Below are 83044 nucleotides of genomic sequence, written 5' to 3'. Positions count from 1 at the left end.
GAAAGAGAGCATCGGCCTTGGATTTGCAGCAACCTTGCGGACCTTCTTGCGTCAGGATCCTGATGTGATCATGGTCGGTGAGATCAGGGATCCCGAGACGGCAAACATGGCCATCAGGGCCGCACTCACGGGACACCTCGTATTGTCCACGATCCACACCAATTCAGCTTGGGGAACGGTGTCGCGGCTCATGGATATGGGTATCCCCGGTTTTCTATTGGCCAATATGCTAAACACCACCGTGGCACAAAGACTGATCCGCTTACTTTGTCCTTTTTGCAAAGCGGAAGAGGAGTTTGACGAAGCACAATATCCCAGGCAGTTCAAGGCCTCTATTAAATTGTCGAGACACTTTATGGCTAAGGGATGTGAGCAATGTTTCTATACCGGATACAAGGGGCGAAAGGCTGTTTATGAGGTCATCCCAATCGATGCCGATTTGGCCCAAGAGATTCGTTCAGGCAATATGGCCATTAACAATATCCTAAAGGAAAAAAATATCAATACCCTCTCTGGGAATGCCTTTGCGCTTTTTGCGCTAGGGTTAACCTCCCTTGAGGAAATCTATCCACTACTGCTCACGATCTAATGAAGAATAAGAATATACGATTTTTACTTGCCCTGCTCGTCTGCCTGATTTTTTCAGTTGGACAAAGGGCAGCTGCCCAAAATGATGTAGCTAATGATCGGCTAAGGGTGATCGACGAGCGGTTGCGTAACCTTGCTGTCACTGTGCCAGGCCTGAACCAAAAGGTACAGCTTTCTATGTCTGGAGCATCTGCTCAGGAGTTTTTAAGGGCGCTTGCGCAATCCAATAACCTCAACATTAATATCGATCCCAATCTCAGTTTTAAGGTCTATACCAACTTCCGAAATGAAACGGCCCTTAACGTGCTGCTGTTTGTTGCCAAGGAGTATGACCTGGATATTAATCTCATCGGCTCCATCATGTCGATTACCAAGGTTCCCTCAGCAAAAGCGCTGATTGTACCAAGGGATATTCGGGTAAGTTATAATGCAACAAATGATTTTCTCGGTTTCGAGCTCAATAACGATTCCTTAGGTATGGTAGCCCGAAAGATTAGCCAGTTGTCCCAAAAAAATGTGGTGGTGCCCATTAATCTGGCTTCAAAAAAGGTGTCTGGCTTTATCGCCACTGCACCATTTGAGGTAGCATTGGACAAGATGGCCTATGCCAATGAGCTCAAGATGAATAGGACCAATGATGGAGTTTTTGTCTTTGCTCCCCTTGGTGAGGGTGAGGAGCTGTATGTCAATTCAGATAATGCCACAGCAGTAAAACGGACAATGAAGCCCAGTAATAGCCAAGGTGGTAGTGGAGGGAACTTCAACCTATCCGGAAAGAAAGATGCTGCGGGAAACAGGACCTTGAGTATTGACGCACTAAATACCCCGATTCTGGATTTAGTGAAATCGGCCTCCATAGAGGTTGGTGCAAATTATTTTATCTATTCCGAGATCAAGGGAAATGTAACCACACGGTTAAGCAATATTGATTATGATACCTTTCTAACTGCATTGTTACTAGGGACTGAATACACCTACAAAAAAGATGGTGGGGTCTATCTGATTGGAGATCGCAAACTCGAAGGACTTCGCTCAAACAGAATTGTGCAGTTACAGCACCGCTCGCTGGATACCATTCAGATGATGATTCCCAATGAATGGAAAAAAGGGGTAGAGATCAAGGAATTTAGGGAACAGAATACCATATTACTTTCTGGATCTGCGCCACAGGTAAGCGAGATTGAGAACTTCATCAAACAGATCGACAGGATCGTTCCAATGGTGTTGATTGAGGTCACCCTAGTTGATGTAAGAAAAGGGAAGACGGTCAAGACCGGTATCTCAGCAGGTGTTTCGGACAGTGTACGGACGGGGGGAACCATTCTCCCTGGGATCGATTACACTTTTGGGGCCAACTCAATCAATAACTTTCTCTCCCGACTGGGCAAGAACGGCTCCATGAACTTGGGCCGTGTAACCCCAAATTTTTATGTAAAGCTTAGTGCTTTGGAGAACAATAGCAATGTAGATATCCGCTCGGTACCGAAATTGTCAACCTTAAATGGGCATTCGGCTAATCTGAGCATCGGTAGCTCAAGATATTATAGTCAAAAAACACAGAACGTAATTCCCTCACTCAATGCACAGACCGTCGTAACGGAGCAGTTTACAGAAGTGAATGCAAATCTCGAGATTGATATTCGTCCAGTTGTTTCGGGAGATGATCAGGTGACGCTCAATATCAAGGTGAATATTTCAGACTTTATCGGAAGTCCACCATTGAATGCACCACCACCAAAATCAACAAGCAAGTTCAGTTCTATTATTAGGGCAAGAAATGAGGATATGATCGTTTTGGGTGGACTAGAACGGACCGAGAGCAATGAAAGTGGTTCAGGCATCCCAATACTATCCAGAATTCCCGTATTGAAGTGGCTATTTAGTAGCCGTGAGAAATCAAATAACAAGGTGGTAACGCTGGTATTTATCAAACCTACAATCCTTTATTAGATGTGGAAAGTATCCTCCTTTGAACAGGTGCTGGGTCTGGAGATTAGGATATTGGAAGAAAACCAGTATGATTGCCGCTTTTCGATAGTTGAGAAACGAGGAGATAAGCTTGAGCTGATCTCCTCCAAGCAATTTGAAGGCAATCTCGTTCAGATGCTTGAAAAACTTCCTCGAAAATTTCCTGTTGCACTTTCCATAAGTGGTAAGGGAATTGTGCATCGAAATCTGCCTATTAATGAATCAGCAGCCGCCAATAACTTTGGAGCGGCTTTTCCTGCGGTGGAGGTAAGGGATTTCTATGTTCAGGAATTTTTGGCTGATCAGGCAATAGTGGTCAGTATTGCAAGAAAGGTGGCTATCGATAGTCTTTTGGAAAAGTTTTCCCAAGCCGGATTGAATATCATTTGTCTATCGCTTGGAGGGATGGCCAGCCATGGTATTTGGGAGATGTCGGAGCGTGATGGGAATGAGATCGACATGGATGGACATCACATTCTGTTATCCGATCAAGGTAAGTTCTTGAGCTATCATTATTCACCAAAATTGGAAAAGATTCCGACAATAAATGTAGCAAAGACAGCCGTGCCTTTAGCACAGATGGTGGCCTATGGTAGTACGTTACAGCTTTTCTTACATGAAAATATGTCAATCGTCAAAGCTGATGTAATGATTGTTGATGATGCGTTTGAAAAATACGTCGATACAGTCCACCTAAAAAAAATGGGTCTAATTTATCTAATCTCACTTTTCGCCTTATTGCTCATCAGTTTTATGGCCTATAATTATTACAATTCAAAAAATGCTACGCTTGCTGAGCGCGCTGGCCAGCGCAGTAATTCCAGTGATCACCTTGCCTCATTGCAACAGAACATTGCCAAAAATGAACAGCTATTGGAGCACATGAATTGGAATGGTGGTTATAACTACGGTTTTCTGTTAAATGAGATCGGCCGTGGAAAACCTAGGCAGATTACCCTTTCTTCTATCTCATTTGATGAGGCTAAAGCAGGAGAGGTAAAAAAATCCAGATCACCGGAGATTCAGGTATCTGGCCTCACCGATAATCTACTGGCGGTAAATAATTGGATCTTTTTATTGAAAGAGACCAAATGGGTGAAAGGGGTTAAGCTTTTGCGTTATCAAGACCATGAGGAGGATGGTGATTATTCTTTTACCTTTTTGATTAATTATTGAGATGTTGGATAAAATAAACCTGAAGTATAAGCGGTTATTGCTATTTCTAGCGATGTTCTTGGTGACGTTATTGGCCTATAATCTATCTTTTAAGCAGGCACTTTCATCAATAGTGCTCCATCAAGAACTTAGTGGGAATGTTGTTGAAAATAACTTTGAGTTTAGCGCTTTTCCACAGATTGTCAGGAAAGACAGTTTTTATTCGGCTGTGTTAAAGGGATATCAAGTCAGGAAAGAAGATCCAGATAACAGGTTATGGCAGGCAGTATCTGGAATGGCCATATCAAAAAAGGTATTAATTGGTTTCTCGCCTGAGTTGAATAAAGAACCGGACACCAATCTCCTGGATAGTGGGTTACTCATCAAAAAGTTTTTAATAAAGGGTGGTTATTTCAATATGGTGGGCTTCCTTGATACCTTGGGGCAATCGAGGGGGAATGGAAAAGTTTTGCGACTCAAATTATCCCCTCCTAAAGAGCGTAATATTGATGCACATGCCTCTATGCTGGAGATGAGCTTAACACTGATCGGTAAAACGCTTTAGCATTAACTGGCTAGCCCGGAAGAATTTTTTCTTTCCTTGCTCACAATACTTGGTTATGATAAAAGTCAGGGCTGCTAAGTTGATATCTGGAAATAAATCATAATGCCAAAACACTTGCAATCTTCGTCACTCCAGAATTTTCTGTTATGACATATATTTCAGCAATTTACCTCGTATTTAAAATAATAAATGTGCAAAAAGAGATGAATTTTTTAAAGGTATATTAGATAATTATTGTAAGAAAGATGATGTTTCTTAACATTTATATATTCTCAGAACTAAAGTATAAATTTATGACAAAAAAAATCTCCAAAAGCTTGATGCTTTATGCCGTACTTTTTCAGTATTGTTGCTAGCATCTTGCTTCTCTAACAGTCTTAAAATAAATGAGCCCCAGGATGAACTGTTTGGTAAAAAGCTTTTAGAAGAATTTTATACAGATATCTCAAACAAACATTATAACAAAATTGATTCGATGACGCATGACGCTTTAAGGAAATACATAGGTGATCATGGAATTAAAAGGATGAACTTCTAACAGCCATTTGAGGCCATCAGCCCACATAGGGAAATTCAACGCAGTGTGAACGATCAATCCACTTCCCCAAGTGTAGCCCCCCAGATCGAGCGAGAGGCTCTGTTCTATCAATCCGTAATAAAGGGATACCATATTAGCTCGAATGATCCTGAGAACACGATTTGGAGATCACTCTCGGGAATGGCGATTGCGCATCAGATCAAGATTGGGTTTATGCCTGACAATAAACAACTGAAAGTGGATACAACAGCCGAACTTGACCATCTGTTTCAGAAAAGTTATTCGGCAAAAGGTGACTATGCCGCAATTGTCCATTTTTTGGATACGCTGAGTAATGCAAATGGCAATGGCCGGATTGCTTGGGTTGAGTCGATGCTGCCAAGGCAAAGTTTTGATTCAGAAGTAGCTGAAAAAAAATTAACGCTAAGCTTTAGGATAGTAGGGCAGACCAATTGATTTATTTTTTATGACGATGTGGAAAGTAGTTGCGATGCTTATATTTGGCTACGATCTATTATTCTTATGAACAACTTGAATAATAGGAATGTTGATTGGTAATACTATTATTCCAGTCTAACTCCAATTATTTTTTTAAAGTTTTTTATCTACTAATGAAAATCCTATCTTAGGAGAAGACAAACTAAATGACGCTCAAATGATTAATTTTATTAAAATCTGCTTCCCAATTATGCTGGTAGCGGTCCTTACATTTTCTTGTAAAAAAAAAATATCCGATACGTTAGAACTGCCTGAGGCTACACAAAGAGGAGCCTATACTTTTGGTTGCCTAGTGGACAGTTCAGTTTTTGTGCCGAGGATGACAAGTGAGATACCTGTTCTATCAGTGGAACGGGGTGGAAGCTTTCTTAAAATTATAGCTCGTGGCGGTCCCAAAGGTTCCTCTATAGGACTTAATATAGCGGAGTTAAAAGGTATAGGAGAATATCCAATTCTAGCAGACGGCACATCTTCATATCAAATCTCCTCTAATAACTATTTTGCAACGAGTGGTAAAATTACTATTACCAGATATGATTTGAGTAATAAGATCGTCTCTGGACTTTTCTATTTTCAGGCCAAACATGAGAATAGTGATAAAACTGTCGCTGTCCAAGATGGCCGTTTTGATCTGACGTTTTAAAACAGTAACCTCACTTGAAAAAACGGATTTCGTTTTTCAAAATGTTTTTTCAAAAATTCCTTTATAATTAACACTCAATCTTATCAAAAATGCTTAGGAAAATACTCTCTATTTTTTTATTTTTATTTGTGTCCGCCATTTCTAGGGCACAGGATACTCCTTCCGAATTTGCCACGAAGCAGAATCAGGTATTCCAACACCTCAACCGTACTGAGGCCACAACCGGCATATTGTTGGATTATGGTTTAGAGTTTCTCAATTTACAGAATTATACAGGTGCCAATCTATTAGATAGTAATTTTTTGAATATTAGTGAATGGCGATCTATCTATTCCTCGTTATTGGTTTCTCAGTACAATGGTTCTGTAAGTTTCCTATCGCCTCAAGCACTTAATGCCAAAATAAATTCAGCCATAGATGAAGAGCTTCCTGTGCCCTTATTGGGGTATGACTGAAAATTTTTCTAAAAGAGTTGGTCAGCACGGAGAAAGATTGTAAGTATAACCGAAGAATATATAAATATTGGAACAAAAGAAGCAGCAAGAGGCTTAGAACAACTAAAAATTAACGGTGCTGGAGGCATTAAAAATTTGCAGAATAAAATAAAGAGTGTCGGAGAGAATAATCCTCAAATACAAAGATATTTTAATGAAGCTTATGATTATTTAAATAGTCTATAAATGGAAAAATCGATTTTCATAACTGGGGACGTGTTTCAAATACCATTACCAAGCAATCTGGGTTTTGCTTACGCAACTGGTATAGACCTAATCAGTGTAAATGAGTCTTCAAACTATCCAACATTACTTAGGGTATTTAATTTTAGATCTCTTGAAAAAATGAAAACTTTCAGTACTGATTTTGATTTGGTTTTGTGCCCCTTGCTGATCGCTGGAATACATCAAGTGCTAAAGAAAAAAAAATGGGATATCGTTGGGAAAATAGAATTGAAACAGGAGGACCTAAGGATACCTGATTATAAAAAAAATGACCTTGGCATATGGTATTATGTTAGTGATTCAGATATATCAACAAAAAAAGCTACTAATTTTAATAACGTAAAACATCTTGAAACATTGGGAGCGATCGGTGCGGAAATCGTTAATACTAAAATAGCTATGGCCCTATTAAAAGATGAAGAAAAAAAAATCAGTGATTATTTTAAACTTGATAGTTATTTTGAAAGACATTTTTATGAAGACATCATAGAAATACCTACATATTATAAACAAAGTGATGAAATAAAAGGGAAGGCGTTAAGATAAAAGTAGCAGACCGACCCCTTTGCTGGTGCAAACGTGCCGTTTGTAACAAATTGATCAAACAAAAGCCTAGCCCTAAAAAACTGGGATTTTTAATGTGCGTATGCTTTTTTAATCTCTTAAAGTCCCATATAAAAGGTACGTATAGCTGAAGACTTGGTTCTTTTCGTTCTCGGTGAGGTTCTCGAGTTCGTTGATACGCTTGCTATTTCTTTGTCATAGCTGGCGTTCCGACCTTCGCCAAGCAGATAATCTCCCCCCACTGGCGCTCGCGTGAATTTAACAAAAACAAATAGTTATTTCTAAAGTTAAGTTTCTTTAAAAACAATATTTGATTTTTGTAGCTGCATGGGAAATCCAATTTATTTGACCCCATATCGCCAAATTTATAATAGCAAGTAGTTAATGATTTAATGCAAATTTAATCTTTGGCGACATGGGGGACAACCGCCTGTGGTTTATCCAGTGATGCTCCATTTGTTGCCCATTTTTGTGTGTTCGCTTTTGGCCAATTCCTAATTGAGCACTATTTTTTTAAGGATTGGACGCCATCGCTATTCAGGTTCTTAATGGAAGCTTTTGCCTCCTCAATGGTCATATCGGATGTGCTTGCTGTAATGGACTTTGTTTCTTTTATATCAAATAGGGGTACTTTTTGACAGGCCGAAATGATAAAAAGTTCGGCCATTATGATTGGGGTTTTTGTCTTCATGGCGCTAATGTTTAGTGGGAAATGGGTTGGGCGGATGATGCATGTTGTGTCTTGTGACACATCTGGAGTTTTCTTCGCCTGATCCTACTGAGGGTTTTCCTGCTTATTCCCAAGTAGGAGGCGATGTTGTTTTGAGCGGTCTGCTGCTCAATATCGGGGTGCTGGTCAAGCAACAGATTGTAGCGGAGTTCGGCCGTCTGGGTGCGCGGGAAGATGGACCTTTCCTCGGTCATGATGTAGTACTTTTGTGTAACGATCCTGCCGATAGGGTTGCCTTGCGGGAAGTCGGCATAATGTGCGTTGAGCTCATTCCAGCTTAAAGACTGCAGCTTACAATCCTGTAGTACCACTATATACTCGTGGGCAGGCTTTTGGGTGAAAAAACTGTATGTGGAGGTCATAAGGTCTCCCTTTCCAATAAACCAGGTGGTACACTCTTTCCCATGTTCATCCAGAGGGAAATATGCCCTCAGGGATCCGCTTCAGATAAAGTAGCGTCTTTACGAGGTTTCCCCTAGCTGGGGCATAAATATTTTCGTCTAAAAATTTCTGGTTTGGCCTCTTGGTTTACCCTCGCCTGTAATGGGCTGAGAGCGGGGTGATAAGGCCCATGTTCCTAGGAAGTCTGCTTCTTGACTATTTAGTTTCTGCAAGGGTTGTCGATTGTGTCACGAATCAACTTTTTAGTTCATTTACCTGGCTAATATTGTCCTGTCGGAAGCTACTTGTCTTTTTAACGAAGAACTGACGGTTTATTTATTCCAGAAGTTTTGTAATGATCTGCCATATCTTCTTTTTGGTGCTCCCATGTTGTCATTTTAAATTTAAACTTCAGGATTATGGAAAAGAAATTTCAGGGGCTTTTATCGGGGCTCGAGAGGGAAATGGAGAATTTTATCGAGATGCCCGCTTTGGAGCGGATGCGCGGTGAACTTGCGGCGGTGAGGTTGGCGCTTAACAAATTAAAGGATGTGGTTGGTGCTTCGGGCTTCGGGTCACAGTCGGAAGAGGTCGAGTTTTTTAAGGCAGTCAAGCCGAAGTTTTATTCGCTGTTGGTGCTTTCAGCGGAGCGGTATGGTTTTGAAAATGCGAGGCCGCTTCGGTCGGGCAAATCGAGGGAGCGTTTCTATGAGGGGCAACTGGACTATATCTCCAGGTTTTTTCACCAGCATGAGTTTTTGTACCAATATTACAGGATGGGGGCTGTAGAGCTGGATAGTCTTTATTTCGTACGTGGAGCAGAGGAAGTTGGTTTGATCGGTGGGGATTTGCCAGCTTTGGATCCCTCGTTCTCGACGGTGGGCGATTATCTGTTTTCAAAGTTTATGGCACTGGAAAAGCTGCGTGAAATTGTGCTTTCAGAAATGGAAGTGCCTTCGCTTGGTGGTACTGGCGTGGTTCGCTCGAAAAAGGGCAGGGAACTTCGGTGGACTGGGGACAGCTGTAATTTGATAGAGCTGGTTTACGGCATTTTTGATTGCAGGCAGGTGAATGACGGGGAAGTGGATCTGTCGGACTTGATGGATGTTTTTGAGCAGTGTTTCCAGATTAATCTGTCAAGGTATTTCAGAAGGTTTACCGAGATAAAAAGAAGGAAATCGATGTCGAAGACCAGGTTTTTGGATGAAATGGCAAGGATGGTAAATAAAAGGATTGAGGAAGGGGATGCGTATGTGCCGATGGCAATGAGGTAAGATAAACATCAATTGAGCGGGTTACAAAATATTCGATTGAATTTATCTTCTTATTTAGTATTTGGATCTGGAAAAACCTGCCACTAAAAAACCGATTGTCAATGCGCCGGAAAACGCCTCCGTGAGAGCAACAAGCCGCAGCCATCCCATAGGGCTCATATCTCCATAGCCCAGAGTGGTGAAGGTCACCGTACTGAAGTAAAGCATATCCAAAATACTTTTCTCCTGTTTGACGGGGTGGATGTTTGATGGATTTGTGAGATACAGTCCGGCGCAGATAATGATAGTTGCGATCGCAAAGTAAATCACATACTGTGGCTTTTTACCATATCCCCAATAGTAGTAGCTTAAGGATTTGGTGAAGTAGTTCCAACCCTTTGATTTTTCTCTTTCATATTCTTTTTCCCTGATATAATATTCCCCGGCAAGATCATCGTCTCCCTGGTCATAATATGCTTTTTTGAGCAGGATGTAGGCCTGTCCAAAATATTCATGTCTTGTGCCCTGGTGGGTAGCTGTTACGTTAGTGAATTTTGTTTCCTTGATATAAGGATTGAAGGTGCCGCCATAAATGCGTACGTTCTGCAGCTTTGAATCCTTGATGTCCCCCTGTAGGTCGCACTGCCAGAAGCTCCAGCTATTGATAGTTGAATTCTCGATACTGAGGTTCTCCAGCGTACAGTTAAAGAAAAAAGGACCGGGAGATTCCTTGAGGTTATTGCATTTGAGGTTGTCCACCGCGCAGTAGGAAAAGTTGAGATTTCCCTCTTGCCCTGAATAAATGGTACCTGTGAGCTCCAACCCGCAGACATTGACAAAGTCTAGGTGTTTTCCCCTTAACAATACACCAAAGCCGTTGATAGGTGGCCTTGAGCCACCCATTTTTAGCAGTTCAAACCCAGTGTCCAGCCAGACTCTTTCCATTTTATGTTCCGGTGCCTGTCTTTGGGTTATGTTGAACAGATCAAATTTGAGCTTGTGCTTATGGCACCAGTCCTCATAGGAAAGGAATGTCTTGATAGTTATATAGGCCTCACCCTGTTTTGGAAACATGGCGGGTTTTTTAGAAAGGTCGGCATGGGCGACTATTTTTCTCTTTTTGCCATCAAAGGTCTGCTCCATATAATATAAACAAGTTTCGGTAGGCTTAAAATCGGCCTGCCTGAGAAATTCAGAAAATCTGCAAGAAGCAAGTTCTTCGTCTGTCAGCCCGAACTCATTTTTCCATCTTAGAAAATTTGGCTTGTTTTCGTTGAAAGATTGGATCAGTCTGGGATAATCGTTTTTGCTGCGCCACTCCTGGAACCTTTCCTCTGGAAGTAGCCAAAGCTCATCTATGGTAGGATTGGTCTTTGCAAGAATGGCCAAGTATTTTTCTTCGTTTTCATGCTCGAATTTTTCATCGATTTCCTTTTGCAGTTCTTCATAGGTTTTGGCCATGGCGTATGTTTTGGGGATTAAAGGCCTGAGATGAAAGATTTCAATGACAGTATGAGTGAGGCAACGGATGAAAGGTCGCCCGCCATGCCGATGAGATCAGTTAGTCCGCGCTTTGGAATTTCGTTCCTGGCTTCTGTATAACCAATGATTTTATCAACCCTTTCCAGAGCGAGGACCTTGGTAGCTTCAGCTATGCTGCCAGAGCCTGTGACCTGTGATTCTATTTTTTTAAGCGCTTCTGTGAATCCTTTAATGGTATCATCCTGTGTAATAGTAATGCCGGTAAATCCGCTGATAAGGTTTGCCTGGGGACTGTTGGTAATATGGTTGTTTGTAATCTGGATAAGCGGTATGCTTGGTTGGGATTCGCTCTCACAATATTCAAGGCCGTTACTGGTAAGTTTTATCGATACACTATCCTTGCTACCGATCAGCTTGACCAATCTTTCTCTTTCGAGTCTTTTTCCAAGTGCGAAGTTTTCCTCAAAAGACACCTCAACCCCGGCTTCTGCCAACAATTCGTTTATACCGAAATAGCCCATACTTTTGAGATCCAGATAACCAGCATAGGCATTTCTTAAAATATCATCCAATTTTTCTGTCTGTTTCATTTCTTAGTTTAGGGTTTTGGTACTTGAACGCTATTGACCATCTCGACTTTGACTGAACTGGCAATATCCTGTCCATTATTGTTCCAGATACAGGTTTTAGAGCCCCAATACAAATAGTGATTCGTCGTTTTTCCAGTGTTAATCGTGCTTTTGTATTTGCCCGGACAGGAGTAAAGCCTGATCCAATCCCCCTTCTCAACTGCGAGCTTGTGAAAGACATAGATGTGCCTGAATCATTTGAGAGAATTCCATTTTCATCGAAACTGCGATCCACTAGTGCGTATCCCTGGATATTGATATCTGCTGAAACTTGGATACGTACATATTCTTCTTCAGGTGTGTTGCCATTGACAACGGAGATGAGTTTGAGAGCCATCAATAGGTGGTTTAAGAAACTAATGCATTTTAGTTATTTATATAAAGGTAACCAAATTGTGTGTTAATGAGATAACTTATTGAATCATTTAGACAATTAGAACTGTAAGGTTATGGACGGATAAGACCTTTTTTTTGAGTTATAACACTTGAATATGTTTACAAACATTCTGGTTAAATATCAGCTCAATAAGATATTTGTTTAATTCATTTTCTTTACCGAGAAATATTTTATCATCTTGTTCAATCAACTTTGTCAATACCTTTCTAACAATATTATCCTTTGACATAGCCTGCTCGGATAATTTTGTATAGTTTGTCCTGACGCTTTGACCATCTACGAATTTTGAACGGGCATCGTACGAGCCCTTAATGGTCTTGAAAATATCTATGCGATATGCTTTAGTTGTGCCAATATAATATGCTGTCCTTTCCGATACTTTCTGAACTACCTCATTTGAGTCGGAAGAAAATAGGCATTCCAATATAGGCATGTAATGAGTAATCTTTTGTGGGATATGTGGACTTGCCCGGGCAGTTTTCAAAAAGGTCATTGCACGCTCGATTTTATTGCTTTTTACATCCCGCCCAAAGCCAGGATGAAATGTATTACTTTCAGGCTTTTGGTGATAATGGCGTCATCGGAAGATTCAACGATGGAACTGAGCACAGCGGTTTTTCTATGGATTTGTTGGGCAGTTCGTGCTTTATTTTAGCATTGGTTGTGTCGGGATAAGCACAATCTGGATGGTCTTGGGTTGTTTCAAAGATCATAATCTACAGCTTATGGAAAACTTTGTTTTCCGTAGTGAATTTCTTGATTCGCAAATTTTGTCCAATAAAGCAATCGGGTGTTTGCCTTTCTTCAAAAGAGATTTCTTCACAATAAAAGTTCATAATTTTTACATATTGGAAATTTAGGAATATTCTGATTAGCTTTAGCTTGAATTTAGGCCAGGTAAGAAAGCAGATTAATGCAATGCCGGCCTATAAAATTACAACGACTCTCACTTATGATACTAGTTATCTCACCGCTTTTTGATACTGCGAATTTTTCTTTTTGCCAAGCTATTGCCACTTTTTTCAACAAACCTGAAATTTTTCATACCGATTTGCCTAACTATCTAACGGGTGGGATAGGCCATACTCCTTTGCAGATTTCAATTAAAAGGAGGCGTTATGTGGTCGGATAATGAAACTTCAGAAGATCTTCTTGGTTTTAAGGTCCACGCCGACTTGTTGATCGACGTGATCAACGATGATTCTGTGCTTCCAATTACGGTGGGTGTCTTCGGAGATTGGGGGAGCGGGAAGTCAAGCATCTTGAAGATTATCGCAAATGAACTTTCAGATGACGATGATGGATTGAAAGACGGAACTTTGGTGCTTTATTTCAATGGATGGGTTTTCGAAGGTTATGAGGATGCAAAATCAGCACTCCTTGAAACCATAATCGAACGATTTGCAAAACATAAGACACTTAGTAATAAGGTTAAGGATAGTGCAGTCAAACTTTTCAAAAGCGTCAACTGGATGCGTGTGGCGAAACTAGGGTTCAGTAACGTTATTTTACCCGGAGCAGCAGCTATGTTGACGGGAGGTACTTCTTTGGTGCCCCATTTAATCGGTAAGTTTGCGAACTTCAAACCCGCTGATCTCGCGGAAAAGCTCACAGGAGAAGATTCAGATAAATTTCTAGAGAGTATTATAAAAGAACAGTCGGAAGAGACAATGGTAGTGCGCCAGTTTAGGGATGATTTTGATGAGATGATCCAAAAATCGGAGATCAAAAAATTAGTGGTAATCATCGATGATCTTGATCGTTGTAGTCCAGATAGGATTATTGAAAACCTTGAAGCTATAAAACTATTTTTGAACGTCGATAAAACCGCATTCATAATTGGTGCAGACCCAAGGATTGTACGCCATGCGATCGAGTTTCGTTATAAAACCGATTCAATACAAAGGGCTGATGATAGAGAAACGAGGAACCAACGCATCGTAAGTGATTATCTTGAAAAACTTATCCAACTTCCTTACAACCTGCCGCGGCTCTCGGATAGCGAGGTGGAAACCTACATGACCCTGCTATTTTGCAAGATTTCTCTAGGAGATAGTTATACATCGGTTCTGGCAGAATTTTGTAGGCAACGCGAAGAGAATAGGTATGGCACCTTTGGGTTTGGCGATATAGAAAGCCTCATTACGCCGCAAGAAAAAGATAAGCTCAACAACAGTATCTCTTTGATCGCATCATTGTCTTCAATCATTACATCTGGACTAAATGGAAACCCTAGGCAAGTAAAGCGGTTCTTGAATACGTTTATGCTTAGAAGCAGACTCGTTAAAGTCGCCAAGATAGGCGATTTTAAGTTCGACGTGCTTGCGAAGTTAATGGTCCTGGAATATTCTGCGGCATCTTTGTTCCGCCAAATTTACAAGTGGCAGTCGACACAAGGTGGCGAACCCAAGGAAATACTCGAGCTGGAAAAGCTAGTCGAAGAAAAAGATACAACAACATTATCAGCTAACTATAAGGAGTGGTCGTCTGCCGAAATTATGCAGTGGCTAGCGGTATCGCCTAAGCTGGAAGGTGTGGACTTAAGGGATTATTACTGGATTTCAAGAGATCAGCTCAATTCATCGATCAGTGGATCATCGTTAATTCCAACATATTTGCGCACCCTCGCCAAGAGTCTCCTTGACCATGGGTCTGGATCAATACTTAAAGCAATTGTCGATGACCAAGTCATTGGCAAGCTCGCTGAATCCGAGAGGGAAATACTTTATTCTTTACTGGAGAAAGAGGTGATAAAATCAACCGAGAATACTACATATCACAAAGTTTTTATACAGTTTATCGAATCCGATACACCTGGATCGATTGATGCGTACGAAAGGCTAATAGCAAAAATCGATCACAATAAAGTGCCATTTAGTTTGGCGTCACTTTACAAGCTAGCTGAAAAGAAAAATGCAGGAATGACAAGGATTTACAATCTTTTTAATTCCTCTTCTAACATCCATAAGGCTATACAAAGAAAAAGATAACATGGGAACAACTCAACGAATAGTACCCGGGGTAACTGGTCAACCTAATTGGGGTCCATTAAATAACGCCATCACTAGGATTGCAAAGACAGTCGAGGAGGAGAACAAGGAGGATGGGGAGGTAGAAGTTGATGAAGAGCAACATGAAGTGACTCCAGAGGAAGCTGAAAAATATCGAAGACTTGTCAACAGAAGGAAGGGCAACCTGAAATCTTCTTTAAACAACCTTGTACGCACTGGAGGTGGTTCATCGAATATCAGTAAAGGTGGTTCCGCATCAATGGGCAGAGCTGGTCGGGCGACAGCATCTAAATTTACCAGCGTATTTTATGATATCAGAAACAAAGGCCTGGATCAGACGTTGACCGACCTTGGGTTTAATCTTGAGGGAAAGAGCTACGAATCGGTGATGGATTTTCTGCTTATCTATTGTTCATCGGGCGATGCAGGAATGGATGAAACAGCTGCCAATAAAGCATTCTCTGAACTTACAGAGATAATTGCGTCCGAAACGGGAGGGGATTTGGATTTGTTTGAGGACTATATAGCACAGATTGTTGATAGTGAAGGGCTGAGTGATATACTGTGTACTTTTTGGGGACTGTATGTTTTTGAACATCTTTCACAACGTTTTCAGGAAAAAATTACACAGGCCAAAGGTGAAACGATCAGTAAGGAAACATTCAGGATAATCAAAGAAGACATTTTGGCTCAAGTAAACTTGCTGGATGCTGATAAAAAGATTTCCAACATTGATTGGCGTGGAGCCGAGGGATCTAACGCAATTGAGTCCATTTTCGAATCTATTTTAATAATTATATCAGATGGGAATTAAGATAAATGTTGGCTCTGCATCTTATAATGCTGGGCAACTTAAGATAGCGCTAGACGGTGGTGATTTCGGCCTTGCCGCTGTCAAATCGAATTTCGCTGGATTATTGGCCTTAGCTAATCTCGCAAGTCCCGAGTCGGTAGATTTTTTTATGCTGTCAGCTGCTGTGTATGGTATTGACAGAATGGTAGTTCGAAGACCAAATTCTGTAGACGGTTGGTCAAGGGATATAGAGGTTGTATTTCCGGTTACCGATCCAGCAAAATGGGATCCGCTTGCTGGTGAGATTTCAATGATGCTATCTTTTCTTACTGGTGATTACTGGAAGGTTGGTTTTTCACAGTCAACCTTCATGTTACCCGTACAAGGTCCAGAGGAAGCTTATCAAGCTAGTTTTACGCAAATAAACCTTTTTTCAGGAGGCCTCGATTCTCTGATTGGTGCGATAACGTTTTTAGAAAATAATCCAGAACAAAATCTCTTAGTCATCTCACATTATGATTCACAGATGAAGGGTCCAAAAGGTGACCAATCCGATTTATTGGATATGTTGAATAACCGCTATGGTGACCGGCTGGTAGCTGTTCCGTCAGTTAAGGTTGAACTTGAAAAGCCAGGAGCGAAAGAAACAACGTTTCGTTCCAGGTCAATACTTTTTATCGGTATGGCCGGCATTGTGGCAGATGGATTAAACCTCGACCTAAAGGTTCCGGAAAATGGAAGTGTATCGTTGAATTTTCCACTTAGCCCTTCGCGCAGAAGTGCATGCAGTACCCGCACTACCCATCCGCGCGTAATTGATTCTATAAATTTGATTTGGAGCCATCTCGGTATCTCGCCAACGGTGGAAAATCCCTTTGAATTTAATACCAAAGGTGCAATGGTCGAATCTATCGATGGCATTGCAGACGAAATAAATGAGATGATCTTACGATCTAATTCATGTGGCAAACGTAGGCATGATGAGCGGAAGGCCAATCCCGATGCAAAGCACTGCGGAGTTTGCATGCCTTGTATTTATCGCAGGGCTGCAATGATGAAAATTGGTCTCGATGATGAAAATGATTATGGTGATAAGATAAAAGATCTGAACTTCAAAACTAAAAAAGGTCAGGACATCGGGGCATGCATTGAGTTTCTAGTGGCGGAACTATCTGAAAAAAATATTAGGAAAGAGTTAATAGTCAATGGTGTTAAGGATATTTCTAAGTTAGGTGACTATACAAGTCTTATCGTTCGTACCAGAAATGAATTAAAAGAACTATTTTTAACAGCCGGAAGTCAGGCTGTAAAGATTAGATTAGATGATTGATGCACATTGCCATATAGACCTGTATCAAAATCCAAGAGGTATTCTTGAATTTTGCGAAATAAACAGGGTTACCGTACTTGCGATGACTAACCTTCCTAGTCATTTTGAGTTAGGACTTCCACATGTTAGAAACTATAAGAGGGTGCGTCTGTCTCTGGGTATGCATCCCCTTTATGCATCGTCGTTCGACGATGAGTTTGACCGTTTTCTCTCTAATCTACATAGAACTTCATATATCGGTGAAATCGGCTTAGATTTTTCTCGTGAAGGTTATAGAACAAAGGATCTTCAGTTGTTTTTTTTTAGGAAAATATTGGAATCCATAAGCAATCAGCCTAAGATATTAAGCATCCATTCCAGAAGAGCCGAAAAGAGGGTGCTAGAAGAGCTGGTGTTCCATAAAGTAAGGCTCGCAGTTTTTCATTGGTATTCTGGACCATTATCATTGATTGAGGAAATTTGCGAGAGAGGTTATTATTTTTCCATCAATCCCGCCATGATAATCAGTGACACAGGCAGAAAGATAATTGCAAACATTTCACAAACTAAAATCTTGACAGAGTCTGATGGGCCGTTTATTCAGGTTGATAATCGCCAAGTCTTACCGAGTGATACAAAGCTCGTAATTGAATTCCTATCTGCACAATGGGGTATCTCCTTCTTGGAAGCAAACAAGATAGTTTCATCAAATTTCAAAACTTTAATTTCAATGCTATAATATCGAGTTTACTGATGTTGTTTAATTCATTGTTTTGTGATTCTGAATTGAACGATATCCTTCCTCGTCGTGTTTTAGCAATAGATTATGTTCCCTCACCTCTCTGATAAAATCTTCATCGTCGCCATCTCGACAAAATGCATAAGGGGGCGTCGTATTGTTATCAATCTCAATACACTTATGGATATCTTTCCACTCATGCTTAAAAACATGAAGGAGTCTAATCCCTATAATATCCTCTACTTTAGTTCGGTAGTTGTTAATATTGATTGGTGAATTATTCTTATTCTTGATTTTTTCCCTTATGATTTTTTCAATTAGGTGTTCCGGATCTTTCATCCTAAACCTAATGGAATGGATTTGGCTGCAGCTGGCGGCTAACATATTCGCGTAGTGGCTTGCTACGCTATCTAGTTTCTGTTTGGAAATAAACTGAACATAATCTTCGTATATAGCATTCAGTTCTCTCCAGTCTAGACTTTCATTATATTCAAATTCCTTTTCTAAAATATTGTATTTCTTGAAAAAATCGGCTTTACTTATCATTTGAGGAGTGCGATTAGATAGGAGGAAAAAGCTTTTGATAAAAATAGGTAATAATCAAGATTAAACAAAATTTACAGTTTAACAACGGTCGATAATTGGCAAATTAATACCAACAAAAGAAATAGTAATTTCTTAGGGCATATTTGTCCAAAAACAGCAAAAAGCGAATAATAAATGCTACGGATATTAACAGTCCTCCTATTATGATGATTTGATAATTCGAATGGTGGAATAAAGCACTAACAATTAGGTGTTTACGAATCTATTTTTCATTGTTATCTTGGTTCAGGAATTCGCTTAAGGAAATCCAAATACCAAATAAAAAATGGTTAGCCGATATCGGCCATACACCCATGCTTTAAGTTAAACAAAAAAAACGCTATTATGTGAACAGTTAATTTTACCGCCGACTTCTCCAGTGGTCAGGGTTCATTAGACATCCAAATTGTCCTAAATAAATCTGAAAGATATTCCAAAAAATCCTGCAAAGTAGCCTCCGGAGATTGAAGGTATTTAGCAAGATGAATGGAAGACACCAAATTCAATATCAGATGATAAGCCCTTGCCGTACTTCCAGCAAAACATAGGAGGCTGAACAGATATAGTGAATCCTGAATTTTTCGAGCGGCATCTTTTCAACAGATTGCCTGGCAGGCTTTTATATCGACGAATATAGGGGCTGTGCCAACGTGCTTGTCATTCTTCGATTTTGAATCTGTTCAATTTTGCTCTCGTTCTGAGGGCAATGGGGCCTTTGGGTTGATTTCAATCTTATGTTACAACAGTTTTCTTGGGGGCAGTTTCTGATTGCTGCAGCGCTACTTTCTTTTTTGTGGTATGTATTTGTGTTACTGTTTTTTTATCGTGCCGAGCTGAATGCTTTTTTGGGTGGTGGTCGTGGTGGCGATGTTGGCGTTGGTGTTTCTGGTGGTGGCTTGGGTAAAACTGGCCTTGTGGTGGGGTCGAGGGTTGGAGATAGAGAGATCGAAATGGAAGTTGATGCAGCGCTGATGGGGACGTCGAAATTGCCCGATGGGGTGGAAGTGAAGAGTTCCTCTCAGGTTGCTTTTTCTGCTTCGAAATCTGATGGCAGGTACGACCAGGTTGGGCTTGTTGCAGATGTGGTTCAGGAGCTGAAAGTGGTGTTCTTGGAGCTAGAGAAAAGGGCAGGAAATAAGAAAGATTTCTTTAGGCTATTGGAAAGGGTGAAGCAGGAATATGGGCCGCTTGGTGGGCATCCATCGGTGGGTGCATTGACAGGTTTCGTCGTCGAACGGGCCTCGTTCCACTTGACAGCGGATGAGGTGGATAATCTGTGGTATTAGTTAAGTTAGGATTTATAAACATACTGGATATGAAAAATATAAGATTTGTGGGGTTTCGTTTGGTTTCGGTTTCTTTGATTGTTTTGGTTGCTGTTTCAGCTTTTGGGCAGGATGGGAATGCGGGGATTCAGGAGGCGACCAACAAGGTGAAGGGTTATTTTGATACGGGCTGCGATCTGATGTACGCGATCGGTGCAGTTGTGGGTATCATCGGTGCGGTTAAGGTGTTCAACAAGTGGAATGCAGGGGAGCCTGATACCAATAAAGTAGCTGCAGCCTGGTTCGGTTCGTGCATCTTTTTGGTGGTAGTGGCGACGGTATTAAAGTCGTTTTTTGGGATTTAGCTTTGGGAGGATTTGTGATGGCTAGTGTATATCAGGTAAATAAAGGGGTGAGTAGACCAATTGAGTTTAAGGGGCTGAAAGGTGTTTACATCGGGGTGCTTGCTGGTGGATTGGTGTTTTTGTTGGTGCTGTTCGCAGCGCTCTACATTGTTGGAACGCCGATCTATGTGGTAGTTCCGCTGATTTTAAGTCTGGGAGGTGGTTGGTTTGGCGGGGTGTTCAGGTTGTCAAAGCGGTTTGGTGTGCATGGGCTTGGTAAATTCTTTGCCAAGCGCAGTATCCCAAGCCACATCAGGTTTTCTTCGCGTCGAGTATTTGTTTCGTTGAAAGGAGGTGATCGTGGTGGAATCTAAGATGATATTGCCGATCTATAAGATCGAGCACGGGTGTATTTTATCCAGGCAGGGCGATGTAACGGTTGGGTTTAAGGTGCAACTGCCCGAAATCTTTACGCTATCAGACAGGGAGTACGAGACCTATCACCAGGGGTGGGTAAAAGCAATCAAGCTGATGCCAGCTAACTCGATGTTCCATAAGCAGGACTGGTTTACAAAGGGGAGCTTTAAGGCGGACTTTGAAAGTGCCGGGGACAGTTTTCTGTCTAGGTCTTCGGAAAGGTTTTTTAACGAAAGGGAATGCCTTGACCATAGCTGCTATATCTTTCTGACCAGAAAACCTGTGGGCAGGAAGCTTTCAAGCTCTTCTTTAAGCAATGTGCTGCGCAAAAGCATCGCTCCAAGTATAGCCACAAGCAAGATTTTGCTGGATGAGTTCTTGGATAGTGTGGGTCAGTTCAAAAGGGTGATGGAGGATTCGGGATTTGTTTCCTTGGAAAGGCTGGGTGATGATGAGCTGGCGGGAACGGCTAATGTTCCGGGCGTACTGGAGCGTTATTGTTTTTTGCTTGGCCAAGGTGAAGCTTCGGTAATTAGGGATATCCATCTGAAAGATGAAATAAGGGTCGGCGACAAGCATTGCCAGCTGTTTACCTTGTCAGATGTAGAGGACCTGCCTTCGATGGTGGGTTCCCGGATCAATAACGATAAGTACTCCACCGATCGGACCAAGTTTTCGGTGGGGTTTGCCTCTCCGTTGGGTCAGCTACTGAACTGTAATCATATCTATAACCAGTATGTCTTTTTAGACGATGCTGGCGCCACTCTGAAAAGGCTGGAGGCAAAGAAATTGCGCTTGCAGTCGCTTTCGGGATATAGTCGGGAAAATGCGATCTCTCGGGATGCGGTAAACGATTTTCTGAACGAGGCGATCGCTGCGGGAAGATTGCCAGTGAAGTCTCACTTCAACGTGCTGTGTTGGAGTGAGGATTTAGCTGAGATGAAAGAGGTTCGGAGTCTGGTTTCTTCTTCTATGGCCCAGATGGATTCCGTGGCGAAACAGGAGACTGACGGGCAGTCGCAAGTTTGGTTTGCGGGGCTTCCGGGGAACCAGGCGGACTTTCCGATGAACGATACCTTTGATACTTTTCTGGAGCAGGCGACCTGTTTTTTTAATCTGGAGAGTAATTACCGTTCGAGTATTTCGCCTTTTGGGGTTCGGCTGGGGGACAGGCTTTCTGGGCGTCCGGTCCATGTGGATATCTCGGACGAGCCGATTGCCTTGGGCGTAGCGACCAATCGGAATAAGTTCATCTTGGGACCATCTGGGTCCGGGAAGTCGTTTTTGACCAACCATCTGATGCGGAGCTACGCTGAGCAGGGGGCGCATGTGGTAATCGTGGACGTGGGGCATAGTTATTCAGGGCTGTGCGAGCTAATGGGCGGTTATTATTTTACCTATTCAGAAGAAAACCCTATTGCCTTTAATCCATTCTATTTAGGCGAGGGCGATGTGATGGATACCGAGAAGAAGGAATCAATCAAGACGCTGCTTTTGGCTTTATGGAAAAAGGATGATGAGACTTTCAGGCGATCGGAGTATGTGGCGCTTTCCGGTGCGCTGACGCTTTATTTTGAGTTTTTGGCTAACAGGCCTGACATCTTTCCCTGCTTTAATTCCTTTTATGAGTATTTGCAATCGGGGTATGGGGCGGAATTGGAGCGCAGCAAGGTAAAGGCAGCGGATTTTGATATCCAGAACTTCATCTATGTGCTTTCGCCTTTTTATCGGGGCGGGGAGTTTGATTACCTTTTGAATGCCCGTGAAAATTTGGATTTGCTTTCCCAGCCATTCATTGTCTTTGAGCTGGACAACATCAAGGACCATCCGATCCTTTTTCCGGTGGTGACACTGATCATCATGGAGGTCTTCATCTCCAAGATGAGGAAATTGAAAGGCGTTCGCAAGGTGTTCCTTTGCGAGGAGGCCTGGAAGGCGATTGCCAAGGAAGGGATGGCTGAGCAACTGAAGTACCTGTTCAAGACGGTGCGTAAGCATTTCGGAGAGGCGATCGTGGTGACCCAAGAGGTCGAGGATATTATTTCTAGTCCGATTGTCAAACAGGCGATCATCAATAATTCGGACTGCAAGATTTTGTTAGACCAGAGCAAATATCAGAACAAGTTCGATCAGATACAGGAGCTTTTGGGATTGACAGATAAGGAAAAGGCGCAGGTGCTATCACTCAATAAAGCAAATGATCCGAAGCGAAAATACAAGGAAGTATTCATTTCTATCGGCGGGCAGATGAGCAAGGTTTATCGGACAGAGGTTTCGATGGAGGAATACCTGTGCTATACCACCGAGGAAAGGGAAAAGGTTCGGGTGATGGAATATGCCAGGAAGTACGGCTCGATGCAGAAGGGGATTGCGGTTCTGGCGCAGGAAATCAGAGAAAAGCCTGGGTAAAATGGAGATCAGTTGAGGTAGTTTCGGGCTTTGCTAAGACGATGCTGAGGGAAAGCAAAGCCATTCGCCCAGTCAAAAAAAATCAACAAAATTTTAATCAAAAACGAAGAAGATGAAAGCAATCAAATTATTGCTATGGCTATGCTCATGCTTTGCCCTGGCAAGCTGTACGGGAGATAAGGTCAGGGATTTTATGCCGGGGACATACGTAAACAGCGCTGGGGGCGAATTTAGTATCGCCAGCGATACTCTGAAAGTCGAGCAGGTGGACGGGAACAATTATGTCATCCACAGGCGGACAGGATATAACCTGATCACCAATGGCAAGGTTGGGGCGAGGGAATATGAAACGGAAAAATGGAGCTGCGCTTACAGCACAGCGACAAAAAGTTTAACCGAATTGAAGAAAGGGAGAGTAATCACCTTTTATCCAAATGGGGATGAACTGAAAGTCGGTGCCAGGGTGTATAAAAAAATCAATTAACAGGAATTAAGAATATGAAAATGATGGGAACTATGGAAACCGCATAGCGCTCTTCATGGCAATTGAAAATCAAAATATGAATAGCATGAAAAAGTTTATGGTGATACTGCCGATCTCGGCGATGACAATATTTGTGTCGCTGCCGACTGGGGCGAATGCGCAGGTGGCGTTTTTGGAGGTGATCAAGGCAGGGGTGAAAAAAGTGATCAAGGCGATGGACCTAAAGGTGCAAAGGTTGCAGAACGAAACGATTTGGCTGCAGAATGCGCAGAAGGTCTTGGAGAACCAACTTTCAAAGCTGAAGCTGGGTGAGATTGCGGACTGGACACAGAAGCAAAAGGAACTTTATGGGCAGTATTATGAGGAGCTCTGGAAGGTGAAATCGGCGATCGTGTACTACAAAAGATTGCGTGACCTTACTGAGGTGCAGGTGAAGATCGTGGAGGAGTACAAGTGGGCTTGGAACCTGTTTGGCAAGTCGGGGCATTTTTCTCCTGATGAGCTGAATGCAATGGAAAAGGTGTATCTGGGGATACTCGAGCAATCGGTGAAGAATGTGGACGGGATACTTTCCATTGTGGGTTCATTCAAGACGCAGATGTCAGATGCGGCTCGATTGGAGCTGATCGTAGTGGCGGCGGATGCGATGGACGAGAACTGGCAGGATCTGAAAAAGTTCAATAGGGAGAATAGTTTATTGTCGATACAACGTGCCAAGTCTTTGGATGAAGTGGCTAAACTAAAGGAACTGTATGGGATCGAGAATTAAATCAAAGTGCAAAAATCTTTTTGTTTTTGTGATGGTGATTTGGGGCTTGGCTATAAGCGCCGCTTCCTGCAAAGCCCAAAATTACAATGAGATATTTCGGCAGAAGAAAACGCAGGAGAAATACCTGCTCAAACAGGTCGCATACCTGAAGCTCTATGCAGATCAGGCCTGGAAGGGCTATAAACTGGTTAGTGGTGGTTTGGAAACCATTAATGATTTCACTTCCGGGGAGTTCAAGTTGCATGAAGCCTTTATTTCGGCGCTATCGAAAGTGAGTTTATTGGTGAGGAAGGATGTTAGGGTGGAGGAAATCGTGAAGTTTCAATTGGGCATCAATTCCAGTTTTAGGGCTTTGCAGAAAAGCTCAGCTCTAAGCCCAGCCCCAAATTCGGAATATTACAAAGCTGTACAGGAAGAGGTCATGGCAGAATGCAATGCCGATCTGGATGAACTATTAGATGTTGTTTTATCGGGCGACCTGGAAATGAGCGATTCAGAAAGGCTTTCAAGGGTGAAGAAAATACACACCTCGATGCAGGAAAAGGCTGGCTTTACAAGGTGGTTCTGCACGGAAGCCCAGCTTTTATTGCAAAGCCAAAAATTGGAAAAATTGGATATAGAATCGATAAGGAGGCTTTATGAAAAAAATTAGAAGATATAGTCTGGTGGTTTGGGTGATGTTGCTTTGCGGGCTGGGCGCCAGTGCCCAGTCCAGCGAGGCGACTCAACTGATGCTGAACGTAGAGAAACTCTCCCAGCTGAAGAATATTCTGGCCGATATGAAAAAAGGCTACACCGTGATCTCGCAGGGTTATAAAAAAGTAAAGGATATTGCTTCGGGAAATTTCTCTTTGCATGAGGTTTTTCTTGACGGGCTGATGGTGGTCTCGCCCGAGGTGAAAAAGTACCGCAGGGTGGCGGATATCATCTCTGCGCAGAAGAGTATCGTTTCGGAATACAAGGCGGAGCTTCATGCCTTTCGGGGAGCAGATGTATTTAATTCAGATGAGCTGGATTATCTTGGAAACGTGTATTCCTCGCTGTTTGATGCCTCGCTCCAAAATTTGGAAGACCTGACAATGGTGGTTACTTCAAGTAAACTGCGAATGAGCGATGAGGAGCGGCTGAAGGCGATCGATCGGATCTTTCTGGATACCTCGGACAAGCTGGAGTTCCTTCGAAATTTCAATCGGGGTGCGGTGGTGCTCTTTAAGCAAAAGCAGAAAGAGAAAAGGGAGATCGATCAGCTGAAAATGTATTACGGACAATAAGCATTAGAAATTATGGAAAAGAGATTTTTGGTAGGGCTTGGGGCTCTGCTTTTGCCCAATCAGGTTTCTGCGCAAGGGATTTCGGATTCGCTGAACGGTATGCAGCCGGTGCTTGAAAAGGTATATCAGGACATGATCCCACTCTGTTCGAAGCTGATCGATGTGTCGCGGGGGATTGCGGGCTTTGGGGCACTGTGGTATATTGGATCAAGGGTGTGGCGCCAGATTGCCGTGGCCGAGGCGATCGATTTCTATCCTTTGTTGCGACCATTTGCCTTGGGGATGGCGATCGTGATGTTTCCGTTGGTGATGGCGCTTTTCAATGGGGTATTGCAACCTACGGTTTCGGCAACCGGTTCGATGGTGAAGGATAGTAATAAGGCCATTGCGGTGCTATTGGCGCAGAAAGAGGCGGCGTTGAAGAAAACGAAGAAATGGCAGATGTACGTGGGCGAGGATGGTTCCGGGGACAGAGAGAGGTGGTATCGCTACACGCATCCTGATGATCCGGAGGCCCAGAGCGAGGGGATGCTGGAATCGGTCTCTAACGACATGAGCTTTTTTATGGAAAAGCAGGGCTATAATTTCCGTAACTCGATCAAGCAGTGGATGGCGGAGGTGCTGGAGGTTTTGTATGCGGCGGCGGCGCTCTGCATCAATGTGGTGCGGACCTTCATTTTAATTGTTTTGACCATTCTAGGGCCACTGGTATTCGGTTTTGCAGTGTTTGACGGCTTTCAGCAGAGCTTGACGGTTTGGATTGCCAGGTACGTAAACATTTTCATGTGGCTGCCGATCGCCAATATCCTGGGCAGCATTCTGGGTAAGATTCAGGAGAATATGTTAAAGCTCGATATATCCCAGATCGGCCAGGAAGGGGAAACCTTTTTCTCTTCCAGTGATGTGGCTTATCTGATTTTTATAATCATTGGGATCGTGGCTTACTTCTGCGTGCCGACGGTGGCTAACTATATCGTGCATGCGGGCGGTGGTAATACCATCCTTCAGAAGACCAACATGATCATATCCAGTTCTTCGAGGATGGCTAGTTCGGCCGGTTCTGCTGGAATGGGTATGGCAGCCGATGCCTTGGGGAATGGGCCTCGGATGATGAGCCAGGGTTATGCTGGAGCAAGCCAGGGTGATTATTTCCCTGATGGAAAATCTGGGGGCAGTTCCCATCAGCACGATAGGTTGAGTGGTAAATAAGTAATGGTTTGGGGCAGGGCAAAAGCTGAGCCTCTGCCCGGCCCCAAATTAAAATAATAGAAAATTCATTTTAAGACTTCAGGTCATGTTTACACAATTAAGAAATATAGATACCGCTTTCTCGCACATCAAAAGATTTTCGCTCTTTTTAATCGTCGCGTGCGTGCTGGTATCGGGATTTGCCGTCTGGAAGAGCTTTGCGATGGTAAGGGAGATTACCGGAAAGGTCTACATCCTGGCCAACGGGAAAGCGCTGGAGGCTTTTTCGGCGGAACGAAAGGACAATGTAGCGGTGGAGATCCGCGACCACGTGAAGATGTTCCATTACTGGTTCTTTACCCTGGACCCGGATGAAAAGGTCATTGCATCAAACATCGGAAAGGCGCTGTATCTGGCCGATGGTTCGGCGAAAAAGGAATACGACAATTTGAAGGAGCAGGGGTATTTCACCAATCTCATATCGGCAAATATTTCTCAGTCGATAACAGTCGATTCGGTGTTGCTGGATATGCAGGAAGAGCCTTTCCATTTTAGGTGTTATGCGACCCAACAGCTGGTTAGGTCAACTTCCACGGTTTCCAGGAAACTGGTGACGCAGGGGTACCTGCGAAACGTGTCGCGCTCGGACAATAATCCGCATGGATTTCTAATCCAAAGATGGGAAACAGTGTTGAACCAAGATGTCGTAAAGCCATAAGCTATGGGACTATTCAAGTTTTTTAGCAAGAGAAAGGAAGCAAAGCTATTAGCTGCGCCTCAGGAAAGAACTGCAAGAAAAATAGCAGAAAGGATATTGGCGGTGCAAAGAAACACAGCAGCGAAGCTGAATGCCCAGGCCCAAAAAATGGGACAGGTCAAAACGAGGATTATTCTTGGGGCTTTGCTTTTGGGCTTTGCTGCCTATCTGGTTTACATCATGGTTAACGCAATATTTTAACAGTCCAATTTTTAACAATTCAATTCAAATTTTATGGAAACAAAAACTAGGGACAAGAGGAAGATCCTCTTGGTATTGCCGCTACTTGTCATGCCTTTTCTGGCATTGGCATTCTATGCTGGAGGTGGCGGAAGGGGTTCGTCGGATGGTGTCTTGATTTCAGAGGGGATCAACACGGCACTGCCGGATGCCAATTTCAAGACGGAGGAACCGGTGGACAAGATGGGCTTTTATGCTCGTGGCGAAAAGGATACTTCGGGAAGCATTGGGATTGCGGGAACGGCGGAAAAGATGGGCTTTGGCAATGGTGCCGGGGATGAAAAGACTGCCGAGATCAACGCAAAACTTGCTGCGCTGAACAAGGAGATCAATTCTGCGCCTGCTGATATCGGCATTGGCAAAAGCTCCGCTGACGGTCTAGCCCAAAAAAATGCCAATGGAAATATTTCTGGTGATGTAGACAGGCTGGAAATGTTGATGAAATCAATAAAAGCGGACAAGGGAACCGATCCTGAAATGGAGCAGATGAACGCTATGCTGGAAAAACTATTGGATATCCAGTACCCTGCCCGTGCGCAGCAGAAAGTGGTTTCAAAGATCTATGCAGATGGAGCGGAAAAAGAATTTATGGCGGTGCCTGCTGAGATGGCCGATGGAGGGAAAGTGCTACAGGGCTCAACCATTAGGCTTCGTTTGCTCGATTCGGTGGTACTGAAGAACGTGGTCATTCCAAAGGGCCACTTTGTTTTCGGGCTGTGCAGACTGGTCAACCAGCGGTTATTACTCGATATCAAGAACATCCGTTTGGGCGAGCTGATCATTCCAGTAGAACTGACGATGTACGGGATGGATGGAATGCCTGGCCTTTCCGCGCCTGATGCGGTGTTTGGCGATGTGGCCTCGGGTGGTGCGGTTGACGCCATGGGCGGGATTTCGATCTATGGGATGGATGGCGTGGCGGGACAGGTAGCTGGTGCGGGGATAGATGCGGCGAAGTCCCTTTTTTCCAGGAAAGTTCGTGTGGTGAGGGTGAAGCTGAAGCCTGGCGAAAAAGTATTGCTTCGAAACAACCGGCCGTAATGCCTGAACTGAGCCTAGGTCATCATGGCCCATTGTAGGGAATTGAAAGACTGCCTGGCACAGCACGAAGGATCGGCGTTTTGGGAGAGAGTCTGATGGCGTTTTTCCTTTTGACAACAGCACAGGTGGCTTGTGCTTAACAAGATTAATGAACCGGGAACAATCAAGGCCCTGAGCGATCGGGAAGGTTGGTCCCATAGAAAAAGTGATTATGGATGCAAAAAATTTAGAGAACCTGAAAGCCGAGATGGGTAAGCTTGGCTTCAGTGAGAATTTGATCGGCCAGATGGAGGCCAAGATGGCGGCAAATGAGCCGCGCTTCATCCTGTATGATGAGATACAGGCCGAGAAGGGAAGGGTGGAAATGGCGCTGCACTTCAATCAGTCGAGGACCTCGGAATATTATTACTTCAACAAGTTCGACCTGGTGCGGGAGGCCCAGCCCCCACTGCCTCCGGGAGAGAAATATTTTGTTTCCTCGCAGCGCCAGGGCGAGGATGTGATCCTGAAGGAATTTGAGATGCCCTCGCTTGCTGTAAAGGAATTTAACTCCCGTATGGAGGCATCGCAGGATATCCGCGGGGCTGCGCAAATGTATGCTGGTGTGAGTCTGCAGGATTCGAAAGAGCTTGCCACCATGGGGGATGGAAAACTGATCAACATTGATAAGGAGTTTTATAAGTCGCTGAAGAACCCTTCGCCCGGCCAGACCTTTTACGTGGAGCAGGGGACCGGGTTTTCGCTTTCGCAAGGCTTGAACCTGCTTGCCGGCCGTTCGGTCTACAGGGAGGATATGCTCAATGTGCAGAAGAACGAATATACCGCCTGGGCGAAACTGGACTTTGATGCCCCTAGGGACAAGAGTGGTAATTTTCATTTAAAGACCTTCAGCGAGGGCTATGGCTATGATCTCTCTGCTGTTTTGGACAGGTTTGATTTTAGGGAGCTGGCTACCTTGGATAAACGTGCCGAACTGGAAGCTGCGCTCAAGAATGGGGACAGGGCAGTGGTAACGGTGAACGTGAACGGAAAGAAAGAGGCGATCCTGGCCGAGGCCGTTCCGGAATTCAAACAGGTCAACCTTTATTCATTGGAGGGCCGGTCGATCAAAAGGGAGGAACACCTTAAGCCCGAGCAGATCGCCGAGGTATCCGCCGGTAAGGAAAAGGCAAATAAAAAAGAGCAGGGGCAGGGTTTGGGCGTTTAGTGGATTTTAATAACTTAGCGGGCAGATCAAATATTCAAACAATTTTAATTTTAATGTAATGGAAAATTTTGGAAAAGTGAAAGAGCTGATTGCCTCGGTTGAGGTCGATGTGGTCAAGTTCTATGAGAATGGCAACGCTGCTGCGGGCACACGTGTTCGCAAAGGGATGCAGGACCTGAAAAACCTCGCTCAGGCCATTAGGGCTGAGGTAACTGAAAAGAAGAACGCAAAATAATCATAGCATTATTTGCTGTTTGGGATAGAAGGCTCCGCATTTCGCGGGGCCTTTCTTGGTTGGTTTTGGCTTGTGAGTGCTTTTTGTTTTTGCTTTGTTGTTGCCTTGGTAGTTTTTGAGGTGCGGCTGTTGGTTTTTTTGGTCTAAACTTTCTTCTTCCGTGCATTTTTGATGCGGTATTCGAGCAGATAGAGCCTGGTCTGCCATTTCTCGATGAGGGTATCATCGCCTTTGGGCAGTCCCGTTTCTTCGAGCAGCCCAAGCATTTTGGCCAGTTCACGGGAGCTATCGGCCTTTTTCCTGTTCTCTTCCATCCAATCCCTTTTCCTGCTTTCGGCAGATTTTTGGTATCCGCTGATAGCATTTTTGATCAATTCGACCTCCTGCTCCCTAGTCCTCGATTTTCTAAATAGCACCATCTGCCTGTTCCAGGCGTGCGAATTGGAGGGGTCAGTAGTAACCGCTTTTTGGTAAAGTTTCAGCGCCGATGTGGTGTCTCCGGATTTCTCAAGCTCTAAGGCTTCAACGAACTGCTGTTTTGATTTGATCTGCTTTCTCCTTGACATAGTTATTTTGGAACAAATGGCTTTGGGGGATTGTTTGGCACTTCCGTTGTGACCAAAGGCTGACCTTGTACGGTTGCTTATTCGTTAACTTTGGGCCTAAGCATTTGTATAGATGAAGAAAATAGGATTTTTATCGTTTGGGCACTGGGCTGACCATCCTTCATATCAGGCAAGGACTGCCAGCGATACGTTGCTGCAGTCGATTGACCTAGCCGTTGCAGCAGAAGAAATCGGCCTTGATGGTGCGTATTTCAGGGTTCACCATTTTGCAAGACAATTAGCTTCGCCCTTTCCGCTTTTGTCGGCAATTGGGGCGAAGACCTCTACGATTGAGATCGGTACCGGGGTAATCGATATGCGATATGAAAACCCGTTATATATGGTGGAGGATGCGGGAGCTGCGGATTTGATCTCGGGAGGCAGGTTGCAGCTGGGCGTTAGCCGGGGTTCGCCAGAACAGGTGGTGGACGGCTGGAGGCACTTTGGCTATGAGCTTGGTGAAGGAGAAAGTGATGCGGACATGGGACGCAGGAAGGCTATGGAGTTTCTGCAAAGGTTGGAAGGTAAGGGATTTGCATCGCCCAGCCCAAATCCGATGTTTCCCAATCCGCCGGGACTGCTTCGTTTGGAGCCGTATTCCGAAGGACTTCGTGAACGCATCTGGTGGGGAGCCGCTTCCAATGCAACTGCGGTGTGGGCGGCTGAGAATGGAATGAACCTGCAGAGCTCTACGCTAAAGTTTGACGAAAACGGAAAGCCCTTCCATGTCCAACAGGCCGAGCAGATCAGGTTGTATAAGGAGGCGTGGAAGAAAGCTGGTCATTCCCGTGGGCCAAGGGTTTCGGTCAGCCGATCGATCTTTGCGCTGATGAACGACCAGGACAGGCTTTATTTCGGACAGCAGGGAAAGGGATCGGACAGTTTTGGCTATATCGAGCCCACCCAAAGGGCGGTGTTCGGGAGGGGCTATGCGGCTGAACCCGATCAGCTCATTAAGGATTTGGCAGCAGATGAGGCAATTCAGGAAGCGGATACCGTGCTACTGACCATTCCGAATACCCTTGGGGTTGATTACAATGTACATATACTCTCTGCAATAATGGAACATGTTGCACCCGGTCTTGGATGGCGGTAGTTGGTTTTGAGATTTTTTTACTTGACAAAACATATCGCCGATCGGTGCGTTTAATATTCGAGAGCGTTAATTTAGATAAGCGGGAAGGGCCTTTGGTTTTTCCCGCTTTTTTTTTGGATTTTTTCTTGGGCGTTTTTCCGGGCTGTACACTATATCTTCCGCTTTGCGGGAAGGATGCCGTTTCCATCCCGAACGCCGATCTCTTTAAATGTGGCTCTTAAAGTTCGGCCTGCCTTGGGTTCATCGATCATGATCTTTCCATCTTCCAGTTCACGCCAGCCGTGGTCATAGATAAAGTGATAGGTGCCTGCATTTGTGGTGAGGATGCTGGTGTAATACTTAAAGTTAAATTCCTTATCAATAAGGTAGAACCTGCCGACTGAGGTTGGTCCGTTGTGCTTGGTGACCTCTGTCTTCAGGATCTTGTAGTTCCGCTTCAGGATGGCGTTGATCTGGGCAATGAACAGCGGCTCGTACCAGCTGTCAATGCCTTTGCTCTTTCTGTTGCCTGCATTCCGGCAATTATCGTTGCAGTACTTTTTATCCCGCCTACCGAAAAGTTCCTTTCCGCAGGTGAGGCATTCAAAGGGCGAAAAATTTGGGTCAAATCCACTCATAACTGTAAATCAGCATTATATCCGTTTTAAAAACGTTTAAAACGGTTAAATAGTTTTCGGTACGGCTAGCACTTTTCCACTTCCCAATTTTGTGCTGTACCAAAACCATACCGTTATGTTAGCCAACGTATTAATGAGCGAAAGCTTTTCGTCCTCCGAAAAGCGCCACTATTTTCTCGACTTCAAGAAAACCGTAAAGGACAGCAAGTTCATACAGATTTCCCGTAGCGACCAGCAACCTGATGGCTCCTATGTCAGGAGCTTTGTGATCGTTTTCGAGGAAGACTTCCATTTCCTGATCTCCGCGATGTCATCGCTCTTCTACCACTCGGCGCACCTTGACGTAAAGGGAAAGACCGTGCAGGATATCCGTAATGAGAAAATCCTGCAGAAACGTGGTGGCATTCCGGGCTGGGACCCGGAGAAAAAACCAAGGGAGAAACTTTTTGAGCACGGGCCGAACATGCTGAGCGATAGCGAACTGCTCGCAATTCTGATCGGCTCTGGTACCCCGGGCGAGGATGCGGTGGCGCTTTCCGACAGGATGCTGAAATCCCTTGGCGGATTTGCTGGACTTGTGGGTAGGGACATTTCTTCCTTAAGCAGGTTCAACGGTATTGGGCCGGCCAAGGCGGCGACCATCATTGCGGTGATGGGCATTGCAGAGCGTCTTTTTCAGGGGAGGGTGTAAGTTATATTTTTCAATCGAAACGGAAAGAAAGGCTGCGAATATCGTAACCCCCGCTGGCTGCGCACGCATAATGGCCGGCTTTGCCGTCCACCCTTCGGGACTTATAGTGCTCCGACCAGCTTAAAGGGTCACGGATTTCATTGCTTTCTTTTTTTCCGTTTTTTCTTTTGAAAAAATTCTTTTGGACGGACGGAAAGGAGAAAAAAACGGTTCAAGTTTTTACTTAAAAAATGCAGTTATGGAAATTGTAGGAAGATTGACCGCTGATGCGGAAGTTAGAGAGGTATCAGAGCATACCAAAGTAGTAGGCTTTACAATAGCTGTAAACCACAGCTACATGAGCGGTGAGCAGCGCCGCGAGATCGCGAGATTTTTTGAATGCAGTTATTGGAGGAATGCGGGGATTACCGAATTTCTTAAAAAAGGGGACGTTGTGCAGGTCTTCGGGCATGTGGGCTGCAGGGCTTACGTGACCAAGGAAGCAGAGGCAGCCGCGGCGCTCACGTTTCGGGTTTCTGAAATCAAGCTTTTTAGTTCCGGCGCAAAGCACGCGAACTCGGGGGAGCCAGCCAATGAAACAGGCGACCTAACATTTTAAGCAATCCAATTATTTAAGCATCAAACATTATAGTCATGGCACATAACTTAAATTTCAACGAGGACACACAAAAACACGCTTTCTTTTCGGTTAAGGAAAAAGCTTGGCACGGGCTGGGCACCATAATAGACAGTTACCCAACTTCAGCAGAGGCGCTGAAGTTTGCAGGGCTGGATTACACCGTTGTAAAACGTCCGCTTTTCACGCTGGACAATCTCAATAACGAATTCAGACAGGGGGAGATCCTGCAAGCTGAGGCGGGCGTAGCCGTTCCAAACTTCTTTGCGACCATGCGCACAGACACCGAGCATGTGCTCGGGGTAGTGGGCAAGGATTACAGCGTGGTGCAGAATATCGACGCGTTTTCCTTTTTTGATAGCATTGTAGGCGGAGGGGATGGCATCCAGTACGAGACCGCGGGCGCGCTCGGCAAGGGTGAGCGAATTTTTATTACCGCAAAACTTCCATCCTATATCCGTGTAGGGGCTGATGACCTGATCGAGCAGTATCTTTTTTTGACCACTTCGCACGACGGGGGCGGGAGCATAACCGCGGCATTTACGCCTGTTCGCATAGTTTGCAACAATACCCTGAATGCGGCAATGCGAAACCATAAGAATGCGGTGAGGATCCGCCACAGCTCAGGAGCTGGCGACAGGCTGAAACAGGCGCACACACTGATGTGCATATCCAGCAACCTAGCTGGGGAAATGGAAGATATTTTCAACCATTGGGCAACGGTCCGCATCTCGGATACAGAAGTTAAAAAACTTGTACAGGTCGCCATGGCACCAAATAAAGAAGTTTTAAAGAAACTGCAGCAGGGATCCGACGATGAAAATTCGGCTGTTTACCGCAACATTGTAGAAGATGTCTACAGCTATGCGATGGGCAACCATACCCAGCAGATGCCGACCACGGCGGGGACAGTCTTTGGAGCGTATAATGCAGTGACGGGATATTTCCAGAACGTGCGCAGGTTCAAGGACGGAGAGGCAAAATTCAAGTCCATCACGGAGGGGACTGCCAAGCAAAGGGCACAGGTTGCATTCGATCTCTGCGGTGAATTTGCCAGTAAGGGCAGTTTACAGTTCAATTAAATTATCTGGGGCGGGAAACCGCCCCACTTTTAACCCAGCATAACGATGAAAAGCAATAACAGGAACAACCGCCTTGTAATTGGAAAGATCTCCCAAGTGCTCAGGCTTTTGCAAAGCCTGGAAAATATGGAACTTTCCAAAAATGATGCATTTGAGGTACAGATCGCCAAAGGGCTGCTCATGGCGATCATAGAGTACAGCGGCTATAGGACAAAATACCATTGGTTATTTGGCATTCGCCTTTTAAGGGTGCCAGCCCAAAAAAACCATTAACAATCATTTAATAGATAGATTATGATACAGGAAATAAATATCGATATTACGCTAATAATTGAGGCGGATGTTGAACAGACAACAAACGATCTAAAAATTTCGTCTGTAGGATATTGACAGGCACGCAAGACAGCGAAACATTGTCAATTAAAAAATACCACATCAACAGGATCGAGGAAGAAGCCGAAGTCTATGCACCAGATCCCAGGCAGGATGACGGGGTATGGGAATTTGTAGAAAAATATTATCACAAATATTACTCGTGCGATGAGATCATGCGCAACGATGACCTTTGCAAGATCGCAAACGGCAAACTCAGTGGCGAAGCCGAAAAGATGTTTATCGAAGAATTCGGAGAAGATCTGGAGCTGGCGACAGCTGCATTTGATCAATCCACTAGGTATGTCTATGAGCGTGCGATCGTAGGCTTCCAGCGCAGCCAGCAGGGAACAATTGCTATCGTTTGGGGACTAAAAGACGTGGAAGAACGTGCAAAGTATAACGGCTATCTACTGAAAGAAGGCGATGCGCAAAAAGTACTCGACATGTTAAAAGATAAGCATGATTGTAATATCAGCATCACGTGGGACGTGATCGATGATTACCTGAGCTATATCGTCTCCGATTCCGTGGACGATGTCCAGATCGAGTGGGTGCCGATTATGTTTCAGGGCAACGAATATTTGGGCAGGGAAATCACCGATCTGCACGACAAGGATTTTACGTTGACAATTGCGCCGATCAGCCTTTCTGAGGCAATAAATTTGGACGCAAAAGGCACTGGCGCATCGGAGGCGACTTTGAAGGATGAACTGATCGCCTACTATGCGACCGAGGAAGAACTTAAGCTATCAAACAAAGAACTTTTTGACCTGATCTGTTAAAAGAATGATTTCCCATAAGAAATTTTTAGTGCAGTCCTCAATGGACTACACTTTTTTCTGCGGCCCCACTTTCAACCGAACCGAGGTAAGCCGCATCCTTGGTCTTAAAACCTGTTGTTTACAGTTGGCTTCACGATTTTTTTCAGCAACCTGTTGCGAATGTAGTCATTGGTCACCTGAAGGGATGAGTGCCTGTTCTTTTCCATGATCGAGTAGAAAGATGCGCCATCCTCAAGATCGTAAAAGTTCGAGCTGTGCTTGAGCGCGTAGAATTTGAGTTTTGTACTAATGCTGTACTTGATCCTGAAATAGCGGAATTTTTGGGTAAAGTACTGCTCACCGATCTGCACGGGCGATGGTTTGCAACGGTGTCCAAAGATAAAGTTTTCATCGCGGGCATTGCCCGCAAGCTTTTCCAAAAGATCATACATTTCCTCATTGAGCTGGAATATCGCCTCGCTCTCATTCTTGGTCTTCTGGGGGGGGAGGGTAAGGGTTCTCTTGATCCAGTCCACATCCATCACCTGTAGCCTGGTCATTTCCACTGGACGTATGTTATAAAGGTAGAGCATTTTTGATGCCACGTAGAGCCCAAAATACCCGGGATCGCTTTCCATCAGCCTTACCACGGTCTGGAGTTCCTGTTCCTCGTAGATGGCAAACCTTGAACTATCGTGCCTGGTATTTTTCTTTGCCGATTCCTTTACGGGGTTTTCTGGAACGACCTTGAATTTTTTAAGGTAGGAAAAGAAGGTGCACATGTCGCAGCGGTAGGTGTTGTAGGTCACCTTTCCCCATTTCAGCTCATTCATCTTATAGCCAAGAAAGTTGTCGATATCTATGGAATTGAAGGTGCCGATCTTGCGGTCGGTAAATCCCTTGACCTCAAGCCATTTCTTAAAGTGCCTTACCACGATTTTGTTATTCTTGAAAGCCGTATTTCCGATCATCCCGCTGTCGTGGCGCTCCTGTCTGTGCTCGACCCAGACGTCCAGGCACTTGGAGATTGGACTGAGAATGGTAAGGTCAACCTGCACGCCAAGGTCGATATAGGCATTGGTGAAAGGATTCCATCCCTTTCCAAGCATAAGGATAACAGCTTCAACGGCAGCGACTGCTTTTTTCTTGATCGAGATCCTAGTGTCCTTCACTCCGCCGATGCCACCTTTTCTTGCCCTTTCTACACTGGCGTAATTGTCCGGGTTGGGCCAATAAAAATATATGAAAGGTTTGTTGGAATGTGTTATTTTTGCGGGGATCGACAGATTGAACTCCGTTCTGTTCCATTCCTTTATGAAGTGGTTCTCGGACCGTGGTTTGGCATTACTTTTTTTCATACTGGTTTAAATTTCAAAGGTTTGAATCGTATGCCTTGAGGGGGTGTCAACGGGATTGTTAGCATTTCTGTCAACGGTTTTGTCAATAGAGCTACTAAAAACCCCCTTGAAATATGAATAAAACACGATATTGGTTAGTAAAGAGCGAACCTTTTAAATACAGTTGGGATAAGTTTAATGAAGATGGACGTACTTTTTGGGATGGGGTTCGCAATTATCAGGCAAGGAATAACCTCAGGGAAATGAAAGAGGGAGACTTGGTTCTATTTTACCATAGCAACGAGGGTAAAAATGTTGTAGGCATTGCAAAAGTAGTTAAGGAATCTTACCAAGATCCAACAACGGATGATAAGAACTGGGTGGTAGTAGATTTATCGCCAGTGGAAAGTTTAAAAAATCCAGTTTCATTGGAGCAGATTAAAGCGGAACCAAGTTTGGTAGATATCTCCTTAGTGCGCCAAGGTCGATTATCGGTGATGCCTTTAAAAGCCGCAGAATTCGATAAGATTTTAGAGATGGGGAGTTAATTTGTGTTTAATGTCAATTGTTTATCAATAACAAAAACTCATGAGAATAAAGTTTGCTTTAGTTATGTGCTTGGTCATGAATACATTATTCAGCTTTGCTCAAAGTTCGAAAATTTCAGATGGGATTAAGCAATATATTGCAATTATAAAAACTAAGGATGACAAATTTAAGGGATTATTTGTTAAAATAGATTCTCATAAAGTTATACTCTATTCAAAAGATAAATATCAAGAAGTGACTACTTCGGATGTAAAATCAATTAAGCTGAGGGTAACAAAAGCAAGTTATGAATTACAAAGCTATATTTTTAAATATGTAAAAAAAGAGGATCCTAAGGAATATCAATATACAAATCAACGGGGCGAAAGCGTCGATAAATGGGGCAGAGAAAAACCTACGACCAACGAAGAAATCGCTGGAGCTGTTGCTGGAGCCATAGTTGGCACAGCCTTAGAAGGTGTGGCAAATGTAGTTGTTGGTTCTTTGCATAATATAAATCCAAGCATAGCAAATTACAAATTCCGAAAAGAGTTTGACTTTGCCCAATTAGAAACGATTAGTTATTACTCTGTTTATTATCAGCAAAACCCAAATACTTTAGCAGAATTGAAAAAACTAAAAGAGCTTTCTGCAAATTTTAAACCTTAGCGTCCTCTCTCTTACGCTTACTCAGCGTAATTCCTAAAGTCATTACAATACTCGATCCCAAAACGACCAAGAACAAAAACGACGTTCCCACCTCTGGTATTTTTAATGATGCCGGCAAGTTAAAATAAAGCAAAATACTAATCAGTCCTCTCGGTGCAATGTATAAAATGGGAGCTAGGCTATCTTTCTTAAAAATTTTAAGAAAAATAAGCCTAATCACATAAATCGAAACCAGAATAAAGAATCCATTAGCTAAAATTGGTTTATTATTTAATTCGTTAATATTCATTGTGAAGCCAAAAATTACAAAGAAAAACGTTCGTAGAATAAAAGCACTTTCAGCCGATAATTGATAAAGTTGAGATAAATCTGCTGTTAAGTTTTTATATAGAAACACGCTTCTGAACCACACATTCTTAATGGTATCGGCATTATTTAGAAATAAACCTGTGCCTAAAATCAGTACCAAAGAAGATAGATGGTACGATTGACCGATGGCATAAACCAGAATAAGTATCGAGATAATTAAGAAGAATTTAATGTGATGAACCAGCCTGCCCATAATGTATAAAAGCACCACACACGCTATCGCCGAAAGTAAAATAATTAAAAAAGTGCTTAAGCCTAAACCAATAAATGCCGAAGTGGTAAGGGAATGATTGGTGATGGCAAAATTGAAAATGATAATGCCCAAAATATCAGAAAAGGAAGATTCGTAAACTACAAATTCTTTGTCTTTATTGCCCAAAGCCGCTGCGGAGGGAATTGCAATTGCCGAACTTATTACGCTAAACGGAATGGCATTGGCAATGCAGGTATATAAATCCTTGTGCGTAATTTGGTAAATAATAATGGTAACAATGGTTACGGTGCCTAGCAAAATGGTTAGCGCAGAAAGAAATGCTGTACGAATAATCTTGTTCTTATTTTGATCGTATTTAAGTTCTAGCGATCCCTCAAAAACGATTAAAATTAAACCAACTGTGCCCAATGTGGGCAGTATGGAAAGGAAGTTTATCGTTTGAATTTTTAAGTAATCTACCAGAAACCGTAAGCCTATACCCAACAATAGCAGCAATAAAACCGATGGAATTTTAGTTTTACTGGCCACTAAATCAAACAGATAAGAGAAAATTACTAATCCGCTTAAAATGATAAGAATTGTATATGTTGTCATGTTTTTAGCGTATGGTAATTCGCTAAAATAAAACAATCGAGTTAATCAGAAAGGAAATCTGTGTAAAAATTATGATTTAAAGAACAAGGCTTTTAGCTCGGTAGCCTCATCCGGATGCATTTTTCCGCCCAAAACCAAACGTAACTGCCTGCGGCGTAAAGCACCATCAAAAAGATCTATTTCCTCCGGCGTTTCGGGGACTAATTCAGGTACAGGAATGGTTCTGGCACTTTGGTCAACAGCCACGAAAGTATAATAAGCCTCGTTACTTTTTTGGCGGGCACCGCTTGGAATGTTTTCTGCCCAAACATCAAGGCGAACCTCCACAGAGGTATTAAAGGCACGAGTTACTTTTGCCTCAATCGTAATTACATCGCCCAATTTTATGGGGTGTTTAAAAGAAACATTATCTACCGAAGCTGTTACAACAATGCGATTACAATGTTTTTGAGCCGAAATTGCTGCTGCAATATCCATCCAATGCAATAAACGCCCACCCATTAAATTATTCAAGGTGTTGGTGTCGTTTGGCAAAACCAACTCATTCATTATTGTAAAACTCTCTTTGGCAAATTTCTTTTTCAAGCTCATAATATGGTGCAAATTAAGTAAAAATGTGCGTTAAAACAGCATTTGATTAATGATTTGGAATACTTGGTGTGTAAATAGTTATCCGATGAATGATTTGGAAAGCAAGGTTATTTGTACTGATGAATGTCAGCCCTGCTCTCTCTGCAATCTTTTAAAATAATTTCTGCTCCATTGAAAGGTTGATGGTTTAAATTTTAAAAGGATTTCCGTTAAATCAGGTTTAGGAACGGAAAGCTTTCTCCCCTCAAAAGCATAAGAATGTCGCGATTATGGCGCTAGCTATGTCTGCGTTTTGAAATACAGTCCCTCTATTCTTAAACCTGATTGCGCTAAATAGCTGCCGATTTGAGCACAAATAATGTTTTCTTGGTATGCTTGCTTATCTTACAGGTTTTTTCGGCACTATAAGCAAAAGCAGGACTAACATTTTCTATTTACTTCTGGCTTACATTTCCAAAAAACAATTGCCAAAATATCATGTTATCTTAGCTTAAAATCAAATTAATGCAAAATCAAACCATTATACAATATTTTCATTGGTATTATAACGAGGAACAAAATTTATGGACAAAAGTAGCTAATGAGGCTGCTCATTTGAAAGAAATAGGGGTTACTTCAGTTTGGTTACCGCCTGCTTACAAAGCCAGTACAGGCGGATATTCTGTAGGCTATGATACTTACGATCTTTTTGATTTGGGAGAATTTGATCAAAAAGGGAGTGTCAGCACTCGATATGGATCGAAAGAGGAATACATAAAAGCGATTAAAGCCTTGCAGGATCAAGGTATTGCGGCGCTGGCAGATATAGTTTTTAACCATAAAGCTGGTGGAGATGAATTGGAGAAAATTCCTGTTAGAACTGTTGATCCCAACGATAGAAATAAATTTACGAGCCATGTTTTTGAAATAGAAGCATGGACAAAATTTACCTTTCCGAACAGGTCAGGTAAATATTCTAAATTTATTTGGGATCATCAATGTTTTAGTGGAGTAGATTGGGCAGAGGATTTAAAGGAAACAGCTATTTATTCAATCCAAAATTTTGTTGGAGAGGGATTTGAGAAAGTGCCATCGACGGAGCTTGGTAACTATGATTATTTAATGTACAATGATATAGATTATCGTAATCGAGAAGTTGTAGAAGAACTTAAATATTGGGGTGAATGGTTGGTAGAAACGACCAATATAGATGGTTTTAGGTTGGATGCGGTAAAACACATCAATCCAGATTTTATTAAGGAATGGTTGGAGCATTTAGCGCAAAAATATAATCGTAAGTTTTTTGTGGTTGCTGAAGATTGGAATGTAGAGAATACAGAATCGCAGTTGGAGTACATCAACTTGATGGAGGGAAAGACACAGATTTTCGATTCGCTTCTTCACCATAACTTTTTCTTAGCTAGTAAAGATGGGAATGGTTTTGATATGCGTACCATCTTTGATAATACCTTAATTGGAATCTCTCCAGAATTGGCGGTTACTTTTGTTGATAATCATGATTCGCAGCCCTTACAGGCTTTGGAAAGCTATGTAGATTTTTGGTTTAGGCCACTAGCTTATGCCATTATTCTTTTGCGGGAACAAGGAATTCCATGTCTGTTTTTTCCAGATATATATGGCGGAATTTATGATGATAAAGATAAAGAAGGCGATGAAACCCATGTAGAATTAGTAGCTCTGCCTGAGGTTGAGATCATGAGTAAAATCAGGGCTAGTTTATCTTATGGATTACAACGCGATCATTTCGATCATGGTAACTGCGTGGGCTGGACTCGTGCAGGCGACGAAGAACATGAAAACAGTGGCTTAGCAGTTTTATTAAGCACAGGTGAAGAGGGATTTAAGGAAATGGAAATTGGCAAAAATTTTGTTGGCAAAACTTTTGTCGATGCCTTAGGCCATAGAGAAAAAGAAGTTGTTATTGATGAAAATGGCTGGGCAGAATTTCATTGTAATGCCGGAAGCGTATCGGTTTGGGTTTTGAAAACTCAATAAATATTCTAAACACAGATTAGCAAAGATGAATACAGATTACCATAAATGTTCATCTGTGTTTATCTTTCTTATTTCCCAAAAAATTGGGTCTATGTTGTGGTTAATTCATAACGATAAAAATTATTTTATTAAGGATGGTCTGTATTCTCACAGACCATCTTATTTTACAAAAAATTATCTTCTGCTCGATATGCTGCAATTACGGCCAGCTCACCTTCTTTTCCACCTTTTGAGTTTCCGTGTTCCATGCCCATTACACCTTTGTAGCCTTTTTGATGTAAATGTTTAAAGAGGTTTTTGTAGTTAATTTCGCCTGTTGTTGGTTCTTTTCTACCTGGGTTATCGCCAATTTGGATGTAGGCAATTTCATCCCAGCAGCGATCCATGGTTTTAATCAAATCACCTTCTGTTCTTTGCATGTGGTAAATATCGTACAGAATTTTACAAGATGGACTTTTTACAGCTTTACAAACGGCAAAGGTTTCATTGGTTTTTTGCAAGAACAATTCAGGAGTATCGCTTAAGGTTTCTAACACCATAATAAGTCCATGAGGTTCAAATATTTCTGCTCCAGCTCGCATGGCATCGATTACATTTGCAAACTGATTGCCATAAGGTAAATTGCGTTCATAAAAACCAGGGACAACGGTAAGCCATTTCGCATTACAGCGTTTTGCCGCTTCAACCGATTTTTTACAGGTTTCTATAAATTTATCCTTAAACTCTTTTTTGCCTGTTGTTAAGGAAGTTTTCCAGTTATCGCCACCATCAACTACGAAAACGCCCATTCTCATCCCTAACTTTGATAAGAGGTTGCCGATTTTTTCTTGTTCTTCAACGGACCTGTTTAGGTAGCCATTATCTTCGATGGAACGAAAGCCCTTATCGTACATAAACTGAATCTGATCGAGAAAGCTTTTGCCTGCATGGTTTTCGAACATACCTTGATGTGGCGCATAATCTAAATTAAAAACCTTATCGGCAAGTGCAGTATTCTGTTTTTCGGTAGCAAAAGTGTTTGTAATTCCCGCACCTGTAGTAATAGCACCGGCAGTTAACAAGCTATTTTTTATAAATTCACTTCTTTTCATTTGTTGGTTTTTTAAATGTAAAAGCTAGTTTTAATTGGTTAATAATTTTTTGAAGCCCTTGGTTAAAGTATCTGCAACAGCTCCATCGCTTTGATGATAGACAAAATAGGCCTCTAAATTTTTTCTATCATTCACAAATTTCATAGCTTCATTTAGGTGCATTCCCATTAATGCATTGTCATACCCATCGGCTGTAATGGCATCTTTAGCATAAACAGTAACGCTAATCATTTCATTGTCTAAAGGGTATCCAGTTTGCGCATTAATCAGGTGAGAAATCTTTTTCTTCCCACTCTGATGAAATTTCCTGTAGCTTCCTGATGTAGTAATGGCGCCAGAATTTACCGCAACAATATGTCTAATAACTGGTATGTCATCCTTATCTGGACCCTCAATTCCAATTTTCATTGGTGTTCCATCTGGTTTTGGTCCTGCAATTCTAATTTCACCACCCAGCTCAGCCACATAATTTTTAACACCTTTTTTTTCTAGATATTCAGCAATTAAATCTACGCTATAACCCTGAGCTATTCCATTTAAATCTATCGTAACGCATGGCTTGGTCTTCGTGAGTGATCCATTTTTTAGTTTTAGATTTTTCATTCCAACACATTCCAAAATCGATTTAATTTCAGAACTGCTCGGTTCCTTTGTATTTTCCTTTGGTCCAAAGCCCCAAGCTTGAACCAATGGCGCCACCGTGATATCGAATATACCTTTGGTATCGCGGTTAATCTCAAAGCTTCTTTTCAAAACATCACTCATCAAATGATCAATTTTGATTTGTTTACCTGCGAGATTAAATTGATTGATCAATGAGCCTTTTTTGTAAAGCGACATCGATAAATCAATTTTATTTAATAAGCTGTCTATTCCAGGTTTTGTTGCCAAACTATCTGTTGCATAATACATTATGGCATAATCTGTACCTTGGGCAAAGCCGTTAATTTTATATTGCCTTACTTCACGCTTTGCGCTAAAATTAATGAATAGCGATAGGAAAAGGAACAGAAACCTATATTGCATATTAAGCTTTATAAAACCTTGGTTTTGCCTGGCATAGCGACAGGATAAAGTCCGTTTGCATCTGGCATTAATCTAGGATTTGCATCCCAAGCAAAACGCTCTGGCAACAAACTGTTGTTAGCTGCTAATGCTTCATCCCATTTTATAGTTTGACCAGAATAAGTAGCATAGCGACCAATAATGCCAGAAAAAGTTGTTGTAGCGCCGTAATCTGCATTCGTAAATTTATAATCTCCTTTAGATATTGCTTCGAAAAGTTCATCATGTTCCGTTTGATATGGATTGGCATTTCCCTTGGTATTGTGATTGTAAATCTCCTTTCCTTTAGAATCTACAATAATGGCTTGATTTCCTCCAGAAAGATATATTTTTCCTTTTGTTCCTTGGAAAGATTCATCCACACGGTTACTTGTACCCTCAAAATGGCGACACTGACTATAAATTACTGCTCCATTTGGATAAGTAAATTCATTGGCGTGGTTATCGTAAATCTCGCCGTAATCCTTGCCTGTTCGCCAGGCTCGGCTGCCAGTTCCTTGAACTGAAACTGGATGTTCACCAGTAATCCAATTCGCAATATCAATATTATGAACATGTTGCTCTACAATATGATCACCACATAACCAATTAAAATAGTACCAGTTACGCATTTGATATTCCATTTCAGTTTGATTTGCAGTACGCGGTCGAACCCAAACGCCACCACTGTTCCAGTAAACCTGACCAGAAACAATATCTCCAATCGCACCATCTTGAACGCGTTTCATTGCTTCGCGATAATTACTTTGATAGCGTCTTTGTAGTCCAACTACCACGTTCAATTTTTTCTTTTTAGCTTCTTCTGCGGCAGCTAAAACTCTTCTAATTCCAGGTGCATCTACTGCTACTGGTTTCTCCATAAAAACATGTTTTCCTTGCTTTATGGCTTCTTCGAAATGGATTGGTCTAAAGCCTGGAGGCGTAACCAGTAAAACAACATCTGCCAGTGGAATAGCTTTCATATAAGCATCGAATCCCACAAATTGGCGTTCTTTTGGAACATCCATCTTTGTGGCAAATTTAGCGCTAAGAGATTGATAACTGCTATCTAGGCGATCTTGAAATGCATCAGCCATGGCTACTAATTTGAGGTTAAATTTAGTGCTTAATGCCTGAAATGCTGCTCCGGTTCCTCGATCTCCACAGCCAATTAAAGCTACTTTAATGGTATCACTTCCTGATGCATAAGCACCCGCAAGCGGAATACTGCTTAAAATTGCGCCACCTGCAAGTAGGGCAGAGGCTTTTAGGAAATCACGCCTTTCTTGTGCGTTTGGTTCTTTTTTCATTCTTAGTTTATATTGGTTTTTATGTGTCTGGTTAAAAATCTTTGATAGGCTGTTTATTGTAGTAGGCATCGATATCCGCTTTAGATGGCGTTTTTTCAGGCCGTACCAATCGCATTCCAACAAATGGCGCTTCAGGAAACCACCAATTACTTTTTGGAATTTGTGGATCAAGTTGTTTCCAAGAGGGATCGGATGCTAATCGCACTGTCGATGTTAAATTATTGGGTGTTTCATCATAAGAACCGCCTCTAACTGCATTTGGGTATAATTTATCAGGAACGGCTATTGGATTAATAGAAACTTTATTTTCTTGGTAAAAATCAGCTACATACTGGTCGTAAGTCCATTCACTTACATTTCCATGCATGTCGTGTAATCCCCATGGATTTGGTTTTTTTTGCCCAACAGGATGTGTTTTATTACCACTATTCTCTTTGTACCAAGCATAGTCTTTTAGTGAAGATTGATCGTTGCCAAAAGAATAATTGGTGGCTGTTCCTGCTTTACAGGCATATTCCCATTCTGCTTCAGTAGGCAGGCGATAAAAAATTCCAGTGCGTACGTACAACCACTTACAGAATTGAATGGCATTGTATTGTGTCATGGCAACGGCTGGTTGATGTTCTTTTCCCATTCCGAAAGTCATATCTAAATAGGGCTTGGTTGGTCGGGTTACGGCATCAACTTCGGCTGGAATAGGAGAAATGCTAGCTTGTTTTTCAAAATCGCGGTAAAGAAATGGTTCAAAAATATCCCAAGTTACCTCGTACTTTCCAATCCAAAATGCATCGAGCTGAACTTCATGAACAGGTTGTTCATCGGGCTTTCCTGTTTTGCTCCCCATTTTAAATTTGCCAGCTGGGATGGTTTGCATATCGAAAGTTAATTTCGTTCCGTTAATAGATTGATTGTAGGATTTAAATTCCGTTTGAGCAAAATTCTGCTCATAATATAATATCATTAAAGCAAAAGCAATAATTCTTTTAATCATAATAGTTGGTTAGATGCTTGCGAACAAGCATTTTGGTTTACTCAATAATCTGATTACTAAAGTAATTATCCAATTCCAAAATGAAGAAAATTTATGTAACAATAAAGGTGTAATTGACAATTAATGTAATTACTAAAAGGTTTTATCTTCTCTCTTTCGCCTTATTGCTCAAATTCGTATAGCCCATTAATGTTTCCCAGCGAGCACCCGGGCGGCGGTAATAAACCAAGATTTGGTAACTGTTTTCAGTTTGAAAAAATGAACCCTCGAACGGTTGACTTTCCGCAGTTTTTGTTTCGTTATTAAGCCAAACATATTCATAATCATATAAACCTTGTTTAAGCATAATATTGGCGTAAAACTGTTTTCTGCCAGCATCGTAAAGCAATTTGTTCTCCTTACCTAAAGTGTAATTGTTAAAACGACCGACAACATAAGCATCGCCATTGGCACTTGGAGCGGGGGCATTCAGGGTAAAAAGAATACCCATATATTCGGCTTCGGTTTTATCATCTCTACCATCTGTATTTCTGATAAAAAAGTTTCCATTCTCATCATATTGATTAGCGAAAGCCCCATTATTTCTTGGAGCATCATGGAAAAGCATCACATTTACAGATTCATTATCGCGATAAATATCTTTTACATTATCTCCCTTAAAACGTAAACTTCTGGTGTCAAATTTTCTAAACTCATTATCTCCCCAAAAATCATTTGTGCTTAAATCGTTATAAACCAATTGATTCGGACGAACAAAAGATGGCTTCGTGTTAATTTGAGCGGTATTTGAGTTGAAGTTTTGCATTACAAATGCTTTTAGATCTTGATAAGGATTGGCAATTGGAATAGCATGATTCAGCGTGAAATTGATCTTTTGCTTACTATTTCTATCTGCCACCTGAAAAGAATTGGTTACCTCTGCAGCAACAGCTATTTGATTATCGACGATATAAAAACGTTGTGAAATGACTGGCAGCTTCTTATCGCCATCCAAATAAACTTTAAGGATATAGTTTCCACCTATTTTTGGCTGTATTTGAGTATTCGGTAAAGTTAGTTCGTAATGCGTATATTTTCTTGTGGTATTCGATGAATAACGATAATCGATAATTCTATCGCTGTCGAAACCCTGCAGATAATCAATGGTAGAAATTCGCGAAGTTTGCCAATCGGATGTGCAATGTTCAATGGTGTACCAGTAATTTTTTGTTCCTGCCAACAAATCATCAAAAGAGAAAGCAATCGTTTCTGATGAGTTTAATTGAATAACTGGTAAGCTCTGTTCTTTTGTGTTATTATAGCACAGAACAGTTTTAATGTTAGGTAAATAAATCTTGTTTTCGTTTACGAAAGGATCTGTTTGGGAAAAGGTTATAGTTGGGATGAAAAATAAAAGTATTACAATTAGTTTTTGCATGGTTAAAAGTAAAGTTTTATTGGATATTGACAAAGCCTCACCCTGTAAAAGACAGAAATATTCGTAAGTTCCTCTTTATCCATCTCCGAAAAAGAGGGAAATAAAAGATTGTGCTTTTAACCCCTCCGTTTTAATGAAATGGGTTAAATCTACTGCACGTCAAATCCCTCTCTTCAAGGAGCGGGAGCGTACAAAATCTGCCAATTCACTACCGCTAACAAGGTGAGGTTTTTTGAACAAAGCAAAAAAAAGCCGCAGAAAAATCTGCGGCTCCAAATATTTTAATCTGCGAATCTGAGGCTAAAACTAACCCTCCAGCTCCATTATCTCAGCAGCCAAGGTTTCCCATTTAGTCTGACTGCTATCTAAATCCTGTTTTGCAGCTAAATAACGTTTGTTAGCTTCGGCCAATTTATCGGCTTTACCATAAACACTTTCATCAGCCAATTCTGTTTCGATATTTTTAACAGAAGCTTCTAATTCAGAGATTAAGGTTTCTATTTTTTTCAATTCCTCATTCAGTTTTTTTAACTGATTAGCGGAGTTTGGTGTAACCACTTTTTCTGCTGGTTTTTCCTTTTCAGGCACTTTTACAGGGATTGGTTTAGAAACGGGAATAACGCGTTTGCTATTCCACTCTTCGTATTCGGCGTAAGTTCCAGGGTATTGTTTAATTTTTTCGCCCTCGATAAACCAGATTTTGTTCGCTACATTATCTAAGAAATACCTATCGTGAGAAACCGCGATAAATGTACCCTCAAACTGTTGCAAGGCCTGAATTAATATATTAACCGATTGAATGTCCAGGTGATTGGTAGGCTCATCGAGAATCAAAAAGTTCGAATCTGTTGTTAAGGATTTTGCCAAGGCCACACGCGATTTTTCACCACCCGAAAGCACCTTGATTTTCTTGAAAACATCATCACCAGTAAATAAGAAACAACCTAAAATACCACGCAATTCTGTGTCGGTGTGTTTAGGCGCAAAAGCCTGTAACTCTTCTAAAATAGCATTGTTTAAGTGCAAAGATTCTAACTGGTGCTGGGCAAAGAAAGTAGTGGTAACATTATGACCAGTTTCACAAAATCCCTCAAATTTCTCGGCACCAGCAATCATCCTTAAAAGGGTAGATTTACCTTTACCATTCGCTCCAATTAACGCAATTTTATCGCCTTTCTCAATTACTGCTTCAGCATCTTCCAAAATATGAACATTTGGATAATGTTTTGTAGCATGCTCTATTCTAACCACATGTCTGCCAGATGGTTTAGAAAACTTAAAGGCGAAGTTAACCGTTGGGTTATCATCATCAACATCATCCACACGCTCCATTTTATCCAAAGCTTTCATACGCGATTGCGCCATTTTAGCTTTCGATGCCTTAGCCTTAAAGCGCTCAATTAAACGCTCTTCCTGTTTAATTTTTGCCTGTTGATTTTTAAATTCTCCCTTTTGAATTTCACCACGTAATGCTTTTTCCTCTACATAAAAGCTGTAGTTTCCGGCGTAAACATTCAGTTTTCCCTTGCGAGATTCTACCGTACGATTTACAATTTTATCTAAGAAATACCTATCGTGAGATACGATTACGATTGCACCCTCAAAACCCATTAAATAGTTTTCCAACCATTTAATCGATGGTAAATCCATGTGGTTGGTTGGCTCATCGAGCAATAAAATATCTGGTGTTTGTAGTAATATTTTCGCAAGCATTACACGCATGCGCCACCCTCCAGAGAAAGTATTTAGCGGACGCAGTTGGTCTGCAGTACTAAAACCCAAACCAGCCAAAATTTCATTTGCCCTATATTCGATGTTGTAACCATCCAGAGCCTCAAATTCTTGTTGCTTGTCGCTTAATTTATATAAAACCTCTTCACTATAATCGGTTTCGATTTTTTTAAGTAATTCCTCAATTTCATCGTGCAATTGGTTTTGGCGCTCGAAAGCCTCCATGGCCACATGCAAAATACTATGGTGCGAATCGTAAGAAAGTAAATCCTGGTTTAAGTAACCGATTTTCAAGTCTTTAGACATAGAAACCGTGCCCGATGTTGGAGCATACTCGCCTACAATAATTTTTAAAAGTGTCGATTTTCCTGTCCCGTTGGCGCCAATTAAGCCGGCTCTATCGCCTGGTTTAATGTGCCAATTTGCCTCGTCGTATAAGGCTCTTGAGCCAATTAGGAATGTTAAATTATTTATTGAAATCATTTCGGCTGCAAAAGTACGAAATTTTAAGGCTTATTTTATGTCGAAAATTAAATAGAAGAGAACCGAAGTTTCTAGACCCTTTTTTGATTATTTGGAAAGCTAAGGCAGGAGATTTTTTTAAAGTTTGCTCCTGCTTTTTGTTCCAACAAAAGCAGAAAAAGCTTTTGGTTTCCACGGCAATCAGGTTTAAAAACAAAATTTTGTGCTTTGTAGGTTGGGTAAATGAAGATAGCCTAAATTGCCATGAGTCATTAAACGGAAATAAAAAATAATAATACATTTGAGTTCAAAGCGAAACGAACATGAATAACGAAAACATTAAAATCATTAATAAAGAAATTCTTTCAAATAATTGGTACACTTTAAACAACATCACATTCGAATATTTAAAGAAAGATGGAACTCGTGAGGTTTTAAGTCGCGAGGCTTATGATAGAGGCAATGGTGCCACTATTCTGCTTTACAATAAGCATAATCAAACTGTTATTTTAACCCGTCAGTTTCGCTTACCAACTTACATTAATGGCAATGAAAGCGGTATGCTTATCGAAACATGCGCAGGTTTATTGGATTTAGATAATCCCGAAACTGCCATTAAACGAGAAACTGAAGAAGAAACTGGTTATAAAATAAAGGATGTTAAAAAAGTGTTCGAAGCCTACATGTCACCTGGTTCGGTAACCGAAATTCTTTATTTTTTCGTAGCGGAGTATTCGAAAGATATGAAAGTGAGCGATGGTGGCGGCCACCACGATGAACAGGAAAATATTGAAGTGTTAGAGATATCATTTAAAGAAGCGCTTGCCATGATTGCCAACGGTGAAATTAAAGACGGTAAAACCATTATGCTTTTGCAATATGCGCTAATCAATAATTTATTGGGCTAACGCTTTCGTTTTTAAACCATTACTATTTAAGTAAACAAAACTAGCTAGACCCGATAGAACGTAAAGCCCGGAAGCCGAGGAACGAGGCTGAGGACTTGAAGAGATAGCGGGACTAACTTTAAAAGAAGCTTCTGTTACTGCTCTTCAAAAAAATATTTAAATAAATTTTGATTCTAATTAAATCTATTTACATTTGTACTGTAATAAAAATAATTACAGAATGAACAACAGTCATTTTCCAATCTCCTTGCACATTTTAACTTTACTCGATGAGGCGAAAGGAAGCGTTGTGAGTTCTGACTACCTGGCTGGAAGTATTAATATTAATCCTGTTTTGGTGCGTAAAGAGATTATGAATTTGCGTAAACATGGTTTTGTTGATAGCAAAGAGGGGAAAGGTGGCGGCTCTTATTTGGCCAAAAAAGCAATCGATATTAATTTGGGCGAAGTTTACAAGGCCGTAAAAAACAGCAATATTTTAGGGCAAAGCAAAAATGAACCTAATCCAAAATGCCCGATTGGAAAACAAATTAACCAACATTTAGATACGCTTTATAACGATGCGGAAAATGCTTTGATTGAAAATTTATCAAAACAAACATTGGCAGATTTCGCATCAAAATTTAGATAAAAAATTTTTACCCAAAACTGTAACAAATTATATTACAATTCAATATTTATTCACTCATTCAAAATTCACTCATTCAAAATTAAATTAAATAGCATGAAAGTAGCATTAATAGGCGCCTCAGGATTTGTAGGCAAAGCAATTTTAAACGAATTATTAAGTCGTGGAAATAAAGTAATCGCAATTGCCCGCGATACAAATAAAATAGAAAGTACAGATGAAAATGTAACCAAAGTAGCGGTCGATGTTTTAGATACAGAAAAATTAGCGGCTGCACTTAGTGGTGCTGATGCAGTTGTAAGTGCATTTAACGCTGGGTGGACAAACCCAAACCTTTACGATGACACGATAAAGGGAGCCGAGGCTATTCAGAAAGCGGTTAAAGCGTCGGGCGTAAAACGCTACATCTTTATCGGTGGTGCAGGTACTTTGCAAATCGATGGAAATCAGTTAGTTGATGGACCTCAGTTTCCCCAAGAAATTTACCCAGGCGCTTCTGCGGTGCGAGATTACTTCAATGTTTTGAAACAAGAAAGGGAATTAGATTGGTTGTTTTTTAGTCCAGCAATTGAAATGCATCCAGGCATTACCATTGGTCGTACAGGGGAATATCGTTTGGGTAAAACTTCTCCAGTTTTTAATGAAGAGGGGCGTTCAATTTTATCAGTAGAAGATTTATCAATTGTGATTGTTGATGAATTAGAGAATAATGCCCACCATCAAGAGCAATTTACAGCGGCGTACTAGGTGATGTAAAATGTAATGATGTAGGATGTGAGATGGATGATGGAAGATGGGGTACAACATTTTCCATTAACCATTTTCCATCTTACCTCTTCCATTCTTTTCCATATTTTATTTATCTTCGTTGCATGTATCGCCTTATTAAACCAATATTCTTCAAATTTGACCCTGAAAACGTACATTATTTTGTAGTTAAACGGTTAAAATGGTTTAATGATAAATTTCCTTTGGGTAAAACCATAATCCGGAGCAGTTTTGATGTTCACATTAAAGGCTTGGAAAAGGAAGTTTTTGGAATCAAGTTCAAAAATCCAGTTGGTTTAGCTGCTGGATTTGATAAAAACGGCGAATATGTAGAAGCGCTAAGTAATTTAGGCTTCGGATTTATAGAGGTTGGTACGGTTACGCCGATGCCACAGCCGGGAAACGATAAGCCCCGTATGTTTCGCCTGCCAAATGATGAAGCCTTGATTAACCGAATGGGTTTCAATAATAAAGGTGTTGATGTAATGGCCGAGCGACTTCGTATCCTGAAAGATAATCATCCTGATATTGTTGTTGGCGGAAACATCGGTAAAAATAAAGCAACTCCAAATGAGGATGCTGTAAGCGATTACATTAAATGTTTCGATAGGTTATTTGATGTGGTTGATTATTTTGTTGTGAACGTGAGTTCTCCAAATACACCAGGCTTACGTGAGTTGCAGGAGAAAGAACCGCTTAAAAAAATATTAAATACGTTGCAGCAGCGCAACCGTAAAAATGATATTTCTCGTCCGATTTTATTGAAAATTGCACCAGATTTAACTGATGCGCAATTAGATGATATCATTGAAATTGTAGCTGAAACGAATATTGCTGGAATCATTGCGACGAATACAACCATCAGTAGAGAAAATTTAGCAACTGAAAAAACATTAGCGGGAGAAATGGGCGGATTAAGTGGTAAACCGGTTAAAGAACGCTCTACAGAAGTTATTAAATACCTTTCTGAAAAATCGAATAAAGCTTTCCCAATTATCGGTGTTGGCGGAATTCATTCTGCAAAAGATGCACAAGAAAAACTAGATGCTGGGGCTTGTTTAGTTCAATTATATACTGGATTTATTTACGAAGGCCCAGGATTGATTAAAGCGATTTGTAAATCGCTTGTTAAATAACTTTTTTTAATCTTTAGGCTCCCATAATTGAACTTTGTTGCCCTCTGCATCAAGAATGTGTACAAACTTCCCATAGTCGAAAGTTTCAATGGTATCTACAATGGTTACATTTTCTTTTTTTAATTCACTAACAAGCGAAACTAAATTTTCAACCCTATAATTAATCATAAAATCTTTGGTAGAGGGTTCAAAGTATTTGGTCTTTTCAGAAAAGGGAGTCCACTGCGTTTGAGCCTTTTTAGTGCTATCTGAACCTTCATACCACTCAAATGTTGCTCCATAAGGGTTTGTGGTTAATCCAAGGTGTTTGCGATACCATTCGGTCATCTTTTTTGGGTCTTTACATTTGAAAAAAATACCGCCAATTCCGGTTACTTTTTTTGATGAATTTTCATTTTGTTTTGCAATGATTGCCTTAAATGCGAAGCCGGAAAGAAAGGATGCCGCAATAACCAATGCAATTAATAATGTCTTTTTCATTTTGAGTGGAATTTTGAGTTTATTTTTGCTGTAGAAGTAATTTAAACTTTTCTGCTAATCATTGCATTTATCCAAATAGGGGCAAATGGCGAGGTACAACCTTTTGAAACGGGATAGTCGCGATATATCCCAAGCTTTTCGCCAATAGCTAAACCCTGTTCTCTAAAGGTAGGATGATGAATTCCAATTTGCACCAAAGCAGAATTCATCGTCCATTGCACTTCCTTTGGGGCATTTGCCATTTCCAATTCAATTCTTTTAATAATAGCTGGAATGTCTAATCCCTCGGGGCTTCTGGCTATTCGTCCGCTGGTTAAACTCCAGCCCGCACGAGCCAACATTACATCATCCGAATTCATCCATCTTTCGCGAAATTGTTCTTTATCTGGATATTCTTTTACTACATAATTGTAAAACCAATCGGCAGCCCAGGTAAATTGCTCTGAAGAAACCATTGTTTCTAATTCTGCAGCAGATAATTCTTTTGGATTGAGAATTAATATGGCAAGCATTCGAGCATCTATGTTTTCGGTATCCCAAAGTTCGAGTGCTAGCGAGTGATTAGTTTTTATTTTTTTAGCAATCGTTCTGATGTCGCCCATTTTAACACCGTAAAGGTTTTCGTGGGCGCCACCTTTAATATGCTGCTTACGAACTTTTTCATCAGCTAAAGATTCAAGGATTGAAAGCGTTTCTTGAAGATTCATGGATTTACTACAATTTTATAATTTCAAACTTATCGAAATTTTGGACATAAAAAAAGCATCCTTTGATCAGAAGGATGCTTTAAATCTTTTAGAAGAAATTTCTAAAAACTATTTTGCCAAAGCAACTAAAACAGCGTTGTTTTTTGCTAATTGATCGTTTTTAGGTTGAGTAGAACGACTTCCGATTTCGATGTTAGTTGCTCTTTTTAAAAATGCTACCTCTTGGTGAGCTGTATTTTTATTTCTTCTGTCTTTTCTTTTTAATCTGGTAACTGCCATGGTAATAACCTTTTAATTATTTTATTTGTACAAATGGAGGTCGAGAGCGGATTCGAACCGCTGTAGAAGGTTTTGCAGACCTCTGCCTAGCCACTCGGCCACTCGACCCTGAAATTCAAGGTTGCAAAAATAGCAATTATTACTTAGCCCGCAAATATTATAACAATAAATATGCTATAAATTTTTAACCCGCACTAACTCAGCACAAAATATCGCGGCGCTAACCGCCACGTTTAGCGATTCAGCTTCACCGACACGAGGAATGGTTACGGGTTTATTTATCTTTTTAATAATTGCTTCAGATATTCCTTTTCCTTCGTTCCCTAAAATTACCAAGCCTTCGTTTCCCCAGTTTACCTTGTAAATAGATTCTCCATCTAACAAGGCGCCAAAAACTGGGATTTGTGTTTCCTCTAGAAGCAAATCTAAGTTTTGGTAATAAATATCAACTCGTGCAAGCGAACCCATAGTTGCCTGCACTGTTTTAGGATTATAAGCCTCAACAGTATCTTCCGCACAGATTATCTGCTTAAAGCCAAACCAATCTGCTGTTCTAATAATAGTACCCATATTACCAGGATCTTGTATGCCATCTAGCACAAGGGTAAATTGGTTTTTCAATTCTTGGGGAGCTAATTTTTTGTTTTTTGGGATATGAACCAAGGCTAAAAAACCTTGTGGGGTTTGCAGTGTACTAATCTTACCCAATTCAGCGTTGTTTACTTCAAATAAGTTTATATTTGCAGATAATTTGGGTAACAAATTGACTTGTTCACTGTTGTAAAAAATGGTATGGATTTCGTAGCTTGATTGGATGAATTCTTTTATGGATTTAATACCCTCAACCAAAAATAAACCATGCTCTTTACGATATTTTTTTTGATGTAACGACTTAATAAAACTAATCTGAGACTTTGAAAGCATACCAATACTTAATAAATATTAAACTGAAAAGCACTGCAATATTACTATTTATTATTGTTTTAATACAGGCTTGTTCATCAACAAAATATATTCCAGAGTATCAATCTATCGTAAAAAAGGTTACCATAGATAGTGTTGATGCGAAATTTCAGGAGCAGGCTTATAATTATGTTCAAAAGGATATTCGGCCAGCCTCTAAGTTTAGTATTAATGTTCCTTTGTATAATCTATTTAATACAAAAGATGGAAGATATAAAACCAGCGATATTAAGCCATTTGGTACTCCACCAGCAATTTTAGATAGTACATTGGTTGAAATATCTAGAAATCAAATTCAAAAATTTTTAAAAAGTAAGGGTTATTTTCAGGCTCAGGTAACTTCAGATATTAAGGTTGAAGATAAAAAAGCCGAAGTTAAATTTAGTGCCAAATCAGGACCGGCGTATTTTGTAGAAAAACTTACCGATTCTATTCCAAATAACAATATAAAGACTTTATACAGGGCTAATAAATCTAATTTTACACATCTGCATGTTGGTGCTCAGTATGATGAGGATTCGCTTTCTTACGAGCGTGAACAGATTTATAGGATAATGAAAGAAAATGGTTATTTCTATTTTCTCCGCCCTTACGTTAATTTCGATGTTTATGGTACAGAAGTTACCTCAAAAACAAATAAAGTTGATTTAAACCTGAACATAACCGATCCGGCAAATGATCCTCATAAACAGTTTTATATCGGTTATACTCACCTATTAATTGCCCCAAATCCAGATGGCTTGCCAGATTCTGCACGATATAAGTTGAATAAGGATACCGTAAATGGAATTGTTTATACCGATTTTTCTCGTCGTTACAGGCGCAATCCAATAGTTCGTTATGATTTTTTAAAACAGGGTGAATTGTATGACATTAGGAATGAAAACTTAACATATGATCGGCTGTATGAACTAAATATTTTCAAAAATGTAAAGATCGATTATTACAGAAGAGATAGCACCTCAAATAAAATAAATACAATTATACTGTTAACACCTCAAAAGGTGATGAGCAATAGGGTTGAGGGAGAAGTTCCATTTAATGGTGGTACTGTTGGTTTTAATATCAGTAACACCTACACCAATAATAACCTTTTTCGTGGTGCAGAACGATTCGAGCTTCAGGTAAAAGGTGGTTTGCAATCGAGAATTGGAAATGGCTCCTCGCCATTTAAGGATATTTATCAACGGGATTTTTCTATTAGTGCAAGCATTACTGTACCCCGATTGATGATTCCATTTTATAGCCCAACTCTGGGTGGAAATGGAATGCCACACACTACTTTTTCTTCGAGTTATATTTATGCGCTTCAGAAAGATGTTTCGGTAAGGCGTATTTTCATTAATTCGGTTACCTACGATTGGTTTGAAACAAAATCTAAATTGCACTCGTTTACACCGTTAAATTTCGAATACAGGTTTGGAAATTTGGAAGATAGCGTTGATGTAACAACCGTTTTAAACAATTTATACTATGCTACTTTATTGGATCGGAAAGATTTAACATTAGGCATGAAATACAATTATACTTTAAATGCTGATAAGCTTAATCAATTTAGAAGTTTTGTATACTTAAGGGCTGGAATGGATATTGCTGGAAATTTATTACAAGGAATTTCGAGTTTAACAGGTACAAAAGGCGATGCAGGAAATGGTAACCCTGCAAAAATTTTCGGTTTACCATTTAATCAGTACATAAGGCCAGAGATAGATATCAGGTGGTATAAACATTTGGGTGGCGAAAAACAATTTATTGCTCGCCTAAATACTGGTCTTGCTTATGCTTATGGAAATTCCGTTTTAACTGGAATTCCGTTCGAAAAGCAGTTTTTTGCAGGAGGATCAAGCGGGATTAGGGCTTGGCAAGCTAGAACAATTGGCCCTGGGAATTATAATAGACAAACCCTATCAAGCGCCTTAAGGAATTCATTTTTTGGACTCGACCAGTTAGGAGAGTTTAAATTAGAAACCAATTTTGAATATAGATTTACAGTAGCGAAGAAATTTTTTGGTGCAACGCTAAGGGGTGCCGCTTTTGTAGATGCTGGTAATGTTTGGAATGTTACCAAACGTACGGCGACTAATGCTAACGGCGTAGTAACCAATAATGAAGAAACCTTGCTTAAGCTGAGTAAACTGGCCCAACAACTCGCAATTGGAACTGGCTTTGGTTTAAGATACGATGTACAATATTTTGTTTTTCGGTTTGATGTGGGCCTAAAATTAAAAGATCCACAATTTACAGGTTCAGAACAATGGGTGATTAGTAAATTCTTATCTGGTGCCAGAGAATTTAAGGATAATTATTACACTTCGCATAATCCTGATACTTACCGTTTTATACAATATAACTTTGGAATAGGAATGCCTTTCTAACTAATCGAAAAGGCTGAATGATTTAGGTTTTTCTAAAGGTTTTTTAAACTTAAATTCCTTAAATGGTTGCCACCTTTTGTTGATATGCTTGTACACAGAAAATCCAGAAACCTGGAATTCTCTTTTAAATTTTTTGTCTTTAAATTCTGCGATTATCAAATCCATTACCAGAGGTTTAACATCTTTAAAGGCTAAGGTTAAATGCGGCGTAAACTTAAAATTATCTTGCTCTTGAAGTAATTTTAAAGGCTTCAATTCTTTTTTAATTTCTGCCTGAAGATTCATTATACCACTATTTTGCGCTACATCCAGATAAAAGGTATGTTTGTCAAATGAGTTAAAATTTCTTAATATTTGAGTAAATGATTCTGCAAATGAGGCATCTTCTAAAGCCTTAAAGAATTTTCTTTCTTCTTCTTGCGATGATAATTTTACTGGATTATAGAGTGTGATATGTGCTGGTCTTTTTAATGATTCGTGTACATTAAACTTCTGCGAAATGTGATTTTTAATTTCATCGATATCTTCTACAATTGTAACTGGCGGCACTAAACAAACTAAAAATAGATTTTCCATACGTTAAAATTACTAATAAATTTAGTAATTTAAAAATGAATGTCGGCCCTTTTTTTACAGTATGCTAGGAGCTCACTTAATTTTTAATACAAGCTATGCCACATAAACTGGATTGCAGCGGTATCCTTTTTGTTTTCTCTTAAAGCTTTGACAACTTTAATAGCGCTATAGAAAAAAGTTGTCAAAGCTGAAAACAAAAAGATTTAGCGTAAAGCCAGACTGACCCTTCCCAAAAGTGATACTCTTGCTTTTCAAACAGGTCAGAAGAGGTTTTTTAAGCCATCGAATATACTTTCGAAAAAAGTGCCAATATTTAAGCCAGCACTGTGGTTAAAATAAACGAAGACCAAGAACGCAATAACTACGAAAATAATTAGCTTCCTAAAGGCAAAAGCTATAACCACCAATGCAATTGGAATTACAAATAACCATAAACTATTGATTGCGTATGGACTCAGATCTGTATCTTTTTTGTAAACGTAAACGAGTTTGCTGTGTGTGCCAGTATCGTTTTGATGTTTGATGTAAATGAATGTCGATTTATCTATTGGGAGTGGTAGTACAGCTATTCCGTCATTAAATTTAAGAATCTGTGTGAAGCCACTAACACTAAAAGTATAGGTTCCGTTGATGTTTTCGTTGGGTACGTTTAGCGAATCGGCGGCAATAATGGCGAGCTTATTGTTCTTAAGCAAGTTCTCTTTTACCAAGAAATTATTAATTGCTGCGGTTTGTGCCGATCCAAAAAAACCGATTAAGCACAAAGATAATAGTAGGAGGATTCGTTTCATTCGATAGAACGTTTATTGTAAATTAAATAACCGATATGCAATAATACACCATTTCTTTTAACTGCATCATTATATAAATTATAACTTAAGCTAACCGGACCAAGCGGTGTATGGTAAACCATGCCAGCTGTTGCGGCATAACGGATTTTTGTAATTGGCTTGGCATAATCTACATCTTGAAAATTGTTTAACTCGAACTCTTTGTGAGGGAGAAATAAATAACCCTCGAGCCTAAAATCGAGATTTTTTTTGAGGTTGTAAATATTTTTAATTCCTCCTGCGGCATATGTGGTTGCTCTAAATTTATCGAGAAAAAGAGATCGACTATCTTGCAGAGGGTAGAAAGCCGGCGACATTAATAGGGTAGAATAATAATTATAGAATAGTGGCTGATTGGAAATTACGCCCTCAACCAAATAACCTAAAGTGTATTTTTTTAGGTGCAGGAAATAGTTTTCTTGCGTTAGTTTTATGGTTCCCCAATTTTGTAGCCTATTTTGACTTGGTGTTTTAACAAAGCCTGGTGTGTTTCTGAAAATGTTGCCAGGATTGTAGTTCTCTCTACCAGTAGTGTAACTTACACTTAAAGAAAAACTTTGTCCGTTGGTGGCATACTGTTTTCTATTGAGTGAATTTTTCTCCAGATTTAACGATCCTTTAAAGCCGTTAAATATGGTTTGATCGAGCAGATCGCCAACAGCAAAAGTGCTGTTTGGGCTATACCGGTCGTTGTTGTTAATGAATGTAGAATGCAAAACTATTTTAGTGTTGTAATTAAGCGGCATTCCCATCATCAAATCAATCTTTCTATCAGATTGTTCGATGTAAATTGGGTGAGGATTTTCGATAAAAATTTGACTGGTATTGTAAAAGTTCCAGTGGTTGTAGGTTAATTCTGCGGCTAAAAATAATGGCAGTTTTGTAGGATAATCTATCCGGCCATTAAGTTGAACCGATTCGTAAAAACGCCCCGAATAGAAGCTCGTACCAAAAGTGTAGGCTTTTCGGTTTAGGTAATTGTATTCTGCACCCAAAAATACATTGCTAATTGGCCTGGTAGAAATATTCCCGCCTAAATCGAGCTTAAAGCTTTTTTTCGGTTGTGCAACTACTTCAAAAGTATAGCTATCGGTTGCTGCTTGATAAGATATTTTTGGATAAACTGTTTCGAAAGTTTGATCGGCAACAAGTTTATAGTAGCCGCGTTTTATATCTTGTAAATTAAAAGTTGTTTTATCACTCTTAAAAAGTCGTTCTACATACTTCTTTTGTTGATTATTAACGCCTGAAACTGTTACGCTACTAAATTTTAGATCGGGCTTTTTGGCATTAAACTGAGCTCGCTTTCTCTCCAGCTCAGCAGGGTCCACCCTTTTACTGATCAATGCCTTAATTTTAGGCATATCTGCCATAGTTGCATCGTATCCTTTTTTAATTAAATCCTCAACTGGCGCAAAATTGGTTACACTATAATCGCCCAAATCTGGTTGTATGTAAACGCCGTTTTTGCCAATCATGGTAGAATCTGATTTAGACAGGAACATGTAGACCAAAAAGCGGTTCATTAAACGATCATCATTATTTTTAGGATATTCGTTGTAGGTTTTCGATGAAACATTTGCGCCAATAACAAAATCGGGCTTAAAATCTCTTTCCATTACATCTGCAGGGAAATTATTGTACAAACCACCATCAAAAACATATTTACCATCTAATTTAATAGGGCGATAAATAATTGGAACGGTCATTGTTGCCCGAACGGCCTCTGCTAAACTGCCTTTGCTTACAGTGATGCTTTTTTGGGAAAGCACATCGGCAACCATGCACCGATAGGGCACAAATAGATTGTCGAAATTATCTTTTGACACTGCTGACGCTTGTGAAAACAATTCCAAGAAAGCAAAATTTAAAGGAATGTCGTTAATGATGTTCGAACGGAAACTAAAATGAAAACCTGTATCAATAGCCACTTTTGCCGTTAGCATTGAAGCATTGGGTGCGTTTTTCTGGAAATAATAGGTATAATCGCTGGTGTATCTTCCGTTAACCCAATTTTGAAAATCGCTGCTTATAGCGATTTTTTCAATTTCGGCAGGAGAGTAGCCAGCGGCATACATTGCCCCAACAATGCCCCCCATGGATGTACCTGTAATGTAATCTATAGGAATGTGATTTTCCTCTAAGGCTTTTAACGTACCTATATGCGCTAAGCCTTTTGCTCCACCACCACTAAAGACTAGCCCAACCTTTTGCGCATGCACTTGCGTACAACACAAAACGAACAGGATCAGCAAAAATCTATTAAAAGTTACCACCCTCCTAAAATAAGGTTTTCTTTTAAAATTAATTCAAAATGAAAATACTGTATGTTAAAAATGATGCAAAACTTACCCAAAGGATGTATGGTATAAGGAGATAACCTGCCCATTTGTCTATTTTATAAAACATCAGTGCATTTACTACAATGATGATCAGCAAAAGGATAATCTCCGCCAATGCAAAGCCTACCTCGTGTAAATAAAAAAAGATAAAAGACCAACCTAGATTTAAGATTAGCTGAATGCAATAAATTGCAACCGTTCTTGGGAAATGTTCAATCTTATCTCGCTTAACCCAAACGAGGTAAGCAGCAATGCCGATTAAAACGTAAAGGCTGGTCCAAACAGGGGCAAATAACCAATCTGGTGGATTAAAAGAGGGCTTATTTAACGTTGGATACCAAGTTTTAACGGATTGAGCAGTTGCCCAACCGCCTAATGCGCCAACGCCAAGTGTAAGGGCTATGTTTATAATAAATGATACTGGCTTAAATTTCATGCTGCTAATTTGAGGCTAAACAACCAAAAAAACTAAATATTTTTTAACGTCCAATACCAGGTACTATAGGTAGGCTCTCATTGTTTTCGTTACCAACACTTTGAACAGCAAATAAATAATTGTCTTTACTGTAGGGTATTCTTAATTCTGTAGCTGTTGTATAAAACTTTTTCTCCCAAACAGGGCTACTGGTTTCTCGCATTAATACATAGTACCCTTTTACCGAGCCCGTTATTGGTACCTTCCAATACAAATAAGAAGAGTTACTTAAGTTTTTAACATCAATTTTTACTTCTGTTGGGGCAGCAGGTGCTTTCGCTAGGTTTGCTAAAACTGCAATGTTGACACCAGTGTTTTTGCGAAGGTATTCAAAATCCATAAATTCTTGCAAATCGCCAAAACGCACACCTTTTTCGGTTCTTAAATCTTGATGTTGATGTTCGAAATTTTCGTTCATTTCGGTAATTCTTACTGCTGTAAATCCATTTTCAACAAATGGAGTATGATCGCCACCACGCAAGAATCGATCATTTCTATAAATTAGTTTCACTTCTAATTGATCTACATAACGTTCGCCAATCTCTTTAACATAACGGGCTAACTGGCGGCTTTTGCCATCATTTTCTAATCCAAACTGACGAATGGATTTTGCGTTTTTATCAAGATCGTAACTTGGTAAGCCCTCGCTAAAAACACGAAGCCTGGTATTATCTATAATTTGTGTTTCACTGCTGTTGTTGCTCCCAATCATATCATTATTAAGCATGGCATCTATATTCCAGTTTTCTTTTTTGGCTTTCGCAGCCATAAAACCAGAACCCAAAAGCGATTGCTCCTCGCCACTAACGGCAACAAAAATAATCGTTGCAGAAAATTTAAATCGACTCATAATCCTAGCGGCCTCTATTACACCTGCAACACCGCTTCCATCATCATTTGCACCAGGAGCATCGCTTGTACGATTCATTACATCTGTTACGCGGCTATCTAAATGTCCACTCACAACATATACACGTTTATCGTTTTCGTCAGTCCCTTTTAGAATGGCAACTGCATTTCCTAATAATGTGGGTTGATCTAATCGTTTGCCATCAGGCTTAAAAGTGGTTGTATCCAAAAAAGTGGTAAGTCTGCCATCACTTTGTTTGGCGAACTGGGCAAATTTGCTCACCACCCAATTTCTTGCAGCGCCGATTCCCTTGCTCTTGCTTTTTATATCACTTAAAGTATTTCTGGTTCCGAATGCAACCATTTTAGAAATATATAATTTTAATGAATCTTGATTTACGGCTTTCACCATTTTATCGATGTCGGCATTTCGGTTTACAATCGTTTGAGCTTGTACCGATAAGCCAATTGAGGTCAGTAATAATGCAGCGTAAATTTTTTTCATCTAAGGATTAATTATCTAGCTAAGATATTGAATGATAAATAAAATTGAGTGTGTGGAAGTCAAAAAACCTGTAACATTTTGAGCATAAAAAAAGCTTCTTGATTTAATCAAGAAGCTTTTCATTATAAAATAAATGGGACTATTTAGCACTTAAAGCAATTTCTTGTTTTTGAGCTTTGTTCCAGTTACCGAATGCTTTTTTAGCAGTTGCTTTCGCAGCATTGATTTCAACATCACCCGCTATGGTTAAGTAAGTTTTTTCTGGAGAAATTTGACTGTAGAATTCTTTAACGTCATTTAAGCTTAATGCATTAATAGAACTTTCATTTACAGTTTGATCATAATCGTAATCGTGCAACTTTAAGCTTGTAATTAACTTTGCTTTTGCATTATTAAAGATTTTTTGATCAATATTAGCATTTTGAATTAAGCTAGCCATTGCAGTTAGTTCTTTTTCAAGATTAGCAGTTGTTGTTGCAAGTTTGCCACTATTATCATTAAAAGAAGTAGTTCCATTTTTTTCAACGCTTTCGTTTAGAACAGCATTTAGTAATTCTACTATGCCATCTTTCTTGTTATCGAAAGCAGTGTTATCTAAAGTAAAGCTTGCGTAAGCTTTTGGAGAACGTTCATTTTCTGAAATGATAATGTTCATTCCATTTTTAAGTTTAAATGCTACAGGTTCCTTAAAAGTTTGTGCGTTCGTAGTGTAAACTGAAAGGATACTTAATGTTGTTAATAAGATTGTTTTAATGGTGTTCATGAGATTTCTTTTATTTTTTTTGAATGATTTTCTGTTACGAAAGTATTATTAGTGCCTTGTTTATTAAAGGTTCAGTCGTTAGAAAGGCATAAATCCTAGACGAACGGGCGTATATACGTGTTAAAATTTTGAATGGTTTTCGGCAAAAGTAATATTTATTCATTTTGTTCATTCTTTATTCGCTCCAGTTATTCCTACAGGTTATGCTTAGTTTTATTTGTGACGCTAACCTGATAAAATGAATTGCTTAATAGTTGATGATAACGCAATTGCGAGAAGCACCCTCAAACATTTAATTAAGATTGAGGATGCTTTAAACCTAATTGCCGAGTGTGAGAGTGCTGCTGAAGCGTATAAAAATATTGCAAACAATAAAATTGATCTTTTACTACTCGATATTGAAATGCCGGGGATAAGTGGCATTGAATTAGTAAAAGGCTTAGGCGAAACAAAACCCTTAATTATCTTCATTAGCTCAAGAAAGGATTATGCTGCAGATGCTTTCGATTTAAATGTTGTAGATTTTATTGCCAAACCTGTAACACCAGATCGTTTCTTGAAAGCGATTATAAAAGCAAAGGAAATTTTTAAGAACAGTAACTTATTCGTTGGCTCAAAAAAGGATGAGTTTATATTTATTCGGGATTCAAATGTTATAAGACGGCTTAAATTAGCTGATATCGATTATCTAGAAGCTAGGGGCGACTATGTTAAGCTCTATGTTGATGATAAGATATATTCCATTCATTCCTCCCTAAAATCTGTTGAGGATAAACTTCCTCAAGATGTTTTTTCCCGTGTGCATCGCTCTTTCATTATTAACGTAGGGAAGATTGATACCATTGAGGGCGGCACATTAATCATCAAAAAAAGCTTTGTACCTGTATCCGATGCCTATAAATCGGCATTGAATAAAAGGATGCAAATCTTATAATTTAAATCGTTAAATGGATACTAAAGATGGCCCTGTGAATTTGAAATCTATTGATGTATTAATTATCGAGGATAATAAAGTTGATCAGAAATTACTTTCTAGTTATTTAAGGGAATATGATATAAGCTTTAAGTGTGTTGAGAATGGTTTAAATGCAATCGATATGCTCAACAAGTTCTCTTTTAGGCTGCTTTTGCTGGATATTGGTTTGCCCGAAATGAACGGTTACCAATTAACACAAACGATTAGGAACGATTTAAAACTATCAATGCCAATTGTTGCGATAACTGCGCATAATGTAGAAGATGTTAAGGCTAAATGCTTTGCGGTTGGCATGAGTGGCTGTTTCGGTAAGCCAATTGGTAAAATAGAGCTAGTGGGCGTGCTTACTCAATTTTTGCCCAAAGAAGTACTAAGCTCAGGCCAAGCGCCAAGTTATGATGTAATCGATCTAAGCTATCTTAAAGAAATAAGCATGGGAGATGAGGATTATGAAAAGGAAATAACCGGAAAGTTTATCGAAATGATAGACTTGGATTTGACAACTTTACAAAAACATTTTGCAGCACAGAATGATATTGAACTTAAAAGTTCCGCCCATCATCTACGTTCTACTATTTATATTATGGGCTTAAAAGCAAAATTAGATGCTCAACTTATGGAAATTGAGTATAATGAACTTTCTCTTGAACAGCTAGCATCTCATATGGTTAACATTGCTGCAGTTTGCAAAAAGGCAAAGTTGGAAGCGAAGATTTTCTTAAGTACTATTGGAAATTAGGCAGAAAGCTGATCTTCCTCTTTACGCAACGTTTTCCTTTCTGCGATAAATTCCTTAATCTCTCGAATGGTTTCGTCAGGCTCACAAATGTGTGGATAATGACCTGTAGCTTCCATTACCACAAGGAAATTTTTTGGGGTATTGGCATAAATATATTCTACTGCCGACGTTGGAACCATAGGATCAGCGCTGCTCTGCAGGGTTAAGCTGGGAATGGTTAAATCTTTCAATCTTTCGCGGCAATCTGTCTTAAAGGTAGCCATTGCAAAAGATAATGCTATGCTTGGTTCGGTTTGCTCAAAACATTCCAGCAAAAAGTTAGTAAGTTCTGGTTTATCATCATTATCCATCACCACCGGTGCAATTCCTTTTGCCCAGTCTGCATAATCATCTGCAATTTGGCTAAAAATCAGTTCTATATCACTTGCTTCAAAACCACCAATGTAATCTCTATCGTTTAAGTATCTTGGTGATGGGCCAATAAAAACCAACTTTTTAAATGCTTTTGGCTTCTGTAAAGCTGCAATCATTCCGATCATGCTGCTAACAGAATGCCCAACAAATATTACATCGATAAGATCAAGCGCCTCAATAATTTCAACTACATCGCATGCATAACCATCTAATGTAGAATATTTAAAATGGTTATATTGTGTAATATCTGATTCTCCCGATCCTACATAATCGAAAAGAATAACCCGATAATCTTCTAAAAAAGCATCGGTCATAAATTTCCATGAGCTTTGCGCACAGCCGAAACCATGTGCAAAAATAATCACTTGACTACCTTCGCCAAGGATCTTTACGTTGTTTCTAATTAGTATTGGATGCACAGCCTATCAGATTAATTCACAATAATATTACAAGGTAAATAATCTTTTTTTTGATCTCAAAAAAAATAAATAATGAACAGAAAAGCTATATTCGGGCGTTCAATTAAATGTATTTTGTTCATAATCATTAATTTTCGAATATTTCTAGCCAAATAACACTCAAATCTCCCTATGAAAAAGTATCTATTTTTAATTTTAGTTTTATGCTTTGGTCTGGCCAATGCACAAACTGCTGTAAGTTTAAAACAATTTAAAAAGAATGGAGCAACTGTTGCCTCCAATAAAAATATTTTAACTGTAAGTTGGCCGGTTGGGCAAGGAAACTCTGGTAAATTGATACTTGATCTTGATAATCGAAACGCATTGTTTAAAAGTTTACAATTGGGGAAACCAGGTGTATTTAAGGAAATTGTTTCCAACTTAGATCCGGTTTTTATCTTAAGAGTTGGTAAGCGAACCTTAAGTCCATCGAGTGGTGGCTGGGATGTATTTTTTGATCGTGTGCCAACAAGACCATACACTACCAACAAGGTAAACTTTAATAAGAAAAATGCAAGTATCGTTACAAATGGTTCTCAAACCGTTATTAAAATCTCAGAACTAGAATCTACAATATTTAAAGGCGAGTTAGAAATTACACTTTATAATGGAAGTCCGCTTTTTAATGTTGCAGCAGTAATGTCTAGCCAAAAAGATTCTACCGCTATCTTGTACGATGCAGGCTTAGTGAATAAATTAAATGTTTGGGAAAACGTAGCTTGGAGCGATGTAAAAGGTAAGATGCAAACAGAAAAAGTTGCGAAAACTGATCAAAGCAAAAATCTTGAGGTAAAATATCGTACCGTAATTGGTGAGAACAAAGGTGGAAGTTTGGCGCTTTTCCCAGCACCTCACCAATATTTCTATCCTTTGGATGAAGCCTTTAACCTCAAATTTACTTGGAGTGGAAGCAACTATTTAAATTTAATATCTGATTTCGGAATCGGCATTCGTCAAGATCCATTAGGCGATAAACGTTACGTTCCATGGTTTAATGCGCCACCAGAAACCAAACAGAGGCTTAATTTCTTTTGTTTGTTAAGCACTGGCAAGGCAGAGGCAGCCCTAAACGAAGTTAAAAAATTTACACATAACGATTCTTACGTTCCATTGCCAGGTTATAAAACAATGGCTAGCCACTTTCACAATGAATTTATTTCTGATGTGGTACTAAGCGGAAAAACCGTTCCAGAGAAGCCAGAATTTGTGGATGTATTAAAAAACGCGGGTTTAAATATTGTTAAGCTTGCCGAGTTTCATGGCCCAGGTCATCCAAAAGGACCCGATTCTACTCGACTAAAAGAACTTAACGCACTATTTAAACAAACAGAAAGACTCTCTAATTCACAATTTTTGTTACTTCCAGGCGAAGAGGCAAATAACTTTTATGGTGGCCATTGGTTGGCCTTTTTTCCAAAACCAGTTTATTGGGTAATGGATAAAAAGCAAGGTGTACCTTTTGAAATGAACGATCCAAAGTATGGTAAGGTTTACCACGTAGGAGATAAGGCCGAGATGTTAAAGTTACTCGAACAGGAAAATGGTTTAGCTTGGACTGCCCATGCCAGAACAAAAGCTTCGACAGGCTATCCAGATAAATACAAAGAAGAAAATTTCTTTAAATCAGAAACCTTTTTGGGGGCAGCTTGGAAAGCTATTCCTGCCGATCTATCTTTACCCACCTTAAGCAAACGTGTACTTAACTTAATGGATGACATGGCCAATTGGGGCTTAAAAAAACATATTATTTCTGAAGCAGATATTTTTACCGTTACTGAACAAAATGAAATGTATGCGCACCTTAATGTTAATTATTTGCAAATGGACAACTTGCCAAATTACAAAGATGGTTGGCAACCCGTATTGGATGTCATAAAAAATGGAAAATTCTTTGTCTCTACAGGCGAGGTGCTTATTCCAAGTTTCAATATTAACGGAAAGGGAGCAGGCGAAACATTGAAGATTAATGGCGCTAAAACAAACGTTAACATGCAGCTTAGTTGGACATTTCCACTCAGTTTCGTCGAAATTGTTTCTGGCGATGGCAATAAAGTATATAGAGAGCATATAAATTTGAATACCACTACAGCATTTGGCAAACAAACCTTTAGCTGGCCAGCTAATTTAAAAGGTAAAAAATGGGTAAGGGTAGAGGCTTGGGATATTGCCGCAAACGGAGCTTTCACACAAATGATTTGGATAGAATAGTTTTTTGATTTTTTGGGCGTTACCCGATGAAAAATCGGGTCAGGCTATACGTTACAAGTCCTCGTCCCCGATAAAGAATCGGGGACTGTGGGCTTTTCTCTACTATCCCTAACGCAAACCGCATAAATTTTAAATCATGCAAATAAAAGGATAATCGAAAAATGTTATCTTACAGCCTAATGATTTAAAAGTAGTGGTTAGGCCATAATAATTGCATGAGACGGAAGATTTTTAAAACCTTAAAGTGGATATTAATCATTTTGATATCGCTTGTGTTAATACTAGCGATTGTGACCTATTTCTATTTAAAAAAACCACTCTTCGGTAAGGCTGCGGAGGGTGCAAGATTAGAGAGAATGAAAAAATCACCGAACTTTAAGGATGGTATTTTTCATAACCTAAACCATACACCAGAACTTACTGAGGGTTATAGTTTATTAGGCGTTATTTACGATAAGCTTTTTGGTTATCACCCAAGGTTAAGTCCAGTAGATAGTATTCCTTCGCAAAAGGTTAATTTGCTCAACCTTCCAATAGATAGTAACGTTTTAGTTTGGTTCGGGCATTCATCATATTTTATTCAGTTGGATGGAAAGCGGATTTTGGTAGATCCTGTATTTAGTGGGAATGCATCACCAATCCCAGGAACAGTTAAGGCTTTTAAAGGTACTGATAGATACAAGGTTGAAGATTTGCCCAATATTGATTACCTCATCATTTCCCACGATCATTACGATCATGTTGATTATGAAACGCTAATAAAACTAAAAGCAAAAACTAAAAAGGTGATTTGTGGCCTTGGCGTTGGCGCCGATTTCGAGGAGTGGGGTTACAAACCAGCCGATATTTTAGAGAAAGATTGGAATGAAACAATTGATCTGGGAAGTGGATTTTATATTCATACCACTCCAGCAAGGCACTTTTCGGGGCGTGGTTTTACCAGAAATAACACATTGTGGATGTCGTACATTTTCCAAAGCCCAACTAAGAAAATTTTTATTGGTGGCGATGGTGGCTATGATACTCATTTTGCTGAAATCGGCAAAAAATTTGGAACAATTGATTTGGCAATTCTAGAAGATGGCCAGTACGATGTAAAATGGAAATACATTCATTTATTGCCTGCACAGGTTTTAATGGCAGCAAAAGATTTAAATGCTAAGCGCTTGTTTCCTGTACATTCATCGAAATTTGTATTGGCCAATCATCCTTGGGATGAACCTTTGGCTAAAATCACGGAGCTTAATCAAGTTCAAAAAATGCCATTAGTTACCCCAATGATAGGTGAGCTGGTTAATTTAAAAAATGATAAACAGGTTTTTAAACAATGGTGGATAGGTGTAAAATAATAGAAAGGGTTTTTGCACCCCTGCGGTTTGCGTTAGGGATAGCAGTGTAAAGCCCGGAGTGCCAATTTTTCATTGGTACGAGGACTTGTAACGTATAGCCCGCCCCGATTTTTTTTCGGGGAACGCCATAAATCTTGAAAATTTTTACGATTCTGAAACGAGCTCTGAATAATGGTTGCTACAGAATTAGTATCATCGAACTTTCTACCATTATTCTATCTTCTTCCCTTTCATCGCCGTAGAAATCGCTGCATCCATTACACGTTCCGCAAACGGACGAGTAAATTCATTCAGCTCATCTGCTTTTTTCAAAATCGTATCTTTTTCTTGAGTGGCCAAAGCGGTTTTCAAAGCCTCAATATGAACTTTTGTTTCCGCAATTTCTTCTTCAGTTAAATGTTCAGCATGTTTTTCAATGAAACGTTCGGCTGTGTAAAGCAATTGTTCGCCCTCACTGCGGGCCTCGATTAACATTCTTTGTTCTACATCGCTTTTAGCATAAGTAATGCTGTCAATCAACATTTTCTCAACAGTATCGTCGCTCAAACCATAACTTGGCGTAATTTCGATTTCCTGTTTCACGCCAGAGCGTAATTCAATCGCTTGAACCGTTAAAATTCCATCTGCATTTAGCAAGAAGTTGATATCTACTTTTGGCAAACCTGCTGGCATCGCTGGGATTCCTTTTAAATCAAACTCTGCAAGCTTACGATTCTCTTTCACCAAATCACGCTCACCTTGGTAAACCGAAATTTTCATGTTTATTTGCCCATCAAGAGAAGTAGTGTACTGGCGACCAGCTTTAGTCGGAACTTTACTATTTCGGGCGATAATTACATCCATTAAACCACCCATAGTTTCTATACCTAGGGAAAGCGGCGTAACATCAAGCAGTAAAATATCAGAACGATTCCCAGCCAAAACATCAGCCTGAATGGCTGCGCCAAGGGCCACAACTTCATCCGGATTAATATTATCTTGCGGCTTTTTGCCAAAGAAATTTTCTACCTGTTGCTTAACAAAAGGGGTACGGGTAGATCCTCCAACTAAAATCACTTCATCAATATCAGCTGTCGTTAAATCAGCATCAGCTAGAGCATTTTTACAGGCGGTAACTGTTTCCTCAACCTTTGCAGAAATTAATTGCTCAAAAGTTTGTTTATCTAAAGTGCACCAAATTTCGCCAATCTTTTCATTATATAAATTTTGGGTAGATAATGCTTTTTTAGCAGCTTCGGCTTGCAAACGTAAGGTCTGCATCAAAATATTATCCTCCGCAACAACAGCTAAATCGAGGTTGTTTTTCTCTAACCAATAGTTTAAAATGGCACGGTCGAAATCGTCGCCACCTAAATAAGTATTTCCATTCGTTGCCAAAACCTCGAAAATTCCGTTTTGAATTTGAAGAATAGAAACATCAAAAGTTCCGCCGCCCAAATCATAAACCGCAATGGTTTTTTGTTGCGATGGGTCTAAACCAATCCCATAAGCCAAACTCGCTGCGGTTGGCTCGTTCACAATACGCATCACATCTAGGCCTGCAAGTTTCCCCGCATCACGAGTGGCCTGGCGCTGACTATCATTAAAATATGCAGGAACCGTAATCACAGCACGGTTTACTGGAGTTTTCAGTGCATGTTCGGCTCTGGCCTTAAGCTCTTTTAAAATCTCCGCCGATAATTCAATTGGTGTATAAAAACGGTCGCCAGCCTGAATTTTCACCAAGGCATCGCTATCATCGTCAATAATTTTGTAAGAGAAAATAGCAGAGTGCTCGGCAACGTCTTTATACGAGCGACCAAGCAATCGTTTTACTGAAAAAATGGTGTTTGCAGGGTCTGTGGTTAAGAATTCTTTCGCCTCATTACCCACAATTGCCTCATTTTGGCTATTGAAATATACAACAGATGGAACCAAAATTCCCTTGCCAGCATCGTTAATAACTTGGGGATTTTTATCGGGATTGATGAAAGCTACCAAGCTGTTTGTGGTGCCTAAATCGATTCCCACTATAATTTCTTCTTTCTGTAATGAACCCGTGGCCAGGTTGATTGATATTTTTGCCATGGGGCGAATTTACGGAGATTGTTGCAATGTTTTGAGGTTGAAATGTTTTAATGTTGTAAAGAAAGTACAGAAGTCTGTGGTCCGAAAGTGCGAAGATAGCAGGTTAAATCCTTGTTCATCTTATAATCCCAGAATCCTGGCTAAAATCTTGTCTTATTCTGGAAATCCTTAAATCCTGATAGGAAATGAGCGGTTTGGTAATTCTTCGGGTGCTACAGCCCTGCTTTTGGTACAAGCCAAACAGAAAAAGTTTGGGCGTTCCCCGTCAATCAGGTTTATAAACAGAGGGAAAACGCTTTTGGGTAATAAAACTACCCTCGACTTGCCAGTTACAGTTTCTCAATTTAGGCTATCGTCATGCTGAATTCATTTCAGCATCTTTCTAGTATGAAAAACCCTGAAATAAACAGCGGAGCTTTCTTAAATGTCTTTAAAAATATAAGAGCAAATAAAAAATTAAGGGTGACGAATGTCCTAATCCAGAATTAAAAATTTCTTACCTAAAACACACAATATCTTCGGACTAATCTCTATTCTTCTCCTCAATCCACAGCGACATATACTTTGTGCTTTGCAGTGTATGATGATTCAAAATCTGACCTATAAAATTCTGCTGACGATGAACTAATAAATCTAATTTTTCAACCAAAGAAATAAAATTATCAGTGAATTTCAATGCAGAATACCTTTCATTAATAATCCTAACTCCATTTTGTTGAGCTAAATTCCATGCAGCTTTATCCTGATACAACAAAACTGCTTTCTCGATAAAATCCTCAAAATTGTCTTCAATAATTCCGCTCCAATCTAACGAACCTCTCATGGCTTCGGCGCCTACCGAAGTGGTTACAGATGGCGTTCCAACCTGCATGGCATCTATAAATTTCCCTTTTACACCAGCACCAAATTGAATAGGGGCGAGCAAAATCATGTGCTTTGAAATTGTTTGCTGCGCATCAGCCGCTCTTCCCCTGATAAAAAATCTTTCATTTTTATTATTCAACTGCAGCACTTTTTGAGAGGCATAAGAACCGTAAATGTTTAAGCTCGCACTAGGCAATTTTTTTCTTAACGCTGGCCAGATCTTAGTTTTTAAAACCTGAACGGTATTCCAATTTGGTTCATGTAAGAAATTTCCAATAAAAATAAAATCTGCTCTTTCTTCAAACGGAACCCAGTTTTTAACAATTTTTTCGGTGATTTCATTTTCAAGAAAAGGCAAATAATAAAGCAGCGAAGAATCAATTTTAAAAGTTTCTGCCAATATTTTCATTTCCACTTCAGAAATGATTAACGATAAATCGCAACGCAAGATTGAAGCGATTTCCCGCTTTGCGGTATCAGAAAATAAATCAGTTTCGGTTTGCTTTTTATCACTGTGCTGACGGGCACTTCGTAGTAAATGTAAATCTTCAGTATCTAAAATTCTAAGCGCATTTGGGCATTCCTGTTGAACCCGCCAACCGTATTGCTCCTCCACCATAAAGCGGTCGAACATTACCATATCAGGATTTAAAGTTTTTAGAATCGAATTGAATCTTTCATCATTCAGCTTTATTTCTTGTTCTGTAACACCAGTCGTAGAGAAATCATAACTGAAATCACTTTTAGATGCTGCCGAGGCAAAAGTGACCTCATAACCCTTGCGCAAAAATAAATCGACCAGTTGAATTATCCGAGTTCCCGCTGCCGATGAAGTCGGTTCAGGCCAGACCAATCCAATAATCAATAATTTTTTTGCTTTCATCATTTAAAATTTGTGCAAAATAAACATAACCCACGATTTAAATCGTGGGCTGTGCAGGAAATTCTTAATTTTGCAGCTCAATTATACCACCACATGTTAGGATTAAAATTGTTGACAGACCCACGTTGGGCAAATATAGCGGAATCGAATCTAGAGGAAATTTTATCTGACCATGCCTGGTGCGAACAAAAAGCAGCATCAAATGCCATTACTTTAATCACCCAAAATTCAGAGCATCAGGATTTAGTTGATGAATTAACAGCCATCGCGATTGAAGAAATGCAGCATTTCCAGATGGTAATTAATATTATAAAAGAACGTGGTTACACATTAAGCCGCGAACGTAAAGATGATTATGTTGGTCGCTTGGTAAAGTTTAGCAAGAAAGACGGAAGCAGAAATCAAGCTTTTATCGACAGACTTTTGTTTGCCGCAATGATTGAGGCTAGAAGTTGCGAAAGATTCCGTGTATTATCCTTAAATATCGAAGATAAAGAATTGGCCAAATTTTACCATGAGTTAATGGTTTCAGAAGCTGGGCATTATACTACTTTTTTAAATTTCGCTCGTAAATATAGTACCGATGTTGATGTAGATAAACGCTGGGCAGCATGGTTGGAATTTGAGGGCGAATTGATTCAAAGTTTCGGAACAAAAGAGGCGATACATGGCTAAACCCCCAACCCCCTAAAGGGGGCTTTGACTTTCTATCGTTCATGTTTGGTTTTTGATAGAAAATAAGCAATGCTTTTTCATCATGCATTGAGTTCCCCTTTTAGGGGGCTAGGGGGTGATTTCTCTCTTATGTATATTCCATAGCCAAATCACAATATCCTGATAGCTGTCGATTCCTTTTTTCTGGTTATTGAGTTTTAAAAAACTATCAAAAGCGACATCCATGTAGCCAAACATATCGCCATTATATTTACGCCAAAATTCTTTTTCGGTTTTAAAATCAGCAAGAACGCCAACTGATAATTTATCGTGGAGTAACTTGTAATCATCAGGCGATTTCATTCTGATTTCGAACAAAATATAGCGCAACATTTCATAGTTCGCAGAATATTGGTAGTTCACATCAGGACTGTTACTTGCGGTTAAATACCCTAAAAGATTTGCTTCATCTTCATAAGCAATTCCTAATTGGTGTGCAATTTCATGGCAGGAAACATAGGGTTTTACAAAATCTGGCAGCTTCATATTCATATTCGCTTCCCCAGTTAAAGGCGCATAATACCCCTCAATGCCAGCTTTACTAATTAACCACGAATTTAAAACCGCTTTTAAACAAGGATTTGAATAGCGAAATAATGGATTTTTCTTTTCCATTAGATCGTAAGCTTTGGCTGAATTGATTTCTAAATCATTTATGGAGTAAGCTGGGATTTTGCTTTGCTTAAGTTTTAAATCATTAGTCTTTTTCACAAAAAAATCGCCCAGTAAAACCAATTCTTTTACGCTATACTTTTCATTTCCAATACCTAATTCTTCACTCACACTCGGTCGGCTATAATTTAAACCCCAAACAATTTTGAAGATGATGTATAAAATCAAAAAAAAGTTTAAAACTTGCAGCGGAACTATAATTCTGTATTCTCTTTTTAAGACTTTTCTTCTTTTGAAAAATCTGATGATTCTGTAAAGTACAAAACCGATTAGTAAAGCATAAACAATATCACCTATGGCAAAAGGAAAAATTGAGGATGTAAACCTTAGTGAAGAAGAAATATAAGGATAAATGCCTGTTGAATAATATTTTTGAACAGGGGCAGGGAAGAGTCCGAAGATGTAAATCAACAGCGCTATGCTAAATATGGCGACAGCTTTTAAAGAAAGTTTTTTTATTGAGGTCATTATTTGTAATGGCCTTTTAAAGAATATATGTATAGAACATCTTCTATGACTTCATATATTATTCGATGCTCTTCGTTAATTCTTCTAGACCATTTACCAGAAAATTCGTGTTTCAGCGCTTCTGGTTTTCCTATCCCATCATATGGGTCTTCAAGAATGGCCAATATTAATTGTTCAATTTTCTTTTGTATAGCTTTATTCCCAGATTTCTTCCAAAATTTGATATCTAATAAAGAATCGTCAACGAACTGAATTTCCATCTGCTATTTCCACAAATCCTCAATAGCAATCTTAATACCTTTTCCAGCTTTTATTTGTTCTTGACCTCTTTTTATTTTTGCAACAAATTCTGGATTATAAGGACTTTCTTCAGTTTCAAAATCAATTTTCAAAACTTTCATCACCGCTTTTAAAGCTGTGGCTTGTTCTTCGTTTTTAGGATGTGCGATTAAAGTTTCCATTTTGATGTTGCTTAATAAACAAATATAACAAATCTATCTTGCAAAAGTTAGTCGCTTGCCAATCTGGTCGGTAGTGAATCTGCCTTTCTGATAAGCTAAATTTCCAGATACAAATGTGTGCGTAACGCTTGCTTGAAAGGTGTCGCCATCAAAAGGACTCCATCCACATTTGTAGAAATTATTAAGCTTGGTTACTTTCCATTCATCTTTTAAATCAACCAAAACCAAATCTGCCCAATAACCCTCGCGAATGAAACCGCGTTTTTCGATATCAAAACAAATGGCCAGATTATGAGCTGTTTTCTCCACGATTTTTTCTAATGAGATTTTACCTTGCAAGTGCATTTCCAATAACGCAGGTAAAGCATGTTGAACCAATGGTCCGCCTGATGGTGCTTGCGAATAAGGCTGGTTCTTTTCTTCTAGAGTATGTGGCGCATGGTCGGTAGCAATCACATCAATATTATCATTTAAAACGCCTGCTAAAATTCCGTTTTGGTCTTCTTCAGTTTTAACAGCAGGGTTCCATTTAATGAAATTGCCTTTCGTTCCATAATCTTTATCGTTAAACCAAAGGTGATGAACGCAAGCTTCTGCAGTGATTTTTTTATCTTTTAATGCGATTGTATTATCGAAAAGTGCAATTTCTTTCGCTGTAGAAATGTGAAGAATATGCAAACGTGTTTGATATGCTTTTGCCAATTCAACCGCTAAAGATGAAGATTTGTAACAAGCTTCAGCGCTTCGAATCAGCGGATGCATTTCGATGGTTAAATCATCGCCATACTTTGCCATAAATTCTGCTAGATTATGGCGGATAGTTGCCTCATCTTCACAGTGTGTCGCAACCAAAATTGGTGCTTTGCTAAAAATATTTTCTAGCGTTTTTTCATTATCAACCAACATATTTCCGGTCGATGAACCCATAAAAACTTTAATCCCGCAAACATTTTTCGGGTCGGTTTTTAAGACTTGTTCAATGTTATCGTTGCTGGCACCCATATAAAATGAGTAATTGGCTAAAGACATTTCAGCAGCGATATCGTATTTATCTTGAAGTAAATCTTGAGTTAAGGTATTAGGAATCGTGTTTGGCATTTCCATGAAAGAGGTGATTCCACCAGCTACGGCGGCCATACTTTCTGTAAAAATATCTGCTTTATGTGTTAAACCTGGCTCACGAAAATGAACCTGGTCATCAATCATTCCTGGTAAAAGGTATTGACCCTCGGCATTAATTTCCGTTGCATCTAGTGCCGATAAATTTTGACCGATTTTCTCAATAAATCCATTTTTAATTAATACGTCAGCAACAATTTTTTGTCCCTCATTTACAATTGTGGCGGCTTTTATCAGGTAAGAATTCATGGTTTCAAAGGTAGCAAATTAGTATTAAGTAGCGAGTATCAAGTATCAAGATTTGGGCGCATGAAAGGTGGAAATTGAGTTTTTAGCATAGGTTTAAGTTAAATAAACGTGACAGTAGCGGGCACGTAGCATCAGCCCTCGCGGCTGATTTGCGAAGTAAAGCGAATGGCAGGACCGTCTTAACCGAAGAATTACTGAAACTGCTTTACCCCTAAATCCCCTAAAGGGGACTTTGACTTCGCGATTGGGTTTGCGACTCATGACTAAAGACTCCGAACTCCAGACTAATTTTAAGCTTTAAGCTTAAAAAACCTATCTTTGTGCGCTATGGCAAAATCGTTCGAAGAATTTAAGTTAAACAGGCAAATTTTAAATGCAGTTGCCGATGCAGGTTACACCGTTGCCACGCCAATACAGGAAAAAGCAATTGCGCCAGTGTTATCTGGACAGGATATTTTCGGTATTGCCGAGACTGGAACCGGTAAAACCGCGGCTTTTGTTTTGCCGATTTTAATGCAATTGAAATATGCCCAAGGCGAAAATCCGAGGGCTTTGATTTTATCGCCAACACGCGAATTGGCGATGCAGATTGCCGAGCAAGTGAAGTTATTTTCGGTTTATACTGATTTACGTTCGCTAGTAATTTTCGGCGGAATTGGTCCGAAGACGCAAAAAGAACAGATTGCAAAAGGTGTTGATATTTTAATTGCGACCCCTGGTAGATTCCTTGATTTATATTTAGCTGGCGATATTAACACCCAAAGCCTTAAGTTTTTGGTGTTGGATGAGGCAGATAAAATGATGGATATGGGTTTCATTGGCTCCATTCATCGGATTTTGGAAATCGTTCCTCGCAAACGCCAAAATTTATTGTTCTCGGCAACGATGAGCGATTTGGTGCAGAAAATTGCAGGCGATTTTTTAAATAATCCATTGGTAATTGAGGCATCAGAACAAGCAACGCCAGCGGCAAATGTTACACAGGCTTTGTATTATGTTCCGAATTTTAAAACGAAAATTAACCTATTGCAGCATCTTTTGAAAAATGATGAGACTTTTAACCGTCTTATTATTTTTTGTAAAACTAAAACTGTTGCCGATAATATTTACAGCTTTATTGAACGTAGATACGGCGCAGCAAATGTTCGGGTAATCCATGCGAATAAAGGGCAGAATACGAGAATTAACTCTATTAATAGCTTTAAAGAGGGTAATATTCGCGTTTTGGTAGCAACCGATGTGGCGAGTAGGGGTATTGATGTAAGTGATGTGAGCCATGTAATTAACTTCGATGTACCAATTATAATTGAAGATTATGTTCACAGAATCGGTCGTACGGGTAGAGCTTTTTCTAAGGGTGATGCCATTACTTTCGCAACAGATGCAGAGAAATATTACATCCGTAAAATTGAAAAGTTAATTCGCCAATATATTCCTGTGGCTGAAATTCCGGAGGGTGTTTTTATTGATGAAACGCCTTATGAGGAACGCCAGCATATTGCGAAAGAGATTGATATGCAGAAACGCAAGGAAGACCCTGATTTTCAAGGTGCTTTCCACGAGAAAAAACATGCTGCTGCGATAGAAAAAAAGGTAAGGGAAAAGGCAAAAGCTAAGGCAGGTAAAGTTGTAAAGACTTTCAAAAAAGGTAAAAAATTCGATAAGAAAAAGTAATGAAGCTGAGGATTACGCCTTTAAATATAATTGGAGCTGTAGGATTAGGTTTAGCGGCTTTTAATATTTTAAGTCCGAAAGATAATGCGCCGCGACATATTGATATGAGTGGTTTTTATTTGCTTATTCTGGGCTGCCTGATTCTGGTTACATTTATTACCGATTTGATTTTCCGTTTCACGCTTAAAGACCTTAAAAGAATTTGGGTAGTAGAATCGATTTTCATTGTTTTCACAGCAATCTTGATAGTGATTATTCAAAAGCTAACGTAAAATATTTGTAATCATTAATCTGAGAAATCCATTTAATCGGCGTAATCACTAAAAATTAATCATCTTTGCATCCTTAAATTAAATCGGTAGAATTGGTGAAATCCTTTTAAATCGGTGAAATCAATCTTAAAAATGAGACAAGAAAAAATAACAATAACCGTTGAGTTAGATGATACTAATAATCCAGAAAACTTGCTTTGGGAAAGCACGGATGCTGGAAGTACCGATAAAGTGCCCGTGAAAGCAATGATTCTTGCACTTTGGGACCATAACTACAAAAACTCAATGCGATTAGACCTTTGGACAAAAGATATGCCTGTTGATGAAATGAAACGTTTCTTTTATGAAACTTTGCAGACCATGGGCGATACTTTCTTGAAAGCTACAAATGAAACTTTAATAGTTGAAGATTTGCGTGATTACTGTGCACACTTCGCCGATAAAATGGGGATTATTGAGGGGCAATAGGTCATTAGTCGGAAGTTGGAAGTCGGAAGTCGGAAGTCGGAAGTCGGAAGTCGGAAGTCGGAAGTCGGAAGTCGGAAGTCGGAAGTCGGAAGTCGGAAGTCGGAAGTCGGAAGTCGGAAGTCGGAAGTCGGAAGTCGGAAGAAAATGACAAACAAGTTAGGTATAATTAACCGATTTAAACAAATATACAGTTAAACATAAAATGTTAGTTTTAAATAAATTCAGAGCGTGGTTAGGCATTTTATTGTGCGTTATTGCTGGTTTCTGCCCAATGTTGAAAGTGCCGATTAAAGGTAACTGGAATCTATATCAATCTGATGCAAGATTATTTCTGATTACCTATGCAATTATTGCACTTTCAGTTCTGATTCTTTTTATCAGAAAAGTAGGCGCATTTCGTTTCATGAGTTTTGTGATGGCAATATGGTATGTTTTAGCGATAGTAGCCGTTTATTTTACCTCAAACAATTACACAAAATACGGTTTCGCCAATAAGCTAATTGGTAAAGTTGTTCATTTCCAATGGGGATGGATTGTACTTTTGGTTGGTGTTTTATTTATGCTTTTCAGCGTTAAACGCGGTGAAAAAATAATCGCTCAACCTAGCCTTTAAACTGTGCAGTAAGTTTACTTACTTCATAACCTTTTGCCTTACAGCGGGCAACAATTTCATCATGAGTTTTCTTCGGCATTGTTTGATTGCGGCTCATGATGAATAAAAATTTATGGTCTGGGTGACCAACAACTACATAAGAATAATCTTCAGCCAATTCGATAATCCAATAATCTACTTTAATTGGCCAAATAAATTGCGCTTGTAATTCGCCATTATTTCCCTCATCCGATGGAAACATCTTCGAATTTCTAGAATATATTTTCTCGTCGTTAGGCTTTTTATAAGTAGTTAACACATTGTAAAACCCATCTTTATTCAAGGTGTATTTCGTTGTAGTTTCCCTGCTTCCCTTATCAAAAATTGTTGGGATAGAATATAATGAATACCAGGTTCCCGAATATTTTTTCAAATCTAGCTTAGCCACTGGTGCATTTTTTTCCATCGGCAAATAGCTTGAAAGCATTAAAAGTATTGAGCAAATCGTTTTCATAACATCAATAGGTTTAATGTTATTTACGAGAATGTTATGAAATTGGTTTTAACGATTCAGAAATTGTTAAAAGCTTAGTACGGATTTAAGTTGTCAATCTGAGCTTCCCAAAGATTCGGGACAAGTCATCGAAGACATTTGCTTAAAGGCGTTTCGACAGGCTCAACGTGACAATCGATGTTTGAATAAATGAGAAATAGTCTCTTAATCAGCAATAAAATAATCTTCAACATCTTCATGCAAAGGAATGTAAATCCTTTCCCATTCATTTCCATCTAAAATTTCCCAAGTATGGCCATCGCCAGCGGTATCTGCGGCAATTAAGATAATACCTGGCTCGATAATAAAACTTTGGCCATTGCTTACGGTAAATTTCAATTTTCCTTTAAGCGTAATCACATATTGCCTGCGTGGAGCAGTATGAGGACTATTTTGTAATGAAATATCTGTTTGAGCAAAGAAATAATTGGCATTAATATGTTGTCTGATTGGGATTCTGCCTGTTTCGAAATCGCATTTTCCATCTTCGATATTAATTAGTCGAATGGCTTTTAAATAGTTTGGAGTATCGACTTTATCTAATAGTGTATTCATGTTAAAACTTTAATTCTGTTTGTCCTTTTTGAGAAATTTCCCGTTCGTGTTGTAAAAGCCATTGCTTTCTCCATAAACCACCTGCATAGCCAACCAATTTTCCATTGCTACCAATAACCCTATGGCAAGGAACTACAATGGCAATATTGTTTTTGCCGTTTGCAGCTGCAATTGCCCGAATGGCTAAAGGATTATGTGCAGAGAATTTTGCGTAAGAAGTAGTTTCTCCATAAGGAATAGTCAATAAATTTTGCCAAACCTCCTGCTGAAATTCAGTTCCTTTTTGCTTCATCGGGAAGTTGAAATCCTTTAAATCTCCTTTGAAATAATCTTCCAATTGTTTAA

At 39.9% G+C, this 83044-nt stretch carries 88 protein-coding genes and 1 tRNA gene (1 of these 89 only partly in view); 51 read left to right on the top strand and 38 right to left on the bottom strand.

All coding sequences use genetic code 11. The features are described 5' to 3' along the window. From EZ449_RS12295 to EZ449_RS12260, 8 genes are all read left to right on the top strand, one after another. On the top strand, window positions 1-589 hold a 589-nt coding region (locus EZ449_RS12295), incomplete at its 5' end, for a GspE/PulE family protein (RefSeq protein WP_165499750.1). A 176-nt stretch (window positions 590-765) separates the two neighbouring features. Beyond that, window positions 766-2538 carry a type II secretion system protein GspD gene (locus EZ449_RS12290; RefSeq protein ID WP_225872298.1) on the top strand — a complete coding sequence of 591 codons (1773 nt, stop codon included), beginning with the start codon at window positions 766-768 and terminating at the stop codon, window positions 2536-2538. Beyond that, window positions 2539-3732 carry a hypothetical protein gene (locus tag EZ449_RS12285; RefSeq protein WP_131559117.1) on the top strand — a complete coding sequence of 398 codons (1194 nt, stop codon included), beginning with the start codon at window positions 2539-2541 and terminating at the stop codon, window positions 3730-3732. A 1-nt stretch (window position 3733) separates the two neighbouring features. Next, window positions 3734-4276 carry a hypothetical protein gene (locus EZ449_RS12280; protein ID WP_131559115.1) on the top strand — a complete coding sequence of 181 codons (543 nt, stop codon included), beginning with the start codon at window positions 3734-3736 and terminating at the stop codon, window positions 4274-4276. A gap of 718 nt (window positions 4277-4994) precedes the next feature. Beyond that, complete coding sequence (locus EZ449_RS12275; protein ID WP_165499749.1) at window positions 4995-5270, top strand: hypothetical protein; 276 nt, start codon at window positions 4995-4997, stop codon at window positions 5268-5270. A 199-nt stretch (window positions 5271-5469) separates the two neighbouring features. Then, on the top strand, window positions 5470-5955 hold the full coding sequence (locus tag EZ449_RS12270; RefSeq protein WP_131559111.1) for a DUF6252 family protein: 486 nt from the start codon (window positions 5470-5472) through the stop codon (window positions 5953-5955). Window positions 5956-6044: 89 nt separating this feature from the next. Continuing rightward, window positions 6045-6410, top strand: coding sequence for a hypothetical protein (locus tag EZ449_RS12265; protein WP_131559109.1), 366 nt, complete (start codon window positions 6045-6047; stop codon window positions 6408-6410). 225 nt (window positions 6411-6635) lie between these two features. Then, the gene (locus tag EZ449_RS12260; protein WP_131559106.1) at window positions 6636-7220 is read left to right on the top strand and encodes an Imm26 family immunity protein; all 585 of its coding nucleotides are present in this window, start codon (window positions 6636-6638) and stop codon (window positions 7218-7220) included. A gap of 523 nt (window positions 7221-7743) precedes the next feature. Here EZ449_RS12260 and EZ449_RS12255 read toward each other — a convergent pair. Beyond that, window positions 7744-7929 carry a hypothetical protein gene (locus EZ449_RS12255; protein ID WP_131559104.1) on the bottom strand — a complete coding sequence of 62 codons (186 nt, stop codon included), beginning with the start codon at window positions 7927-7929 and terminating at the stop codon, window positions 7744-7746. 839 nt (window positions 7930-8768) lie between these two features. On the opposite strand from EZ449_RS12255, the gene EZ449_RS12250 reads away from it, so the two are divergent. Then, on the top strand, window positions 8769-9623 hold the full coding sequence (locus EZ449_RS12250; RefSeq protein WP_131559102.1) for an RteC domain-containing protein: 855 nt from the start codon (window positions 8769-8771) through the stop codon (window positions 9621-9623). 54 nt (window positions 9624-9677) lie between these two features. Here the strand turns inward: EZ449_RS12250 and EZ449_RS12245 are convergent, their stop codons facing one another. From EZ449_RS12245 to EZ449_RS12230, 4 genes are all read right to left on the bottom strand, one after another. Next, window positions 9678-11063: a potassium channel family protein gene (locus EZ449_RS12245; RefSeq protein WP_131559100.1), complete on the bottom strand. Its 1386-nt coding sequence runs from the start codon at window positions 11061-11063 to the stop codon at window positions 9678-9680. Between the two features lie 17 nt (window positions 11064-11080). Next, window positions 11081-11674, bottom strand: coding sequence for a hypothetical protein (locus EZ449_RS12240; RefSeq protein WP_131559098.1), 594 nt, complete (start codon window positions 11672-11674; stop codon window positions 11081-11083). Continuing rightward, window positions 11649-12050 carry a hypothetical protein gene (locus tag EZ449_RS12235; RefSeq protein WP_131559096.1) on the bottom strand — a complete coding sequence of 134 codons (402 nt, stop codon included), beginning with the start codon at window positions 12048-12050 and terminating at the stop codon, window positions 11649-11651. The genes EZ449_RS12240 and EZ449_RS12235 overlap by 26 nt, the downstream gene beginning before the upstream one ends. Before the next feature lie 139 nt (window positions 12051-12189). Beyond that, window positions 12190-12543, bottom strand: coding sequence for a hypothetical protein (locus EZ449_RS12230; RefSeq protein WP_131559094.1), 354 nt, complete (start codon window positions 12541-12543; stop codon window positions 12190-12192). A gap of 110 nt (window positions 12544-12653) precedes the next feature. On the opposite strand from EZ449_RS12230, the gene EZ449_RS23315 reads away from it, so the two are divergent. The 5 genes from EZ449_RS23315 to EZ449_RS12210 all read left to right on the top strand — a co-directional run bounded on the left by EZ449_RS23315 (window position 12654) and on the right by EZ449_RS12210 (window position 17962). After that, window positions 12654-12785: a hypothetical protein gene (locus EZ449_RS23315; protein ID WP_262711131.1), complete on the top strand. Its 132-nt coding sequence runs from the start codon at window positions 12654-12656 to the stop codon at window positions 12783-12785. A gap of 443 nt (window positions 12786-13228) precedes the next feature. Next, window positions 13229-15100: a KAP family P-loop NTPase fold protein gene (locus tag EZ449_RS12225; RefSeq protein WP_131559091.1), complete on the top strand. Its 1872-nt coding sequence runs from the start codon at window positions 13229-13231 to the stop codon at window positions 15098-15100. A 1-nt stretch (window position 15101) separates the two neighbouring features. After that, window positions 15102-15935: a hypothetical protein gene (locus tag EZ449_RS12220; RefSeq protein ID WP_131559089.1), complete on the top strand. Its 834-nt coding sequence runs from the start codon at window positions 15102-15104 to the stop codon at window positions 15933-15935. Beyond that, window positions 15925-17244, top strand: coding sequence for a Qat anti-phage system QueC-like protein QatC (gene qatC, locus EZ449_RS12215; RefSeq protein ID WP_131559087.1), 1320 nt, complete (start codon window positions 15925-15927; stop codon window positions 17242-17244). Before EZ449_RS12220 ends, qatC begins: the two co-directional genes overlap by 11 nt. Next, window positions 17237-17962 (top strand): TatD family hydrolase, encoded by a 726-nt coding sequence (locus tag EZ449_RS12210; RefSeq protein ID WP_131559085.1) that lies wholly within the window; start codon window positions 17237-17239, stop codon window positions 17960-17962. Before qatC ends, EZ449_RS12210 begins: the two co-directional genes overlap by 8 nt. A 21-nt stretch (window positions 17963-17983) precedes the next feature. Here the strand turns inward: EZ449_RS12210 and EZ449_RS12205 are convergent, their stop codons facing one another. Further along, window positions 17984-18508, bottom strand: coding sequence for a nucleotidyltransferase family protein (locus EZ449_RS12205; RefSeq protein ID WP_131559083.1), 525 nt, complete (start codon window positions 18506-18508; stop codon window positions 17984-17986). A gap of 845 nt (window positions 18509-19353) precedes the next feature. On the opposite strand from EZ449_RS12205, the gene EZ449_RS22665 reads away from it, so the two are divergent. From EZ449_RS22665 to EZ449_RS12135, 14 genes are all read left to right on the top strand, one after another. After that, window positions 19354-19833 carry a hypothetical protein gene (locus EZ449_RS22665; RefSeq protein WP_165499747.1) on the top strand — a complete coding sequence of 160 codons (480 nt, stop codon included), beginning with the start codon at window positions 19354-19356 and terminating at the stop codon, window positions 19831-19833. 29 nt (window positions 19834-19862) lie between these two features. Further along, window positions 19863-20177, top strand: a complete 315-nt coding sequence (locus tag EZ449_RS12195; RefSeq protein WP_131559081.1) for a DUF4134 domain-containing protein — start codon at window positions 19863-19865, stop codon at window positions 20175-20177. Further along, complete coding sequence (locus tag EZ449_RS12190; protein WP_317130434.1) at window positions 20123-20530, top strand: DUF4133 domain-containing protein; 408 nt, start codon at window positions 20123-20125, stop codon at window positions 20528-20530. Before EZ449_RS12195 ends, EZ449_RS12190 begins: the two co-directional genes overlap by 55 nt. Before the next feature lies 1 nt (window position 20531). Next, the gene (locus EZ449_RS12185) at window positions 20532-22982 is read left to right on the top strand and encodes a TraG family conjugative transposon ATPase (RefSeq protein ID WP_131559077.1); all 2451 of its coding nucleotides are present in this window, start codon (window positions 20532-20534) and stop codon (window positions 22980-22982) included. A 112-nt stretch (window positions 22983-23094) separates the two neighbouring features. Then, a complete protein-coding gene (locus tag EZ449_RS12180; protein WP_131559075.1) occupies window positions 23095-23466 on the top strand; it encodes a hypothetical protein in 372 nt (123 codons plus the stop codon). A gap of 55 nt (window positions 23467-23521) precedes the next feature. Next, a complete protein-coding gene (locus EZ449_RS12175; RefSeq protein ID WP_205942998.1) occupies window positions 23522-24235 on the top strand; it encodes a conjugal transfer protein TraI in 714 nt (237 codons plus the stop codon). Further along, window positions 24219-24887, top strand: a complete 669-nt coding sequence (locus EZ449_RS12170) for a hypothetical protein (RefSeq protein ID WP_131559073.1) — start codon at window positions 24219-24221, stop codon at window positions 24885-24887. The genes EZ449_RS12175 and EZ449_RS12170 overlap by 17 nt, the downstream gene beginning before the upstream one ends. Then, window positions 24874-25506, top strand: a complete 633-nt coding sequence (locus EZ449_RS12165; RefSeq protein WP_131559071.1) for a TerB family tellurite resistance protein — start codon at window positions 24874-24876, stop codon at window positions 25504-25506. The genes EZ449_RS12170 and EZ449_RS12165 overlap by 14 nt, the downstream gene beginning before the upstream one ends. Window positions 25507-25518: 12 nt before the next feature. Further along, on the top strand, window positions 25519-26715 hold the full coding sequence (gene traJ, locus EZ449_RS12160; protein WP_131559069.1) for a conjugative transposon protein TraJ: 1197 nt from the start codon (window positions 25519-25521) through the stop codon (window positions 26713-26715). 85 nt (window positions 26716-26800) lie between these two features. Next, on the top strand, window positions 26801-27412 hold the full coding sequence (gene traK, locus EZ449_RS12155) for a conjugative transposon protein TraK (protein WP_131559067.1): 612 nt from the start codon (window positions 26801-26803) through the stop codon (window positions 27410-27412). 3 nt (window positions 27413-27415) lie between these two features. Then, window positions 27416-27652, top strand: a complete 237-nt coding sequence (locus EZ449_RS12150; protein ID WP_131559065.1) for a hypothetical protein — start codon at window positions 27416-27418, stop codon at window positions 27650-27652. Window positions 27653-27685: 33 nt separating this feature from the next. Beyond that, window positions 27686-28732, top strand: a complete 1047-nt coding sequence (traM, locus tag EZ449_RS12145; protein ID WP_131559063.1) for a conjugative transposon protein TraM — start codon at window positions 27686-27688, stop codon at window positions 28730-28732. Window positions 28733-28943: 211 nt separating this feature from the next. After that, window positions 28944-29939 carry a hypothetical protein gene (locus tag EZ449_RS12140; RefSeq protein ID WP_131559061.1) on the top strand — a complete coding sequence of 332 codons (996 nt, stop codon included), beginning with the start codon at window positions 28944-28946 and terminating at the stop codon, window positions 29937-29939. Between the two features lie 58 nt (window positions 29940-29997). Next, window positions 29998-30174: a histone H1 gene (locus EZ449_RS12135; RefSeq protein WP_131559059.1), complete on the top strand. Its 177-nt coding sequence runs from the start codon at window positions 29998-30000 to the stop codon at window positions 30172-30174. Between the two features lie 143 nt (window positions 30175-30317). Here EZ449_RS12135 and EZ449_RS12130 read toward each other — a convergent pair whose 3' ends face one another. Then, complete coding sequence (locus EZ449_RS12130; protein WP_131559057.1) at window positions 30318-30740, bottom strand: tetratricopeptide repeat protein; 423 nt, start codon at window positions 30738-30740, stop codon at window positions 30318-30320. 112 nt (window positions 30741-30852) lie between these two features. Here EZ449_RS12130 and EZ449_RS12125 point away from each other — a divergent pair, with 112 nt between their 5' ends. After that, window positions 30853-31875, top strand: a complete 1023-nt coding sequence (locus EZ449_RS12125; protein WP_131559055.1) for an LLM class flavin-dependent oxidoreductase — start codon at window positions 30853-30855, stop codon at window positions 31873-31875. Between the two features lie 149 nt (window positions 31876-32024). Here EZ449_RS12125 and EZ449_RS12120 read toward each other — a convergent pair whose 3' ends face one another. Further along, the gene (locus EZ449_RS12120) at window positions 32025-32492 is read right to left on the bottom strand and encodes a hypothetical protein (RefSeq protein ID WP_131559053.1); all 468 of its coding nucleotides are present in this window, start codon (window positions 32490-32492) and stop codon (window positions 32025-32027) included. Between the two features lie 115 nt (window positions 32493-32607). Between EZ449_RS12120 and EZ449_RS12115 the strand changes: the two genes are divergently transcribed. From EZ449_RS12115 to EZ449_RS12095, 5 genes are all read left to right on the top strand, one after another. After that, window positions 32608-33183, top strand: coding sequence for a UPF0758 domain-containing protein (locus EZ449_RS12115; protein WP_131559051.1), 576 nt, complete (start codon window positions 32608-32610; stop codon window positions 33181-33183). Between the two features lie 238 nt (window positions 33184-33421). Next, window positions 33422-33781, top strand: coding sequence for a single-stranded DNA-binding protein (locus EZ449_RS12110; protein ID WP_131559049.1), 360 nt, complete (start codon window positions 33422-33424; stop codon window positions 33779-33781). 35 nt (window positions 33782-33816) lie between these two features. Beyond that, window positions 33817-34881 carry a DUF932 domain-containing protein gene (locus tag EZ449_RS12105; protein ID WP_131559047.1) on the top strand — a complete coding sequence of 355 codons (1065 nt, stop codon included), beginning with the start codon at window positions 33817-33819 and terminating at the stop codon, window positions 34879-34881. A 45-nt stretch (window positions 34882-34926) separates the two neighbouring features. Further along, the gene (locus EZ449_RS12100; RefSeq protein ID WP_131559045.1) at window positions 34927-35154 is read left to right on the top strand and encodes a hypothetical protein; all 228 of its coding nucleotides are present in this window, start codon (window positions 34927-34929) and stop codon (window positions 35152-35154) included. 113 nt (window positions 35155-35267) lie between these two features. Further along, the gene (locus EZ449_RS12095) at window positions 35268-36038 is read left to right on the top strand and encodes a hypothetical protein (RefSeq protein WP_131559042.1); all 771 of its coding nucleotides are present in this window, start codon (window positions 35268-35270) and stop codon (window positions 36036-36038) included. Between the two features lie 104 nt (window positions 36039-36142). Here the strand turns inward: EZ449_RS12095 and EZ449_RS12090 are convergent, their stop codons facing one another. Then, window positions 36143-37375, bottom strand: coding sequence for a tyrosine-type recombinase/integrase (locus tag EZ449_RS12090; protein ID WP_131559040.1), 1233 nt, complete (start codon window positions 37373-37375; stop codon window positions 36143-36145). A 113-nt stretch (window positions 37376-37488) separates the two neighbouring features. Here EZ449_RS12090 and EZ449_RS12085 point away from each other — a divergent pair, with 113 nt between their 5' ends. Both EZ449_RS12085 and EZ449_RS12080 read left to right on the top strand, forming a co-directional pair. Further along, window positions 37489-37902, top strand: coding sequence for an EVE domain-containing protein (locus EZ449_RS12085; RefSeq protein ID WP_131559038.1), 414 nt, complete (start codon window positions 37489-37491; stop codon window positions 37900-37902). A 76-nt stretch (window positions 37903-37978) separates the two neighbouring features. After that, window positions 37979-38551 carry a hypothetical protein gene (locus EZ449_RS12080; protein ID WP_165499746.1) on the top strand — a complete coding sequence of 191 codons (573 nt, stop codon included), beginning with the start codon at window positions 37979-37981 and terminating at the stop codon, window positions 38549-38551. On the opposite strand, the gene EZ449_RS12075 is transcribed toward EZ449_RS12080, so the two are convergent. Then, entirely contained in the window at window positions 38541-39728 is a 1188-nt protein-coding gene (locus EZ449_RS12075; RefSeq protein WP_131559034.1) for a cation:proton antiporter, read from the bottom strand. The genes EZ449_RS12080 and EZ449_RS12075 overlap by 11 nt on opposite strands. 69 nt (window positions 39729-39797) lie before the next feature. Then, window positions 39798-40319, bottom strand: coding sequence for an acyl-CoA thioesterase (locus EZ449_RS12070; protein WP_131559031.1), 522 nt, complete (start codon window positions 40317-40319; stop codon window positions 39798-39800). A 504-nt stretch (window positions 40320-40823) separates the two neighbouring features. Here EZ449_RS12070 and EZ449_RS12065 point away from each other — a divergent pair. Beyond that, window positions 40824-42314: an alpha-amylase gene (locus tag EZ449_RS12065; protein ID WP_131559029.1), complete on the top strand. Its 1491-nt coding sequence runs from the start codon at window positions 40824-40826 to the stop codon at window positions 42312-42314. A gap of 164 nt (window positions 42315-42478) precedes the next feature. Here the strand turns inward: EZ449_RS12065 and EZ449_RS12060 are convergent, their stop codons facing one another. From EZ449_RS12060 to EZ449_RS12035, 6 genes are all read right to left on the bottom strand, one after another. Then, window positions 42479-43405: a hydroxypyruvate isomerase family protein gene (locus tag EZ449_RS12060; protein WP_131559027.1), complete on the bottom strand. Its 927-nt coding sequence runs from the start codon at window positions 43403-43405 to the stop codon at window positions 42479-42481. A 30-nt stretch (window positions 43406-43435) separates the two neighbouring features. Further along, window positions 43436-44431, bottom strand: coding sequence for an FAD:protein FMN transferase (locus EZ449_RS12055; protein WP_131559024.1), 996 nt, complete (start codon window positions 44429-44431; stop codon window positions 43436-43438). A gap of 8 nt (window positions 44432-44439) precedes the next feature. Beyond that, complete coding sequence (locus tag EZ449_RS12050; RefSeq protein ID WP_131559022.1) at window positions 44440-45759, bottom strand: Gfo/Idh/MocA family protein; 1320 nt, start codon at window positions 45757-45759, stop codon at window positions 44440-44442. Window positions 45760-45790: 31 nt separating this feature from the next. After that, the gene (locus EZ449_RS12045) at window positions 45791-46750 is read right to left on the bottom strand and encodes a formylglycine-generating enzyme family protein (protein WP_205942997.1); all 960 of its coding nucleotides are present in this window, start codon (window positions 46748-46750) and stop codon (window positions 45791-45793) included. Between the two features lie 142 nt (window positions 46751-46892). Then, window positions 46893-48167: a type IX secretion system plug protein gene (locus EZ449_RS12040; protein ID WP_131559020.1), complete on the bottom strand. Its 1275-nt coding sequence runs from the start codon at window positions 48165-48167 to the stop codon at window positions 46893-46895. 306 nt (window positions 48168-48473) lie between these two features. Next, on the bottom strand, window positions 48474-50381 hold the full coding sequence (locus EZ449_RS12035) for an ABC-F family ATP-binding cassette domain-containing protein (RefSeq protein WP_131559018.1): 1908 nt from the start codon (window positions 50379-50381) through the stop codon (window positions 48474-48476). Window positions 50382-50683: 302 nt separating this feature from the next. Between EZ449_RS12035 and nudK the strand changes: the two genes are divergently transcribed. From nudK to EZ449_RS12015, 4 genes are all read left to right on the top strand, one after another. After that, window positions 50684-51268 carry a GDP-mannose pyrophosphatase NudK gene (gene nudK / locus EZ449_RS12030; protein ID WP_131559016.1) on the top strand — a complete coding sequence of 195 codons (585 nt, stop codon included), beginning with the start codon at window positions 50684-50686 and terminating at the stop codon, window positions 51266-51268. Window positions 51269-51488: 220 nt separating this feature from the next. Next, window positions 51489-51899, top strand: a complete 411-nt coding sequence (locus tag EZ449_RS12025; protein ID WP_131559014.1) for an Rrf2 family transcriptional regulator — start codon at window positions 51489-51491, stop codon at window positions 51897-51899. A 93-nt stretch (window positions 51900-51992) separates the two neighbouring features. After that, window positions 51993-52643: an NAD(P)-dependent oxidoreductase gene (locus EZ449_RS12020; RefSeq protein WP_131559012.1), complete on the top strand. Its 651-nt coding sequence runs from the start codon at window positions 51993-51995 to the stop codon at window positions 52641-52643. Between the two features lie 125 nt (window positions 52644-52768). Then, window positions 52769-53800, top strand: coding sequence for a quinone-dependent dihydroorotate dehydrogenase (locus EZ449_RS12015; protein WP_131559010.1), 1032 nt, complete (start codon window positions 52769-52771; stop codon window positions 53798-53800). Window positions 53801-53806: 6 nt separating this feature from the next. Here EZ449_RS12015 and EZ449_RS12010 read toward each other — a convergent pair whose 3' ends face one another. The 5 genes from EZ449_RS12010 to EZ449_RS11990 all read right to left on the bottom strand — a co-directional run bounded on the left by EZ449_RS12010 (window position 53807) and on the right by EZ449_RS11990 (window position 56190). Continuing rightward, a complete protein-coding gene (locus EZ449_RS12010) occupies window positions 53807-54280 on the bottom strand; it encodes a VOC family protein (RefSeq protein WP_165499745.1) in 474 nt (157 codons plus the stop codon). 41 nt (window positions 54281-54321) lie between these two features. Then, window positions 54322-54987: a DNA alkylation repair protein gene (locus EZ449_RS12005; protein ID WP_131559008.1), complete on the bottom strand. Its 666-nt coding sequence runs from the start codon at window positions 54985-54987 to the stop codon at window positions 54322-54324. Between the two features lie 108 nt (window positions 54988-55095). Then, window positions 55096-55266, bottom strand: a complete 171-nt coding sequence (locus EZ449_RS12000; protein WP_131559006.1) for a spore protein — start codon at window positions 55264-55266, stop codon at window positions 55096-55098. Window positions 55267-55300: 34 nt separating this feature from the next. After that, a tRNA-Cys gene (locus tag EZ449_RS11995) sits at window positions 55301-55374 on the bottom strand. Window positions 55375-55440: 66 nt separating this feature from the next. Continuing rightward, window positions 55441-56190 carry a TrmH family RNA methyltransferase gene (locus EZ449_RS11990; protein ID WP_131559004.1) on the bottom strand — a complete coding sequence of 250 codons (750 nt, stop codon included), beginning with the start codon at window positions 56188-56190 and terminating at the stop codon, window positions 55441-55443. Here EZ449_RS11990 and tamL point away from each other — a divergent pair. After that, complete coding sequence (gene tamL, locus EZ449_RS11985) at window positions 56181-58604, top strand: translocation and assembly module lipoprotein TamL (RefSeq protein ID WP_131559002.1); 2424 nt, start codon at window positions 56181-56183, stop codon at window positions 58602-58604. The genes EZ449_RS11990 and tamL overlap by 10 nt on opposite strands. On the opposite strand, the gene EZ449_RS11980 is transcribed toward tamL, so the two are convergent. From EZ449_RS11980 to EZ449_RS11955, 6 genes are all read right to left on the bottom strand, one after another. Beyond that, window positions 58605-59180 (bottom strand): 2'-5' RNA ligase family protein, encoded by a 576-nt coding sequence (locus EZ449_RS11980; protein WP_131559000.1) that lies wholly within the window; start codon window positions 59178-59180, stop codon window positions 58605-58607. A 260-nt stretch (window positions 59181-59440) separates the two neighbouring features. Next, window positions 59441-59971, bottom strand: a complete 531-nt coding sequence (locus EZ449_RS11975) for a hypothetical protein (protein WP_131558998.1) — start codon at window positions 59969-59971, stop codon at window positions 59441-59443. Further along, a complete protein-coding gene (locus tag EZ449_RS11970; RefSeq protein ID WP_225872297.1) occupies window positions 59968-62265 on the bottom strand; it encodes a patatin-like phospholipase family protein in 2298 nt (765 codons plus the stop codon). Before EZ449_RS11970 ends, EZ449_RS11975 begins: the two co-directional genes overlap by 4 nt. 49 nt (window positions 62266-62314) lie before the next feature. Then, window positions 62315-62788 (bottom strand): TspO/MBR family protein, encoded by a 474-nt coding sequence (locus tag EZ449_RS11965; protein ID WP_131558996.1) that lies wholly within the window; start codon window positions 62786-62788, stop codon window positions 62315-62317. A gap of 43 nt (window positions 62789-62831) precedes the next feature. After that, entirely contained in the window at window positions 62832-64181 is a 1350-nt protein-coding gene (locus EZ449_RS11960) for a M28 family metallopeptidase (RefSeq protein WP_131558994.1), read from the bottom strand. 139 nt (window positions 64182-64320) lie between these two features. Next, window positions 64321-64944: an insulinase family protein gene (locus EZ449_RS11955; protein WP_131558992.1), complete on the bottom strand. Its 624-nt coding sequence runs from the start codon at window positions 64942-64944 to the stop codon at window positions 64321-64323. 238 nt (window positions 64945-65182) lie between these two features. Between EZ449_RS11955 and EZ449_RS11950 the strand changes: the two genes are divergently transcribed. Together EZ449_RS11950 and EZ449_RS11945 are read left to right on the top strand one after the other, a co-directional pair. Next, window positions 65183-65878: a LytR/AlgR family response regulator transcription factor gene (locus EZ449_RS11950; RefSeq protein WP_131558990.1), complete on the top strand. Its 696-nt coding sequence runs from the start codon at window positions 65183-65185 to the stop codon at window positions 65876-65878. A gap of 13 nt (window positions 65879-65891) precedes the next feature. After that, complete coding sequence (locus tag EZ449_RS11945) at window positions 65892-66659, top strand: response regulator (protein WP_131558988.1); 768 nt, start codon at window positions 65892-65894, stop codon at window positions 66657-66659. Here the strand turns inward: EZ449_RS11945 and EZ449_RS11940 are convergent. Next, a complete protein-coding gene (locus EZ449_RS11940; protein WP_131558986.1) occupies window positions 66656-67492 on the bottom strand; it encodes an alpha/beta fold hydrolase in 837 nt (278 codons plus the stop codon). The genes EZ449_RS11945 and EZ449_RS11940 overlap by 4 nt on opposite strands. Window positions 67493-67663: 171 nt before the next feature. Between EZ449_RS11940 and EZ449_RS11935 the strand changes: the two genes are divergently transcribed. Both EZ449_RS11935 and EZ449_RS11930 read left to right on the top strand, forming a co-directional pair. Beyond that, a complete protein-coding gene (locus tag EZ449_RS11935; RefSeq protein ID WP_131558984.1) occupies window positions 67664-69739 on the top strand; it encodes a CehA/McbA family metallohydrolase domain-containing protein in 2076 nt (691 codons plus the stop codon). 356 nt (window positions 69740-70095) lie between these two features. Next, entirely contained in the window at window positions 70096-71088 is a 993-nt protein-coding gene (locus EZ449_RS11930; RefSeq protein ID WP_317130433.1) for an MBL fold metallo-hydrolase, read from the top strand. A 210-nt stretch (window positions 71089-71298) separates the two neighbouring features. Here the strand turns inward: EZ449_RS11930 and dnaK are convergent, their stop codons facing one another. Together dnaK and EZ449_RS11920 are read right to left on the bottom strand one after the other, a co-directional pair. After that, entirely contained in the window at window positions 71299-73155 is a 1857-nt protein-coding gene (gene dnaK / locus EZ449_RS11925; RefSeq protein WP_131558980.1) for a molecular chaperone DnaK, read from the bottom strand. 523 nt (window positions 73156-73678) lie between these two features. Next, a complete protein-coding gene (locus EZ449_RS11920) occupies window positions 73679-74905 on the bottom strand; it encodes a glycosyltransferase (protein ID WP_131558978.1) in 1227 nt (408 codons plus the stop codon). A gap of 90 nt (window positions 74906-74995) precedes the next feature. Here EZ449_RS11920 and miaE point away from each other — a divergent pair, with 90 nt between their 5' ends. Further along, a complete protein-coding gene (gene miaE / locus EZ449_RS11915; RefSeq protein WP_131558976.1) occupies window positions 74996-75577 on the top strand; it encodes a tRNA-(ms[2]io[6]A)-hydroxylase in 582 nt (193 codons plus the stop codon). A 108-nt stretch (window positions 75578-75685) separates the two neighbouring features. Here miaE and EZ449_RS11910 read toward each other — a convergent pair whose 3' ends face one another. The 4 genes from EZ449_RS11910 to EZ449_RS11895 are packed head-to-tail and all read right to left on the bottom strand — an operon-like array spanning window position 75686 to window position 78585. Continuing rightward, on the bottom strand, window positions 75686-76756 hold the full coding sequence (locus tag EZ449_RS11910; protein ID WP_131558973.1) for a DUF3810 domain-containing protein: 1071 nt from the start codon (window positions 76754-76756) through the stop codon (window positions 75686-75688). Further along, the gene (locus EZ449_RS11905) at window positions 76756-77016 is read right to left on the bottom strand and encodes a Txe/YoeB family addiction module toxin (protein WP_131558971.1); all 261 of its coding nucleotides are present in this window, start codon (window positions 77014-77016) and stop codon (window positions 76756-76758) included. The genes EZ449_RS11910 and EZ449_RS11905 overlap by 1 nt, the downstream gene beginning before the upstream one ends. A gap of 3 nt (window positions 77017-77019) precedes the next feature. After that, window positions 77020-77217 (bottom strand): DUF2683 family protein, encoded by a 198-nt coding sequence (locus EZ449_RS11900; RefSeq protein WP_131558969.1) that lies wholly within the window; start codon window positions 77215-77217, stop codon window positions 77020-77022. A 33-nt stretch (window positions 77218-77250) separates the two neighbouring features. Then, window positions 77251-78585: a dihydroorotase gene (locus EZ449_RS11895; protein ID WP_131558967.1), complete on the bottom strand. Its 1335-nt coding sequence runs from the start codon at window positions 78583-78585 to the stop codon at window positions 77251-77253. A 327-nt stretch (window positions 78586-78912) separates the two neighbouring features. Here EZ449_RS11895 and EZ449_RS11890 point away from each other — a divergent pair, with 327 nt between their 5' ends. The 4 genes from EZ449_RS11890 to EZ449_RS11875 all read left to right on the top strand — a co-directional run bounded on the left by EZ449_RS11890 (window position 78913) and on the right by EZ449_RS11875 (window position 81612). Continuing rightward, a complete protein-coding gene (locus EZ449_RS11890; protein WP_131558965.1) occupies window positions 78913-80259 on the top strand; it encodes a DEAD/DEAH box helicase in 1347 nt (448 codons plus the stop codon). Beyond that, complete coding sequence (locus tag EZ449_RS11885) at window positions 80259-80531, top strand: hypothetical protein (protein WP_131558963.1); 273 nt, start codon at window positions 80259-80261, stop codon at window positions 80529-80531. Before EZ449_RS11890 ends, EZ449_RS11885 begins: the two co-directional genes overlap by 1 nt. A 132-nt stretch (window positions 80532-80663) precedes the next feature. After that, complete coding sequence (gene gldC / locus EZ449_RS11880) at window positions 80664-80999, top strand: gliding motility protein GldC (protein ID WP_131558961.1); 336 nt, start codon at window positions 80664-80666, stop codon at window positions 80997-80999. 202 nt (window positions 81000-81201) lie between these two features. Then, window positions 81202-81612, top strand: a complete 411-nt coding sequence (locus EZ449_RS11875; protein WP_131558959.1) for a hypothetical protein — start codon at window positions 81202-81204, stop codon at window positions 81610-81612. On the opposite strand, the gene EZ449_RS11870 is transcribed toward EZ449_RS11875, so the two are convergent. From EZ449_RS11870 to EZ449_RS11860, 3 genes are all read right to left on the bottom strand, one after another. After that, window positions 81602-82105, bottom strand: coding sequence for a lipocalin family protein (locus EZ449_RS11870; RefSeq protein WP_131558957.1), 504 nt, complete (start codon window positions 82103-82105; stop codon window positions 81602-81604). The genes EZ449_RS11875 and EZ449_RS11870 overlap by 11 nt on opposite strands. Window positions 82106-82309: 204 nt before the next feature. Continuing rightward, window positions 82310-82699 (bottom strand): cupin domain-containing protein, encoded by a 390-nt coding sequence (locus EZ449_RS11865; protein WP_131558954.1) that lies wholly within the window; start codon window positions 82697-82699, stop codon window positions 82310-82312. A gap of 1 nt (window position 82700) precedes the next feature. Further along, window positions 82701-83044: the 3' portion of a methylated-DNA--[protein]-cysteine S-methyltransferase gene (locus EZ449_RS11860; protein WP_131558952.1), read on the bottom strand. The gene runs 142 nt beyond the window's last position; the window shows 344 of its 486 coding nt (coding positions 143-486); the start codon falls outside the window, past its right edge; it ends in the stop codon at window positions 82701-82703.

Source organism: Pedobacter frigidisoli (assembly GCF_004331675.1).
In the GTDB taxonomy this organism is placed as follows: Bacteria; Bacteroidota; Bacteroidia; order Sphingobacteriales; family Sphingobacteriaceae; genus Pedobacter; species Pedobacter frigidisoli.
The sequence above is the reverse complement of the archived record's forward strand: the minus strand, read 5'-3'. Positions and strand labels throughout refer to the sequence as shown.

Excerpts from the sequence above, each read along its gene's own strand:
- EZ449_RS12290 (WP_225872298.1), top strand. The coding sequence starts at position 766 with ATGTCTGGAGCATCTGCTCAGGAGTTTTTAAGGGCGCTTGCGCAATCC.
- EZ449_RS12285 (WP_131559117.1), top strand. The coding sequence starts at position 2,539 with ATGTGGAAAGTATCCTCCTTTGAACAGGTGCTGGGTCTGGAGATTAGG.
- EZ449_RS12280 (WP_131559115.1), top strand. The coding sequence starts at position 3,734 with ATGTTGGATAAAATAAACCTGAAGTATAAGCGGTTATTGCTATTTCTA.
- EZ449_RS12275 (WP_165499749.1), top strand. The coding sequence starts at position 4,995 with ATGGCGATTGCGCATCAGATCAAGATTGGGTTTATGCCTGACAATAAA.
- EZ449_RS12270 (WP_131559111.1), top strand. The coding sequence starts at position 5,470 with ATGATTAATTTTATTAAAATCTGCTTCCCAATTATGCTGGTAGCGGTC.
- EZ449_RS12265 (WP_131559109.1), top strand. The coding sequence starts at position 6,045 with ATGCTTAGGAAAATACTCTCTATTTTTTTATTTTTATTTGTGTCCGCC.
- EZ449_RS12260 (WP_131559106.1), top strand. The coding sequence starts at position 6,636 with ATGGAAAAATCGATTTTCATAACTGGGGACGTGTTTCAAATACCATTA.
- EZ449_RS12255 (WP_131559104.1), bottom strand. The coding sequence starts at position 7,929 with ATGAAGACAAAAACCCCAATCATAATGGCCGAACTTTTTATCATTTCG.
- EZ449_RS12250 (WP_131559102.1), top strand. The coding sequence starts at position 8,769 with ATGGAAAAGAAATTTCAGGGGCTTTTATCGGGGCTCGAGAGGGAAATG.
- EZ449_RS12245 (WP_131559100.1), bottom strand. The coding sequence starts at position 11,063 with ATGGCCAAAACCTATGAAGAACTGCAAAAGGAAATCGATGAAAAATTC.
- EZ449_RS12240 (WP_131559098.1), bottom strand. The coding sequence starts at position 11,674 with ATGAAACAGACAGAAAAATTGGATGATATTTTAAGAAATGCCTATGCT.
- EZ449_RS12235 (WP_131559096.1), bottom strand. The coding sequence starts at position 12,050 with ATGGCTCTCAAACTCATCTCCGTTGTCAATGGCAACACACCTGAAGAA.
- EZ449_RS12230 (WP_131559094.1), bottom strand. The coding sequence starts at position 12,543 with ATGCCTATATTGGAATGCCTATTTTCTTCCGACTCAAATGAGGTAGTT.
- EZ449_RS23315 (WP_262711131.1), top strand. The coding sequence starts at position 12,654 with ATGTATTACTTTCAGGCTTTTGGTGATAATGGCGTCATCGGAAGATTC.
- EZ449_RS12225 (WP_131559091.1), top strand. The coding sequence starts at position 13,229 with ATGTGGTCGGATAATGAAACTTCAGAAGATCTTCTTGGTTTTAAGGTC.
- EZ449_RS12220 (WP_131559089.1), top strand. The coding sequence starts at position 15,102 with ATGGGAACAACTCAACGAATAGTACCCGGGGTAACTGGTCAACCTAAT.
- qatC (WP_131559087.1), top strand. The coding sequence starts at position 15,925 with ATGGGAATTAAGATAAATGTTGGCTCTGCATCTTATAATGCTGGGCAA.
- EZ449_RS12210 (WP_131559085.1), top strand. The coding sequence starts at position 17,237 with ATGATTGATGCACATTGCCATATAGACCTGTATCAAAATCCAAGAGGT.
- EZ449_RS12205 (WP_131559083.1), bottom strand. The coding sequence starts at position 18,508 with ATGATAAGTAAAGCCGATTTTTTCAAGAAATACAATATTTTAGAAAAG.
- EZ449_RS12195 (WP_131559081.1), top strand. The coding sequence starts at position 19,863 with ATGAAAAATATAAGATTTGTGGGGTTTCGTTTGGTTTCGGTTTCTTTG.
- EZ449_RS12185 (WP_131559077.1), top strand. The coding sequence starts at position 20,532 with ATGATATTGCCGATCTATAAGATCGAGCACGGGTGTATTTTATCCAGG.
- EZ449_RS12180 (WP_131559075.1), top strand. The coding sequence starts at position 23,095 with ATGAAAGCAATCAAATTATTGCTATGGCTATGCTCATGCTTTGCCCTG.
- EZ449_RS12175 (WP_205942998.1), top strand. The coding sequence starts at position 23,522 with ATGGCAATTGAAAATCAAAATATGAATAGCATGAAAAAGTTTATGGTG.
- EZ449_RS12170 (WP_131559073.1), top strand. The coding sequence starts at position 24,219 with ATGGGATCGAGAATTAAATCAAAGTGCAAAAATCTTTTTGTTTTTGTG.
- EZ449_RS12165 (WP_131559071.1), top strand. The coding sequence starts at position 24,874 with ATGAAAAAAATTAGAAGATATAGTCTGGTGGTTTGGGTGATGTTGCTT.
- traJ (WP_131559069.1), top strand. The coding sequence starts at position 25,519 with ATGGAAAAGAGATTTTTGGTAGGGCTTGGGGCTCTGCTTTTGCCCAAT.
- traK (WP_131559067.1), top strand. The coding sequence starts at position 26,801 with ATGTTTACACAATTAAGAAATATAGATACCGCTTTCTCGCACATCAAA.
- EZ449_RS12150 (WP_131559065.1), top strand. The coding sequence starts at position 27,416 with ATGGGACTATTCAAGTTTTTTAGCAAGAGAAAGGAAGCAAAGCTATTA.
- traM (WP_131559063.1), top strand. The coding sequence starts at position 27,686 with ATGGAAACAAAAACTAGGGACAAGAGGAAGATCCTCTTGGTATTGCCG.
- EZ449_RS12140 (WP_131559061.1), top strand. The coding sequence starts at position 28,944 with ATGGATGCAAAAAATTTAGAGAACCTGAAAGCCGAGATGGGTAAGCTT.
- EZ449_RS12135 (WP_131559059.1), top strand. The coding sequence starts at position 29,998 with ATGGAAAATTTTGGAAAAGTGAAAGAGCTGATTGCCTCGGTTGAGGTC.
- EZ449_RS12130 (WP_131559057.1), bottom strand. The coding sequence starts at position 30,740 with ATGTCAAGGAGAAAGCAGATCAAATCAAAACAGCAGTTCGTTGAAGCC.
- EZ449_RS12125 (WP_131559055.1), top strand. The coding sequence starts at position 30,853 with ATGAAGAAAATAGGATTTTTATCGTTTGGGCACTGGGCTGACCATCCT.
- EZ449_RS12120 (WP_131559053.1), bottom strand. The coding sequence starts at position 32,492 with ATGAGTGGATTTGACCCAAATTTTTCGCCCTTTGAATGCCTCACCTGC.
- EZ449_RS12115 (WP_131559051.1), top strand. The coding sequence starts at position 32,608 with ATGTTAGCCAACGTATTAATGAGCGAAAGCTTTTCGTCCTCCGAAAAG.
- EZ449_RS12110 (WP_131559049.1), top strand. The coding sequence starts at position 33,422 with ATGGAAATTGTAGGAAGATTGACCGCTGATGCGGAAGTTAGAGAGGTA.
- EZ449_RS12105 (WP_131559047.1), top strand. The coding sequence starts at position 33,817 with ATGGCACATAACTTAAATTTCAACGAGGACACACAAAAACACGCTTTC.
- EZ449_RS12100 (WP_131559045.1), top strand. The coding sequence starts at position 34,927 with ATGAAAAGCAATAACAGGAACAACCGCCTTGTAATTGGAAAGATCTCC.
- EZ449_RS12090 (WP_131559040.1), bottom strand. The coding sequence starts at position 37,375 with ATGAAAAAAAGTAATGCCAAACCACGGTCCGAGAACCACTTCATAAAG.
- EZ449_RS12085 (WP_131559038.1), top strand. The coding sequence starts at position 37,489 with ATGAATAAAACACGATATTGGTTAGTAAAGAGCGAACCTTTTAAATAC.
- EZ449_RS12080 (WP_165499746.1), top strand. The coding sequence starts at position 37,979 with ATGAATACATTATTCAGCTTTGCTCAAAGTTCGAAAATTTCAGATGGG.
- EZ449_RS12075 (WP_131559034.1), bottom strand. The coding sequence starts at position 39,728 with ATGACAACATATACAATTCTTATCATTTTAAGCGGATTAGTAATTTTC.
- EZ449_RS12070 (WP_131559031.1), bottom strand. The coding sequence starts at position 40,319 with ATGAGCTTGAAAAAGAAATTTGCCAAAGAGAGTTTTACAATAATGAAT.
- EZ449_RS12065 (WP_131559029.1), top strand. The coding sequence starts at position 40,824 with ATGCAAAATCAAACCATTATACAATATTTTCATTGGTATTATAACGAG.
- EZ449_RS12060 (WP_131559027.1), bottom strand. The coding sequence starts at position 43,405 with ATGAAAAGAAGTGAATTTATAAAAAATAGCTTGTTAACTGCCGGTGCT.
- EZ449_RS12055 (WP_131559024.1), bottom strand. The coding sequence starts at position 44,431 with ATGCAATATAGGTTTCTGTTCCTTTTCCTATCGCTATTCATTAATTTT.
- EZ449_RS12050 (WP_131559022.1), bottom strand. The coding sequence starts at position 45,759 with ATGAAAAAAGAACCAAACGCACAAGAAAGGCGTGATTTCCTAAAAGCC.
- EZ449_RS12045 (WP_205942997.1), bottom strand. The coding sequence starts at position 46,750 with ATGATTAAAAGAATTATTGCTTTTGCTTTAATGATATTATATTATGAG.
- EZ449_RS12040 (WP_131559020.1), bottom strand. The coding sequence starts at position 48,167 with ATGCAAAAACTAATTGTAATACTTTTATTTTTCATCCCAACTATAACC.
- EZ449_RS12035 (WP_131559018.1), bottom strand. The coding sequence starts at position 50,381 with ATGATTTCAATAAATAATTTAACATTCCTAATTGGCTCAAGAGCCTTA.
- nudK (WP_131559016.1), top strand. The coding sequence starts at position 50,684 with ATGAATAACGAAAACATTAAAATCATTAATAAAGAAATTCTTTCAAAT.
- EZ449_RS12025 (WP_131559014.1), top strand. The coding sequence starts at position 51,489 with ATGAACAACAGTCATTTTCCAATCTCCTTGCACATTTTAACTTTACTC.
- EZ449_RS12020 (WP_131559012.1), top strand. The coding sequence starts at position 51,993 with ATGAAAGTAGCATTAATAGGCGCCTCAGGATTTGTAGGCAAAGCAATT.
- EZ449_RS12015 (WP_131559010.1), top strand. The coding sequence starts at position 52,769 with ATGTATCGCCTTATTAAACCAATATTCTTCAAATTTGACCCTGAAAAC.
- EZ449_RS12010 (WP_165499745.1), bottom strand. The coding sequence starts at position 54,280 with ATGAAAAAGACATTATTAATTGCATTGGTTATTGCGGCATCCTTTCTT.
- EZ449_RS12005 (WP_131559008.1), bottom strand. The coding sequence starts at position 54,987 with ATGAATCTTCAAGAAACGCTTTCAATCCTTGAATCTTTAGCTGATGAA.
- EZ449_RS12000 (WP_131559006.1), bottom strand. The coding sequence starts at position 55,266 with ATGGCAGTTACCAGATTAAAAAGAAAAGACAGAAGAAATAAAAATACA.
- EZ449_RS11990 (WP_131559004.1), bottom strand. The coding sequence starts at position 56,190 with ATGCTTTCAAAGTCTCAGATTAGTTTTATTAAGTCGTTACATCAAAAA.
- EZ449_RS11980 (WP_131559000.1), bottom strand. The coding sequence starts at position 59,180 with ATGGAAAATCTATTTTTAGTTTGTTTAGTGCCGCCAGTTACAATTGTA.
- EZ449_RS11975 (WP_131558998.1), bottom strand. The coding sequence starts at position 59,971 with ATGAAACGAATCCTCCTACTATTATCTTTGTGCTTAATCGGTTTTTTT.
- EZ449_RS11965 (WP_131558996.1), bottom strand. The coding sequence starts at position 62,788 with ATGAAATTTAAGCCAGTATCATTTATTATAAACATAGCCCTTACACTT.
- EZ449_RS11960 (WP_131558994.1), bottom strand. The coding sequence starts at position 64,181 with ATGAAAAAAATTTACGCTGCATTATTACTGACCTCAATTGGCTTATCG.
- EZ449_RS11955 (WP_131558992.1), bottom strand. The coding sequence starts at position 64,944 with ATGAACACCATTAAAACAATCTTATTAACAACATTAAGTATCCTTTCA.
- EZ449_RS11950 (WP_131558990.1), top strand. The coding sequence starts at position 65,183 with ATGAATTGCTTAATAGTTGATGATAACGCAATTGCGAGAAGCACCCTC.
- EZ449_RS11945 (WP_131558988.1), top strand. The coding sequence starts at position 65,892 with ATGGATACTAAAGATGGCCCTGTGAATTTGAAATCTATTGATGTATTA.
- EZ449_RS11935 (WP_131558984.1), top strand. The coding sequence starts at position 67,664 with ATGAAAAAGTATCTATTTTTAATTTTAGTTTTATGCTTTGGTCTGGCC.
- EZ449_RS11930 (WP_317130433.1), top strand. The coding sequence starts at position 70,096 with ATGAAAAAATCACCGAACTTTAAGGATGGTATTTTTCATAACCTAAAC.
- dnaK (WP_131558980.1), bottom strand. The coding sequence starts at position 73,155 with ATGGCAAAAATATCAATCAACCTGGCCACGGGTTCATTACAGAAAGAA.
- EZ449_RS11920 (WP_131558978.1), bottom strand. The coding sequence starts at position 74,905 with ATGATGAAAGCAAAAAAATTATTGATTATTGGATTGGTCTGGCCTGAA.
- miaE (WP_131558976.1), top strand. The coding sequence starts at position 74,996 with ATGTTAGGATTAAAATTGTTGACAGACCCACGTTGGGCAAATATAGCG.
- EZ449_RS11910 (WP_131558973.1), bottom strand. The coding sequence starts at position 76,756 with ATGACCTCAATAAAAAAACTTTCTTTAAAAGCTGTCGCCATATTTAGC.
- EZ449_RS11905 (WP_131558971.1), bottom strand. The coding sequence starts at position 77,016 with ATGGAAATTCAGTTCGTTGACGATTCTTTATTAGATATCAAATTTTGG.
- EZ449_RS11900 (WP_131558969.1), bottom strand. The coding sequence starts at position 77,217 with ATGGAAACTTTAATCGCACATCCTAAAAACGAAGAACAAGCCACAGCT.
- EZ449_RS11895 (WP_131558967.1), bottom strand. The coding sequence starts at position 78,585 with ATGAATTCTTACCTGATAAAAGCCGCCACAATTGTAAATGAGGGACAA.
- EZ449_RS11890 (WP_131558965.1), top strand. The coding sequence starts at position 78,913 with ATGGCAAAATCGTTCGAAGAATTTAAGTTAAACAGGCAAATTTTAAAT.
- EZ449_RS11885 (WP_131558963.1), top strand. The coding sequence starts at position 80,259 with ATGAAGCTGAGGATTACGCCTTTAAATATAATTGGAGCTGTAGGATTA.
- gldC (WP_131558961.1), top strand. The coding sequence starts at position 80,664 with ATGAGACAAGAAAAAATAACAATAACCGTTGAGTTAGATGATACTAAT.
- EZ449_RS11875 (WP_131558959.1), top strand. The coding sequence starts at position 81,202 with ATGTTAGTTTTAAATAAATTCAGAGCGTGGTTAGGCATTTTATTGTGC.
- EZ449_RS11870 (WP_131558957.1), bottom strand. The coding sequence starts at position 82,105 with ATGAAAACGATTTGCTCAATACTTTTAATGCTTTCAAGCTATTTGCCG.
- EZ449_RS11865 (WP_131558954.1), bottom strand. The coding sequence starts at position 82,699 with ATGAATACACTATTAGATAAAGTCGATACTCCAAACTATTTAAAAGCC.